This window comes from Streptomyces sp. NBC_01808, from assembly GCF_035917395.1.
In the GTDB taxonomy this organism is placed as follows: domain Bacteria; phylum Actinomycetota; class Actinomycetes; order Streptomycetales; family Streptomycetaceae; genus Streptomyces.
The window spans coordinates 748,890-861,790 of sequence record NZ_CP109072.1 but is presented as its reverse complement, the minus strand read 5'-3'; the positions used below and the strand labels follow the sequence as shown (position 1 = coordinate 861,790).

Annotated in this window: 104 protein-coding genes (2 of these 104 cut by a window edge); 59 read left to right on the top strand and 45 right to left on the bottom strand. The window is 73.9% G+C overall.

Annotated features, from left to right (window positions below):
* The 3 genes from OG946_RS03425 to OG946_RS03415 form a co-directional block, all read right to left on the bottom strand.
* Positions 1-482 carry the 5' portion of a Gfo/Idh/MocA family protein gene (locus OG946_RS03425; protein ID WP_326794682.1) on the bottom strand. The gene continues 955 nt to the left of window position 1, outside the view, so the window shows 482 of its 1,437 coding nt (coding positions 1-482); it begins with the start codon at positions 480-482; its stop codon lies off the left edge, out of view.
* Positions 483-573: 91 nt separating this feature from the next.
* A complete protein-coding gene (locus tag OG946_RS03420) occupies positions 574-3,558 on the bottom strand; it encodes an FAD-binding and (Fe-S)-binding domain-containing protein (RefSeq protein ID WP_326794681.1) in 2,985 nt (994 codons plus the stop codon).
* Positions 3,559-3,570: 12 nt separating this feature from the next.
* Complete coding sequence (locus tag OG946_RS03415) at positions 3,571-4,026, bottom strand: MarR family winged helix-turn-helix transcriptional regulator (protein ID WP_326794680.1); 456 nt, start codon at positions 4,024-4,026, stop codon at positions 3,571-3,573.
* A 90-nt stretch (positions 4,027-4,116) separates the two neighbouring features.
* Between OG946_RS03415 and OG946_RS03410 the strand changes: the two genes are divergently transcribed.
* The 4 genes from OG946_RS03410 to OG946_RS03395 all read left to right on the top strand — a co-directional run bounded on the left by OG946_RS03410 (position 4,117) and on the right by OG946_RS03395 (position 7,673).
* Entirely contained in the window at positions 4,117-5,961 is a 1,845-nt protein-coding gene (locus OG946_RS03410) for an ABC transporter ATP-binding protein (protein WP_326794679.1), read from the top strand.
* A gap of 59 nt (positions 5,962-6,020) precedes the next feature.
* A complete protein-coding gene (locus OG946_RS03405; protein WP_326794678.1) occupies positions 6,021-6,536 on the top strand; it encodes an O-acetyl-ADP-ribose deacetylase in 516 nt (171 codons plus the stop codon).
* A 57-nt stretch (positions 6,537-6,593) separates the two neighbouring features.
* The gene (locus OG946_RS03400; RefSeq protein ID WP_326794677.1) at positions 6,594-7,331 is read left to right on the top strand and encodes a YqjF family protein; all 738 of its coding nucleotides are present in this window, start codon (positions 6,594-6,596) and stop codon (positions 7,329-7,331) included.
* An 87-nt stretch (positions 7,332-7,418) separates the two neighbouring features.
* Positions 7,419-7,673, top strand: a complete 255-nt coding sequence (locus OG946_RS03395; RefSeq protein WP_326794676.1) for a hypothetical protein — start codon at positions 7,419-7,421, stop codon at positions 7,671-7,673.
* A gap of 165 nt (positions 7,674-7,838) precedes the next feature.
* Here the strand turns inward: OG946_RS03395 and OG946_RS03390 are convergent, their stop codons facing one another.
* On the bottom strand, positions 7,839-8,813 hold the full coding sequence (locus tag OG946_RS03390) for a helix-turn-helix domain-containing protein (RefSeq protein ID WP_326794675.1): 975 nt from the start codon (positions 8,811-8,813) through the stop codon (positions 7,839-7,841).
* An 89-nt stretch (positions 8,814-8,902) separates the two neighbouring features.
* Here OG946_RS03390 and OG946_RS03385 point away from each other — a divergent pair, with 89 nt between their 5' ends.
* Entirely contained in the window at positions 8,903-12,286 is a 3,384-nt protein-coding gene (locus OG946_RS03385) for a S8 family peptidase (protein ID WP_326794674.1), read from the top strand.
* Positions 12,287-12,396: 110 nt separating this feature from the next.
* The gene (locus OG946_RS03380; protein ID WP_326794673.1) at positions 12,397-13,263 is read left to right on the top strand and encodes an alpha/beta hydrolase; all 867 of its coding nucleotides are present in this window, start codon (positions 12,397-12,399) and stop codon (positions 13,261-13,263) included.
* Here the strand turns inward: OG946_RS03380 and OG946_RS03375 are convergent.
* A complete protein-coding gene (locus tag OG946_RS03375) occupies positions 13,237-13,887 on the bottom strand; it encodes a TetR/AcrR family transcriptional regulator (RefSeq protein WP_326794672.1) in 651 nt (216 codons plus the stop codon). The genes OG946_RS03380 and OG946_RS03375 overlap by 27 nt on opposite strands.
* Positions 13,888-13,994: 107 nt before the next feature.
* On the opposite strand from OG946_RS03375, the gene OG946_RS03370 reads away from it, so the two are divergent.
* Positions 13,995-14,147, top strand: coding sequence for a hypothetical protein (locus OG946_RS03370; protein ID WP_326794671.1), 153 nt, complete (start codon positions 13,995-13,997; stop codon positions 14,145-14,147).
* A gap of 17 nt (positions 14,148-14,164) precedes the next feature.
* Positions 14,165-14,647: a hypothetical protein gene (locus OG946_RS03365; protein ID WP_326794670.1), complete on the top strand. Its 483-nt coding sequence runs from the start codon at positions 14,165-14,167 to the stop codon at positions 14,645-14,647.
* A gap of 13 nt (positions 14,648-14,660) precedes the next feature.
* Here the strand turns inward: OG946_RS03365 and OG946_RS03360 are convergent, their stop codons facing one another.
* From OG946_RS03360 to OG946_RS03315, 10 genes are all read right to left on the bottom strand, one after another.
* Positions 14,661-15,476 carry an APH(3') family aminoglycoside O-phosphotransferase gene (locus tag OG946_RS03360; protein ID WP_326794669.1) on the bottom strand — a complete coding sequence of 272 codons (816 nt, stop codon included), beginning with the start codon at positions 15,474-15,476 and terminating at the stop codon, positions 14,661-14,663.
* Complete coding sequence (locus OG946_RS03355) at positions 15,473-15,826, bottom strand: VOC family protein (protein ID WP_326794668.1); 354 nt, start codon at positions 15,824-15,826, stop codon at positions 15,473-15,475. The genes OG946_RS03360 and OG946_RS03355 overlap by 4 nt, the downstream gene beginning before the upstream one ends.
* Positions 15,827-15,899: 73 nt before the next feature.
* On the bottom strand, positions 15,900-17,201 hold the full coding sequence (locus tag OG946_RS03350) for an exo-beta-N-acetylmuramidase NamZ family protein (protein WP_326794667.1): 1,302 nt from the start codon (positions 17,199-17,201) through the stop codon (positions 15,900-15,902).
* Positions 17,202-17,288: 87 nt separating this feature from the next.
* Entirely contained in the window at positions 17,289-17,924 is a 636-nt protein-coding gene (locus OG946_RS03345; RefSeq protein WP_326794666.1) for a LutC/YkgG family protein, read from the bottom strand.
* Between the two features lie 52 nt (positions 17,925-17,976).
* A complete protein-coding gene (locus tag OG946_RS03340; RefSeq protein ID WP_326800130.1) occupies positions 17,977-19,440 on the bottom strand; it encodes a lactate utilization protein B in 1,464 nt (487 codons plus the stop codon).
* Between the two features lie 32 nt (positions 19,441-19,472).
* A complete protein-coding gene (locus OG946_RS03335; protein ID WP_326794665.1) occupies positions 19,473-20,189 on the bottom strand; it encodes a (Fe-S)-binding protein in 717 nt (238 codons plus the stop codon).
* Positions 20,168-21,685 carry a rhamnulokinase gene (locus tag OG946_RS03330; RefSeq protein WP_326794664.1) on the bottom strand — a complete coding sequence of 506 codons (1,518 nt, stop codon included), beginning with the start codon at positions 21,683-21,685 and terminating at the stop codon, positions 20,168-20,170. Before OG946_RS03330 ends, OG946_RS03335 begins: the two co-directional genes overlap by 22 nt.
* Positions 21,682-23,760 carry a bifunctional aldolase/short-chain dehydrogenase gene (locus tag OG946_RS03325; protein WP_326794663.1) on the bottom strand — a complete coding sequence of 693 codons (2,079 nt, stop codon included), beginning with the start codon at positions 23,758-23,760 and terminating at the stop codon, positions 21,682-21,684. The genes OG946_RS03330 and OG946_RS03325 overlap by 4 nt, the downstream gene beginning before the upstream one ends.
* On the bottom strand, positions 23,748-24,905 hold the full coding sequence (gene rhaI, locus OG946_RS03320) for an L-rhamnose isomerase (protein ID WP_326794662.1): 1,158 nt from the start codon (positions 24,903-24,905) through the stop codon (positions 23,748-23,750). The genes OG946_RS03325 and rhaI overlap by 13 nt, the downstream gene beginning before the upstream one ends.
* Positions 24,906-24,950: 45 nt before the next feature.
* Complete coding sequence (locus OG946_RS03315; protein WP_326794661.1) at positions 24,951-28,136, bottom strand: alpha-L-rhamnosidase; 3,186 nt, start codon at positions 28,134-28,136, stop codon at positions 24,951-24,953.
* A gap of 210 nt (positions 28,137-28,346) precedes the next feature.
* On the opposite strand from OG946_RS03315, the gene OG946_RS03310 reads away from it, so the two are divergent.
* From OG946_RS03310 to OG946_RS03275, 8 genes are all read left to right on the top strand, one after another.
* A complete protein-coding gene (locus OG946_RS03310; RefSeq protein WP_326794660.1) occupies positions 28,347-29,858 on the top strand; it encodes a sugar ABC transporter ATP-binding protein in 1,512 nt (503 codons plus the stop codon).
* Positions 29,855-30,895, top strand: a complete 1,041-nt coding sequence (locus OG946_RS03305; protein WP_326794659.1) for an ABC transporter permease — start codon at positions 29,855-29,857, stop codon at positions 30,893-30,895. Before OG946_RS03310 ends, OG946_RS03305 begins: the two co-directional genes overlap by 4 nt.
* Positions 30,892-31,875, top strand: coding sequence for an ABC transporter permease (locus tag OG946_RS03300; protein WP_326794658.1), 984 nt, complete (start codon positions 30,892-30,894; stop codon positions 31,873-31,875). Before OG946_RS03305 ends, OG946_RS03300 begins: the two co-directional genes overlap by 4 nt.
* Positions 31,876-31,969: 94 nt before the next feature.
* A complete protein-coding gene (gene rhaS, locus OG946_RS03295) occupies positions 31,970-33,043 on the top strand; it encodes a rhamnose ABC transporter substrate-binding protein (protein ID WP_326794657.1) in 1,074 nt (357 codons plus the stop codon).
* Positions 33,043-33,378, top strand: a complete 336-nt coding sequence (locus OG946_RS03290; protein WP_326794656.1) for an L-rhamnose mutarotase — start codon at positions 33,043-33,045, stop codon at positions 33,376-33,378. Before rhaS ends, OG946_RS03290 begins: the two co-directional genes overlap by 1 nt.
* 10 nt (positions 33,379-33,388) lie before the next feature.
* Complete coding sequence (locus OG946_RS03285; RefSeq protein WP_326794655.1) at positions 33,389-34,855, top strand: BNR repeat-containing protein; 1,467 nt, start codon at positions 33,389-33,391, stop codon at positions 34,853-34,855.
* A 21-nt stretch (positions 34,856-34,876) separates the two neighbouring features.
* Positions 34,877-36,322, top strand: coding sequence for an L-fucose/L-arabinose isomerase family protein (locus tag OG946_RS03280; RefSeq protein WP_326794654.1), 1,446 nt, complete (start codon positions 34,877-34,879; stop codon positions 36,320-36,322).
* A 76-nt stretch (positions 36,323-36,398) separates the two neighbouring features.
* Positions 36,399-37,412, top strand: coding sequence for a LacI family DNA-binding transcriptional regulator (locus tag OG946_RS03275; RefSeq protein ID WP_326800129.1), 1,014 nt, complete (start codon positions 36,399-36,401; stop codon positions 37,410-37,412).
* Here the strand turns inward: OG946_RS03275 and OG946_RS03270 are convergent.
* A complete protein-coding gene (locus OG946_RS03270) occupies positions 37,396-38,526 on the bottom strand; it encodes an NAD(P)-binding domain-containing protein (RefSeq protein ID WP_326794653.1) in 1,131 nt (376 codons plus the stop codon). The two genes, OG946_RS03275 and OG946_RS03270, sit on opposite strands and share 17 nt — an antisense overlap.
* 55 nt (positions 38,527-38,581) lie before the next feature.
* Between OG946_RS03270 and OG946_RS03265 the strand changes: the two genes are divergently transcribed.
* From OG946_RS03265 to OG946_RS03255, 3 genes are all read left to right on the top strand, one after another.
* Positions 38,582-39,004, top strand: coding sequence for a secondary thiamine-phosphate synthase enzyme YjbQ (locus tag OG946_RS03265; RefSeq protein WP_047014534.1), 423 nt, complete (start codon positions 38,582-38,584; stop codon positions 39,002-39,004).
* A 350-nt stretch (positions 39,005-39,354) separates the two neighbouring features.
* Positions 39,355-39,570, top strand: a complete 216-nt coding sequence (locus OG946_RS03260) for a hypothetical protein (protein WP_326794652.1) — start codon at positions 39,355-39,357, stop codon at positions 39,568-39,570.
* A 307-nt stretch (positions 39,571-39,877) separates the two neighbouring features.
* Positions 39,878-41,389: a DUF6851 domain-containing protein gene (locus OG946_RS03255; RefSeq protein ID WP_326800128.1), complete on the top strand. Its 1,512-nt coding sequence runs from the start codon at positions 39,878-39,880 to the stop codon at positions 41,387-41,389.
* 127 nt (positions 41,390-41,516) lie between these two features.
* Here the strand turns inward: OG946_RS03255 and OG946_RS03250 are convergent, their stop codons facing one another.
* Both OG946_RS03250 and OG946_RS03245 read right to left on the bottom strand, forming a co-directional pair.
* Entirely contained in the window at positions 41,517-42,203 is a 687-nt protein-coding gene (locus OG946_RS03250) for an HAD family hydrolase (protein WP_326794651.1), read from the bottom strand.
* A 62-nt stretch (positions 42,204-42,265) separates the two neighbouring features.
* On the bottom strand, positions 42,266-43,249 hold the full coding sequence (locus OG946_RS03245) for a right-handed parallel beta-helix repeat-containing protein (protein ID WP_326794650.1): 984 nt from the start codon (positions 43,247-43,249) through the stop codon (positions 42,266-42,268).
* Between the two features lie 203 nt (positions 43,250-43,452).
* Here OG946_RS03245 and OG946_RS03240 point away from each other — a divergent pair, with 203 nt between their 5' ends.
* Positions 43,453-44,499 carry a lactonase family protein gene (locus OG946_RS03240; RefSeq protein WP_326794649.1) on the top strand — a complete coding sequence of 349 codons (1,047 nt, stop codon included), beginning with the start codon at positions 43,453-43,455 and terminating at the stop codon, positions 44,497-44,499.
* 105 nt (positions 44,500-44,604) lie between these two features.
* Here the strand turns inward: OG946_RS03240 and OG946_RS03235 are convergent, their stop codons facing one another.
* The 5 genes from OG946_RS03235 to OG946_RS03215 form a co-directional block, all read right to left on the bottom strand.
* The gene (locus OG946_RS03235) at positions 44,605-45,510 is read right to left on the bottom strand and encodes a hypothetical protein (RefSeq protein WP_326794648.1); all 906 of its coding nucleotides are present in this window, start codon (positions 45,508-45,510) and stop codon (positions 44,605-44,607) included.
* Between the two features lie 177 nt (positions 45,511-45,687).
* Positions 45,688-46,680 carry an N-acetylglucosamine kinase gene (locus OG946_RS03230; protein ID WP_326794647.1) on the bottom strand — a complete coding sequence of 331 codons (993 nt, stop codon included), beginning with the start codon at positions 46,678-46,680 and terminating at the stop codon, positions 45,688-45,690.
* 5 nt (positions 46,681-46,685) lie between these two features.
* Positions 46,686-47,372 (bottom strand): uracil-DNA glycosylase, encoded by a 687-nt coding sequence (locus OG946_RS03225; protein ID WP_326794646.1) that lies wholly within the window; start codon positions 47,370-47,372, stop codon positions 46,686-46,688.
* 44 nt (positions 47,373-47,416) lie between these two features.
* Complete coding sequence (locus tag OG946_RS03220) at positions 47,417-48,499, bottom strand: WD40/YVTN/BNR-like repeat-containing protein (protein WP_326794645.1); 1,083 nt, start codon at positions 48,497-48,499, stop codon at positions 47,417-47,419.
* 98 nt (positions 48,500-48,597) lie between these two features.
* Complete coding sequence (locus OG946_RS03215; protein ID WP_326794644.1) at positions 48,598-49,254, bottom strand: DUF305 domain-containing protein; 657 nt, start codon at positions 49,252-49,254, stop codon at positions 48,598-48,600.
* Positions 49,255-49,430: 176 nt separating this feature from the next.
* Here OG946_RS03215 and OG946_RS03210 point away from each other — a divergent pair, with 176 nt between their 5' ends.
* Positions 49,431-50,909 carry an LVIVD repeat-containing protein gene (locus tag OG946_RS03210; protein WP_326794643.1) on the top strand — a complete coding sequence of 493 codons (1,479 nt, stop codon included), beginning with the start codon at positions 49,431-49,433 and terminating at the stop codon, positions 50,907-50,909.
* Between the two features lie 106 nt (positions 50,910-51,015).
* Here the strand turns inward: OG946_RS03210 and OG946_RS03205 are convergent, their stop codons facing one another.
* Entirely contained in the window at positions 51,016-51,657 is a 642-nt protein-coding gene (locus OG946_RS03205) for a TetR/AcrR family transcriptional regulator (protein ID WP_326794642.1), read from the bottom strand.
* Between the two features lie 293 nt (positions 51,658-51,950).
* Here OG946_RS03205 and OG946_RS03200 point away from each other — a divergent pair, with 293 nt between their 5' ends.
* The 3 genes from OG946_RS03200 to OG946_RS03190 are packed head-to-tail and all read left to right on the top strand — an operon-like array spanning position 51,951 to position 53,770.
* Entirely contained in the window at positions 51,951-52,439 is a 489-nt protein-coding gene (locus tag OG946_RS03200) for a DUF402 domain-containing protein (RefSeq protein WP_326794641.1), read from the top strand.
* A gap of 1 nt (position 52,440) precedes the next feature.
* Positions 52,441-53,214 (top strand): nucleotidyltransferase domain-containing protein, encoded by a 774-nt coding sequence (locus tag OG946_RS03195; RefSeq protein ID WP_326794640.1) that lies wholly within the window; start codon positions 52,441-52,443, stop codon positions 53,212-53,214.
* 58 nt (positions 53,215-53,272) lie between these two features.
* Positions 53,273-53,770: a hypothetical protein gene (locus tag OG946_RS03190; RefSeq protein WP_326794639.1), complete on the top strand. Its 498-nt coding sequence runs from the start codon at positions 53,273-53,275 to the stop codon at positions 53,768-53,770.
* A 33-nt stretch (positions 53,771-53,803) separates the two neighbouring features.
* Here OG946_RS03190 and OG946_RS03185 read toward each other — a convergent pair whose 3' ends face one another.
* The 5 genes from OG946_RS03185 to OG946_RS03165 form a co-directional block, all read right to left on the bottom strand.
* Positions 53,804-54,502: an HAD family hydrolase gene (locus OG946_RS03185; RefSeq protein WP_326794638.1), complete on the bottom strand. Its 699-nt coding sequence runs from the start codon at positions 54,500-54,502 to the stop codon at positions 53,804-53,806.
* On the bottom strand, positions 54,499-55,188 hold the full coding sequence (locus OG946_RS03180) for a phosphatase PAP2 family protein (RefSeq protein ID WP_326794637.1): 690 nt from the start codon (positions 55,186-55,188) through the stop codon (positions 54,499-54,501). The genes OG946_RS03185 and OG946_RS03180 overlap by 4 nt, the downstream gene beginning before the upstream one ends.
* Positions 55,189-55,198: 10 nt before the next feature.
* Entirely contained in the window at positions 55,199-56,140 is a 942-nt protein-coding gene (locus tag OG946_RS03175; RefSeq protein WP_326794636.1) for a M56 family metallopeptidase, read from the bottom strand.
* Positions 56,141-56,212: 72 nt separating this feature from the next.
* Complete coding sequence (locus OG946_RS03170; protein WP_326794635.1) at positions 56,213-56,773, bottom strand: DUF5134 domain-containing protein; 561 nt, start codon at positions 56,771-56,773, stop codon at positions 56,213-56,215.
* A 163-nt stretch (positions 56,774-56,936) separates the two neighbouring features.
* Positions 56,937-57,620, bottom strand: a complete 684-nt coding sequence (locus OG946_RS03165; protein WP_326794634.1) for a glycerophosphodiester phosphodiesterase — start codon at positions 57,618-57,620, stop codon at positions 56,937-56,939.
* Positions 57,621-57,955: 335 nt separating this feature from the next.
* Between OG946_RS03165 and OG946_RS03160 the strand changes: the two genes are divergently transcribed.
* From OG946_RS03160 to OG946_RS03140, 5 genes are all read left to right on the top strand, one after another.
* Positions 57,956-59,365: a DUF6421 family protein gene (locus OG946_RS03160; protein WP_326794633.1), complete on the top strand. Its 1,410-nt coding sequence runs from the start codon at positions 57,956-57,958 to the stop codon at positions 59,363-59,365.
* A gap of 41 nt (positions 59,366-59,406) precedes the next feature.
* Positions 59,407-60,192 (top strand): SDR family NAD(P)-dependent oxidoreductase, encoded by a 786-nt coding sequence (locus OG946_RS03155; protein ID WP_326794632.1) that lies wholly within the window; start codon positions 59,407-59,409, stop codon positions 60,190-60,192.
* Entirely contained in the window at positions 60,189-61,289 is a 1,101-nt protein-coding gene (locus OG946_RS03150; RefSeq protein ID WP_326794631.1) for a threonine aldolase family protein, read from the top strand. Before OG946_RS03155 ends, OG946_RS03150 begins: the two co-directional genes overlap by 4 nt.
* Positions 61,290-61,316: 27 nt before the next feature.
* Positions 61,317-61,892, top strand: a complete 576-nt coding sequence (locus tag OG946_RS03145) for a transglutaminase-like domain-containing protein (protein WP_326794629.1) — start codon at positions 61,317-61,319, stop codon at positions 61,890-61,892.
* Between the two features lie 150 nt (positions 61,893-62,042).
* Entirely contained in the window at positions 62,043-62,711 is a 669-nt protein-coding gene (locus tag OG946_RS03140) for a B3/B4 domain-containing protein (RefSeq protein ID WP_326794628.1), read from the top strand.
* Positions 62,712-62,886: 175 nt separating this feature from the next.
* Here OG946_RS03140 and OG946_RS03135 read toward each other — a convergent pair whose 3' ends face one another.
* Positions 62,887-63,624, bottom strand: coding sequence for a lysophospholipid acyltransferase family protein (locus tag OG946_RS03135; protein ID WP_326794627.1), 738 nt, complete (start codon positions 63,622-63,624; stop codon positions 62,887-62,889).
* A gap of 173 nt (positions 63,625-63,797) precedes the next feature.
* On the opposite strand from OG946_RS03135, the gene OG946_RS03130 reads away from it, so the two are divergent.
* The 4 genes from OG946_RS03130 to OG946_RS03115 all read left to right on the top strand — a co-directional run bounded on the left by OG946_RS03130 (position 63,798) and on the right by OG946_RS03115 (position 67,282).
* Positions 63,798-64,232 carry a TlpA family protein disulfide reductase gene (locus OG946_RS03130; RefSeq protein WP_326794626.1) on the top strand — a complete coding sequence of 145 codons (435 nt, stop codon included), beginning with the start codon at positions 63,798-63,800 and terminating at the stop codon, positions 64,230-64,232.
* Between the two features lie 137 nt (positions 64,233-64,369).
* Positions 64,370-65,155, top strand: a complete 786-nt coding sequence (locus OG946_RS03125; RefSeq protein ID WP_326794625.1) for an electron transfer flavoprotein subunit beta/FixA family protein — start codon at positions 64,370-64,372, stop codon at positions 65,153-65,155.
* 60 nt (positions 65,156-65,215) lie between these two features.
* Positions 65,216-66,178 (top strand): electron transfer flavoprotein subunit alpha/FixB family protein, encoded by a 963-nt coding sequence (locus OG946_RS03120; RefSeq protein ID WP_326794624.1) that lies wholly within the window; start codon positions 65,216-65,218, stop codon positions 66,176-66,178.
* Between the two features lie 168 nt (positions 66,179-66,346).
* Positions 66,347-67,282 carry a hypothetical protein gene (locus OG946_RS03115; protein WP_326794623.1) on the top strand — a complete coding sequence of 312 codons (936 nt, stop codon included), beginning with the start codon at positions 66,347-66,349 and terminating at the stop codon, positions 67,280-67,282.
* Positions 67,283-67,309: 27 nt separating this feature from the next.
* Here OG946_RS03115 and OG946_RS03110 read toward each other — a convergent pair whose 3' ends face one another.
* The gene (locus OG946_RS03110; protein ID WP_326794622.1) at positions 67,310-67,762 is read right to left on the bottom strand and encodes a winged helix-turn-helix transcriptional regulator; all 453 of its coding nucleotides are present in this window, start codon (positions 67,760-67,762) and stop codon (positions 67,310-67,312) included.
* Between the two features lie 94 nt (positions 67,763-67,856).
* Between OG946_RS03110 and OG946_RS03105 the strand changes: the two genes are divergently transcribed.
* Entirely contained in the window at positions 67,857-69,095 is a 1,239-nt protein-coding gene (locus OG946_RS03105) for an MFS transporter (protein ID WP_326794621.1), read from the top strand.
* A gap of 74 nt (positions 69,096-69,169) precedes the next feature.
* Positions 69,170-70,477 carry a DUF6986 family protein gene (locus tag OG946_RS03100; RefSeq protein ID WP_326794620.1) on the top strand — a complete coding sequence of 436 codons (1,308 nt, stop codon included), beginning with the start codon at positions 69,170-69,172 and terminating at the stop codon, positions 70,475-70,477.
* A gap of 160 nt (positions 70,478-70,637) precedes the next feature.
* Here OG946_RS03100 and OG946_RS03095 read toward each other — a convergent pair whose 3' ends face one another.
* Both OG946_RS03095 and OG946_RS03090 read right to left on the bottom strand, forming a co-directional pair.
* Positions 70,638-71,831, bottom strand: a complete 1,194-nt coding sequence (locus OG946_RS03095) for a fumarylacetoacetate hydrolase family protein (RefSeq protein ID WP_326794619.1) — start codon at positions 71,829-71,831, stop codon at positions 70,638-70,640.
* 162 nt (positions 71,832-71,993) lie between these two features.
* Positions 71,994-72,980 carry a LacI family DNA-binding transcriptional regulator gene (locus OG946_RS03090; protein ID WP_326800127.1) on the bottom strand — a complete coding sequence of 329 codons (987 nt, stop codon included), beginning with the start codon at positions 72,978-72,980 and terminating at the stop codon, positions 71,994-71,996.
* A 151-nt stretch (positions 72,981-73,131) separates the two neighbouring features.
* Here OG946_RS03090 and OG946_RS03085 point away from each other — a divergent pair, with 151 nt between their 5' ends.
* Positions 73,132-74,106 carry an ROK family protein gene (locus tag OG946_RS03085; protein WP_326794618.1) on the top strand — a complete coding sequence of 325 codons (975 nt, stop codon included), beginning with the start codon at positions 73,132-73,134 and terminating at the stop codon, positions 74,104-74,106.
* A 143-nt stretch (positions 74,107-74,249) separates the two neighbouring features.
* Here the strand turns inward: OG946_RS03085 and OG946_RS03080 are convergent, their stop codons facing one another.
* Positions 74,250-76,370, bottom strand: coding sequence for an NPCBM/NEW2 domain-containing protein (locus OG946_RS03080; RefSeq protein ID WP_326794617.1), 2,121 nt, complete (start codon positions 76,368-76,370; stop codon positions 74,250-74,252).
* 273 nt (positions 76,371-76,643) lie between these two features.
* Between OG946_RS03080 and OG946_RS03075 the strand changes: the two genes are divergently transcribed.
* From OG946_RS03075 to OG946_RS03050, 6 genes are all read left to right on the top strand, one after another.
* Complete coding sequence (locus OG946_RS03075; RefSeq protein WP_326794616.1) at positions 76,644-77,918, top strand: ABC transporter substrate-binding protein; 1,275 nt, start codon at positions 76,644-76,646, stop codon at positions 77,916-77,918.
* A 6-nt stretch (positions 77,919-77,924) separates the two neighbouring features.
* A complete protein-coding gene (locus tag OG946_RS03070) occupies positions 77,925-78,845 on the top strand; it encodes a carbohydrate ABC transporter permease (RefSeq protein ID WP_047014501.1) in 921 nt (306 codons plus the stop codon).
* Positions 78,842-79,777: a carbohydrate ABC transporter permease gene (locus OG946_RS03065; protein ID WP_047014500.1), complete on the top strand. Its 936-nt coding sequence runs from the start codon at positions 78,842-78,844 to the stop codon at positions 79,775-79,777. Before OG946_RS03070 ends, OG946_RS03065 begins: the two co-directional genes overlap by 4 nt.
* Before the next feature lie 375 nt (positions 79,778-80,152).
* Complete coding sequence (locus OG946_RS03060; protein ID WP_326794615.1) at positions 80,153-81,109, top strand: NUDIX hydrolase; 957 nt, start codon at positions 80,153-80,155, stop codon at positions 81,107-81,109.
* A 206-nt stretch (positions 81,110-81,315) separates the two neighbouring features.
* Positions 81,316-81,984, top strand: a complete 669-nt coding sequence (locus OG946_RS03055) for a hypothetical protein (RefSeq protein ID WP_326794614.1) — start codon at positions 81,316-81,318, stop codon at positions 81,982-81,984.
* A gap of 220 nt (positions 81,985-82,204) precedes the next feature.
* Positions 82,205-82,996, top strand: a complete 792-nt coding sequence (locus OG946_RS03050) for a class F sortase (RefSeq protein WP_326794613.1) — start codon at positions 82,205-82,207, stop codon at positions 82,994-82,996.
* Between the two features lie 22 nt (positions 82,997-83,018).
* Here OG946_RS03050 and OG946_RS03045 read toward each other — a convergent pair whose 3' ends face one another.
* Entirely contained in the window at positions 83,019-84,389 is a 1,371-nt protein-coding gene (locus OG946_RS03045) for a dipeptidase (protein ID WP_326794612.1), read from the bottom strand.
* Between the two features lie 158 nt (positions 84,390-84,547).
* Between OG946_RS03045 and OG946_RS03040 the strand changes: the two genes are divergently transcribed.
* Entirely contained in the window at positions 84,548-85,921 is a 1,374-nt protein-coding gene (locus OG946_RS03040) for a geranylgeranyl reductase family protein (RefSeq protein WP_326794611.1), read from the top strand.
* Here OG946_RS03040 and OG946_RS03035 read toward each other — a convergent pair.
* Positions 85,905-86,357 (bottom strand): nitroreductase family deazaflavin-dependent oxidoreductase, encoded by a 453-nt coding sequence (locus OG946_RS03035; protein ID WP_326794610.1) that lies wholly within the window; start codon positions 86,355-86,357, stop codon positions 85,905-85,907. The two genes, OG946_RS03040 and OG946_RS03035, sit on opposite strands and share 17 nt — an antisense overlap.
* Before the next feature lie 159 nt (positions 86,358-86,516).
* On the opposite strand from OG946_RS03035, the gene OG946_RS03030 reads away from it, so the two are divergent.
* The 3 genes from OG946_RS03030 (at position 86,517) to OG946_RS03020 (ending at position 89,393) form a co-directional block, all read left to right on the top strand.
* A complete protein-coding gene (locus tag OG946_RS03030; RefSeq protein ID WP_326794609.1) occupies positions 86,517-87,218 on the top strand; it encodes a TetR/AcrR family transcriptional regulator in 702 nt (233 codons plus the stop codon).
* Between the two features lie 178 nt (positions 87,219-87,396).
* The gene (locus OG946_RS03025; RefSeq protein ID WP_326794608.1) at positions 87,397-88,731 is read left to right on the top strand and encodes a sensor histidine kinase; all 1,335 of its coding nucleotides are present in this window, start codon (positions 87,397-87,399) and stop codon (positions 88,729-88,731) included.
* Entirely contained in the window at positions 88,728-89,393 is a 666-nt protein-coding gene (locus OG946_RS03020) for a response regulator transcription factor (RefSeq protein WP_326794607.1), read from the top strand. Before OG946_RS03025 ends, OG946_RS03020 begins: the two co-directional genes overlap by 4 nt.
* A 3-nt stretch (positions 89,394-89,396) precedes the next feature.
* Here OG946_RS03020 and OG946_RS03015 read toward each other — a convergent pair whose 3' ends face one another.
* Positions 89,397-91,616 carry a terpene synthase family protein gene (locus OG946_RS03015; RefSeq protein ID WP_326794606.1) on the bottom strand — a complete coding sequence of 740 codons (2,220 nt, stop codon included), beginning with the start codon at positions 91,614-91,616 and terminating at the stop codon, positions 89,397-89,399.
* Positions 91,617-91,818: 202 nt separating this feature from the next.
* Entirely contained in the window at positions 91,819-92,499 is a 681-nt protein-coding gene (locus tag OG946_RS03010; RefSeq protein ID WP_326794605.1) for a response regulator, read from the bottom strand.
* 181 nt (positions 92,500-92,680) lie between these two features.
* Here OG946_RS03010 and OG946_RS03005 point away from each other — a divergent pair, with 181 nt between their 5' ends.
* From OG946_RS03005 to OG946_RS02995, 3 genes are read left to right on the top strand one after another with little or no spacing between them, the layout of a single operon-like run.
* A complete protein-coding gene (locus tag OG946_RS03005) occupies positions 92,681-93,676 on the top strand; it encodes a Bug family tripartite tricarboxylate transporter substrate binding protein (protein ID WP_326800126.1) in 996 nt (331 codons plus the stop codon).
* The gene (locus OG946_RS03000) at positions 93,673-94,290 is read left to right on the top strand and encodes a tripartite tricarboxylate transporter TctB family protein (RefSeq protein WP_326794604.1); all 618 of its coding nucleotides are present in this window, start codon (positions 93,673-93,675) and stop codon (positions 94,288-94,290) included. Before OG946_RS03005 ends, OG946_RS03000 begins: the two co-directional genes overlap by 4 nt.
* A 1-nt stretch (position 94,291) precedes the next feature.
* Positions 94,292-95,806: a tripartite tricarboxylate transporter permease gene (locus tag OG946_RS02995; RefSeq protein WP_326794603.1), complete on the top strand. Its 1,515-nt coding sequence runs from the start codon at positions 94,292-94,294 to the stop codon at positions 95,804-95,806.
* Here OG946_RS02995 and OG946_RS02990 read toward each other — a convergent pair.
* Positions 95,760-96,005 carry a DUF6332 family protein gene (locus OG946_RS02990; protein WP_326794602.1) on the bottom strand — a complete coding sequence of 82 codons (246 nt, stop codon included), beginning with the start codon at positions 96,003-96,005 and terminating at the stop codon, positions 95,760-95,762. The genes OG946_RS02995 and OG946_RS02990 overlap by 47 nt on opposite strands.
* A gap of 88 nt (positions 96,006-96,093) precedes the next feature.
* Here OG946_RS02990 and OG946_RS02985 point away from each other — a divergent pair, with 88 nt between their 5' ends.
* Positions 96,094-96,489: a MarR family winged helix-turn-helix transcriptional regulator gene (locus OG946_RS02985; RefSeq protein WP_047014490.1), complete on the top strand. Its 396-nt coding sequence runs from the start codon at positions 96,094-96,096 to the stop codon at positions 96,487-96,489.
* Positions 96,490-96,519: 30 nt separating this feature from the next.
* Here the strand turns inward: OG946_RS02985 and OG946_RS02980 are convergent, their stop codons facing one another.
* Positions 96,520-97,824 carry an MFS transporter gene (locus OG946_RS02980; RefSeq protein WP_442814257.1) on the bottom strand — a complete coding sequence of 435 codons (1,305 nt, stop codon included), beginning with the start codon at positions 97,822-97,824 and terminating at the stop codon, positions 96,520-96,522.
* Positions 97,825-97,841: 17 nt separating this feature from the next.
* On the opposite strand from OG946_RS02980, the gene OG946_RS02975 reads away from it, so the two are divergent.
* Positions 97,842-99,068, top strand: coding sequence for an ROK family protein (locus OG946_RS02975; protein WP_326794601.1), 1,227 nt, complete (start codon positions 97,842-97,844; stop codon positions 99,066-99,068).
* A gap of 45 nt (positions 99,069-99,113) precedes the next feature.
* On the opposite strand, the gene OG946_RS02970 is transcribed toward OG946_RS02975, so the two are convergent.
* Positions 99,114-99,665, bottom strand: coding sequence for a GNAT family N-acetyltransferase (locus tag OG946_RS02970; protein WP_326794600.1), 552 nt, complete (start codon positions 99,663-99,665; stop codon positions 99,114-99,116).
* A gap of 179 nt (positions 99,666-99,844) precedes the next feature.
* Here OG946_RS02970 and OG946_RS02965 point away from each other — a divergent pair, with 179 nt between their 5' ends.
* The 3 genes from OG946_RS02965 (at position 99,845) to OG946_RS02955 (ending at position 102,612) form a co-directional block, all read left to right on the top strand.
* Complete coding sequence (locus OG946_RS02965; protein ID WP_326794599.1) at positions 99,845-100,387, top strand: dihydrofolate reductase family protein; 543 nt, start codon at positions 99,845-99,847, stop codon at positions 100,385-100,387.
* 312 nt (positions 100,388-100,699) lie between these two features.
* Positions 100,700-102,034 (top strand): transcriptional regulator, encoded by a 1,335-nt coding sequence (locus OG946_RS02960; RefSeq protein ID WP_326794598.1) that lies wholly within the window; start codon positions 100,700-100,702, stop codon positions 102,032-102,034.
* Between the two features lie 44 nt (positions 102,035-102,078).
* The gene (locus tag OG946_RS02955; protein WP_326794597.1) at positions 102,079-102,612 is read left to right on the top strand and encodes an NUDIX hydrolase; all 534 of its coding nucleotides are present in this window, start codon (positions 102,079-102,081) and stop codon (positions 102,610-102,612) included.
* A gap of 104 nt (positions 102,613-102,716) precedes the next feature.
* Here OG946_RS02955 and OG946_RS02950 read toward each other — a convergent pair whose 3' ends face one another.
* Positions 102,717-102,974 (bottom strand): hypothetical protein, encoded by a 258-nt coding sequence (locus OG946_RS02950; protein ID WP_326794596.1) that lies wholly within the window; start codon positions 102,972-102,974, stop codon positions 102,717-102,719.
* A 320-nt stretch (positions 102,975-103,294) separates the two neighbouring features.
* Between OG946_RS02950 and OG946_RS02945 the strand changes: the two genes are divergently transcribed.
* Genes OG946_RS02945 through OG946_RS02935 form a run of 3 tightly spaced genes read left to right on the top strand, consistent with a single transcriptional unit; the run spans position 103,295 to position 106,985 of the window.
* Complete coding sequence (locus OG946_RS02945; protein ID WP_326794595.1) at positions 103,295-103,624, top strand: SHOCT domain-containing protein; 330 nt, start codon at positions 103,295-103,297, stop codon at positions 103,622-103,624.
* A complete protein-coding gene (locus OG946_RS02940) occupies positions 103,621-104,433 on the top strand; it encodes an ABC transporter ATP-binding protein (protein WP_326794594.1) in 813 nt (270 codons plus the stop codon). The genes OG946_RS02945 and OG946_RS02940 overlap by 4 nt, the downstream gene beginning before the upstream one ends.
* A complete protein-coding gene (locus tag OG946_RS02935) occupies positions 104,430-106,985 on the top strand; it encodes an ABC transporter permease (RefSeq protein WP_326794593.1) in 2,556 nt (851 codons plus the stop codon). Before OG946_RS02940 ends, OG946_RS02935 begins: the two co-directional genes overlap by 4 nt.
* Before the next feature lie 66 nt (positions 106,986-107,051).
* Here the strand turns inward: OG946_RS02935 and OG946_RS02930 are convergent, their stop codons facing one another.
* Entirely contained in the window at positions 107,052-107,384 is a 333-nt protein-coding gene (locus OG946_RS02930; protein ID WP_326794592.1) for a hypothetical protein, read from the bottom strand.
* Between the two features lie 152 nt (positions 107,385-107,536).
* On the opposite strand from OG946_RS02930, the gene OG946_RS02925 reads away from it, so the two are divergent.
* The gene (locus OG946_RS02925; RefSeq protein WP_326794591.1) at positions 107,537-108,679 is read left to right on the top strand and encodes a PLP-dependent cysteine synthase family protein; all 1,143 of its coding nucleotides are present in this window, start codon (positions 107,537-107,539) and stop codon (positions 108,677-108,679) included.
* Positions 108,680-108,702: 23 nt separating this feature from the next.
* Here the strand turns inward: OG946_RS02925 and OG946_RS02920 are convergent, their stop codons facing one another.
* The gene (locus OG946_RS02920; protein ID WP_326794590.1) at positions 108,703-109,524 is read right to left on the bottom strand and encodes a DeoR/GlpR family DNA-binding transcription regulator; all 822 of its coding nucleotides are present in this window, start codon (positions 109,522-109,524) and stop codon (positions 108,703-108,705) included.
* A 202-nt stretch (positions 109,525-109,726) separates the two neighbouring features.
* On the opposite strand from OG946_RS02920, the gene OG946_RS02915 reads away from it, so the two are divergent.
* A complete protein-coding gene (locus OG946_RS02915; protein ID WP_326794589.1) occupies positions 109,727-112,204 on the top strand; it encodes a hypothetical protein in 2,478 nt (825 codons plus the stop codon).
* Here OG946_RS02915 and OG946_RS02910 read toward each other — a convergent pair.
* On the bottom strand, positions 112,174-112,901 hold the final stretch of the coding sequence (locus OG946_RS02910; protein WP_326794588.1) for a right-handed parallel beta-helix repeat-containing protein. The gene runs 1,726 nt beyond the window's last position; the window shows 728 of its 2,454 coding nt (coding positions 1,727-2,454); its start codon lies beyond the right edge, outside the window — the gene reads right to left on this strand; the stop codon is at positions 112,174-112,176. The two genes, OG946_RS02915 and OG946_RS02910, sit on opposite strands and share 31 nt — an antisense overlap.

The following is a 112,901-nucleotide window of genomic DNA, read 5'->3' as shown; positions in this document are numbered from 1 at the left end:
TGCCAGTCCCAGGGGGTGGCGACGTAGACGAAGTCGATGTCGCTGCGGGCACAGAGCTGCTCGAAGTCGTGATCGCCCTTGGTGTACGTGGCGGGCGCCGGCTGGCCGGCGGCGACGACCTTCTTCGCGGCCCGCTCCACCTTGTCCACGACCGGGTCGCACAGCGCCGTCACCTGGACGCCCGGCTGGGCCAGGAACAGGTCGATCATGCCGCCGCCGCGGTTGCCGAGGCCCACGATCCCGACCCGTACGGTGGTGTGGGTCTCGAAGGGCACGCCGATCATCGTCCTGCCGAGCCGCGGCGGCACGGCCGGTGCGGCGGCTTCACCGGCTGCCCCCGCCTCCGCCGCCTGGGCCTGGGAGGCGCCGAAGGCCCCCAGGCCGAGCCCTGCACCGGCGATGCCCGCCGAGCGCAGAACCGAACGGCGGGAGTAGCCGTCGTCGGAATCGCCGGGTCTCGGGGTGGCGTTCTCCTCGCGCATGCGTCCTCCGGAAAGTGTGCGGAAGGTTCGCCGCCACCCTCGCCGGACCCGGGCGCGCCGACAAGAGGTCTGCACCACTGAGGAGTTGGACTTACCGCCCGGGCCGGATGGACTTATCCGCGGCGCCCCGGGCACCCGCCGGGCGGGTGGCGCGCTCCAGCTCCAGCAGTACGGAGCGGTACGAGCGGCCGGTGGCCCGGTCCATGCCGATCTCGCACATCCGGTTCGCCGACAGGTGCGCGTCGTAGTCGCGGGCGGTGACCTCCGCGGCCTCGCGCGCGGTCGCGGACGCGGTCAGCTCCTTGTGCAGCATGCCGCGGTCGCCGGCGAAGGCGCAGCAGGCCGCGTCGTCCGGCACGACGACCTCCTCCGCGACCGCCTCGGCCAGCGCGGTGAGCCGGCCGGTGTTGCCCAGGTGGCGCATCGAGCAGGTCGGGTGGACCACGGCGGAGGACGTCCTGCGCTCGACCGTCAGGCGGGGCAGCAGCTCGTCGGCGGCCCAGTCGAGCGAGTCCACGACGGTGAGCTGCGCGTGCAGCTTGCGGCTCGCCTCCGTCAGATACGGCACCACCTCGTGCGCGAGGCCCAGGGTGCAGGACGAGGCGTCGACGACGACCGGCAGCCGGGCGCCGTCGGTCCACCGCCAGGCGGCCTCGACGACGCGGTTGGCCATCAGCCGGGTGCCGTCGTCGTAGCCCTTGGAGTGCCAGATGGTGGCGCAGCAGGTGCCGGTGACGTCGTCTGGGATCCACACGGGCCGCCCGGCGCGGGCGGAGACGGCGACGACGGCCTCCGCGAGGTTCGGTCCGCGCGCGTCGTCCGGGCCGCCGAAGATGCGGTTGACGCACGCCGGGAAGTAGACGGCGGCGGCGCCCTCGCGGACGGTGCCGGGCAGCCGGCGCGCGGCCGGCGCGGGGATCTCCGGCAGCCACTCGGGTACGAGGTCGGGGCGCACCGCGCGGCGCGCGAGCCGGGTCGCCGCGCCCGGCACCCGGTCGCCGAGCCGGTGCGCGACGGCGACGGCCAGCCGGGCGGCCCGTTCGACCTGGCGGAAGCGGCGGGCGGTGCCGGCGGCGGCGCGCTCCTCGCGGGCGGAGTGCCGGGCGTGCCGGAAGTCCTTCATCAGCTGCCCGGTGTCGATGCCGACGGGGCAGTCCAGGGCGCACGTCGAGTCGCCGGCGCAGGTGTCGACGGCGTCGTACCCGTACGCCCGGAGAAGGCTGCCGGTGACCGGCGCGTCCGGCGGCTGGCGCAGCATCTCCCGGCGCAGCACGATGCGTTGCCGCGGGGTGGTGGTCAGATCGCCGCTGGGGCAGGTGGGTTCGCAGAAGCCGCACTCGATGCACGGGTCGGCGACGTCCTCGATCCGCGGGATGGTCTTGAGCCCGCGCAGGTGCGCCTGCGGGTCGCGGTCGAGCAGCACCCGCGGGGCGAGGATGCCGCGCGGGTCGATCAGCTCCTTGATCCGCCACATCAGCCCGGTGGCCCGCTCGCCCCACTCCAGCGCGAGGAACGGGGCGATGTTGCGGCCGGTGGCGTGCTCGGCCTTCAGCGAGCCGTCGAAGCGCTCGACGGTCAGCCGGCAGAAGTCGTCCATGAAGGCCGCGTACCGCTCGACGTCTGCGGGCTCGGCGGCGTCGAAGGCGAGCAGGAAGTGCAGGTTGCCGTGGGCGGCGTGGCCGGCGACGGCGGCGTCGAAGCCGTGCCGCGCCTGGAGTTCGAGCAGCGCCTCGCAGGCTTCGGCGAGCCGGCCGGGCGGGACGGCGAAGTCCTCGGTGATGAGGGTCGTACCGGCCGGGCGGGAGCCGCCGACGGCGGTGACGAACGCCTTGCGCGCCTTCCAGTAGCCGCCGATGCGGCCCGGGTCGCGGGTGAACGCGTTGCCCTCGGCGGCGACGGACCCGACCGGCGCCACGAGGCCGAGCCCCGCCAGCACCCCGGCCGCCGCCTCCTCGTACGCCTCCCGCGCCGCCTCGTCCGGCGCCCGGAACTCCACCAGCAGCGCCGCCGTCTCCTTCGGCAGCTCCGCCCAGTCGGCGGGCACACCGGCGACGCTCACCGAGGCGCGCAGCGTGTTGCCGTCCATCAGCTCCACGGCCCGCGCCCCGGCGGCGTTGAACGCCGGCACCGCGGCCGCGGCGGCCTGGAGGGTGGGGAAGAACAGCAGCGCGGTGGAGGTGTGCCGGTCCAGCGGCAGCGTGTCGAAGACGGTGTCGGCGATGAAGCCGAGCGTGCCCTCGGAGCCGACCATCAGCCCGCGCAGTATCTGCACGGGGGTGGCGCCGTCGAGGAAGGCGTCGAGCCGGTAGCCGTTGGTGTTCTTGATCTCGTACTTGGCGCGGATCCGGGCCGTCAGCTCCGCGTCCGCCTCGATCTCCGCCTTGAGCGCGAGCAGCCCGCGGCACAGCTCCGGCTCGGCGGCGGCCAGCCGCTCGTCGGCGTCCGGCGCGGCGGTGTCCACGACGGTGCCGGAGGGCAGGACGAAGGTCAGCGAGGCGAGCGTGCGGTACGAGTTGCGCGTGGTACCCGCCGTCATGCCCGAGGCGTTGTTGGCGACGACCCCGCCGAGGGTGCAGGCGATGGCGCTGGCCGGGTCGGGACCGAGGACGCGGCCGTGCCGGGCGAGGGTGGCGTTGGCCCGTACGACGGTGGTGCCGGGGCCGACGCGGGCGCGCGCCGCGTCGTCGCCGAGCACCTCGACGCCCGCCCAGTGGCGGCGTACGTCGACGAGGATGTCCTCGCCCTGCGCCTGGCCGTTCAGCGACGTGCCCGCCGCCCGGAAGACCAGCTTCCGGCCGCGCTCGTGGGCGAACCGGAAGAGCGCCGAGACGTCCGCGACCGTCTCGGCGACGGCCACCGCCTGCGGCACGAACCGGTACGGGCTGGCGTCCGAGGCGTACCGCACCAGGTCCGAGGCGCCCGTCAGCACCTTCTCCGCGCCCAGCAGCGCCGTCAGCTCCCCGCGCAGCGGCTCCGGCGTGCCCGCGGCGAGGTCGTCGGCGACCCGGTCGGGCGCGGGCGCCGCCGCTCCGCGGCCGGGGCGCAGGGCCGAGGGCTTGGGCTGGAGCAGCGGCATGGAACGGACTCCTCAGCAGGCGTGGCCGTGCGTGTCGACCAGGGGGGCGATGAGCCCGAGCAGTTTTTCACGCTGCTGTTCCGACAGCGGCTCCAGCACGTCCGCGGCGGCGGCGAGGCGGGCCCGGTGCAGCTCGGCGAGCGCCGTGCGCCCGGCCGCGGTGGTCTCGATCCGGATCACCCGCCGGTTGGCCGGGTCGGGCACGCGCCGGACCAGGCCGCCCGCCTCCAGCGCGTCGACGTGCGTGGTGACCGCGCGGGGGACGACGCCGAGGTGCTCGGCGAGGTCGGCCATCCGCGGCGGCTCCTCGTGGCGCTCCAGGGTGCGCAGCAGCCGGGACTGGGCGGGCGTGATGCCCAGCGGCTTGAAGTGGTGCTTCTGCGCGTAGTGGATCCGGCGGGTGAGCAGCAGGAGCTGCTCCGCCAACTGGCCGGTCACGTCTGCGGGGGGCGGGGGCGACTGGGACACGCTCCGAGGGTAGCAGGAGCATGTTCATTGTGCATATAGGTAACAATGAGCTACCCTCCCATAAGGTCGTCACACTCTTCTAGGAGGCCCATGCCGCACGATCCACTCGACGGGTGGTCACCCCCGCCCTCCGATCCGGAGCAGCCCGCCCAGGTGCGCCGGATCCTCGCGCTCTTCCGCCCCTACCGCGGCCGCCTCGCCGTGGTCGGGCTGCTGGTGGCCGCGTCCTCGCTGGTCTCGGTCGCCTCGCCGTTCCTGCTCCGCGAGGTCGTCGACACCGCCCTGCCCGAGGGCCGCACCGGGCTGCTCAGCCTGCTCGCGCTCGGCATGGTCGGCGTCGCCGTGCTCAGCGGCGTCTTCGGCGTGCTCCAGACCCTCATCTCCACCACCGTCGGCCAGCGCGTCATGCACGACCTGCGCACCGCCGTCTACGCCCAGTTGCAGCGCATGCCGCTGGCGTTCTTCACCCGCACCCGCACCGGCGAGGTGCAGTCCCGCATCGCCAACGACATCGGCGGCATGCAGGCCACCGTCACCACCACCGCCACCTCGCTGGTCTCCAACCTCACCAGCGTGATCGCCACCGTCGTCGCCATGCTCGCGCTCGACTGGCGGCTGACCGTCGTCTCGCTGCTCCTGCTGCCGCTCTTCGTCTGGATCGCCCGCCGCGTCGGCCGCGAGCGCAAGAAGATCACCTCGCAGCGGCAGAAGCAGATGGCCGCCATGGCCGCGGGCGTGACCGAGTCGCTGTCGGTCAGCGGCATCCTGCTCGGCCGCACCATGGGCCGCTCCGACAGCCTCACCCGCGGCTTCGCCGACGAGTCCGAGAGCCTGGTGGACCTGGAGGTACGGGCCAACATGGCGGGCCGCTGGCGGATGGCCACCATCGGCGTCGTCATGGCCGCCATGCCGGCCGTCATCTACTGGACCGCGGGCCTGGCCTCCGGCACCGCAGGGCAGGCCGTGTCCATCGGCACCGTCGTCGCCTTCGTCTCGCTCCAGCAGGGCCTCTTCCGGCCCACCGTCAGCCTGCTCTCCACCGGCGTGCAGATGCAGACCTCGCTCGCCCTCTTCCAGCGCATCTTCGAGTACCTCGACCTGCCCGTCGACATCTCCGAGCCCGAGCACCCGGTGCGGCTGGCGAAGCCCCGCGGCGAGGTGCGCTTCGAGCACGTCGACTTCGCGTACGAGGCGGGTCAGCCGACGCTGCGCGACGTCGACCTCACCGTTCCGGCCGGCAGCAGCCTGGCGATCGTCGGCCCCACCGGCGCCGGCAAGTCCACCCTGGGCTACCTGGTGCCGCGGCTGTACGACGTCACCGGCGGCCGGGTCACCCTCGACGGCACCGACGTGCGCGACCTCGACTTCGACTCGCTCGCCCGCGCGGTCGGCGTCGTCGCCCAGGAGACGTACCTCTTCCACGCCTCCGTCGCCGACAACCTGCGCTTCGCCCGCCCGGACGCGACCGACGCCGAGATCGAGGCCGCCGCCCGCGCCGCGCAGATCCACGACCACATCGCCGCCCTGCCCGACGGCTACGACACCCTCGTCGGCGAGCGCGGCTACCGCTTCTCCGGCGGCGAGAAGCAGCGCCTGGCCCTCGCCCGCACCATCCTGCGCGACCCGCCGGTGCTCCTCCTCGACGAGGCCACCAGCGCCCTGGACACCCGCACCGAGCGCGCGGTGCAGGAGGCGGTCGACGCGCTGGCCGCGGGCCGTACGACGATCACCATCGCGCACCGGCTCTCCACGATCCGCGACGCCGACCAGATCGCGGTCCTGCACGACGGCCGGATCGCGGAACTCGGCACGCACGAGAAACTGATGGCCGCCGGCGGCCGGTACGCGGCGCTGGTCCACCGCGACCTCGACGCGGACGCGAGCGCGGTGGCCGCGGGCGAGCCGGTGGCGGAGGGCGCGTCGGTCACCGTCTGAGCCGCCGTACGGGGCGGGCGCGCCCGGCGCCGCCCCCGGGCCCGTACTACGGTGGCGCCATGGGTGTGCTCACGGCCGTGCGCGGCGACATCACCGAGCAGCGGGTCGACGCGGTGGTCAACGCCGCCAACTCCTCGCTGCTGGGCGGCGGGGGCGTCGACGGCGCCATCCACCGCAGGGGAGGCAAGAGCATCGCCGAGGAGTGCCGCGAACTGCGCGCCTCCGTCTACCCGGACGGCCTGCCGGCGGGCCGCGCGGTGGCCACCGCCGCCGGGCTGCTGCCGGCCCGCTGGGTGATCCACACGGTCGGCCCGGTGTGGACGCGGAGCGAGGACCGCTCGGCGCAACTGGCCTCCTGCTACCGCGAGTCGCTGGCGGTCGCCCGCGAACTGGGCGCCCGCACCGTCGCGTTCCCCGCCGTGTCCACCGGTGCGTTCGGCTGGCCGCTGGACGACGCGGCCCGGATCGCGGTGGCCGCCGTCCAGGAGGCCGTCGACAAGCGGGCCTTCGACGAGGTCCGCTTCGTCCTCTTCGACACCCGGGCCCACGAGGCGTTCGCCCGGCACCTCGGCTGACGCGGCGGCGGCGCGCCCCGCCGGGCCGCGCCGCGCCGGCACTGCGATGCTGGCACCGTGCAGAAGCCCGAGCCCGTCACCCCCGACGCCCCGCACGCCGTACGGTTCCCGCTGCTCACCCAGCAGTGGCTGGACCTGACGTTCGTCCACTGGGCCTTCGAGCCGGACGCAGTGGCGCGGCTGCTGCCCCGCGGGACCGTACCGGACACGCACGACGGGGTCGCGTACGCGGGGCTCATCGCGTTCCGGATGCACCGCGTCGGAGGGCTGCGGCTGCCCGCGGTGCCGTACCTCGGCTCCTTCCCCGAGACCAACGTGCGCCTGTACTCGGTCGACGGCCGCGGGCGGCGCGGTGTCGTCTTCCGCTCGCTGGACGCCGCCCGGCTGGTCCCCGTGGTGCTGGGCCGGCTCGGCTTCGGGCTCCCGTACGTGTGGTCGCGGATTGCCGTCCGCCGGGCCGGTGACACGCTCGTCTACACCAGCTCGCGCCGCCGGCCGGGCCCGCGGGGCGCGTACAGCCGCCTGACCGTGCGTCCGGGCGCACGGGTCGGCGAGCCGAGCGCGCTGGAGCACTTCCTCACCGCGCGCTGGGGGCTGCACACCGCCTTCTTCGGCAGGACGGCCTACCTGCCCAACGAGCATCCCCGCTGGCCGCTGCACCGCGCGGAGCTGGTGCGGTGCGAGGAGAACCTGGTCGCGGCGGCGGGCCTGCCCGCGCCCTCCGGCGACCCGGTCAGCGTCCTGTACTCGCCGGGCGTCCCGGTACGCCTCGGCCGCCCGCTGCGCGCCGCGTAACCGGCCGGTCCGTGACGGCCGATCCAGCTCGGGTCGACCAGGTTGCCGCCGCAGGTGTGGCTGCCCGGCGCACTCTGCAGCGAGGCCATGAAGGAGTACGTCTCGGAGGCGGGCTGGCCGCCGACGATCCGCGTCGTCGGCGGGGGCGTGGGCTCCGGGCCGCCGGCGGCCGTGGCCGCGCCCGACATCGACAGAACGGCCACGACGGCGGTCGTTAACCCGCCGAGCCGCATGATGGTGCGCACTCGTTTGTTCATTCGCGGTTTCCTCCTATGGGGACTTCGGCGCGTGTACGTCGAAGGGGAATCGCCGGAGCGTGAACACGAGTTCAGCGGGAGGTAAACAGGGCGCCGGGCGAAACGGGAATTCGCGTGTCCTGAAATTTCGGCGCTGAGCTGGGAGTTCGCCATCCAGGAATCGCGGTTCTGGGGGTCGGTTGCAGAAATCGCTTACATAACGCGGCGATATGGCCATGGAACAATGCAAGGCGCTGGAGAGCGGCGGGAATTACTCCGGATGGCCGTGTGGTTCCGGGTCCGGAAGCCAGCCGCGGCGCTGCGCCAGGATTCCCGCCTGGAAGCGGGTACGGGCGCCCAGTTCGTCCAGCAGCTCCGCCACCCGCCGGGTGACCGTCCGCGGGCTCACGCCCAACTGCCGGGCGATCGCCTCGTCCTTGACCCCCGCCGCCAGCAGCGTCAGCAGCCCCAGGTCCGAGCACGAAGGACGGTCCTGCGCGGGCCGCGGCAGCAGCGGCGCGGCCTGCTGCCACAGCAGCTCGAAGAGGCTCACCAGCGCGTCCAGCAGCGCGCACGGGCGGATCACCAGCGCGCTGTCCACCTGGTCGTCGAGCACGATCGGCAGCAGCGCCACCGCGCGGTCCGCCAGCGCCAGCTTCATCGGCACCTGCGGATGGACCCGCGACTGCTCGCCGTTGGCCGCCGCCCGCCGCGCCGCGGCCAGTGCGCCGGGGTACTCCAGCGACTCGGGGGCGTAGATGCCGCGTACCACCACTTGCTCGTGCAGCCGCGCCGTCACGCCCTCCTCCGAGGGCGTCACGTCCGCCGCGTACGGCGGCCGGTCGAAGACCAGCAACTCCCGCTCGCAGCCGCGGACGAGCTGGCCGAAGCGCTCCGCGATGGCCTGCCGGCCGGTGAGGACCTCCAGCAGCTCGTCCGGCTGCCGGCCCGCGCTCAGCGTCGCCGCCAGCGTCCGCGCGTTGCGCTGCAGCTCGCCCAGCTCCCGGCGGCGCCGCGCGACGAGCAGGTCGACGGCGGTGTCCGGGCGGGTGGCCAGCAGCCGCACCGGGCGCCCGGGCAGCCGGCTGACCAGGCCCACCTCCTCCAGCTCCGTGACGCTGCGCCGGGTGGCGCGCTCGGAGCGCCTCAGCTCCCCGGCGAGCTGGGCGACGGTGCGGCCGGGCGCCGCGAGCAGCGCGCGGTAGACGGACTCGGCGTACGGCGGTATCCCCAGGGCCTCAAGCATCCGGCCATGGTGGCTACTTGTGGACGTGGCGACAAGACGCCACAAAGATTCGTTCCGCCGCGCAGGCCCGCCGGGGTAAGACCGGGATCATGTCCTCCAGACGGCTCCCTCAGCACGTCCGCGCTGCCGTGACAGCCCTTCTCCTCGGCGGGCTGACGCTCCCGGCCCTGTCGGCCACGCCGGCCGCGGCCGGCCCCCCGCCCCTCGCCGCACCGCCCGCGGGCGGCGCCTCCGCCTCCGCCACGGTCACCCTCGTCACCGGCGACGAGGTCACCGTCGACGCCCCCGCCGCGGACGGTCCCGCCGCCGTCTCCGTCACCCCGCGGTCCGGGTCCGGCACCCGCTCCTTCACCACCCTGCGCGACGGCGACGACGTCTACGTCGTCCCGGACGACGCCGCCGGGCTCGTCCCCGAGGTGCTCGACCTCGAACTCTTCAACGTCACCGCCCTCGTCGAGATGGGCTACGACGACGCCTCCACCCGGGCACTCCCCCTGATCGTGCAGGGTCCCCGGCCGCTGGCCGCGGCCGGCGAGGCGGCCCGCGAGGACGCTTTGCCGCTGCCCGCCCTCGACGCCGTCGCCGTCGAGCTGCCCAAGAAGAGCGCCGGCACCTTCGCCGCGACCCTCGCCCGGCCCGCGGGCCCGGCGGCGGCCGGGGTGCGCCGGGTGTGGCTGGACCGCAGCCTGGAGGCCGCGGAACTCGACGGCAACCTCAGCCAGATCGGTGCCCCCGAGGTGTGGGACGCCGGGCTGAGCGGTGCCGGCGTGGACGTCGCCGTGCTCGACTCCGGCGTCGACGCCGACCACCCCGACCTGCGTGGCAGGGTCGCCGGCGCCGCCGACTTCACCGGCGAGGGCACCACCGAGGACCGCAACGGCCACGGCACCCACGTCGCCTCCCTCGTCGCGGGCAGCGGCGCCGCGTCCGGCGGCGCCCGCAAGGGCGTCGCGTACGGCGCCCGGCTGCTGTCCGGCCGGGTCCTGAACGGCGAGGGCGAGGGCCGGGCGTCCTGGGTCATCGCCGGCATGCAGTGGGCCACCGAGCAGGGTGCCGACGTGGTCAACCTCAGCCTCGGCGGCACCGCGCCCGAGTACCCCGAGAACGACCCCGTCGCCCGCGCGCTCGACACCCTGGCCGCCGACACCGGCACCCTCTTCGTCGTCGCCGCGGGAAACTCGGGACCGTACTCCGGCACCATCGGCACCCCGGGCGTCGCGGAGAGCGCGCTGACCGTGGGGGCCGCGGACGCCGACGGCGGTACGCCCCGGTTCACCAGCATCGGCCCGACGACCGGCGCGTTCCTCTCCAAGCCCGACCTGACCGCCCCGGGCGTCGCCGTCACCGGCGCCCGCGCAGGCGGCGGCACGGCCGATCCGTACACGGAGATGAGCGGCACCTCGCAGGCCACGCCGCACGTCGCCGGCGCCGCCGCGCTGCTGCTGCAGAAGCACCCCGACTGGGACTGGCGGCGGCTGAAGACCGCCCTCATGACCACCGCGGACGGCGACGCCGCGGCACCCCGGCCGCACGCGGCCGGCGCCGGCGTCCTCGACCTGCCGGGCGCCGCGAACGAGACCCTGCAACTCGACCGCGGCAACGTCGACTTCGGCTACCTGCGCTACCCCGAGGGTGAGCGCCCCGCGTCGATCGAGCTGACCCTGACCAACGACGGCACCGAGCCCCGCGCGATCTCCCTCACCGACCTCGCCACCGAGCGCGCCGGCGCCCCCCTCGCCGACGACGCCGTGACCGTGACGCCCGCCGCCGTGACCGTCGCCCCCGGCGCCACCGAGCGGGTGACGGTCACGCTGACGCCCGGGGGCGTCGCGCCCGGCGTCTACTCCGGCGCCGTCGTCCTCACCGAGAACGGGCACGACACCGTCACCCTGCCGCTCAGCTTCTACCTCGAACCGCCCCGCCACGACGTGGACCTGACCGTCCTGGACCGGAACGGCCGGCCCTGGGCGGGCGGCAGCCTGTGGCTGCTCAACATGCGGGAGACGTACCCCGAGACCGGGGGCGGCTTCCGCACCGTCCACCTGGACGAGAACGGCCGTGCCACCGCCCGCATGCTGCCCGGCCCGCTGTCGATGCTGGCCAAGGTGGAGACGCCCGCCGCGGACGGCGATCCCGCCACCGTCGCGTTCGCCGGCTCGCCCGAGGTCATGCTCGACGGCGACATGGCGTACACCATCGACGCCCGCAAGGCCCTGCCGCTGCGCCCCGCGACCGTCGAGGGCGCGGACACCAGGGTGCGGCACGCCTCCGTCCACTACGCCCGCCACGACGAGGGCGGCACCGACGGCCTCGACGAAGGCATCTACGCCACCGGCGAGGAGATCGAGCAGGGCCGCGTCTTCCTCCAGCCGACCGAGCCGGTACGGCACGGCAGCGCGGCGTTCGTCACCCGCTGGCGGCTGGAGGGGGACGGCAAGCCGCAGGGGCGGAATGCCGACGTGTACGAGCTGGTGCTCGGCCGCGGCGAGACGATCCCCGACCCGCCGAGCTACCGCGTCACCCGGGCCGAGGCCCGCCGGCTGGCGCGCGTCGAGGCCGACTACCGCTCGCTGCTCGGCCGCGACGACACGTACACCGAGACCCGCGAGGCGAGAACCGACGGCATCCAGACGGCCTTCGCCTACGAGTACCCGCTCGCGGTGCCGCAGCGCCGGGTCGAGATGGTGACCGCGCGGCCGGACGTCTCGTGGCGCCACTGCGTCCTCGGCCCCGAGCCGGCGCTCCCGCGGCTGTGCGCGCCCACGCTGCCGTACGAGCCGGGGGAGAGCGCGGAGCCGGTCTGGTACGGCGCCCCTGCCCCGGCGGTTATCGCCGGACTGCACTACGGCGACCAGCTCGATCTGCCTGTGTCGCTGAGCGACGGCGAACACCAGGGCTCGATATGGAACAGCGCGTCCGCGGGGAACGAGAGCCTGCGGCTCTTCCGCGACGGCGCCGAGGTCCCGGTCCGCCCCGGCACCAGCTACTTCCCCGTCACGCCGGAACCCGCCACATACCGGCTGGAGCACACCTCGCGCCCCGACCGCGAGGCGCTGCCCATCGGCAGTGAGACGCGCACGAGCTGGACCTTCCCGGCCCGCGGTCCCGCGGATCCGCTGGTGGGGCAGGAACGGGTGCGGCTGCTGGGCGTCGACTACGCGCCCCGCACCGACCGCGACGGTGCCGTCCCCGCGTACCGGCCGCTCACCGTCGGCCTGCGGCTGACGTCCACCGCGGGCCCGGAGGACGCGATCAGGACCGAGCGCGGCAGCGTGCGGTTCTGGGCCTCCACCGACGGCGGCGAGCGCTGGCACGAGGCGCTGGTGGCCGCGGGGCGGGGCGGTGAACTGACCGCGCTGGTCCCGGGGGTGTGGCCGCGCCCGGGTCAGGAGGTGTCCGTACGGGTACGCGGCACGGCCGCCGAGGGCCGGGCGATCGAGCAGACGATCACCGACGCCTACCGCGCCGGCTGAGCCGCCGCGCCGGCCCCGGCGGACCGCCGGGGCCGGCGCGCGCACGCCGCCCGCCGATCGCCCGCACCTCCGTTCCGAAACTGAGCGAACGATCGTGCTATCTTCTGCCCATGAAGCCTGTCGTCACCGCGCTCATAGGCAAGGTCCTCAACGCCACCGCCGCCGTCTCCCCGGGCCTCGCGGGCCGCGGCGCCCTCGTCCTCTACCGTCACCCGCGCTCCGACCGCGCCTTCGACGACGCCGAACGCCGGCTGCTCGCCGGCGCGTTCACCGGCAGCCTCACCGTCGCCGGCAAGAACGTGGTCACGTACTGCTGGGGCGACGGCGAGCGGCCCGTGCTGCTCGTGCACGGCTGGCGCTCCCGGGCCGCGCACTTCGCCCCGTACATCGCCGCGCTGCGCGCCGCCGGCTACACGCCCGTCGCGTTCGACGCCCCCGCCCACGGAGCCTCGGAAGGGCGCCGCACCACCGTGCTGGAGTACCGCGAGATCATCGCCAGGCTGTACGAGGAGCACGGCAGGTTCGAGGCCGTCGTCGCGCACTCCCTCGGCGGCTCCGCCGCCTTCCTCGCGCTGCGCGGCGCCGCCGCCGCGGACCGTCTTGTGGTGATCTCCGGCGTGGCCGACTTCGACCACGTCGTCGACGTGTTCTGCGCCGGCCTCGGCCTCGGGCCCCGGGTGAAGACCGGGCTGCGGCGGCGCATCGAGATCGACATGTTCCCCGGCGAGCACGACCTGTGGCGGCGCTTCGACGTCACGTACCGGCCAGCCGAGATCACCCTCCCGATCCTGCTCGTCCACGACGAGAAGGACCGCATGGTCGCGGCCGCGCAGGCGGACAAGACCGCCGCGGCCTACGGCGGGCAGGTCAGACAGCACCGCACCAGCGGCCTCGGGCACCGGCGGATCCTCGCGGATCCCGGCGTGGTGCGCACGGCGCTGGAGTTCGTCTCAGCAGGGGAGCGCGTCCGGGACTGAGTCCGGCTCCGCGGCCACCGCGCGCAGCCGGGCCACGACCGCGGAGGCGGCCAGGTCGTACGCGTCCTGCGCGCCGTGCAGCAGCGACAGCAGGTTGGCGTGCTCCAGCAGCGCGATCAGTTCGAACGCGAGCCGGCCGGCGCCGGTGTCCGGCCGCAGCTCGCCGGCGGCGCGGGCCTCCTCGACGGTCCGCTCCACGTACGCCGCCCAGTCGCGGTGCGCCGCCGCCACCGCGTCGTGCACGGGGCCGCTGCGGGAGGCGAACTCGGCCGCCGCGCCGTAGAAGAAGCAGCCGCCGGGGAAGACGCGCTCGCGCGAGTAGCGCAGCCAGTGGGAGCAGAGCGACAGCAGCCTGCCGACCCCCGGCGGCTGGTCCTGTACGGGCCCGACCACGGTCTTGGCGAACACCGCGCCCGCGGCCCGCACCGTCGCGAGCTGCAACTCCTCCTTGGAGCCGAAGAGCGCGAAGACGCCGCTCTTGCTCAGCCCGAGCTCGCTCGCGATCCGGCCCAGCGACAGGCCCTCCAGGCCCTCCACCGAGGCGATGTCCATCGTCCGCCGCAGCACGAGCCGGCGCGTCTGATTCCCGCGCTCGATCCGCCCGTCCACCCGCGTACCGGCCACTCCGCTCGCCTCCTCTGCCTGCCGGCCAGTCTACTGACCAGTGCCGTCCCCGCCCCCGGCGGAAAGGGCAGGGTCCGTTGCCGGCGGCGGGCGGCACACTGGGCGGTATGGGTGAGACGCGAACCGCGATCGAGGAGCTGACGGGGCTGTGGTTCTCCAGCGGCGACGAGGACGGGCCGATAGTCACGCGCACGACCGCGCAGCGGGCGACGGGGCCCCGCGCGAGCAGACGCCGCGCGGCCCGCGGGGTTCGCGGCTGATCCTCGCCGGCGCGGTCGTGTCCGGGCTGCTGCTGGTCAGCGGGGTGTGGGCGGTGCTGGGGGACTCGCAGCGGAGCTTGGGCGTGCCGGTGCCGGGCGCGGATCTCGTGTACTTCGAGTCCGGTCACGGGTACGAGCCGGTGCGTACGGTGCTGCGCTCGCGCGCGGACGTCGCCGACTTCGCGCAGCGGTACCCGGCGGCGGCGAGGAGCGCCGAGGGCCCCGGCGGGCAGGCCCGCCGGGACTTCGGGACCGACGCGCTGGTCGCCTTCGCCTGGAGCACCGGGTGCACCCGCGCCGGCTCCGCCGACCTGCGCAGCTCCAAGGAGCAGGGGCTGTTCGCGGAGCCCGCCGGCACCACGGCGTACCGGAAGTGCGCGGAGCCCTTCGACGCGCTCGCCGTCTTCGCGGTCCCGCGGGAGTGGGCGCCGCACGACGTCGAGCTGGCCGGCGGGCCGCCGGACCCGCCGGGACCCACCGGGGCGCCGGCGGCGCCGTGACGCGTATGGGGCGTCAGAAGAACTCGTCCAGCAGGGTGTAGAACTCCGTCCGGGCCGGGTCGACGCACACGTCCCCCTCGCCGGCCGCGCGGTACGTGCGCAGGAACAGCTCGGCGGCCGCCGGGCCGTGCTGCGGGTTGAGGTCCTCGTCGGTGAAGCTGCGGACCGCCAGGGCGAGGTCCAGGTGCCGGTCGGCGACGCCCAGGCGGCCCAGGTCGATGACGCCGGAGACCTCCAGCGTCGCCGGGTCGACCAGCACGTTCGGCGCGCACAGGTCGCCGTGGCAGACCACGAGGTCCTCGACGGCGGGTCGGGTGCGCTCCAGCTCGGCGAAGAGGCCGGCGGCGCTCAGGCCCCGCCGGTCGTCGTCGAAGTCCTCCTCGTCCACCAGCCCGGCGGAGACCGCCGCCCCCGCCAGCGGCACCGTCACCGACAGGTCCCGGGCGTACGGGCAGCCGGCGACGGGCAGTTCGTGCAGCCGCCGGGTGAACCGGGCCAGCGCCTCGACGGCCCCCGCCCGCAGCTCCGCCGGCCACGGCTCGGCCAGCGACCGCCCGGGCCGCGCCCGCGTCACCAGCCACGCGGTCCCGTCCGCCGCCCCGACGTCGACCACCTCGGGCGCGGGCAGCCCCTGGGCACGCAGCCAGCGGGTGCACGCCGCCTCGTGCCGCAGATCGGCCCCGGGCTCGGGGTGCCCGTCCCCGGCCGCCGCGGTCTTCACGAAGAGTTCGCCGGGCCCGCTGAGCCGCCACACGCCCGCGCCCGACATGCCGTCGGTCACCGGCTGCCAGTCGTACGCCGAATAGCGGGCCCGCAGTTCGGCCGTCACCGCTCCTCTTCGAAGACGCAGAACTCGTTGCCCTCGGGGTCGGCCATGACGGACCAGTCGATCTCGTCGTCACGCCCGCGGACCAGCGTCGCGCCCAGTGCCTCCATCTCCTCCGGCACACCCCAGACGTCGAAGTGCATGCGGTTCTTGACCGTCTTCGCCTCCGGGACGGGGTTGATCCAGATCAGCGGGCCCCGCCCGGCCAGGTCGTGGATGGGCACCGGCCACTCGGCGGGCCACTCCTCGCCGGTGTCCTGCCGGCGGGTGTAGCCCAGGGCGGTGCACCACCAGTCGGCGAGCGCCTGGTGGTCCCGGGCGTCCAGCGCGAGATCCTTGAAGCGTGCGGGCATAGGGGCGATCCTAACCGGGTCCCGCGGGCCGCCGGGGCCCGCCGCGGCGCGGGCTCCCGGGACCCGGCGCGTGTCAGCGGTAGAGCAGGTAGCGTCGGCGGCGGCGGGTGAAGTCCGCCAGTTCGTCCTTCCAGGCGGCCACGACCGCGGCGACGTCCCGGCCCTCGTCGATCATCGTGCGCATCCGCGTCGAGCCCGACAGCTTGTCGATCCAGAAGGGCCGCTGCGGGTCCCAACTGTCCTGCCGCCAGGCGAACTCGGGGTAGCGGGCGGCCTCGACGAGCATCGCCACCGCGGCCGTCACCGGCTCGTAGCGGCGCCGGTCGGCGACGTGCACCTGCACGCCCGCGCACGTCGCGCCCACGTGCTTGCCGAACGTCGGCACGAAGTACGCCTCGCGGAACTCCACGCCCGGCAGCCCGCGGGCGTTGAGCCGGTCGCTGTAGTGGTAGTCCAGGTAGGGCGCGCCGATCCACTCGAACGGGCGCGTGGTGCCGCGGCCCTCGGAGAGGTTGGTGCCCTCGAAGAAGCAGGTGCCCGCGTACGCCAGCGCCGTGTCGGCTGTCGGCATGTTCGGGGAGGGCGGCACCCAGGGCAGGTCGCCGTCCTGCGCGTACGACTCGGGGTCCCAGCCCCGTACCCGTACGACCTCCAGCTCCACCGGGCCGCCCGCACCCTCGTCGGGCAGCAGTTCGCCGTTGAAGTAGCGGGCCAGCTCGCCGACGGTCATGCCGTGCTGCTGGACGATGGGCTTGAGGCCCACGCCCGAGGTGAAGCCCGGGGTCATCATCGCGCCGTCGGCGCGGCGGCCGATCGGGTTGGGGCGGTCGAGGACGACGAAGGCGGCGCCGGTGTCGCGGGCGGCGACCATCGCGTTGTACATGGTCCAGATGTACGTGTAGAAGCGCGCGCCGACGTCCTGGATGTCGAACACGATGGTGTCCGCGCCCGCCTTGGCGAACAGCTCGGCCATCTTCGCGGCGTTCGCGCCGTACGCGTCGTAGACCGTCAGCCCGGTGCGCGGGTCGATGGTCTCCGGCTCGGCCTCCCCGGCCTGCGCGCTGCCGCGGAAGCCGTGTTCCGGGCCGAAGACGCCGGCGATGTCGAGGGTGCCGGAGGCGTGCATGGAGTCGACGACGTGGCGGGTGTCGCGCAGGATGCCGGTCGGGTTGCTGACGATGCCCAGCCGGCGGCCGCGCAGCACGGACCAGTCCTGTGCGGCGGCGGCGTCGGCGCCGGTCTGCAGCGCGGCGGGGCGCCCGCCCGCGCGGGCGCGCGCGGCGGCCGGTGCGGCGCCGGCGAGCAGGGGGACGGCCGCGCCGGCGGCGGTGCCCGTCAGGAGCGTACGGCGGGACGGTGCGGAAGGTCTCGGCATGGCGCAGAAGCTAACCGACCGCGGGGGAGGGGAACAGGGGCCCGGCCGGTTGCCAGTGGTGTACAACTCTGGTGGCGGGAGCGGCCATCAGCCCGCCATGAGCACGACCTCCAGCGTCCGCGGCCCGTGCACGCCCTCCACCCGGTCCAGCTCGATGTCGCTGGTCGCCGAGGGGCCCGAGATCCAGGTCTGCGGCCGGGCCGGGTCCAGCCGCTCCATGGCCTGCGGCAGCGAGTCCACCACCTGCTCCGGGACCCGCACCACGCACACGTGGTGGTCGGGGATCAGCGTGATCCGCCGCCTGCCCTGCCCGGCGCCGGCGTCCAGCACGATCGTGCCGGTCTCCGCGACGGCCAGCGCGCAGCCCGTCAGCACGCTGTCGACCGCGTCCAGGTCCCGGGCGGTGCTCGCGGCCACGTCGGGGACGCGGGTGGCGTCGACCGCCGCGGTCCACTCGGGCGGCAGCCCGTCCGGTACGAGCAGGGTGCGGGTGCCGCGCTCGGCGAACAGCCGCGCCAGCAGCGCCGGCAGCCCTCCGGCGTCCGTACGGTGCACGAGGGCGCGGTAGTCGGCGAGGTTCTCCGCGAGCAGGTCCGCGGACTCGGCGGGGGAGCGGTCGCCGTGCACGCGCAGGTAGTCGCGCGGCACCTCCGGCTCCGGTGTGCCCGCGGCGTCGCGGGTGGCGGCCCGTACCCGCGCGAGGATGGTCTCCCTGCTGCTCACCGCGTACCCCTCCCGCTCCGCGTCCCACGACCGGCCCGTACGGTACGGCCCTTCACGATCCCGCTCCGCGGGTGCGCTGCCACCACGCCCGGAACGACTCCTTCGGCACCGGCGGCAGGTCCCGCGTCGCGGACCACGCCTTCCCGGGACCCGGCAGCCGGCGCGGGTGCAGCCGCCGGGTGCCGGTCGTGGCGCGCAGCGCGGCGCCGTAGACGCGCGGGTGGTCCAGCGTCCAGCGCGCCGCGCGCATCGCCGCCCGCTCCGCGGCGTGTCCCTTCGCCGGCTTGATCACGGCCTTCGTGCCGCGCACCGTGTACGCGCCGCCCTCGGCGACCCGCGAGCGCAGGTGCACGAGCACCTCGGGGATGTCGATGGCGACCGGGCACACCTCGTAGCACGCGCCGCACAGCGTCGAGGCGTACGGCAGCGAGGCGTCCAGCGCGCTTGCCGTGCCGCGGAGCTGGGGGGTGAGGATCGCCCCGATCGGGCCCGGGTAGGCGGAGCCGTACGCGTGCCCGCCGGCGCGCTCGTAGACCGGGCAGACGTTGAGACACGCCGAGCATCTGATGCACCGCAGCGCCTGGCGTCCCACCTGGTCGGACAGCGTGTCGGTGCGTCCGTTGTCCAGCAGCACGAGGTGGAAGTCGCGCGGTCCGTCTCCCTCGGCAGGCCCTGTCCAGGTGCTCGTGTACGGGTTCATCCGCTCGGCGGTCGAGGAGCGCGGCAGCAGCTGGAGGAAGACCTCCAGGTCCCGCCAGCTCGGCACGATCTTCTCGATGCCGACGACGGAGATCAGCGTCTCCGGCAGCGTCAGGCACATCCTGCCGTTGCCCTCGGACTCCAGCACCACCATCGTGCCGGTCTCGGCGACCATGAAGTTCGCGCCGGAGACGGCGACCCTGGCGTCGAGGAACTTCTCCCGCAGGTGCAGCCGCGCCGCCTCGGCCAGCTCCGCGGGCCGGTCGCCGAGCCCGGCGGGCGCGGGGCGGCCCCAGTCGGCCATCCGGTCGCGGAAGATGTCGCGGATCTCGCCGCGGTTCTTGTGGATGGCGGGGACCAGGATGTGCGACGGCAGGTCCTCGCCGAGCTGCACGATCAGCTCGGCGAGGTCGGTCTCGTACGCGCGGATGCCGGCCTTTGCCAGCGCCTCGGTCAGCCCGATCTCCTGCGTGGCCATCGACTTGACCTTGACGACCTCGTCGGCGCCGGTCTCCCGGACCAGCCGGGTGACGATCGCGTTGGCCTCCGCGGCGTCGACGGCCCAGTGCACGTGCCCGCCCGCGGCGGTCACCGCCGCCTCCAACTGCTCCAGATAGCGGTCCAGGTGGCGCAGCGTGTCGTCCTTGATGGCGGCGCCCGCGGCGCGCAGCCGGTCCCAGTCGGCGAGTTCGGCGACGGCCGCCGCGCGCTTGCCGCGGATGGTGCGCGTCGCGTGGGTGAGGTTGGCGCGCAGGGTGGCGTCGGCGGTGGCCGCGGCGGCGGACTGCGGGAAGGCCGCCGGGCGGGTACGGGGCATGCCCAGGAACGTACGGGCCGCTCGGGTCTCGCTCACCAGACGTTCCCTTCCGTGCTCGCCAGGATCTCCGCGAGGTGCACCGGCCGTACCGGCGAGCCGCGGCGCGCCAGCGTGCCGCCGATGTGCATCAGGCAGGAGTTGTCCGCCGCGCACACCGCCTGGGCGCCCGACTCCTCCACGTGCCGCGCCTTGTCGGCGCCCATCGCCGCCGAGACCGCCGGGTTCTTCAGCGCGAACGTACCGCCGAACCCGCAGCACTCGTCCGCGCCCTCCAGCTCGTGCAGCGTCAGCCCCTTCACCTGCTCCAGCAGTTGCCGCGGCCGGTCGCCGAGGCGAAGCACGCGCAGCCCGTGACAGGTCGGATGATAGGTGACCGCGTGTGGGTAGTACGCACCGACATCGGTCACTTTGAGGACGTCGGTGAGGAACTCGGTCAGCTCGTACGTGCGCGGGGCGACGGCCGCCGCGGCGGGCTCGCCGATCCGCGGGTAGTTGTCGCGGACCATCGCCGCGCACGAGCCGGACGGCGAGACCACGTACTCGTAGTCCGCGAACACGTCCGCGTAGCGGCGGGCGAGCGGCCGGGTCTCATGCAGGTAACCGGTGTTGAACTGGGCCTGCCCGCAGCAGGACTGCGCGAGCGGGAAGTCGACCGTCACCCCCAGCCGCTCCAGCAGGGCCACGACCGCGCGCCCGGTGCGCGGGTAGAGCGTGTCGTTGACACATGTCACGAAGAGCGCAACGCGCATTCCGCTTCCTCCCAGGCCAATCCGCCGTCGCCGGGTTCATACTCCCGCAGCGGCTGCGTTCTGTGAAGCAGAGATCGGAGGTCTGACAGGGTGCCGTCGATCACCCCGGCCGCCCGCGCCTGGACGAGGACGTTGCCGAGGGCCGCCGCCTCCACCGGTCCCGCGACCACCGGCAGGCCGCAGGCGTCCGCCGTCAGCCGGCACAGCAGGCCGTTGCGCGCGCCGCCGCCGACGACGTGCACCACCCGTACCGTACGGCCCGAGAGCCGCTGCGCGTCGGCCACCGCGCGGCGGTGCGCCAGGGCGAGGGAGTCCAGCACGCAGCGCACCGTCTCCGCCGCGGACCGCGGCTCCGGCCGCCCCGCCCGCCGGCACGCCGCCGCGATCCGCTCCGGCATCCGGCCCGGGGCGAGGAACGCCGGGTCGCCGGCGTCCACGTACGAGCGCAGCGGCGGCGCCGCGGCGGCCCCGGCGAGCAGGGCGTCCAGCTCGTAGGTGTGCCCCTCGGCGTCCCAGGCCCGCAGGCACTCCTGGAGCAGCCACAGTCCCATGATGTTGCGCAGGTAGCGGACGGTGCCGTCCACGCCCAGCTCGTTGGTGAAGTTGGCGGCGCGGCTCTCCTCGGTGAGTACGGGCGCGGGCAGTTCGACGCCCGCCAGCGACCAGGTGCCGGTGGCGATGTACGCGAAGTCCGTGTCCCGCGCCGGCACGCCGACGACCGCCGAGGCGGTGTCGTGCGAGCCGACCGCGGTCACCGGCACCGGACCGGTCAGGCCCGTCTCCTCCAGCACCGCGGGCAGCAGCTCGCCCGCCGGGTCGCCGGGGCGGCGCAGCGGGGGGAAGAGCCCGAGATCGACGCCCGCGGCCTCGGCGACGCGGCGGGAGAACGCGCCGGTGCGCGGGTCGACCAGCGCCGTGGTGGAGGCGTTGGTCAGCTCGGTGCCCGCCTCGCCGGTCAGCCAGTACGCGACGAGGTCGGGAATGAGCAGCAGTTGCCGGGCCGCGGCCAGCGCGGGGGTGCCGCGGGCGGCGAGGAGCTGGTAGACGGTGTTGAACGGCAGGTGCTGCAGGCCCGTCGCCCGGTACAGCTCCGCCGCGGGCAGCACCGCGGCCAGCTTCGCCGCCATCCCCTCGGTGCGGGCGTCGCGGTAGTGCACGGGGTTGCCGATCAGCGCGCCCGAGGCGTCGAGCAGGCCGTAGTCGACGGCCCAGGAGTCGACGCCCACGCCGGCGAGCCGGCCCCCGGAACGCCGGCCGGCCGCGCGCAGTCCTTCCAGCACGCCCGCGTAGAGCGCCAGGACGTCCCAGTGGAGCGTGCCGGCCAGCCGGACCGGGCGGTTGGGGAACCGGTGCACCTCCTCGATGTGCAGCTCGCCGCCGCCGGCCCGGCCGAGCATCACGCGCCCGCTGGCGGCGCCGAGGTCGACGGCTGCGAACGGCAGCGAGTTCCCGTCGGCCCCGCGGCCGCCCCCGCTCGGCCCGTACGCCCCGCTCACCGCAGGAACGCGGCGGCGACGCCCGCGTCCACGGGGATGTGCAGCCCGGTCGTGTGGCTCAGCTCGCCCGCCGTCAGCGCGAACACCGCGTTCGCCACGTGCTCCGGCAGCACCTCCCGCTTCAGCAGCGTCCGCTGCGCGTAGAACTCGCCGAGCTTCTCCTCTGGCACCCCGTACACCGCCGCCCGCTTGGCGCCCCAGCCGCCGGCGAAGATGCCGGAGCCGCGCACGACGCCGTCGGGGTTGATGCCGTTGACGCGTACGCCCAGCTCGCCCAGCTCCGCGGCGAGCAGCCGCACCTGGTGCGCCTGGTCGGCCTTGGCGGCCCCGTACGCGATGTTGTTCGGCCCGGCGAACACGCCGTTCTTGGAGGCGATGTAGACGATGTCGCCGCCCATGCCCTGGGCGGCCAGCACCCGCGCCGCCTCGCGGGAGACGAGGAACGAGCCGCGCGCCATGATGGCGTGCTGGGTGTCCCAGTCCGCCGCGGTGGTCTCCGCCAGCGGCTTGGAGACCGAGATCCCGGCGTTGTTGACGACGAGGTCCACGCCGCCGAACGCGAGCACCGCGGCCCGGAACGCCGCCGCGATCCGCCCCTCGTCCGTGACGTCCACCGGCACCGCGACCGCCTTGTCGGGACCGCCCAGTTCTGCGGCGACCGCCTCCGCGCCCGCCGCGTCCCGGTCGGCGACGACGACGCACGCGCCCTCCGCCGCCAGCCGCCGGGCGATGGCCCGCCCGATGCCCGAGCCCGCGCCCGTGATCAGCGCCACCCGGGTCGCCAGCGGCTTCGGCGGCGGCATGCGGCGCAGCTTGGCCTCCTCCAGCTCCCAGTACTCGATACGGAACTTCTCCGCCTCGGCGATGGGGGCGTACGAAGAGACCGCCTCGGCGCCGCGCATCACGTTGATCGCGTTGAGGTAGAACTCGCCCGCCACCCGGGCGGTCTGCTTGTCCTTGCCGAAGCTGAACATCCCCACGCCTGGCACCAGGACGATCGCCGGGTCGGCGCCGCGCATGGCCGGCGAGCCGGGGGCGGCGTGGCGCTCGTAGTAGGCGCGGTAGTCCTCGCGGTACGCCGCGTGCAGCTCCCGGAGCCGGGCGACCGCCTCCTCCAGCGGCGCGTCCGGTGGCAGGTCGAGGACCAGCGGCCGGACCTTGGTGCGCAGGAAGTGGTCCGGGCAGGAGGTGCCGAGGGCGGCCAGCCGCGGGTGCGCCTCACGGGCCAGGAAGTCCAGCACGGCATCGGTGTCGGTGAAGTGCCCCACCTGCGGCCGGTCGGCGGAGGCCAGCCCGCGGACGACCGGCGCCAGCGCGGCGGCCCGCGCCCGGCGGTCGGCGTCCGGCAGCGGCCCGTAGCCCTCCAGGAGCGGGCCGAAGGGCTCCGGCCGCCCCTGCTCGGCGAGGAACCGCTCGGCGGTGCGGATGATCTCCAGCGAGTTGCGCTCGCACTCCGCGGAGTCCGCGCCCCACGCCGTGATGCCGTGGCCGCCGAGGACCACGCCGATCGCCTCGGGGTGCGCCTCGTGCACCGCGGCGATGTCCAGGCCCAGTTGGAAGCCGGGCCGCCGCCACGGCACCCACACCACCCGCTCGCCGAAGCACCGCCGGGTCAGCTCCTCGCCGTCCGCGGCGCAGGCCAGGGCGATACCCGAGTCGGGGTGGAGGTGGTCGACGTGCGGGGCGCCGACCAGGGCGTGCATGGCGGTGTCGATCGAGGGCGCTGTGCCTTCTCCCCCCGGGAGCCATCCCCTGCCGTGCAGGCAGTAGTCGAACGCGCCCACCATCTCGTCCTCGCGGTCCACCCCCGGGTACGTGCCGGTCAGCGCCCGCAGCCGGTCGAGACGCAGCACCGCCAGGCCCGCGGCCGTCAGCGTGCCGAGGTCGCCGCCGGAGCCCTTGACCCACATCAGCTCCACGTCGCCCCCGGTCACCGGGTCCTTCGCGGTGCCCTTCGCGGAGGCGTTGCCGCCGGCGTAGTTGGTGTTGCGCGGGTCCGCCCCCAGCTTGTGCGCCCGCGCCAGCAGGTCCGCCACCGGGTCGTACGCGCCGGGCCCCCCGCTCACGCGCCCCACCCCGCCTGCGTGCCGCCGACCCGCTCCGCGACGATCCGCTCGGCCCACCCCGAGCGCCGGTACGCGGCCATCGGGTCCGGGTCGAGCCCCATCTCCTCGCGCACCTCGGCCAGCAGCGGCCGCACGTCGGTGTTGTAGGCGTCCATCAGCACGGCGTTGGCGGCCAGCACGTCGCCCTCGCGCTGCGCGGCGCCCAGCGCCTCGCGGTCGACGAGCAGCGCCTTGGCGGTGGCCTCCTGGACGTTCATCACCGAGCGGATGATCGCGGGGATCTTCGGCTCGATGTTGTGGCACTGGTCGAGCATGAAGGCGACGCCGGGGCCGAGCCCTCCGCCGCGTACCACCTCGTACATGAGGCGGAACAACTGGAACGGGTCGGCCGCGCCGACCATCAGGTCGTCGTCGGCGTAGAAGCGGGAGTTGAAGTCGAAGCCGCCGAGCTTCCCCTCCCGCAGCAGCACCGCGACGATGAACTCGATGTTGGTGCCCGGCGCATGGTGCCCCGTGTCCACGACCACCTGCGCCCGGTCGCCCAGGCGCAGGCAGTGCGCGTACGCCGTGCCCCAGTCCGGCACGTCCATGTGGTAGAACGCCGGCTCGAAGAGCTTGTACTCCAGCAGCATCCGCTGCCCCTCGCCCAGCCGCTCGTACACCGCGGCCAGCGCCTCGGCGAGCCGGTCCTGGCGCTCGCGCACGTCGTCCTGGCCGGGGTAGTTGGTGCCGTCGGAGAACCACAGCTTCAGGTCCCGCGAGCCGGTGGCGTCCATGATGTCGACGCACTCCATCAGGTGCGCCAGCGCCTTGCGCCGCACCGCCGGGTCCGGGTGGGTGACCGAGCCCAGCTTGTAGTCGTCGTCCTGGAAGACGTTGGCGTTGATGGCGCCGAGCCGGAGCCCGCGCTCCTTCGCGTACGCCGCGAGCGCCGCGTAGCCGTCGGCGCCCTCCACCCGGTCCCACGGGATGTGCAGCGCCACGGACGGCGCCACCCCGGTGTGCTCGTGCACCCGGGCGGCGTCGTCCAGCTTCTCCTGGGGCGTGCGCGGCACCCCCGGCTGCGCGAAGACCTTGAAGCGTGTGCCTGAGTTGCCGTACGCCCAGGAGGGTGTCTCTACTGCCTGGGACTTGAGTGCCGCTTTCACGGTCATCGCGAAGCCTTTCCGCGCGGGGTGTCGCTGTCGAGTGGGGTGTGGTCAGTTGGCGAAGCGGTGCGTGCCCGCGTCCGCGGCGAAGACGGCGCAGCCGTCCTCCATCCGCAGGAAGCGGGCGCGGCCGTGGGAGACCTCCGCCGCGGCCCGGGCCGGGACCCAGACCTCGGCGGTGGTGTTGAAGGGGAGCGTCACGTCCAGCCGCAGCCGGCCGTCGCTCACCTGCCAGTCGGTGGTGACGGGGCCGTAGAGCGTGCTGAGCCGGCCGCGCGCCCGGTCGACCTCGCCGCCGGGGCGGGGCCGGATCAGCAGCTTGCGGAAGCCCGGCTCTGCGGGGGCGATCCCGGTGATGTGGCGGTACATCCACTCGCCGACGCAGCCGTAGGCGTAGTGGTTGAAGGAGTTCATGCCCGCGTCCTGGAACGAGCCGTCGGGCTTGATGGAGTCCCAGCGCTCCCACATGGTGGTGGCGCCGTTGGCGATCTGGTAGCCCCAGCCGGGGAACGTGTCCTGGTGCAGCAGCCGGTACGCGACGTCGGTGTGGCCGGTGGCGGTCAGCACGGGCAGCAGCCGGGGGGTGCCGAGGAAGCCGGTGGACAGGTGCCAGTCGCGCGCCTCGACGAGCGCGACGAGCCGGTCGGCGGCGGGCTTGCGGGCGTCCTCGGGCAGCAGGTCCATGGAGAGCGCCAGCACGTACGCGGTCTGCGTGTCGCCCTTGACCCGGGCGCCGCCTTCGGAGACGTACGCGGCCGTGAACGCCTCGCGTACGGCGCGGAAGAGCGTGTCGTACGGGGCCGGGTCGCGGCCGAGGACGCGGGCGATCCGGGCGACGAGGTCGGCGCTGTGCGCGAAGTACGCGGTGCCGATGACGTCCTTGGGAGTCTCGTCCTGCGTGTTGAGCCAGTCGCCGTAGCCCGCGGCGGGGCGCAGGTAGCCGTTGCTGTTGCGCTTCAGGTACTCCAGCCACTCCAGCATCGAGTCCCACGACTGCTCCAGCACCCGGGTGTCGCCGTACGCCTGGTAGAGCGCCCACGGCACGGTGGTGCCGGCGTCGCCCCAGCCGGCGACGCCCTTGCCGACGGGCCCGACCCACGGGGCGACGTCGGGGTACGCGCCGTCGTCGTCCTGGTCGTCGCGCAGGTCGTACAGCCACTTGGTGAGGAAGCGGGCGGACTCCATCGTGTACGCCGCGGTGGGCGCGAAGACGTTGATGTCGCCGGTCCAGCCGAGGCGTTCGTCGCGGGCGGGGGTGTCGGTGGGCACGGACAGGAAGTTGCCGCGCTGGCCCCAGGTGATGTTGGAGTGCAGTTGGTTCAGCGTCGGCACGTCGGTCTCGAAGTCCATCGTGAACGGCGCGGCGGTGTGCATGACCCGGCCGGTGACCGCGTCCTTCGGCGGCCGTCCCGGGTAGCCGGTGACCTCGACGTAGCGGAAGCCGTGGAAGGTGAACTTCGGCTCGTAGACCTCGCCGCCGTCCGCGCCGCGCAGGGTGTACGTGTCGGTGGCGCGGGCGGTGCGCAGGTTGGCGGTGTACAGGGTGCCGTCGGGGTTGAGGACTTCGGCGTGGCGCAGCGTGACGACCGTGCCGGCCTTGCCCTTCACCCGCAGCCGCACGGCGCCGACCATGTTCTGGCCGAGGTCGAAGACGAACACCCCGGGCGCGGGTTCGGTGACCGTCCGCGCGGGCAGCTCGCTCTCCACCCGGGTCGGCGCGTCGACCTGCGCGACGATCGCCGTGCCGCCTCCGTCGGCGGCCTCGGCGGGCCGCCAGCCGGAGTCGTCGAAGCCGGGCGAGGTCCAGCCGGGGGTCTCCAGCCGGGCGTCGTGGTCCTCGCCGGCCATCAGGTCCGCGGCGGTGACGGGGCCGCCGGTGCCGCGCCAGCCGGTGTCCGACAGGATCCGCTCGACGCTGCCGTCGGCGTACGTGACCTCCAACTGCGCCAGCAGCGCGGGGCGTTCGCCGTAGTGGTGCGGGCCGAACCAGCCGAGGTTGCCCGCGTACCAGCCGGCCGCCAGGTCGACGCCGATGGCGTTGGCGCCGGACCGCAGCAGGCTCGTGACGTCGTATGTCTGGTACTGCACCCGCTTGTGGTAGTCGGTCCAGCCGGGCGCGAGCACGTCCTCGCCCACCCGGCGGCCGTTGAGGTGCGCCTCGTACAGCCCGAGGGCCGTGGCGTACAGCCGGGCGCGGACGATGCGCCGCGTGGGCAGCCGGAACTCGTGCCGCAGTCGGGCGGCGGGCAGCGAGACGGGGACGGTGACCTCGCCCCACGGGCCCGCGCCCCAGGGGGCGAGGACCTTGGCGGCCTCCCAGCCGGAGTCGTCGAAGTCCGGCGCGGTCCAGCCGGCGGCCGGCTCGGCGTCGGCGGACTTCCAGGCGCCGTCGGTGACCAGGGTGGTCACGCCGTCGGCGGTGGTGAGTTCGAGCGCGCCGAGCAGCCCGGCGGGGCCGACGGCGCCGTTGGTGGCGGAGACCGCGATCACCGCGGTGCCGGCGGTGAGCAGCCCGGTCACGTCCACGACGTCGGGGCGGTTCCAGGTGGTGCCGGAGGAGACCTCGGTGCCGTCGACGTACGTGGTGTGGCGGTCGTCCGCGGCCACGGCGAGCCGGGCCCGGGTGACGCCCTCGGGGATGGCGAGCCGGGCGCGGAACCAGCGGGTCTCGGCGGGGGCACTGCTGGCCGGGTCGCCCTCGGGGAACCAGATCCACGAGGAGCCGGTGATGCCGGGCGCGTCGGCCGGCAGGTCGGGCGCGGCGATCCAGCTCGCGTCCCACTCCTCGCCGCGCAGCCCGGTCTCCCACCAGGCGGGCTCGCTCCAGTCGGAGGCGGTGCCGTCCTGGTCCCAGACGCAGACCGTCCAGTGGTAGCGGGTACGGGGCCGCAACTCCGGCCCGCCGTACGGCACGAGGACGGAATCGCCGGAGGCGACCTTGCCGCTGTCCCACACGTCGGGGTCGCTCAGCTTGTTCTGCGCGGTGGCCACCCTGATCCGGTACGCGCTCTGCGCCCCGCCCGGCGCGCCGGACTCCACGGGCCAGCTCAGCCGCGGGCGGTCGACGTCGAGACCGAGGGGCCGGCCGGCGTACTCGACGGTCGGCCGGGTCACCTCCGCCCCCCGGACCGCATCACTCCCGGCGACCGTGGCAGCGCGGGCGGCGGGGGCGGCGCCGGTGGCGGCGGCGGTGCCCAGGGCGGTGGCGGTGCCGAGGAGTCGACGTCTGCTGATCACGGGGTCCTCCGGGGGACGACGCGAGCATGAATCGTTTCAGACCATGAAGTTAGGGAGGCGGTGAGGGAGGTGTCAAGGGGCCGCGGGGAACTTGATATTGCCCGGAAAGTTTCCATGTCCGACCCATTGACGTGCCTGTTGGGGGAGGTCTAGCTTCCGTGAAAACTCATTGAAACCTTTCATGAACTGCCGACCGCAACGGTGCTGACCATGACAGAAGTGCCCGTCCTGGCCGCGCGCGGCCTGAGCAAGTCCTTCGGGGCCGTACGCGCCCTGCAGGATGTCTCCCTCACGCTGCACGCCGGCGAGGCGCACGCCCTCGCCGGCGAGAACGGCGCGGGGAAGTCCACCCTCATCAAGACCCTCGCCGGCGTGCACCGCCCCGACGCCGGTCAACTGCTCCTCGACGACGCCCCGGTGGCCTTCCACGGCCCGGCCGACGCCCGCGACGCGGGCATCGCCGTGATCTACCAGGAACCCACGCTCTTCCCCGACCTGTCCATCGCCGAGAACATCTTCATGGGCCGCCAGCCCCGCCGCACCCTGCGCCGCATCGACCGCGCCTCGGTCCACGACGCCACCGCCGCGCTCATGCGCCGCCTCGGCGTCGACCTCGACCCGGACCGCCCGGCGCGCGGCCTGTCCATCGCCGACCAGCAGATCGTGGAGATCGCCAAGGCGCTGTCGTTCGACGCCCGCGTCCTGATCATGGACGAGCCGACCGCCGCCCTCACCGGCAGCGAGACCGCCCGCCTCTTCGCCGTCGTCGAGGCGCTGCGCACCGAGGGCGCCGCGGTGCTGTTCATCTCCCACCGGCTGGAGGAGATCTTCCGGCTCTGCCGCCGCGTCACCACGCTGCGCGACGGCCGCTGGATCGCCACCGACGAGGTCGCCGCGCTCACCGAGGACGACCTGGTACGCCGCATGGTCGGCCGCGACCTGGACGAGCTGTACCCCAAGCAGGACGCGGAACTGGGCGAGACCGCGCTGTCCGTACGGCGGCTCACGCGCGAAGGCGTCTTCCACGACGTCTCCTTCGACGTCCGCCGCGGCGAGATCGTCGCGCTCGCCGGACTCGTCGGCGCCGGCCGCAGCGAGGTCGTCCAGGCCGCGTTCGGCGTCGACACCCCCGACGCAGGCGAGGTGCACGTGGCGGGCCGCCCGCTGCGCCGCGGCTCGCCGACCGCCGCCATGGACGCGGGCGTCGCCCTCGTCCCCGAGGACCGGCGGCAGCGCGGCCTGGTCATGGAGATGTCCATCGAACGCAACATCGGCCTCACCGGACTCGGCCGCCTCGGCTCCGCCGGGCTCGTCAAGCGGACGCTGGAGCGCGCCCGGGCCGCCGACTGGGCGGCGAAGCTGCGGCTGAAGTACGGCCGGCTCTCCGACGACGTCGGCGTGCTCTCCGGCGGCAACCAGCAGAAGGTCGTCCTCGCCAAGTGGCTCGCCACCGAGCCCTCGGTGCTCATCGTCGACGAGCCCACCCGCGGCATCGACGTCGGCACCAAGGCCGAGGTGCACCGGCTGCTCTCCGAACTGGCCGCCGGCGGCCTGGCCGTCCTCATGGTCTCCTCCGACCTGCCGGAAGTCCTCGGCATGGCCGACCGCGTGCTCGTCATGCACGAGGGCCGCCTCGTCGCCGAGATCCCGCGGGCCGAGGCCACCGAGGAGTCGGTGATGACCGCCGCGACCGGCCGCGGCACCGGGGAGGCGGCGGCATGAGCGCGACCGTACAGAAGACGCAACCCGCCCCCGCCGGCGGCGACGAGCGCTCCGCGCGCTCGCTGACCGACATGGTCTTCCGCGCCCGCGAACTCTCCATCGGCGGCGCCCTCGTCCTGCTGATCCTCTGCACCTGGATCGCCAACCCCAGCTTCCTGGACGACCAGGGCGTCAAGGACCTGCTGCTCAACTCCTCCATCCTGGTGCTGCTCGCCGTCGGCCAGTCCGTCGTCGTCATCACCCGCAACATCGACCTCTCGGTCGGCTCCGTCGTCGGCCTCACCGCCTTCGCCTGCGGCGACTTCGTCTCCGGCACCGACCACAGCGCGTTCGTCGTCGTCCTCCTCGGCATCGCGCTGGGCACCGCGTGCGGCCTGGTCAGCGGGCTGCTGGTGAGCTTCGGCAAGGTGCCCGCGCTGGTCGTGACCCTCGGCATGCTCTACGTCATCCAGGGCCTGGACTACTGGTGGGCGGGCGGCGAGCAGATCAACGCCGCCAACCTCCCCGACGACGTCCTCTCCCTCGGCACCGGCAGCGTCCTCGGCATCCCGTACCTGCCGCTGATCACCGCCGCCGTCCTCGCCGGCACCGCGTACTACCTGCGCGCCTACACCGGCGGCCGGGAGCTGTACGCCATCGGCTCCAACCCCGAGGCCGCCCGCCTCGCCGGCATCCCCATCCGCCGCCGCGTACTCGGCGCGTACGCCTTCTCCGGCGCCATCGCCGGCTTCGCCGGCGCGCTCTGGCTCGCCCGCTTCGGCACCGTCGTCGCCGACGCCGCCAACGGCTGGGAGCTGACCGTCGTCAGCGCCGTCGTCGTCGGCGGGGTCGCCATCACCGGCGGCGTCGGCTCCGTATGGGGCGCCGCGCTCGGCGCCGCGCTGCTCACCACCATCGGCAGCGCGCTGGTCGTGCTCAAGGTCAGCTCCTTCTGGCAGCAGGCCATCACCGGCGTGCTGCTGCTCGCCGCCATCACCACCGACCGCATCGTGCAGCGGCGCACCACCAGCGCGCTGCGGAAGAGGAGGCGGCAGTGAAGTCGCTCGGCACCTACCTGCGGTGGGACACCGCCGTCGGCATCCTGCTGATCGCGGTGTTCCTGGCCGGCACCTCGTCCACCGACGGCTTCGCCTCCACCGGCAACATGTCCGCCGCACTGAACGACACCGCCGAGATCGCCCTCATCGCGCTGCCGATGACGCTCCTCGTCGTCGCGGGCCAGGTCGACCTGTCGGTCGCCTCCATGCTCGGCCTGTCCAGCGCGCTCGCGGGCTCCCTGTGGGACGCGGGGTACGCCTTCGAGCTGATCGTGCCCGTCTGCCTGCTCGCCGGCGCGGCCGGCGGGCTGCTCAACGGCTGGCTCGTCACCCGCGTCGGGCTGCCGCCGCTGGCCGTCACCATCGGCACGCTCACGCTCTACCGGGGCCTGGCCTCGGTGGTCCTCGGCGACAAGGCCGTCGCGGGCTTCCCCGACACCTACTCCCAGTGGGCCTCCTCCACCGAGACCGTGCCGGGCACCTTCGTGCCGTACCCCATCGCGCTCTTCGCGGTGCTCGCGGTGCTCGCCGCCGTGCTGCTGCACATGACCGGCTTCGGCCGCTCGCTGTACGCCATCGGCGCCCAGGAGGACGCCGCCTGGTTCGCCGGCATCCGCGTCAAGCGCGTCAAGCTCGCGCTGTTCGTCGTCTCCGGCCTGATGGCGTCCTTCGCCGGCATCGTCTACACGCTGCGCTACGGCAGCGCCCGCGCCGACAACGGCCTCGGCCTCGAACTCGTCGTCATCGCCTCCGTGCTCCTCGGCGGCGTCGACTTCAACGGCGGCAAGGGCACCCTCGGCGGCGCCGTGGCCGGCGTGCTCCTCATCGGCCTGCTCAACAACGTCCTCACCCTCAACGACGTGGCCAACGAGATCCGCGTGATCGTCACCGGGCTGCTGCTCATCGCCTCCGTACTCGCCCCGCGCGCCGTCTCCGCGCTCGCGGAGCGCCGCAACCGCCGCCTCGCGGCGGCCCCCTGACCTCGTCCCCGACCCCGGTCCCCCCGGCCCCCGTCCCCCCCGATCTGCCTCTGCTCCGCGGATTCGCGGAACCGAACGCGAAAGGTTCACCCGCATGCGTAACAAGAGCCGCACCCTCGCCGCGACAGCCGCGCTGTGCGCCCTCACCCTGGCGGTCGGCGCCTGCTCGGGCACCACGAAGGACGACGCGGAGAACGACGCCAAGGAGCGGGCGTCCGACGCCACCGCGAACCCGGACGCGCCCCTGGAGAAGGGGCTGAAGATCGCGTTCCTGCCCAAGCAGATCAACAACCCGTACGAGCAGATCGTCGACGAGGCGGGCATCGAGGCGAGCGCCGAGTTCGACGCCGAGGCCAAGGAGGTCGGGCCCTCGGACGCCAAGGCGTCCTCGCAGGTTTCGTACATCAACACCCTCGTCCAGCAGCGCCAGGACGCCATCCTCATCGCCGCCAACGACCCCAACGCGGTCTGCGGCCCGCTGAAGACGGCCATGCAGCAGGACATCAAGGTCGTCGCCTACGACTCCGACACCGCCAAGGACTGCCGCCAGCTCTTCATCAACCAGGCCAGCTCCGAGGAGATCGGCCGCAGCCAGGTGCAGCGCATCGCGGAACAGCTCGACTACAAGGGCGAGATCGCCATCCTGTCGGCGACGCAGAACGCCACGAACCAGAACACCTGGATCGACTTCATGAAGGACGAGCTGAAGAAGCCCGAGTACAAGGACATGAAGCTGGTCAAGGTCGCCTACGGAGACGACGACGACCAGAAGTCCTTCCAGGAGACCCAGGGCCTGCTCAAGGCGTACCCCGACCTGAAGGGAATCATCTCGCCCACCACCGTCGGCATCGCCGCCGCCGCCCGCTACATCAGCACCTCCGACTACAAGGGCGAGGTCGTGCTCAACGGCCTCGGCACACCGAACCAGATGCGCAAGTTCATCAAGGACGGCACCGTCGAGGAGTTCTCCCTCTGGGACCCGAAGGACCTCGGCTACCTCGGCGCCTACGCCGCCGCCGCGCTGGCCTCGGGGCAGATCACCGGCAAGGAGGGCGAGACGTTCGAGGCCGGCCGGCTCGGCGAGTACACCGTCGGCAAGGACGGCGAGGTCATCCTCGGCCCGCCGACCGTGTTCGACGAGAAGAACATCGACGAGTACGACTTCTGATGGCCGGCGCAGCACCGCGCCGCGTCTGCTTCCTGCTGAAGGTGCGCGCCGACCGGCTGGCGGAGTACCGTGAGCGGCACGCGGCCGTCTGGCCGGACATGCTCGCCGCGCTCTCCGCCGCCGGCTGGCGCAACTACTCGCTCTTCCTGCGCGACGACGGCCTCCTCGTCGGCTATCTGGAGACCCCGGACTTCGCCGCCGCGCAGGCGGCGATGGCCGCGAGCGAGGTCAACGCGCGCTGGCAGGCCGAGATGGCCCCGTTCTTCGAGGCGCTCGACGGCGCCGCGCCGGACGCGGCCGTACGCCCGCTGACAGAGGTCTTCCACCTCGACTGAGGACCCCCACATGAGACTGCTCTCCCGTACGTTCGTGAAGCCCGCGCTCCTCGCCGCCGCGCTGCTGCTGACGGCGACCGCCCTCCCGGCCGCCGCGGCGGGCGCGGGACCCGCCGCGGCGCCGGGGCCGCCCCCGGCGCCCGGCCCGTCGCTGACCCGGATCGCCGACACCGAACTCGACCCGGAGGCCGTCTACTTCGTCTCGTTCGACGGCCTGGTCAACAACAGCTCGTTCACGAAGAACGGCATCCTCACCCACAAGGGGCACCAGTACGCGGCCTGGTACACCGCCGACCGCAGCGCCGTCGTCGCCCGCCGGTCGCTCGGCGAACGGGAGTGGGAGACCGTCACCCTGGACCACCGGCTGAAGTACGACGACTCCCACAACGTCATCTCCCTCGGCGTCTCCGCCGCCGACGGCCGGCTGCACGTCAACATGGACTCGCACGCCGACGGGTTCTTCTACCTCAAGTCCGCGCCCGGGCTGATGAACCGGCCGAAGGCGCACGACTGGACGGCGGACGCCTTCGGGCCCGTACAGACCTCGCTCGACGGGCTCCCGCTCACCGACCGGTTCACCTACCCCCAGTTCGTCGCCACCCCCGCCGGCGGGCTGCTGCTCAGCTACCGCGACGGCGTCTCCGGCAACGGCCGCAACGCGCTGGCCGCGTACGACGGGAAGCGGTGGCGGGCGCTCGGCCAGTGGTCGGGCTCCACCGGCACGTACACCACGGAACACGGCAGCAGCTCCGCCCGCAACATGTACCTGCACGGCATCGACTACGGCCCCGACGGCACCCTGCACGCCTTCTACACCTGGCGCGAGCAGAACACCGCCGTCATGTGCGCCCCCGGCGGCCTCAGCAACCACGACACCGGCTACGTCCGCTCCACCGACGACGGCCGCACCTGGACCAATGCCGCGGGCGAGGCCGTCGGCACCACCGGCGGCCCCGACCTCGTCGCCTTCGACGACCCCGGCACCGTCGCCGACCCGCTGAACGCAGACCACGCGCTGATGAACCAGGAGCACCAGGCCACCGACTCCGCCGGCCGCCCGCACGCCCTCATCAGCTACGTCCCCGGACGCTTCGGCCAGTGCTCCACGGACTACGTCGCCGACCGCAAGGCGAACGCCCGCACCTTCCACCTCCACCGCGACGACGCGGGCCGCTGGCACAAGACGGAGCTCCCCGTGCCCCTGGCGTCCAGCCAGCGCTCCAAGCTGGCCTTCGACCGCTACGACAACGCCTACGCCGTGCTGCCCTACGGCCGGATCGCCGCCGCCTCCGCCGCCTCCGGATGGACCGACTGGAAGGTCCTCTTCGACGGCGCGGACCTCGACGCCTTCGGCGAGGTGAACCTCGACGAGACCCGGCTCGCCCAGGACGGCGTCCTGTCCTTCATGTACCAGCAGAAGTCCACCGGCACCACGCCCTCGCCGCTGCGCACCGTGGACTTCGCCCTGCCCCGCTAGGCGCGACCGCAAGGAGCCACCATGACGACCGCACGCACCCCCGCCACCGCCCGCCGCCCCCGCGTCGGCCTGGTCGCCGGCGGCCTCGGGGCGTACTGGCCGCAGTTCCCCGACCTGCTGCCGCAGCTCAAGCGCTCCGCCGCCCGGGTGGCCGAGCGGATGGCGGGGTTCGACGCCGAGGTCGTCGACGTCGGCTTCATCTCCGACGCCTCCGAGGGCGCCGCCGCCGCGGAGAAGCTGCGCGCCGCAGACTGCGACCTGATCGTCGGCTTCCTCACCACGTACATGACCGCGACGATGCTCGTCCCCGTCGCCCAGCGCAGCGGCGCGCCCGTGCTGCTGATCAACCTCCAGCCCACCGAGGCGATGGACCACGCGAGCTTCGACACCGGCCAGTGGCTCGCCTACTGCGGCGCCTGCCCGCTGCCCGAGATGGCCAACGCCTTCGAGCGCTGCGGCGTCCCCTTCCGCTCGGTCTCCGGCCATCTGGAGGACGAGCGGGCGTGGGCCCGGATCGGCCGCTGGATCCGGGCGGCGGGGGTGCGCGCCGTGCTGCGCGGCGGCCGGCACGGGCTGATGGGCCACCTCTACCCGGGCATGTACGACGTCTCCACCGACCTCACCATGGTCACCGCGAACCTCGGCGGCCACGTCGAGGTGCTGGAGTTCGACGATCTGCGGGTACGGGCCGAGAAGGCCGGCGACGCGGAGGTGGCGGCGAAGCTCGCCGAGACCCGCGAGGTCTTCGACCTCGACGCGACCGTCGACCCCGACGACCTGGCCTGGGCGGCGCGGGTGTCGGTCGGCCTCGACCGGCTCGCCGCCGACTTCGACCTCGACTCCCTCGCGTACTACCACCGCGGCCTCGACGGCGAGACGCATGAGCGGCTGGGCGCCGGCATGATCCTCGGCGCCTCGCTGCTCACCGCCCGCGGCATCCCCGCCGCCGGCGAGTACGAGCTGCGCACCTCGCTCGCCATGCTCGTCGCCGACCGGTTCGGCGCCGGCGGCTCCTTCACCGAGATGCAGGCGCTCAACTTCCGCGACGGCGTGGTGGAGATGGGCCACGACGGTCCCGGACACCTGGCGATCAGCGAGGGCCAGCCGCTGCTGCGCGGCCTCGGCGTCTACCACGGCAAGCGCGGCTGGGGGGTGTCCGTGGAGTTCGACGTACGGCACGGGCCGGTCACCGCCGTCGGCCTCGGCCAGACCCGCGACGGGCGCTACCGGCTCATCGCCTCCACCGGCACCGTCACCCCGGGACCGCTGCTGGCCATCGGCAACACCACATCCCGGGTCGACTTCGGCCGGGATCCGGGCGAGTGGTGCGACGAGTGGAGCGCGAGCGGCGTCGGCCACCACTGGGCGCTGGCCACCGGCCACCTGCTGCCCGAGCTGCGGGCGCTCGCCGACCTCGCCGAGCTCGACCTGGTGGAGGTTGCGGGGAGTGGCGAAGGTGATGCGTAGCATGAGCGGCGGGCCGCGGCCGGGGCGCGCCGCGTACGACCGGCTGGACGGCTGAAGGGGAACGCGCGTGGGGCGCATGGTGGGCATCAAGGACGTCGCACGGCACGCGGGCGTCTCCGTCGGCACCGTGTCGAACGTCATCAACCGGCCCGACAGCGTGGCCGCCGCCACCCGCGAGCGGGTGCAGGCGGCCATCGACCGGCTCGGCTACGTACGCAGCGAGTCGGCGCGGCAACTGCGCGCCGGGCGCAGCCGCATCATCGCGCTGCTCGTCCTCGACATGACCAACCCGTTCTTCGTCGACGTCGCCACCGGCGCCGAGCGCGCCGCGCGCGAGGCGGGACTCGGCGTGATGCTGTGCAACAGCGCGCAGAGCCCCGCGGAGGAGGCCGAGTACCTGGGTCTCTTCGCCGAGCAGCGGGTGCGCGGCGTGCTCGTCACCCCCGCCGACACCAGCGGGCGCACCCTGGAGTCCTTCGGCCGGCACGGCATCCCGTACGTCTTCGTGGACCGCACCGTCGCCAGCGCCGACGCCTGCTCGGTCTCGCTGGACGACGTCCAGGGCGGCGTGCTCGCCGCCCGTCACCTGATCGGCGCAGGCCACGGCTCCCTGGTCTACGTCAGCGGCCCCATGCAGCTCCCGCAGTGCCAGGACCGCCACACCGGCGCCCTGGCCGCCCTCGCAGAGGAGGGGCTCGGGCCGGAGGCGCTGGTGCACGTCGAGACCGAGCAGATGGACGTCGCCGCGGGCCGCGACGCCGGGGCCCGGCTGCTGGGCATGTCGCCGCGCCCGTCGGCGGTCTTCTGCGCCAACGACCTCCTCGCGCTCGGCGTGCTCCAGACCCTCTTCGCGGCGGGGGTCTCGGTGCCGGGCGACATCGCGCTCGTCGGCTACGACGACATCGAGTTCGCCGCCGCGGCGGCGGTGCCCCTGACCTCGGTGCGCCAGCCGGCGCACCGGATGGGCCGGGAGGCCGCGGAGCTGCTGATCGAGGAGACGGAACGGGGCGTGGAGAACCACGACCACCAGCGGATCGTGCTCCAGCCCGAGCTGGTGGTCCGCAGCTCCAGCCTCAGACAGCAGCGCTGACGGCGCCGGGCTCCGCGGGTACGGGCCTGGGGCCGGGGCCCTGGCCGGGCGTGCCGGCCAGGAGCCGGGTCAGCTCGCGGACCGCCGTGCGGCCGGCGCGGTTGGCGCCGATGGTGCTCGCGGACGGGCCGTAGCCCACGAGGTGGATCCGCGGGTCGCGGGCCGCGCGAGTGCCGTCCATGCGGATGCCGCCGCCCGGCTCGCGGAGCCGCAGCGGCGCCAGGTGGTCGACGGCCGCGCGGAAGCCCGTGGCCCACAGGATCGCGTCGGCGCGGAAGACCGTCCCGTCCGCCCAGGCCACGCCGTCCGGCGTGATCCGCTCGAACATCGGCCGCCGCACCAGCACGCCGGCCGACTGCGCGGCGCGTACCTCGTCCGTCAGCGCCAGACCGGTCTCGCCGACCACGCTCTTCGGCGGCAGTCCGGCCCGTACCCGCTCGTCGACCCTGGCGACCACCGCGCGGCCCCAGTCCTCGGTGAACGGGCCCTCCCGCCACACCGGCGGCCGGCGTGTCACCCAGGCGGTCTCCGCCGCGGTCCCCGCCAGCTCCAGCAGGTGCTGCGTGCCGGAGGCGCCGCCGCCGACGACCACGACGCGCTGCCCGGCGAAGTCCTGCGGGCCGCGGTACTGCGCCGTGTGGAGCTGCCGGCCGCGGAACGTCTCCTGGCCCGGGTAGCGCGGCCAGAACGGCCTGTCCCAGGTGCCCGTGGCGTTGACCAGCGCCTGCGCCGACCACGTGCCCGCGTCCGTGACCACCTGGAGCCGCCCGGCCTCCGCCCCGGCGCCCTCGCGCACCTCGGTGACGTTCACCGGCCGGCGCACGGGCAGCTCGAAGGTGCGTTCGTATGCGCCGAAGTACTCGGCGACGACCTCCGCGGCCGGCCGGGTGCCGTCCGCCTCCGCGGCGGCCAGCGGCATGCCGGGCAGGTCGTGTACGCGGTGCGCCCTGCCGTACGTCAGCGTCGGCCACCGGAACTGCCACGCGCCGCCCGGCCCGGGGGAGTGGTCCAGGACGACGAAGTCCAGGCCCGCGCGGCGCAGGAAGTACGCCGCCGACAGCCCGGCCTGTCCCGAGCCGATCACCACCACCTGCGTCCGTACGATGCCGCTCATGTGTGCGCCAACGCCCGTGGCGGCACGGATCTTCCCCATGCGCGATGCTGGCCCCATGACCGACGTCTTCACCACCCACGCGCTCCGGATCACCACCGGGTCCGGCGAGACCGTGCACGACCTCACCGCAGAGTGCGACGCCTTCCTGCGCGAGGCTGCCGACGGCCGCGACGGGCTGCTCAACGTCTTCGTCCCGCACGCCACCGCGGGCATCGCGCTCATCGAGACGGGCGCGGGCAGCGACGACGACCTCCTCGCCGCGCTGCACGACCTGCTGCCCGCCGACGACCGCTGGAACCACCGGCACGGCAGCCCGGGACACGGCCGCGACCACGTGCTGCCCGCGCTGGTGCCGCCGCACGCCACGCTGCCGGTGATCGGCGGCCGGCTGGAGCTGGGCACCTGGCAGTCGGTGGTGCTGGTCGACACCAACCGCGACAACCCGCAGCGCAGCGTGCGGCTGTCGTTCCTCGGCTGAGCGCGGTCCTGCCGGCCGGGGCACCGCGGGCGGACGGCAGGGGGCTGCCGCGGGACTTCGCGGAGCGGCTGCCGCGGCCGGAGCGGCTGGGGCTGCCCGCGGCGTTCCGGCTGGCCGGCGGGCGGCCGGTCGGGGCGCGCGGAGCCGCTGGAGTCCCGCCCCGCGGTACGGCCCCCGCCCCGGATCCGTACGCTCGTCGTCGCCGTACTGGCCCTGGCCGCCCTGGTGTTCGGTCTCGGCCGGCTCGCGGACGCCACCCAGACCCGGCCCCACGAGCGCCCCACCGCGGCGGCGACGACGGTCGTCTTCGAGATCGCGGTGCGCGGCTCCGCCGACGCGGCTGCGGCCGGATGGCCGCGCACGACCTGTGGGAGAGCTGCCGCCGCGCGACCCGCGTACCCGCGCACCACGCCCCGCTGAGCCGGCTGGAGGGCGACCTCTGGGTGGGCAGCGTGCGCCCGACGCTCGGCGACCACGACCGCATGCGGCTGCGCGGCTGCCTGGACGACGCCACCGCCGAGCGCACGACGGCGAAGGTTCTGGGCGACGGCCAAGTCGGCGGCTGAATACGCGCGGGTAATTTCAGGAAACCACCCGCCGGTTCCCCCCTTTTCCTTCGCTGAATGCCGGGGAAAAGACTCCGGTCAACTCCCCTGAAGGCTCCAATCCGAGTAGTGCGGACTACTCGGTCGCGCGGTGGACCGGGCGGCCGAACTCAGTAGCCTTTTCACGGGGATTCGCGCGGCCCGTACGCGCTTCGCATTTTCCCTCGAATTGACAGAAGCTTTAAAGAAACTTGAGAGAGGGAGGATGCGCAGCATGACGATCCGAAGACGCCCTCATGCCGCCGGATCCGCGCCCCGGCGCAGGTCGGTGCTGCTCGGCGGGATCGGCGGCGCCTCGACCGCGGCCCTGGCCGCGCTGGGCCACAGCGGTTCCGCAACCGCCGCCGAGTCGGCCGGTCAGGTGCCGGCGGCGGCCGCCGACTTCGACTTCGACACAGGCAACTTCGTCAGTGATCTGATCGCCACCTTCCGTCCCGCGGAGGACGTCTACGGCCCCATGGACGTGACCGTGCTCCACCGGTTCATCCATTTGTCGACGGCCGCCTGGTTCGACGCCTTGGCGCCCTATCACCCGACGGCCGTGGGCGTTTACTCCCGTATCGGCCGCCGCCCTTCGAGCGAGTCCACCACCAACCGGAACAAGAACATCGCCGCGCTGTACGCCAATTACCGGGTGATCAAGGGTGTGGAGCCGGGCCGCGGCACGGCCTTCCGCGACCTCATGACCGCGATCGGTCTTGACCCCGACGACGAGTCGGAGAACCCGACCAGCCCCATCGGCATCGGCAACCTGGCGGGCAAGGCCGTCCTGGCCCGTACGGCACACGACGGCATGAACCAGCTCGGCGACGCGGGCCGCACCTACAACGGCCGCCCGTACCAGGACTACACCGGCTACCGCCCGGTCAACTCCGCGTACGAGCTGACGAACCCCTCCCGCTGGCAGCCGAAGCACGGCACCCACAACCGCCGCCTCGCCGGGAACGCGGGCGACAAGGGGATCTTCACCGTCCAGGCGTTCGTCACCCCGCAGCAGCGTCTGGTCAGGGCCCACACCTTCCGCGACCCGGGCGCCTTCGGGCTCGCGCCGCCCGAGTTCAGCGACCACACCAGGCCGGGGGAGTACAAGCGCTCCGTGGACCAGATCCTGGAGGCGTCGGCCGCGCTGACCGACGAGCAGAAGGTGAAGGCGGAGATCTTCGACAACAAGTTCCTCGGCGTCGGCATCTCCGTGGGCGCCGCGGCGCAGGCGCACGGCGAGCTGGACCTGGACGACCTCGTCCACCTGCTCTTCGGCAGCACGGTCGCGATCTACGACTCGCTCGTGGCGATCTGGCACTACAAGGCCAAGTACGACGCCGTCCGGCCGTTCAGCGTGGTCCGGCACGTCTACGGCAGCCGCCGGGTCACCTCCTGGGGTGGCGTGGGCAAGGGCACGGTGCGCGACATGCCCGCCGACGAGTGGACGAGCTACCTCAACGTCGGCGACCACCCCGAGTACCCCTCCGGCTCCGGGGGCGTCTGCGCGGCCCAGGCGCAGGCGACGCGGCGGTTCTTCGACGACGACGTGCTGGACTGGACGTTCCGGGCGCCGGCCGGGTCGACGATGGTCGAGCCGGGGGTCACCCCGGGCGCCGACCTCGCGGTGCACTGGGACACCTGGACGGAGTTCGTCAGGGACTGCGCGTACAGCCGGCTCTGGGGCGGCGTGCACTTCTCGAAGACGGCGGAGCGGTCCATCCCGTTCGGCGAGCAGTTCGGGGATCTGGCCTACGAGTTCGTGCAGCGGCACGTCAGGGGCGAGGTCGCGGAGGACTGACCCGGCCACCGGGACGCGGGGAGCGCGGGGCGGTGCGGAACCACGGCACCGCCCCGTGCCCGGCTGCCGGGCGGTCCCGCGTCCGCGCGGCACGCCCGGCCCGTACGCCCCGGTGCGCGGCCGCGGGTCACGCCCCGCCCGTCACCCACGCGAACGCCCGCTCCGCCGAGAACTCCCGCTGCCCGCCCCGGAACACCAGCCCCGCACCCGACTCGACCGCCTCGTCCGCCTGCTCCGGCAGATACGGCACCGCCACGCACCGCATCCCCGCCCGGCGCGCGGCCTCCCACCCCGGCGGCGCGTCCTCCACCACCGCGCAGTCCTCAGGCCGTACGCCCAGCCGCCGGGCCGCCTCCAGGAACACGTCCGGCTCCGGCTTGCCCCGCTCGACCTCCTCCGCCGAGACCAGCGTGGGGAACAGCCCGTCGAGCCCCGCCGCCGGCAGCACCGCCTCGATGGCGGTGCGCGAGGAGCCGGACGCGACGGCGATCGGGCTCCCGGCCGCACGCAGCATCTCGGCGAGCATCCGCATCTGCGGATACGCCTGGGTCGACGCCCGCGCCAGTTGCAGGTACGCGGCGTTCTTCTCCGCCATCAGCTCCGCCACCGGCGCCGCCAGCGCGTACCGTTCGCGCAGCGTGCGCATCGTCTCCAGGGTGCCGACGCCCAGGAAACCGGCGTGCTCCTCCCAGGTGAAGCCGGTGATGCCGTGCTGTTCGAGAACACGGCGCCCGGCCTCGTAGTAGTTCGGTTCGCTGTCGACGAGGGTGCCGTCGAGGTCGAAGACGACGGCGGTGGTACCGGTGGCGCTCATACGGCAAGCATGCCAAGCCCGGCACGAAGCGGACGCCCCGGGTCCGTCGGCCGGGGCAGCGGTCAGCCGGTGACCGGGATGCCGGGGTTGACCAGGCCGCGGCCGCCGCTGACGGTGTTGCTGCCGGAGACGGTCACGGGGCAGTTCCGCGCGTCGTAGTTGGTGACGTTGATGGCGTACCGGTCGGGGCCCGTCGCGCCGCCGAGGTCGGACCTGTTGCCGCGGAACGTGGCGTTGCAGCCCCAGCCGTCCTGCACCTCGTGGGTCTGGTAGCCGTCGTTGGTCGTGCCGCGGCCGGTGTTCTCCGCCACCAGCACGTCGTTGCCCTTGATGTCGACCCACGAGTCGTCGTAGTTCGCGCCCGTCAGGCCGCTGCCGTCGAAGGTGTTGCCGATGATCCGGGCGCCGGTGGTGCCTTCCTTGATGTCGACGTTCTCGCCGCCGACGCCGGGTCCGATCGTGTTGCCCTCGATCAGGATGCGGTCGCTGCGGTCTCCGGTGCCGCCCGCGCTGCCGACGTAGACGCCCTCGCCCATGCCGCGGCCGTTCCGGCCGGTGTCGTGGATCCGGGAGGCGGTGATCGAGCCGTCGGAGCTGGAGTCGCGGAAGTGCACGGCCTCCATGTCCAGGTCGTGCACGGTGACGGAGGTGATGTCCACGTGGTCGGCGGCGTCCATCACGATGCCCTTCTGGCCGCCGGTGACCGTGAATCCGGTCAGATTCCAGTACGAGGCGCCGTCCAGGTGCAGCCCGTAGCCGCCGCCGGCGACCAGCACGGCGCCGGCGGAGCCCGTGAGGGTGGCGGGCGCGGAGCCGCTGCCGGAGGCGGCGATGTCGAAGTTGCCGCGGTACGTGCCGTCCGCCATACGGATGGTGTCTCCCGGTCCCGCGGCGGCGAGGGCCGCCTCCAACTCGTCGGCCGTGGACACGTCGATCACCTCGGCGGCGTCCGCGGGCCGGGCGGCGGCAGCCGCCTGGAAGCCGCCCAGCAGGGCGGCGGCGGACACCAGGGCGGCCGCGATACGGGTGCTGTGCGCTCCGTGCATGCCGGGTCTCCTCATATGGGGGGATCTCACGGTGCGCGGCCCCTGCGCGGACCACATTGTGCTGCACATCCACCCGATGCGGTACGGGCCCGGCAGGCCGGACCGGGTGGGGAGCCAGGGGTGAGGGAGACCGCCGGACGGCCGGGAGATCGTCGGGTAGGGTCGCCCGGACCGGCTCCGGACCTGCTGGAAGGGGAAAGCGCATGGGTGAATCGGTTCTGCGGGCTTGTGTCGGCTCGTTCTCCAGTGGCGGCGGTGCCGGGATCACCGTCGCCGACGTCGACCCCGGCACAGGCGCCCTCACTCCGCGGCACTCGACCGACGCGCTGCGCGACCCCTCGTTCCTCGCCGTGGCCGACGGCGGCCTGCTGTACGCCGTGAGCGAGACCGAGGGCGGCAGCGTGGCCGCGTTCCGGCTCGCCGACGACAAGCCCGAGCCCGCCGGCGACCCCGTACCCGTCAGCGGTGACCACCCCACCCACCTCGCGCTCGCCGGCGGCCACGTCCTCACCGCCAACTACACCTCCGGCAGCTTCAGCACGGTGACCGTCAACCGCGACGGCACTCTCGTGGGACCCGCCGCGCTGCTGCAGCACGAGGGCAACGGCCCGGTCGCCGAGCGGCAGGAGGGCCCGCACGCCCACCAGGTGGTCCCGGACCCGACCGGCCGCTGGGTCCTCGGCGTCGACCTCGGCACCGACTCCGTGCTCGTCTGCGCCCTCGACGCCGACCGCGGCGCCCTGCGGCTGAACCACGAGGTGCCGCTGCGCCCCGGTACCGGCCCGCGTCACCTGGCCTTCCACCCGGAAGGACACCGCGTCTACGTCGCCTGCGAGCTGGAGCCGGTCGTCACCGTCTGCTCCTGGGACGCCGCCACCGGCACCCTCGAACCGCTCGCCGAGGCCCCGCTGCTGACGGACGAGACGGCCGCGGCGGACGAGACCCCGTACGCCTCCGGCATCGCCGTCTCCCCGGACGGCCGCTTCTGCTGGACCGCCGTCCGCGGCCCCGACGTCGTCGCCACCCTCGCGCTCGGCGCCGACGGCGGCGTCAGGGACCTCGTCTCGAACGTCCCCTGCGGCGGCACCTGGCCGCGGGACCTCGCGATCGACCCGGGCGGCCGGCACCTCTACGCGGCCAACGAGCGCTCCGGGGACGTCACATGGTTCGACATCGACCCTGAGAGCGGCACCCCGCGGCGCTCCGGCTCGGCCGTGCTGCCGGCGGCGTCGTGCGTCGTGTTCGCCTGACCCGGGCACACCGGCCGGCCCGTACCCCGGGCGCGCAGAGCCGGTCCTGAAGCAGCGGAGCCGCCGGCATGTGCCGGCGGCTCCGGAAGATGTCCTGCGGGTACGTCAGCGCAGCGGCGACCCGGCGGGCTGCGGCGCGATGCCCAGCGTCGTCGTGTACTGTGTCAGCGCCAGTTGCCCCACCGACGGGTACGGGCCCAGCGGCTCCGCCGCCTCGCACGCCGCCTCCTCAGCCGCGGCGGCCAGCATCCCCGCGGGCAGCTCCGGGCCCAGCGCGTACGGCGCGAGCGCGAGCCGCGCGGAACCCGAACTCCGCAGCGACTCAGCGACCTTGGCCACCGCACCCGGCCGGTCCAGCGCCGCCGCCATCACCGGCACCGCCAGCCGCGCCGAGAGCAGCATGCCCGTCACGCCCGCCGCCTGCACGGCCTCCTCGCCGCCCACGGCGCCGAGGATGATGCCGTCCGCGGCGGTCGCGACCGTGAACAGCCGCGCACGGTCCGCGCGGGCGAGGCCCGCCTCGGAAAGACGCACGTGCAGCGCCTCGGCGAGCAGCGGGTGCGGCCCGAGGACGCCGGTGAGCTCGACCGCCGTCCCGCTCGCGGCGATCGTGTCGCGCAGCCGGTCCAGCAGCACCGGGTCGGGGCCCGCGAGCAGCGGCACCACGACGGCCACCGGCACGTCCTCCGCCACCTCCAGCGTCCCGGCCTCGGCGAGCGCCGCGCGCTGCGCCGCGGCCTGCGCGAGGACCGCCGTCAGCGGCGGGAACTCCTCGTTCTCGCCCTCGACGTAGGCCACCCGGCCGTCGAGCCCCGGAAGGTCGGAGCGGGCGATGCTGAGCACCTCCTCCGCCATGCCACGAATCTCCGCGGACGGCGCCCCGGGCACGGCCAGGACCAGCGCCGGCGCGCCCTCGGGCGCGCTCGGCCGCTCCGGCTTGCGGTGCCGCCCCGGCTGACGGCGGGGCATACGTACGGGCAGACCGGCTGCGTGTCCATCGGCAGAGCTCATGGCGCCGCATGCTAACGCCTCACCGCGGTCCGCCACATGCCCGGGGTCGCCATTCGCCCGCGGGCGTGACCGCGGGAGCACACCGGCGGACAGGCGGTGACCGCTCTCGTACGGACCGTCCCCGCGCCGTTACGCGCGGTCCCCGCGCCCGCGCCGCCCGCGGCCCGGGAAAGCGGTCTACCAGACGTCGAGCATGCCCCGCTCCACCGGCAGCAGCAGCTCATCGGACGCCAGCGCGGCGGCGATCCGGAGCGACCCCGCCAGCGGCGTCGCCGTCGCGGTCGACACCCGGGCGCGCGGCAGCCGTACCGCAAGCTCCGCGCGCAGCGGCGCGAGCAGCGGCTCCCCGATGCCGAAGAGCCCGCCCGTGAGCGCGACCGTGCTGCCGGGGTCCGCGGGGCAGACCGCGACGGCCGCGGCGGCGATGTGCTCGCCCGCCTCGGTGAGGATCCCGGCGGCGACCGGGTCGTGCGGCGCGCAGCGGGCGACCTCCGGGGCGAACGAGGCCAGCACCGCCGGGCGGTCGGGCCGCGGGTAGAGCAGGCCGGGCATCTGCGTACCGGTGCCGAAGACCGTCTCCATCCGGGCCAGCAGCGCCGCGGAGCCCCCGCGGCGGCCGTCGAACGCCCGCATCGCCGCCTCCAGACCGGCCCGCCCGATCCACGCGCCGCCCCCGCAGTCGCCGAGCAGATGCCCCCAGCCGTCGGCCCGCCGCCACCCCGCGGCGTCGAGCCCGGTGCCGACCGCGATCATGCCGGTGCCGGCGGCGACGACGGCGCCGGGGTGCTGCCCGATGCCGCCCGCGTACGCGGTGACCCCGTCGGCGGCGAGCGCCAGGTGCCGTACGCCGAGGGCGTCCGTCAGGGCGTGCGGCAGCCGGGCGCGCAGATCGGCGCCGAGGGTGGCCATGCCGGCGGCGCCGACGCACACGGCGGCGAACGACTCGGCGCCTGCGGCGCCCAGCAGCCGGTGCGCGGCGGGCAGCAGCTTGCCGAGGAGGTCGTCGGCGTCGATCCCGTTGTCCCCGGTGGCGACGGGGCCCGCGGTCTCCACGGCGGCGTCGCTCTCCGCCGGGTCGCCGCCGTCCGCGGGGACGGCCACCGCGGCGATGCGCAGCCCCGAGCCGCCGGAGTCGATGCCGAGCACCCATCGGGCCGTAGCGCTGGTCATGGCGGCTATCCGTTCGTCGGCAGCGTCCAGTCCACCGGCTCCGCGCCCTGCTTCTGCAGCAGCTCGTTGGCCCGGCTGAAGGGGCGGGAGCCGAAGAAGCCGCGGTCGGCGGACATGGGGGAGGGGTGGGCGGACTCGATGGCGGGGTAGTCGCTGAGCATGGGGCGCAGGTTGCGCGCGTCGCGGCCCCACAGGATCGCCACCAGCGGCCGGCCGCGGGCGGCGAGCGCCCGGATGGCCTGCTCGGTGACCTGCTCCCAGCCCTTGCCGCGGTGCGCGGCGGGGCTCCTGGGCGCGGTGGTGAGCGCCCTGTTGAGCAGGAGCACGCCCTGCGCGGTCCAGGGAGTGAGGTCGCCGTTGGCGGGGCGGGGGTGGCCCAGGTCGTTGTGCAGCTCGCGGAAGATGTTCTCCAGGCTGCCGGGCAGCGGGCGCACGTCGGGGGCGACGGAGAAGCTGAGGCCCACGGCGTGGCCCGGGGTGGGGTACGGATCCTGGCCGACGATGAGCACCCGCACGTCGTCGAACGGCTGCTGGAAGGCCCGTAGCACGTTCGGCCCTGCGGGCAGGTATGTTCGCCCCGCCGCGACCTCCGCGCGGAGGAAGTCGCCCATGGCGGCGATCTGTTGGGCGACCGGTTCCAGGGCCTTGGCCCAGCCGGCTTCGACGATGTCGGGGAGAGGACGTCCAGCCATGGCCGGTCACTCTACTGGCTCCACGGGCCCCCACCCGCCACGTCTCAGACAGCCGCCGCCCGTACGCACAGCACGTCCGGCAGGTGCGCGGCGAGCTGCGTCCAGCTCTCCCCTTCGTCGGCGCTGGCGAAGACCTCCCCGTTGCGGTTGCCGAAGTACACCCCCGCGGGGTCGGCGTCGTCGGTGCACAGCGCGTCCCGCAGCACCGTGCCGTAGTGGTCCTCCGCCGGCAGCCCCGCCGACAGCGGCTCCCAGGTCGCCCCGGCGTCCGACGTGCGGTAGACCCGGCAGCGGTTCTCCGCGGGCACCCGGTCGGCGTCGGCGGTGATGGGGAAGAGGTACGCGGTGTCGCCGCGCGAGGGGTGCGCGGCGACGGCGAAGCCGAAGTCCGAGGGCAGTCCTGCGCCGATGTCGGTCCAGGTGGCCCCGGCGTCGTCGCTGCGGTAGACGCCCCAGTGGTTCTGCAGGTAGAGGCGGTCCGGGTCGACGGCGTCCCGCGCGACCTTGTGCACGCACTGGCCGAACTCCGGGAACTTCTCCGGCTGGAAGACGACCTGCACCCCGGAGTTCGACGGGGCCCAGCTCGCCCCGCCGTCCACCGTGCGGTACACCCCGCCGGCGGACACGGCGACCGTCACGGACTCCGCGTCCCGCGGGTCGGTGACCACCGTGTGCACCGCGAGCCCGCCGCCGCCCGGCTCCCACTTCTCCCGCGTCGGGTGGTCCCACAGCGACCGCATCAGCTCGAACGTCTCGCCGCCGTCCGTGGACCGGAACAGGCCGCCGGGCTCCGTGCCCGCGTACACCACACCGGGGGCCTCGGCCCCCGCGGGCTGCAACTGCCAGACCCGCTCCAGCGAAGTGCCGGTGTCCTTCGGGTACTTCACCGGCTGCTGCGTGGGCTCCTCCCACGTCGCGCCGAGGTCGTCGGAGTGGAAGACCGACGGGCCCCAGTGGGCGCTGTCGCCCCCGGCGAGCACCCGGGGCGCCGCGCCGCGGGTGTCGATGCCCACCGAATAGATCGCCTGGGCCTTGAAATGAGGCCCGTCCAGCTCCCACGCGCCGCCCCTGCGCCGTCCCAGGAACAGCCCCTTGCGCGTGCCGACCGCCAGCACCACGTCCTGCATAGGGTCCACCTCCGTGCGACCTCGTCGTCGACTACGGGTCAGTCTGCACCCGGCCACTGACAACGCCCCCGGGACGCGCGGAACCGCGGGCCGGGGAGCTACGCCAGCTTCTCCATCCGGCCGATCTCGCTGAGCTGCTGCGCGATCACGCCGGTCGCCAACTGCTCGACGTACTCGTTGTTGCCCTTGCCGAGCACCTTCTCGGCCATCTTCACCGCGCCCTCGTGGTGGGCGATCATCAGCTTGAGGAACAGCGCGTCGAACTCCTCGCCGCGCGCCGCCCGCAGCCGGTCGAGGTCCGCCTCGCTCGCCATCCCGGGCATCGCCTCGTGCCCGCCCGCGTGCCCGCCGTCGTGGCCTTCCTCGCCGCCGCCGCCCGGATTCTCCTCCAGCCACGCCTCCATCACCGCGATCTCCGGCTGCTGCCCGGCGGCGATCCGCTCGGCGATGCTGCGCACGCCCTTGGCGCCCGCGCGCTTCTCGGCGAGGCCGGTCATCACGATCGCCTGCCCGTGGTGCTCGATCATGTCGCGCATGTACGTGGTGTCCGCCGAGTTGGGCCGGTCGTCGCCGCGCGCCTCCTCGACCTCGTCCGCGGGGATCGTGGCTGCCTGTTCGCCCGGCTTCCCGGGCGCGATGACGGATGCCTTGCCGCCGTCCCCGGCGTTTTCGGACGAGTCGCCCCCGGTGCAGCCGGCCAGCAGCAGGGCGGCGGTGAGCGGAACGACTGAGGCGAGCGCGCGACGGTGCCGCAAGGGTGACCTCCGTACAGGTGGTTCCGGCGAGTTGCCAGGTAGGTCTAGCACGAGCGGGTGCTGACAGGACCAAAACTTTCCATTACAACTGTGTTTCCGTCTGTTGTTCTGTACATGCTTGGCGAGATACTGCCTTGATTTCAACAGCCGTAGGCGCACCACTGGGAGGGAATCACGTGACGTCGTTGCACAGATCACGTACGCGGCGCAGAGGTCTGGCCGCGGCCGCGGCCCTGATCGGGCTCGTGGGCTCGCTGCTCACCGCCGGCACCGCGGCGGCGGTGCCGGACCCGGGCGACGGGCCGAACGCCCCCAAGAAGCTCAGCAGCAGTGAACGTTCGCAGGCGCAGGAAGCCATCGAGCGCGGTGACGTGCCGGGCGTGGACGAGATCGACAAGAGCGACAACATCGAGCACGTCGCCCACCTCGACAAGGGCGCCCTGCAGGGCACCAACTCCGACATCGCCTTCCAGGGCCGTTACGCCTTCGCGGGCAACTACGACGGCTTCGTCATCTACGACATCGCCGACCCCAAGAGCCCCGAGGTCGTCAGCGAGGTGCTCTGCCCCGGCTCGCAGAACGACGTGTCGGTCTCCGGCGACCTGCTGTTCCTGTCCACCGACTCGTCGCGCAGCGACGACTCCTGCAACAGCACCACCCAGCCCGCCACGGAGAAGGACTCCTGGGAGGGCATGAAGGTCTTCGACATCAGCGACAAGCGCAACCCCGAGTACGTCGCCGCCGTCGAGACCGCCTGCGGCTCGCACACCCACACCCTGGTGCCCGAGCGCAAGAACGTCTACATCTACGTCTCCTCGTACTCGCCCAGCGCCACCTTCCCCGACTGCCAGCCGCCGCACGACGGCATCTCGATAGTCAAGGTGCCGCGGTCCGCGCCTGAGCGCTCGGAGGTCATCGACTTCCCGGTGCTGTTCCCCGACGGCGGCAACCCGGGCAGCCCCGGCAAGTCGGCCACCACCGGCTGCCACGACATCACCGCCTTCCCCAAGCTCGACCTCGCGGCGGGCGCCTGCATGGGCGACGGCATCCTGATGGACATCTCCGACCCGGAAGCGCCGGAAGTCATCGATCAGGTGAGTGACTACGAGAACTTCGCCTTCTGGCACTCGGCGACGTTCAGCAAGGACGGCGAGAAGGTCGTCTTCACCGACGAGCTGGGCGGCGGCGGCGCCGCGACCTGCAACGAGGAGATCGGCCCGAAGCAGGGCGCCAACGGGATCTACGACCTCAAGCAGCGCGGCGACAAGTCCGAGCTCATCTTCCGCAGCTACTACAAGATCCCGCGGCACCAGGCGGACACCGAGAACTGCGTCGCGCACAACGGCTCGCTGGTCCCGGTGGCCGGCGGCCGCGACATCATGGTGCAGGCCTGGTACCAGGGCGGCGTCTCCGTCTGGGACTTCACCGACTCCCGCAACCCCAAGGAGATCGGTTACTTCGAGCGCGGCCCGCTTTCGGACACCTCCCTTGTCACCGGCGGTTCCTGGTCCGCGTACTACTACAACGGCTATGTCTACTCCAACGACATCGCCAAGGGCCTGGACGTCCTGAAGATCAACGACCGGCGCACGGACAGCGCGGGCTCTGTGCGGCTGCCCGAGCTGAACACGCAGACGCAGCCGGACTACCGCTGATCCGCGGGCACCGCTGACCGGCACGTCGCCGGCCGGCTCCGGTCCGCGTACGGACCGGTCCGTGTTCCGTCCGGTCCGCGTACCCGGCGGTGGCCGCTTCCCGCGGCTACCGCCGGTGCGCGGCCCGCACCGGCGTCCCGTCGAAGGGCTGCACGCCCTCCGGCGGGACGCCGAGGTGCCAGTCCAGCCCGTAGCGCCGGAACAGCTCGCCGCGCAGCCGGTCGAGCGGCATCGGCACCCCCGGCAGCAGCAGCGCGAAGACCGCGCCCATGAGCTGGGCGCGCAGCATCGGGTATTCGGCGTCCGGGTGGGGCGAGCCCCAGCACGCCACGGTGTCGCGCAGCAGGACCGCGAGCTGCTGCTGCTCCGCGCACTGGATGAAGCCGTCCGCCTGCAGAATGCCCGCCATGTGGTGGCGCATGAGCACCGGGTGGTCCTGCGAGAGGCCCAGGATCGCGTCGATGGCGCGGGCCATCCGCTCCTGCCCGTCCTCGGTGTGGGACGGGCGCTCCAGGGCGGCCCCCAGCGTAAGATGCATCAGCCGGTGGACCGCCGACTGCACCAACTGGCGTTTGCCGGGGAAGTAGTACGAGACCAGACCGCGCGCAGAACCCGCGCGTTCGGCGATGTCTCCCAAGGTCGTGCCCTCGAAGCCCCGTTCGTCGACCAGCTCCACCGTGGCTTGCAGCAGACGCTCCCGGGAACGGCGTCGGAGTTCTTCATTGACTGCGGGCCTGCGGGGGGACATCCTGTAACTCCTGCCTTCACTGGCTGAGAGCCAGTATACTCAGCAAGGCTTCCGGTACTGAGGCGAGCGCCCCGGTGCCGGGAAGAGCGGTGGGCTCGGGCGATGCGGGGGATCGCCTGAGCCCACCATGCCTCGGCGCAGAATTTTTCCGTCCTGCCGGGAACCCGGAGCCTCAGTCGGCCGTTTGACGGTGTGAGGCCCCGCGCTCCCCCGTCGCGGGGCCTCACCAATTGCCGTGGGTCGGCCGGCCCGCCCCGGCGCCGTGCCCGGGGGACGCGTACGGGAGGAAGGACATGCTGACACCGGGCCGCGAGGTCGAGGTCACGCTGGTCAAGCAGCTCAGGCCGGGCCTGAGCTACCCGGCGGTCGTCGTCCGCGACGACGGCAACCACGCGGTGGTACGGGCCCCCTGGGCCGGCCCGAAGGAGCGCGACGCGGGGTACGTGCGGTTCGAGCAGGGCGACGTGTGGACCGAGCACTTCTGGCGCGACCGCTGGTATTCGGTCAAGGAGATCCAGGCCGCCGACGGCCGCATCAAGGGCTGGTACTGCGACGTGGCCAGGCCCGCCCGCGTCGAGGAGGACCGGGTCACCGTGCACGACCTGGAGCTCGACCTCTGGCTCTCCGGCGACCGGCAGACCCTTCTCCGGCTGGACGAGGACGAGTTCGTCGCCAGCGGCCTGCCCGAGCGCGACCCCGGCACCGCCGCCCGCGCCCGCGCCGCGCTCGACGAGCTGGAGGAACTGGCCCGCGCCGGCCTCGACGCGCTGCTGGCCGCCTGACGTGACGTCGCGCGACGCCGCCCGGCCGCTCCTCGACCGCTTCCTCGCCGCCCTGCGCGCCGCCGTGCCGCTGGAGGCGCTGTGGGCCCACGGCTCGCTCGCCCTCGGCGACTACCGCCCGTACCGCAGCGACCTCGACCTCATCGCCGTCGTCCGCCATGACGTCGGCGCCGACCCCGCGGCCCGCGGGCGGCTGAAGGCGCTGCACCGCAGGCTCCACCGCGAGGTGCCGCTCGCCGCCAAGCTGCACTGCTCGTACGTCGCCGTGGACCGCCTCGCCGGCGCCGGCCTCGACCACCTCACCTGGGCCCACGCCGAGTTGTTCAGCCGCCCCGTCACCCCGGTCACCCGGCGCGAGCTGCACACCGGCGCGCTGGTGCTGCACGGCCCCGGCCCTTCCGGGCTGCTCCCGCCGCTGCCGGACGCGGAGTTGACGGCGTTCATCCGCAAGGACCTCGGGGAGTACTGGCTGCCCACCACCGCCTCGCGGCGGCGGTGGCTGCGCGACGTCTGGGTCGACCTCGGCCCGATCACCGTCGCCCGGGCCGGCGTCACCCTGCGCGAGGGCCGTCTGATCACCAAGGGCGAGGCCCTCGACGTGCTCGCCGCCACCGGCGCCCCCGCGGCCCTGGTCGACGACATCCGCGACCGCCGGTACGCGGAACATCCGGCCCGCACCGCTCCGCTCTGGCGGCTGCGCCGCGCCACCCTGGCCCGCGACTACGTCCGCTCCCGCATCCCCGTCACCCTCGCGGACCCCGGCACCGCTCCTTGACAGGACGGTGTACGGAGTCCACTGTTCCGTGCATTTCCCCACCCCGAACGGGAGTCGCATGGCTGTCTACATCTGCTCGCTCATCGTCGACGAACCGCAGGTCATACCCGCCGACGGCGAGTACCACATCGTCCGCTTCCCCTACGGCGCCCGCGAGTCGTTCGACGCCCACGGCATGCACCAGGCGGCCCAGCCCGACGGCAAGCGGTCCTCCTACCCGGACCGCCGCTCCGGCCTGATCTGGCCGAGCCGGGAGGGCTGGGGGTCGCTGACCGCGATGGTGTACTGGGAGAAGGGCGACTACACCGAGGTCCGGGACCGGTTCGCCCGCGACCCCCTCGGCCTCGCCGGCGGCTATGACGCCACCGCGACCGAGGACCACGCCGGCACCCCCGGCGGCGAGTACCGCCACAAGCACCACGAGATCTTCGTCCGGCCGCGCACCCCGCTGGCGTTCCTCGTCCGCCACAACGGCGGCAGGAGCGCGCGCATCACCCACGCGCAGTTCAAGCTGGCCATCCACCCGGCTGCCGAGATGCCGGCCGCCGGAAGCTGAACCCCCGCGCGGGCGGCGGCCGTACGCGGGCCCTCAGCCGACGAGCCCCAGCACCGGCCGCAGCCCGTCCGGGCGTTCGGCGGCCGGCAGGTGGTCCACCGGGAAGTAGCCGCACCCCAGCGCCGTGGCGCCGCCGTCGGCGCGGCGGTCGTCGCCGACCATCAGCACATCCTCCGGCGCCCGCCCGACCGCCTCGCACGCGACCCGGAACAGCCGCGCGTCCGGCTTCTGCACCCCGTGCTCGTACGACAGCGTGTACGCGTCCACGTACGCGTCGAGCCCGTGCGCGCGGAACACCGGCCGCAGGTCCCAGCCGATGTTGCTCACCACCCCCGTCCGCACCCGGCGCTCCTGCAGCCCGCGCAGCACGGCCGCCGCGTCGGGGTACGGGTCCCACGCCGCCGGCGCCATGTGCCGCTCGTACAGCGCCTCGTAGACCCCGCCGGGCCACGGCAGCGGGACCAGCCGGGCCAGGCCCGTGTACGCGGCCCGGTGCCGCTCCATGCTCCGGTCCCGGGTCCGCCACAGCTCCGCCAGCGACTCCGGTACGCGCTCGGGGAAACTGCCGCCCGGCAGCGCCCCCGCGCGCTCCAGCGCGGCGGCGTACCGCGCGAGCGCGGCGTCGTCGGCGGTCACCCCCGAGGCGTCGAGCGCCGAGCGCAGCCAGCGCACCGCGGGCTCGATGCGGAACAGCGTCCCGGAGAAGTCGAAGAGCACGGCCTTGGGGCTCATCCGCGTACCTCCGACCGCTCGTTGCGCGGGGACCGCTCCACCGTGCCGTACGCCACCGCCGCGATCGCCGCGATGGCCGCGCCCATCAGGGCGCCGCCGATCACGTCGCTCATCCAGTGCACCCCGAGCCACACCCGGGTGAAGCACACGCCCGCCACCGACACGCCCGCCGCCGTCCACGCGGCGTACCGCAGGCCCGCCGGCACGCCGGGCGCGCGGCTCAGCACCCACAGCAGCAGGCCGCAGACCAGCGCGACGGTCATCGCGTGGCCGGAGGGGAACGCGGCGTGCGAGGCGGAGTCCACCGGGTGGGCCCACTTCGGCCGGTCCCGGCCGACCCCCGCCTTCAGGGCGTACTGCAGCACCCAGCCCACTGCGACGGCGCCGGCCAGCCACAGCGGCAGCAGCCGCGCGCCGCGCCACAGCAGCCAGAAGATCACGGCCAGGATCAGCAGCCGCATGGTCGCGGGGTCCCAGACCCAGTCGGTCATGATCCGGTTCGCCCTGGTCCAACCCGGTTCCGACAGGGCGGCGGAGTGCAGCCGCCGGGCGACGCTGCGGTCGGCGTCCATCAGCGGCTGCCAGGTGGCGGCCACCAGCACCGTGAGCAGGACGCTCAGCAGCGTGAGGACGGCGGCGGTGAGGCGCAGGGCGGGGGAGGTGTGGCGAGGCGCGGCGGCTGTCACGCGGCCGACCCTACGCGAGCGCGCTGAGCCCGGGGCCGAAAGCCACCAGCAGCGGTACGGCGGGCGCCGCCAGCGCGGCGACGGTCAGCCGCAGCCGGCGGGCCGGGGTGAACCGCGGGGCCGCCGCGAGCAGTCGGTCGACGCGCTGCGGGAGGTGGGCGTGGTGGCCGTGACCGGGGCCGGGACCGAACACGCCGCGCTCCTCGTTGAGTTCGACCAGCGCGGTGGCGAACGTCATCCGCCCGAAGCGCTGCGAGGCGACGTCGTCGGCGGCCAGCTCGCACAGCCGGTGCACCTCGTCGCGGAACGCCCGGAAGACCGGGAAGCTCGGTACGCCCGCGAGCGCGCCCGCGCAGTGCTGCAGCCAGTGATGCCGGGCCCGGCTGTGCCCCTGCTCGTGCGCGAGCACCGCGTCGAGCTGGCGCTTCTTCAGCCGGCGCAGCGCGGCCGTGGTGATGATGAGCTGGGCGGCCTGCCCGCCGGGCAGCCACCAGGCGTCGGGGCGCTCGCCCTCCAGCACCACCAGCCGTTCGGCGCCGGTGTCCTCGCCGGGCAGCAGCGGCGCCCTGCGGCGCAGCTCCTCGCGGCGCCGGCTGCGCTGCACCCGGGCGGTACGGACCTCGCGTACGAACATCACGGCCGTCCACAGCCCGCCCGCCGCCAGCGCCACGGCGAGCACCGCGGCCCAGGTGGCGCCGGTGGCGTCGCCGTACGCGTCCCGCACCGCGGCGGGCGCCGGGGCGAAGACCCCGCTGTGCACCTGCGCCCAGGCCACGGCGGCGCTCAGCGACATGGCCAGCCCGCAGCACAGCAGCACGGCGGCCACGACGCACTGCCACACCCAGAGCGCGAGCACCGGCTCGCGGTCCGCCCACGCGGCGCGGGTCAGCAGGCGGGGCGCGACCGCGGCGACGAGGACGGCGAAGGCGAGCAGCGTGAGCGGGATCACCATGTGATCAGCGTACGGAGCCGGGGCGCCGGCCGGTACGTGTGTGCCCGTGAAGTGACGGACGACACCGGGGAGTCAGAGGGCGAGGAGCATCGCGACCATGCCCACGCCCATGCAGACCCGGCACGCACCGGCCAGCTCGGGCCGCACCGCCCACCCCCCGCCGGCCCAGGCCCCGGCCGGCCCCCGCGGACCCCCTGCTCCCGCGGCGACCGGCCTCAGGCCCCCGTACAGCACATACAGCACGTAGTACGCCAGCAGCGCCGCGGTGACGGCAGGCAGCCCGGCGGCGGCGCCGTGCCCGCCGTGGTCCGCCGCGCCCATGGCCACCGCCATGTACACCATCGCCAGCGCCCCGATCGCGTGGTGCAGATGGTGCCCCGCGGCGCGCAGCGGCAGCACGGCCCGTACGAACGCGGCCCCGAAGACCACCGCGAACGCGCCCGCCGTCCATGCCGCGGGCCCCGGCAGCCCCGCGGGCAGCGCCATCGCCGCCATGCCCAGACCCATGAGCGCGTCCCCGGCGGCACCGCGCCGCTCCTCGGCGGCGACGGCCCGCATCCGTAGCAGACACAGCCCGGCGACGCCCGCGCACAGCGCGGTCAGCAGCAGGCCGGCGAGCGGCGGTCCGTGCACCAGGGCTCCCTCGGACGACGGCGGCGGCCCCGCGGCACGACTGCGGGGCCGGCCGGTGCCGGCCCGGGACGCAGGGCGCTTTGACGGAAGGCTGTCCGCGCGACTGCGCCCGCACGCGAGCGCACAGGCGCAAGGAGCGGGCGCAGGGGGAGCGCGATACGGCTCAGGCGGTGAAGCGCACCGAGTGCTTCATCCCGGGGAAGTCCGTCACGACGCCTTGCAGCCGGAGGCCGCGGGCGAGCTTCAGTTCCTCGGGGGTGTTGACGGTCCAGGCGATGACCTTCAGCCCCGCGTCCTGCGCGCGGTCGGCCAGCTCCAGCGTCAGCCGGCGGATGTTCAGCGACAGCATCACCGCGCCGACCTCCCGGGCGCGGTCGACCACCCCGAGCCCGTAGTGGCTGGCGACCAGCACCCGCGGCACGTCGGGCAGCAGTTGCCGCATCTCCGCCAGCGCCTCGTCGTGGAACGACAGCACCTCGACGCGGCCGACGAGGTCGTGCGCGGTCATGGCCCCGGCGAGGGCGTTCGCCGCGGCGACGTCCTTGATCTCGACCTGCAGCCGCCCCTTCACCGCCTCGACCACCTCGTCGAAGGTCGGGATGCGCTCGCCCTGGCCGGCGTCCAGCTCGCGCAGCTCGGCGAGCGTGAAGTCGGCGATGGGGCCCTTGCCGTCCGTCGTGCGGTCCACGTCGGGGTCGTGCATGACGACCAGATGGCCGTCCTTGCTCAGATGTACGTCGAGCTCGATGGCGTCCATGCCCTCGCGATCCGCCCGAACGAAGGAGCGGATCGTGTTCTCCGGCTCGACGCCCATCAACCCGCGGTGACCGATGGTCAGAAATGACACTGCGCTCTCGCCCTCCGTCGGCGGTCCGTCACAGACTGGCGCAAAGCCTAGGCCAATTCGGGGAGATCGACACCGGTCGTGCGCGGGTCGGCACGGCGGGTCGCGGCGGAGCCGCGGGCGGGGGCACCCGGGCGTGGGAGAGCCGCCTCGTGCGGCCGCTCGGGCACCCGTAGGGCGTGGGGGACGGGAAGGGGCAGGGGGTAAACCTCGGTTCGCCGGAAGATTTACGTTCCGTGCCCGTGGTCTGCGCAAGGTTTCCCGGAGGCCCGCTTGAGGGAGGTCATGGTGCAGGGATACGGTGGGGAAACAGGAAGTTCTTAACGTAGGAGTGGTCCATGACGGAAATTCTTGCTTCCGCAGCCGCGGAAGGTGACGTTCTGTCCGCCGCGGACGCCCCGCGCGTAGTCGAGCACCCCGCCTGGGCGCGGCTCAAGGCGGCCGTCGAGGAGATCCGCCCCTGGCAGGCCAAGGACGGTTCGATCGACTTCGAGGCCGAGGGCGCCCCGGCGCGTCCCGCCGCGGAGGGCGCGGTCGGGCGCGCCGCCGCCGCGGTACGGGAGCTGTCCCCGCTGGTGCCGCACGACGCCGCGTACCACGACGCCGTCGTCGCCGACCTGCGCCGGTGGGCCGCCGACGGGTTCGGCGTGCCCGACTTCCTGGACTCGGTGCTCGCCTTCCACCCCGCGGACCACCGCGCCGACGGGCTGCAGCACCTCGTGGTCTTCCCCATGTACACCCAGAACGGCAACCCGGACCGCAACGTCGAGGCCGTCGTCATCCGCGTCGTCTGGCCCGGCTGGCTCGCCGAGCTGGAGCGCACCCGCTACGACAACCCCATGTTCCTCGGCATCACCTTCGAGGACTTCACCGCCGGGTACGACACGAACTCCGCCGTCCTCTTCCCCGAGACCATCGCCATGCGCGAGGTCCCCCCGCGCTTCACCTGGGGCGCCATCTTCTGCGATCGCGAGGCCGCCCGCTTCCGCCGCGTCAGCGCCGCCGCCATCGAGGCCACGGGTCTGGAACTGCCCGAGGAGGCCCGCGGCCTGCTCACCGACCAGGAGCGCGCCCAGCAGACGTTCGTGCTGTGGGACATGGTCCACGACCGCACGCACAGCCACGGCGACCTGCCGTTCGACCCCTTCATGATCAAGCAGCGCCAGCCGTTCTGGATGTACGGCATAGAGGAGCTGCGCTGCGACCTCACCGCCTTCCACGAGGCCGGCAAGCTCGCCGCCGACGGCTTCCCGCAGGGCCGCGACGTGCAGTACACGGTGCTCATGGACCGGCTGTTCCGCTTCCCCGTCACCGGCGAGCGCAACCGGAACTACGACGGCCTCGGCGGCCAGCTCCTCTTCGCGTACCTGCACAAGCACGACGCGCTGCGCTGGACCGACAACCGGCTGTCCGTCGACTGGGACCTGGCCCGCGAGGTCACGGGCCGGCTGCGCAACGAGATCGAGACGCTGTACCGCGAGGGCATCGACCGCCCGAAGCTGGTCCACTGGTTCAAGGCGTACGACCTGGTGTCCACCTACCTGGCCCCGCACCCCGGCTCCACCTGGGCCAAGGGCCCCGACGCCCTCGACCTGGCCAAGCCGCCGCGGAAACTCGTGGACGACGTGCTGCCCGACGAGTTTCCCCTCAGCATGTTCTATGAGGCCCTTGCCAGGAAGCTGCGCAAGGTGATCGAGTCGACGCGGGGCATCACGGCCGAGACCGCAGAACTGGCGGACGCCGCGTGACGGACCCCGCGGTCGGCAGGGCAGCGGAGGAGGAGATCGTCATGAGCCCCGGGGCAAACGGCAGGAACGGAAAGAGCGGGCCGCTGACCGGCGCCGTCGTGGCCGTGGCGGGAGCGGGCGGACCCGCGGGCCGGGCGGCGCTGTGCCGGCTCGCCAAGGCCGGCGCCGTCCTCATCGGCTGCGACGCGGACGCCGAGCGGCTGGCCGAGTCCGTCAGCGTGGCGCGGGCCGCCGGCGGCGGCGCGGCGCAGGTCACCGGCGACACGGTCGACCTGCTCGACCTGCACGCCGCCCAGGCGTGGGCCGAGCGCATCGACAAGGACTACGGCCGCGTCGACGGCCTGGTCCACCTCGTCGGCGGCTGGCGCGGCTCGCGCTCCTTCGCCACTACCGACCTTGCCGACTGGACCGTGCTGCACGACCTGCTCCTGCGTACCGTGCAGCACACGTCGCTCGCCTTCGACGAGCCGCTGCGCCGCAGCGACCGCGGTCGCTACGTGCTCGTCAGCGCCGCCGGCGCGAGCCAGCCCACCGCGGGCAACGCCGCGTACGCCGCCGCCAAGGCCGGCGCCGAGGCGTGGACGCTGGCCATGGCCGACGGCTTCCGCAAGGCCGGGGAGGCCGAGGGTCTTGACGGGCCCGCCGCAGCGGCCGTCATCCTGGTGGTCAAGGCGCTGGTGAACGACGCGATGCGCAAAGCCAAGCCGAACGCCAAGTTCGCCGGCTTCACCGACGTGGACGACCTTGCCGACAACATCGCGGAGGTCTGGGACCGGCCCGCGCAGGAACTGAACGGGACCCGCCTGTGGCTCACCGCCCAGCCATGACCACGACGACCACGGGAGCCGCAGGACAGGCTCCGCGTACCGACGCCAAGCGCCGCCACGACCCGGCGGCGCGCGGCTTCGCCAGTGACAACTACGCCGGCGCGCACCCGGAGATCCTCGCCGCGCTCGCCCTCGCCAACGGCGGCCACCAGGTCAGCTACGGCGAGGACGACTACACCGCCCACCTGCAGCACGTCTTCCGCGGCCACTTCGGCATGGACGCCGACGTCTACCCGGTCTTCAACGGCACCGGCGCCAACGTCGTCGCGCTCCAGGCCGTCACCGACCGCTGGGGCGCGGTGATCTGCGGGGACACCGCGCACATCCACGTCGACGAGTGCGGCGCCCCCGAGCGCGTCGGCGGGCTGAAGCTGCTGACCGTACCGACGCCGGACGGCAAGCTCACCCCCGAGCTGATCGACCGCGAGGCGCGCGGCTGGGACGACGAGCACCGCGCCATGCCGCAGGTCGTCTCGATCACCCAGGCCACCGAGTACGGCACGGTCTACACCCCCGACGAGATCCGCGCCATCTGCGACCACGCGCACCATCGCGGTATGCGCGTCCACCTGGACGGCGCCCGGATAGCCAACGCGGCGGCGAGCCTGGACGTGCCGATGCGCGCGTTCACGAACGTCGTCGGCGTCGACATCCTCTCCTTCGGGGGCACGAAGAACGGCATGCTCCTCGGCGAGGCCGTCGTCGTGCTCGACCCCGGCGCCGTACGCGCGATGAAGCACCTGCGCAAGCTCTCGATGCAGCTCGCCTCCAAGATGCGCTTCGTCTCGGCCCAGTTCGAGGCGCTGCTCGCCAAGGACCTGTGGCTGCGCAACGCCCGCCACGCCAACGCGATGGCCGCCCGCCTCGCCGACGGCGTACGCGGCATCGACGGCGTCGAGGTGCTGCACCCCGTGCAGGCCAACGGCGTCTTCGCCAGGCTGCCGCACGACGTGTCGCTGGCGCTGCAGAAGGACTTCCGCTTCTACTTCTGGGACGAGGCGGACGGCGTGGTGCGCTGGATGTGCTCCTTCGACACCACGGAGGAGGACGTCGACACCTTCGTCGCCGCGATCGCGGAGGAAATGCGGAGGACGTAACCGTCGCATGCCTATACGCTCTCCTGCATGGAACTCCAGCAGGAGCGGCCCGACCTGTCCGCGTACCTCGCCGCCGACGCGGTCGTCGACCACGAGCACCCGCTGGTGGCCGGGACCGCGTACCGGCTGCGCGAGGTCGCGGAGGCGCCGGAGGCGTACGCCAAGGGGGCCTACGAGTTCATACGGGACACGATCCCGCACTCCAACGACGCCGGGGACCTGCGCGTCACCTGCCGCGCCTCGGACGTGCTGAAGGCCCGTACCGGGATCTGCTACGCCAAGGCCCACGCCCTCGTCGCCCTGCTGCGCGCCCAGGGCATACCGGCCGGCTTCTGCTACCAGCACCTCGGCGTGCTGCACGGCCTGGTCGCGCTGCGGCTGCCCGGACGCGACTGGATCCGCCAGGACCCGCGCGGCAACAAGCCAGGTGTGGACGCGCAGTTCCGCCTCGACCGCGAGCAACTGGCCTTCGCCCCGGACCCGTCCGCGGGTGAGCACGACGACCTGCTGGTCCGCGCGACGCCCCACCCGGCTACCCTCGAAGCGCTCCACGCGGCCACCGACCGCCGCCACCTGGACCGCATCCTTCCCACCGCCCTGTAACCCCCGCACACCCGCCCAAGGGTAGGCCGCCCCACTGACAAAGCCGCCGCCCGCCGCACCCCCGCGGGCCCGCCTCCCGTACCCTGCGTACGCCCCGGCACCACCGCGGCCCACCGACCCCGGCCCCGCCCCGACCCGCAGAAGGACCGCATGACCCTCCGCACCCACGTCGCCGACGACGTACGCGCCCTCGCCCCCGGCTTCGCCCACGTCGCCGTCGTCGCCCGTGGCCTCGTCAGCGGCCCCAGCGACGCCGCCGGCGCCGCGCTCCTCGATGACGCCGCCCGCCGCCTCGCCGCGCGCCTCGGCGACACCCCGCCGCAGCAGGACCCGCACATGCAGGCGTGGCGGGCCGCGTACGCCGCCTTCGGCGCCAAGCCGTCCAAGTTCCGCAACTCCGCCGAGGCGCTCGCCCGCCGCGCCCTCGCCGACGCCGGCCTGCCGCGTATCAACCGGCTGGTCGACATCTACAACGCCGTCAGCGTCGCCCACCTCGTCCCCGTCGGCGGCGAGGACACCGACCACATCGACGGCGACATGCACCTCATCCGCGCCACCGGCGAGGAGCGCTTCGACGACGAGCACCCCGACCCCGGCGAGGTCGTCTGGCGCGACGGTACGGGCGTCACCTGCCGCCGCTGGAACTGGCGCCAGGGCGTGCGCACCCGGCTCACCGAGGACTCCACGAACGCGCTGTTCCTGCTGGAGCGGCAGGAGCCGATGACGTACGAGGAGCTGACCGCCGCGGCCGAGGAACTGGCCGAGGCGCTGCAGAAGAGTTCGCCCGGCGCCGAGATCGAGATCCGCGACCCGGCCTGAGGCCCGCCGCCACCCTGAACCTCACCCTCGACCTGACGTCGAGATCGAGGGTGAGGGTGCGGCCGGTCGACGCAGGTCCGGCGGTACGCCCGGACCCCGCCGCGCAGCCCTCAACCGCCGCCGCTCAGACTCCGGCCGCCGCTCAGTCTCCCGCCGCCGCTCAGTCTCCGGCCGCTCAGACCCCCGGCGCCGGTGCGCTGCCGCCCAGGTGTGCCGGCTGCCACCAGTCGTCCCCCGGCCCCCGCGGGCGGTCCGGGTACGCGCCCTGCGCCGCCTCCAGCAGCTCCTGGATCCGGCCCTTGAGCCGCTCCGTCAGCTTCTCCGCGTCCTCGTGATCCGCCCCGGCCGGCGCGTCCGCCACCCCGTCCCCGGTCGGCACCGGCGCGCCCAGGCGCAGCGTGATCGGCAGGTGGTTCCGCCCGAAGTCGCGCGTCCGGCCCTTGGTCCAGATCCGCTGCGTCCCCCACACCGCCATCGGCAGCAGCGGCACTCCCGCCTGCTGCGCGAGCCGCGCGGCGCCCGACTTGAACGACTTCAGGGTGAACGACTGCGAGATCGTCGCCTCGGGGAAGACCCCGACGACCTCGCCGGAGCGCAGCGCCCGCAGCGCGTGCGCGAACGCCTGCCCGCCCTGCGCGCGGTCGACCGGGATGTGCTTCATCGCGCGCAGCAGCGGACCGGAGGCGCGGTGGCGGAAGACCGACTCCTTGGTCATGAAGCGCACGAAGCGCTTCGCCGGCCGGGCCGCGTAGCCGCAGAAGACGAAGTCCAGGTAACTGATGTGGTTGCTCACCAGGACGGCGCCGCCGCGGCGCGGCACGTGCTCCTGGCCCTTCAGGTCGATCCGCAGGTCCATCGCCTTGAAGGCGGTCTTGCAGATGCCGACGACGGGCGGGTAGACGAGGTCTGCCATGCCGGGCTGGTCCCTTCTCCGGCCCGGAGGGTCAGGAGCTCCCGGCGGAAGTTACGCGTGCGTAGCTACGTTCTCCCTGATCGTGCACGACGTGTGCGCCCCGCGCCAGACCCCCCCTTCAGCGTGACGGGATCTTGTCATTGACCCCGCGGCGGTGCTGCATGCTGGAATGCATGGCGGACGGCACGACGGAACGGGCGGCGGTGGAACGGGCAGCGGCGAAGCGGCCGGTGGAGCAGCCGGTGGAGCGGCTGACCGCGGCGGACCTCGACGCGCGGGCGCTGGGGGAGCGGGCCACGCTCGTGCAGTTCTCCAGCGCCTTCTGCCGCCCCTGCGCGGCCACGCGGCGGATCCTCGCGGACGTGGCGGGCATGGTCGCGGGCGTGGCGTACGTGGACGTGGACGCCGAGAGCCACCTCGGGCTCGTCCGCAGGCTGGAGGTGACGCGGACGCCGACGGTGCTGGTGCTGGACGCGGACGGCCGGGTGGTACGCCGCGCGGCGGGCCTGCCGCGCAAGGCCGACGTCATCGCCGCGCTGGGAGCGGCGATGACGGAGGAGCCGGGGCGGGCGGAACGGGTTGGAAATATCACAGCCGGGCGACCTTGAGCGAAGGGCGCCCGCACGGGTTTACTGGCGAGTAATAAACTGGACGGCGACCACCGGATCCGCCCGGTGGCAGCCGTCGATGGCGCCTATGCTGCCAGCACGGCAGTGTCTCGATACGAAGCGGTAGGAGAGCCGGCGTGAGCTTGAGGATCGTTGTCTGTGTGAAGTACGTGCCCGACGCCACCGGCGACCGGCACTTCTCCGATGACCTGACCACCGACCGCGAGGCCGTCGACGGCCTGCTGTCGGAGCTGGACGAGTACGCGGTCGAACAGGCCCTGCAGATCTCCGAGGCCGCCGACGACGCGGAGATCACGGTGCTGACCGTGGGCCCCGAGGACGCGCGCGACGCGCTGCGCAAGGGTCTGTCCATGGGCGCCGACAAGGCCGTGCACGTCGAGGACGACGACCTGCACGGCACCGACGTCATGGGCACCTCGCTGGTCCTCGCCAAGGCGGTCGAGCACGTCGGATACGACCTCGTCGTCTGCGGCATGGCGTCCACCGACGGCACCATGGGCGTGCTGCCCGCGATCCTCGCCGAGCGCCTGGGCGTGCCCCAGGTGACCCAGCTATCCGCCGTCGCCGTCGCCGACGGCAAGGTCACCGGCCGCCGCGACGGCGACGCCGCCAGCGAGCAGTTGGAGGCGGCGCTGCCGGCCGTCGTGTCCGTGACCGACCAGTCGGGGGAGGCCCGTTACCCCTCGTTCAAGGGCATCATGGCGGCGAAGAAGAAGCCGGTGGAGACCCTGGACCTGGACGACCTGGGCATCGACGCCGAGGAGGTCGGCCTGGCGGGCGCCTGGACGAAGGTCGAGGACGCCACGAAGCGCCCGGCGCGCACCGCCGGCACGATCGTCAAGGACGAGGGCGAGGGCGGCAAGCAGCTCGCCGAGTTCCTCGCGGGCCAGAAGTTCATCTGAGTCCCCGCGCCCCCTTCGCCGTTCCGCCTTCCGCCCTCGTATCGCAGGAGAACGAGATCCATGACTGAAGTCCTCGTCTACGTCGACCACGTCGACGGCGCCGTGCGCAAGCCGACGCTGGAGCTGCTGGCCCTCGCCCGCCGCATCGGCGACCCGGTCGCCGTCCACCTGGGCCCCGGCGTCGACGCCGCGGCGCCCGTGCTCGCCGAGCACGGCGCGGTGCGCGTGCTGACGGCCGACGCCGCCGAGTTCGCCGACTACCTCGTCGTACCGAAGGTCGACGCGCTGAAGGCCGCGTACGACGCCGTGCAGCCGGCCGCCGTGCTGCTGCCGTCGTCGGTGGAGTGCAAGGAGATCGGCGCCCGCCTCGCGGTGCGGATCGGCTCCGGCATCATCACCGACGCCGTGGACGTCGAGGCCGGCGACGACGGCCCGGTCACCACGCAGGCCGTGTTCGCCGCGGCGTTCACCACCCGGTCGCGCGTCTCGCGCGGCACCCCCGTCATCACCGTCAAGCCCAACTCCGCCGCCCCTGAGGCCGCTCCGGTCGAGAGCGCCGTGGAGCAGTTGACGTTCGGCTTCGGCGAGTCCGCGGCCGGTACGAAGGTCGTGGGCCGGACCCCGCGCGAGTCGACGGGCCGCCCCGAGCTGACCGAGGCGGCGATCGTCGTCTCCGGCGGCCGTGGCGTCAACGGCGCGGAGAACTTCCGCATCATCGAGGAGCTGGCCGACTCCCTCGGCGCGGCCGTCGGCGCCTCCCGGGCGGCGGTGGACGCGGGCTGGTACCCGCACTCGCACCAGGTCGGCCAGACCGGCAAGACGGTCTCGCCGCAGCTCTACATCGCGGCCGGCATCTCCGGCGCGATCCAGCACCGGGCCGGCATGCAGACGTCGAAGACGATCGTGGCCGTGAACAAGGACAACGAGGCGCCGATCTTCGACCTCGTCGACTACGGCGTCGTCGGCGACCTGTTCGCGGTCGTCCCGCAGCTCACCGGTGAGGTCAAGGCCCGCAAGGGCTGAGCGCGGCGGGCGCGGTTCGCCGCGCCCGCGGTGCTTGCCGCCGTTCGTAAGGGCCCGCGGTGTGCGCCGCGGGTCCTTACGCGTGCCCGGAGGCGCCGCGGAGTGGCCGCGGGGGCGCCGCTGTGGCGCCGTGGTCGGGCGCGTGCGGCGCGTGGGAGGATGCGGCGCATGAGCGGGAGCGGTGGCACGAGCCCGTACGCCTGGCTGCCGCGGGGCGCGCGGGAGTGGAGCCCGCCGTACGGCGGGCTGCCGGGCACCTGGCCGCGGTTCACGGCGGCGTACGCCCTGCTGGTGCTGCTGCGGATCACCGGGGAGGTGCCGGTGCCGTGGCTGCTCGGAGCGGCGGCGGTCGTGGGCGCGGCGAGCGTGGCGGGGTACTCGCTGCGGCGGCGCGGGTTCCGGCCGCGGGGCGGCAGTTGGGTGGTGGCCGGGCCGGATGCGGCGTCGCTGGTGGTGCCGGGCGGTGCGGCGTGGGCTGCGGTGCGTACGACGGTCGCGGGCGGGGGCCGGGTCCTGGGCGGGGCGGAGGCGGCGGCCGCGCTGCGCGGGGCGGCGGCGCTGCTGCGCGCGGCGGACCGGGACGCGGCGCTGCTGACGGCTGTCGTGTCCGGTCCCGAGCGGGACGGCGGGGCGCAGTACGTCGTGTACGACGAGGCGTCCGCGTTCGTGCTACGGGCCGGTGGCCCCGGCGCATCCCGCGCGGGCCGGCCGGGCGGGAAGCCGGACCGGGGCACCGGCGCCCGGCAGCGGGCGCTCCTCGCGGACGTGGCCGGGGAGTTGGGCGCGGAGGTGCCGCCGGGTGACGGCTCGGGCGGCACCGGTGGTGTGAACGGCGCGGGCAGTCCGGGTGGTGTGAGCGGCGCGGGCGGCCCCGGTGACGTACCGGACGAGCTGACTCCGGCCGGGCGCGCCGCCGCGTCCCTGGCCGCGACGGCCGCCGCGGCCGCCGGAACCCCGCTGCCGGGCACGGATCCCGACGTACGCCCCCTGCCCTGGCCGCCGCACCGCGCCGCCGCCGCGACGGCGGACAGCGCGCTGCGCCTGCTGACGTTCGCGGTGCCGGTCGCGCTGTGGCTCGCCTGGCTCGCGGGTGCCTGGTCCTGAGGCACCCGGAACGGTGTCACCCGCGCATCACCCGGCGGAGACCTTGCGTACCTCGGTCTCGCCGGGACGCAGCCGGCGCCCGTCCGCGGACAGCACCTCCAGCCCGCGCAGGCGCCGCCCCTCCCGCCGGTCGAGCAGCTCCGAGTGCGGTTCGCCGGGCGCGAATGCGTTCTCCTCGCCCCACTGCCGCAGCGCCACGATGACGGGGAAGAGCGCCTCGCCCTTCGGCGTCAGCACGTACTCGCGGTAGGCGGTGCCGTCCGAGGCGGGGACGGAGGCGAGGACGCCGCCGTCGACGAGGGTGCGCAGCCGCGCGGTGAGGATGTTCTTCGCCACCCCGAGGCTGCGCTGGAACTCCCCGAACCGCCTGCTGCCGTCGAAGGCGTCCCGCACGATGAGCAGCGACCACCAGTCGCCGATCGCGTCCACCGACCGGGCGACGGGGCATTCGCTGTCGTCGAAGCGCGTCCTGGCCACCATGGCGGTCCCCTCTCGAAGTCGGTTGCAACATGCTACCAAGCCGGGCTACCGTCTCGCTGGTAGCAAGATGAAACCAGATCGGGGAGGGACGCCCATGCCCGGAAGTGCCGACGCCGCGACCCGGCGGGTCGAGGCCCGCAGCGGAGAAAAACCCGGCCTGTCCCGCGGTGTCGTCATGCTGTTCGCCGTCGCCTGCGGCGCCGCGGTGGCCAACGTCTACTTCTCCCAGCCGCTCCTGGTGGCCATGGGCGACGACCTCGCCATGAGCCCGGCGCTCGTCGGCGTCATCGTCACCCTCACGCACGTCGGGTACGGGCTCGGGCTCTTCCTCCTCGTGCCGCTGGGCGACATGGCCGACCGCAGACGGCTCGTCGTGGCCCAACTGCTGCTGCTGGTGGCGGCGCTGACCGTGGTGGCCGCCGCCCCCACGGCGGCGGTGCTGCTCGCGGGGATGGCCGCGATGGGGCTGCTCGCGGTCGTCACGCAGACGCTGGTGGCCTTCGCCGCGTCGCTGGCCCCGCCCGCCGCGCGCGGCCGGGTCGTCGGGCTGGTCACCGGCGGCGTGGTCATCGGCATCCTGCTCGCCCGTACCGTCTCCGGCGTCCTGGCCGACCTCGCGGGCTGGCGCTCCGTCTACCTCGCCTCCGCCTCGCTCACCGCCCTGCTCGCCCTGGTCCTGCACCGCGCGCTGCCGCGGCACGGCGGCACGCCGCCGACGAGCCTGCGCTACGGGCAACTCCTGCGCTCCACCGTGACCTTGTTCGTACGGGAACCGCTGCTGCGGCTCCGGGCGCTCTTCGGGCTTCTCGTCTTCGCCGCGTTCAGCACCCTGTGGAGCAGCGTCGCGCTGCCGCTCAGCGAGGAGCCGTACTCCCTGTCGCACAGCGCCATCGGGATGCTGGGCCTGATCGGCGTCGTCGGCGCCCTGGCCGCGTCCGCGGCGGGCCGCCTGAACGACCGCGGGCTCTCCGGGCGGACCACAGGCGCCGCCCTGGCGCTGCTCGCTGCCTCCTGGCTCCCGCTTGCCTTCACGCGCGGCTCGCTGTGGGCGCTGGTCGCCGGGGTGATCCTGCTCGACCTCGCCGTGCAGGCGGTCCACGTCACCAACCAGACCCTGATCTACGCGCTGCGCCCCGACGCCGGCAGCCGCCTCATCGGCGGCTACATGGTCTTCTACTCGGTCGGCAGCGCCATCGGCGCCATCGCCGCGACCTCGCTCTACGCGGTGGCCGGATGGGGTGCCGTCTGCGCGCTGGGTGCCGGGTTCAGCGGGCTGGGGTTTGTCCTGTGGGTGGCGACCCGGCGCGGCGCGGCGGTGGCTCGCGGGGTGTGAGCGCTGCCCGTTGACGGTTCGCGGACGCCCGGATACGTTCGGTTTCAACGTTTTGTTGAACACCGGGAGGGTGCATGGTGGCGCAGGACGATTCGGCCGCGACGTCGATCGGCGCCCCCGTACGGGCCCGGATCGCCGCCGCCCTTGCCCCCGTCGACGCCGAACTCGCCCGCCGGTACCCCGGCGACCCCGGCACCCGCCAGCCCGTGCACACCGTCTACGTCCCCGCCGACGCCTTCGGGGCCCGTACCGTACGGGAGTGGGGCCGCCAGGCCCTCGACGCCCTCGACGCGCACGCGCCGGACGCCGGCGTGCTGGCCGCCGCGCTCGGGCTGCCGGCGGGGGCGGCGTCGGAGGTGTACGACCGGGTGCGCGCCAAGCTCGCGCGCGAGCCGGTCGAGGACCTGCGCGTCGACTTCGAGGACGGCTACGGGCCGCGCCCCGACGACGAGGAGGACGCCGCGGCGGTGGCCGCCGCCCGGCTCGTCGCGGAGGCCGTCGCCGACGGCGGGGCGCCGCCGTACGCCGGCATCCGTGCCAAGTGCCTGGAGGCCCCCGTCCGCGACCGCGCCATCCGCACGCTCGACCTCTTCCTCACCGCGCTGCTGCGGGCGGGCGGCGGCGCGCTGCCGGACGGGCTGGTGCTGACGCTGCCGAAGGTCACGTACCCGGAGCAGGTGAGCGCGATGGCGGCGCTGCTGGGGGAGTTCGAGCGGGTGCACGGCCTCCCGGCGGGGCGGCTCGGCTTCGAGATCCAGATCGAGACGACGCAGGCGATCCTCGGCGCGGACGGCCGCGCCACGGTTGCGCGGATGATCGACGCGGCGGGCGGGCGGGCGACGGGGCTGCACTACGGCACGTTCGACTACAGCGCGGCGTGCGGGGTGAGCGCGGCGCACCAGTCGATGGACCACCCGGTGGCGGACCACGCGAAGGCCGTGATGCAGGTGGCCGCGGCGGGTACGGGCGTACGGCTCTCCGACGGCTCGACGAACGTGCTGCCGGTGGGCGGCACGGCGCAGGTACACGCGGCCTGGCGGCTGCACTACGGCCTGGTGCGGCGGTCGTTGGCGCGGGCGTACTACCAGGGCTGGGACATGCATCCGGGGCATCTGCCGACGCGGTACGCGGCGGTGTACGCGTTCTACCGCGAGGGCCTGGACGCGGCGTGCGCCAGGCTGACGGCGTACGCGGGGCGCTTGGGCGGGGCGGGGGGCGGCGCCGGTGCCGTACTGGACGAGCCCGCGACGGCGCGGGCGCTGAGCGGCTATCTGCTGCGGGGCCTGGACTGCGGGGCGGTGGACGAGGCGGAGGTCACGGACCGAACGGGCCTGGGGCGTACGGAACTCGACGCGCTGGCGGGCCGTCCGCCGCGGGGGTGAGGGCGGGGCTCGGCCGGGAGCGGGGGGACAGGGGCCCGGCTGGCTGGCCCGCCGTGGGCGGGGCGTGCGTGTCAGCGGAGCGGCCTACCCTGGGGCGGGCGTGCGGGGAGACGTCAGGGCGTCAGGGCGGCCAGGCGTCGGGGCGCATACGCGTACGGCGTCAACGCGTCGCCGCCCCGAGCAGGCCGCGGTGGGCGAGGTTGGCGTACAGGGCGCGGATGCCCGCCTCCCACGGCGGTGCCTGCTCGCTGGTGGTGACGGTGTTGCGCAGGGTGCCGAGGAGGGGCGTCGAGATCTCCACCAGGTCACCCTCGCGGTGGGTGAAGCCGCTGCCCGGAGCGCCGCGGTCGGCGGTGGGTGCGAAGAGCGTGCCGGTGAACAGCACGACGCCATCCGGGTATTGATGGCGGCGGTTCACGGCCTGGGCGACCAGCGTCTCCAGCGGGCGGCTGATGCGCGCCATGTCGGACGAGTCGCGCAGCACGAAGCCGTCCTCTCCCCGCACGGACAGGGCGATCGTCGCGTCGCGTACGGAGTCGACGGTGAAGGCGTCGTCGGTGAGGCGGACGAACGGGCCGAGGGCGGTGGAGGCGTTGTTGTCCTTCGCCTGGGGCAACAGCAGGGCACTGCGGCCCTCGATGTCGCGGAGGTTCACGTCGTTGCCGAGGGTGACGCCCGCGACGCGGCCGTCCGAGGCGACGACGAGGACCAACTCGGGCTCGGGGTTGTTCCATTCGGAGACCTCGGCCACGCCTATCCGCGCCCCGTACCCCACCGCCGACAGCACCGGGCCCTTGGTGAAGATCTCTGCGTCCGGCCCGAGGCCGACCTCCAGGTACTGCGACCAGAGCCCCTGCTCCCGCAGCCACGCCAGCAGTTCGACGGCCTCCGGGCTGCCGGCCCGTACCGTCTCCAGCCGGGTGCCGAGCCGCGCGCCGATCCGCGCCCGGATCTCGTCCGCCGCGGCGGCGACGCCGCCCGCGCGCTCCTCGATGACCCGCTCCATCATGCTGTCCGCGAACGTCACCCCGGCCGCCTTGAGCACCTGCAGATCCACCGGCGCCAGCAGCCGCGCCCGGCCCGCGTCCCCGGCGGCGGTGGCCGCCAGCACCTCGCCCAGCGGCCAGCTCCGCCCACCCGCCGCCCCGCGGACGCGCGCGGCGGCGTCGGGGTGCTCCAGCAGATCCGAGACGGTCGGCCCGAGGGGGGTGATGTCGACGAGGACGTCGCCGCGGACGGTGACCTGACTCGGGCCGCCGTCGGCGGGGTCGAGCAGGCGGCCGACCAGCAGGGCGGCGTCCGCGTCTGCGGGCAGGACGTCGGCGGGGGCGGAGGGGATCTCACGGGAGGCCATGGGGTTCCGGCCTTTCTGTGCGCGTGGCGGCGGTGCTCGTACGGACTTCGCATGATGATCGGAACACACCCACCCGGGAAAGGGGGAGCCCCCGGCGGCGATCTCGTCACCGGTCACCGTGCAGAAGCTCGGCCCGTATCCGACGCCGCCGGCAGCCGCGCGTCAGAAGACCGGCGGCTGTTCGCCCGAGCCGCGGGTGATCAGGCGGGTCGGCAAGACCAGCCGGTCCGGGTCGCCCACCGCGCCGTCCAGGCGCTGGAAGAGCCGGGCCGCCGCGCGGCGGCCCAGTTCCGCCGGGTCCTGGGCGACGACGGTGACCCCGGGGGAGAGCAGGTCGGCCATCTCGAAGTCGTCGAAGCCGACCAGCGCCGCCGTCCGGCCGCCGGCCGTCAGCGTCCGTACGGCCGTGACGGTGACCCGGTTGTTGCCCGTGAACAGGGCCGTCACCGGATCAGGCCCTGACGTCATCCGTACGCACTCCGCCGCCACCCGCGCCGGCTCCGTGCTGCCCAGCGAGGTCCACCCCGCGGCCACCGGCAGCCCGGCGTCCGCCATCGCCGCCCGGTAGCCGCGCAGCCGCTCGGCGGCGGTGTGGATGCGGGGGTGGTCGCCGATGAAGCCGATCCTGCGGTGCCCGTGGCCGACGAGGTGCTCGACCGCCCGGCGGGCGCCGCCGTGGTTGTCGGACAGCACGGTGTCGGCGCTGATCCGCCCGGGCGGCCTGTCGACGAAGACGGCGGCCACGCCCGCGGCCAGCTCCGGCTCCAGATAGCGGTGGTCGGTGCTGGCCGGCACGACCACCAGCCCGTCCACGCGCCGTGCGCACAGCGCGAGCACCAACTCCTCCTCGCGCGCGGGGTCCTCGCCGCTGGAGCCGTGGATGAGCAGCGAGCCGTGCGCGCGGGCGACCTCCTCGACGGCCCCGCTGAGAGGCGCGTAGAACGGGTCGGCCAGGTCCTCCAGCACCAGCCCGACGGTGGCGGTGCGGCCCTTGCGCAGGATGCGGGCGCTGTCGTTGCGGCGGAAGCCGAGCGCGTCGATGGCCTCCCGCACCCGCCGCTCGGTCTCCTGCGTGACGCCGGGCTCGCCGTTGACCACCCGCGAGACGGTCTTGAGGCCGACACCCGCGCGGGCGGCGACGTCCTTCATCGTCGGACGGCTGCCGTAGCGGGGCCGCTGCGGGCCGGTGAGGTGATCGGACACGCGCCTGATGATAGGGGCTGGACAACGTTGTCACGCTACCGGCAGACTGTCCGCGCACCGCATCCGCCGCCCGCCCCGGCCCCCAGGAGACGCCACGATGGTCGCCGCCCAGCCGACCGAGCTCGTCGCCGCGCTCGACATCGGCGGTACGAAGACGGCCGCGGCCCTCGTCGACGTCGGCGGCCGGCTCCTCGCCCGGGCCCAGCGGCCCACGCCCGCCGCCGCGGACGGCGCGACCATCGCCGCCGCCGTCACCGGCGTGCTGCGCGACCTGGCCGCCGCCGACCCCGCAGGATGGGCCCGCGCGACCGCCGTGGGCATCGGCAGCGCCGGACCCGTGGACGCCTCCGTGGGCACCGTCAGCCCCGTCAACATCCCCGGCTGGCGCGACTACCCGCTGGTGGCCGCCGTGGGCGAGGCCGCCGGCGGGCTGCCCGTGGTGCTCGTCGGCGACGGCGTCGCCATGGCCGCCGCCGAGCACTGGCAGGGTGCCGCCCGCGGCCGGTCCGCGGCGCTGTGCATGGTCGTCTCCACCGGCGTCGGCGGCGGGCTCGTCCTCGACGGGCGCCCGTACCCGGGACCCACCGGCAACTCGGGGCACATCGGCCACATCTCCGTCGACCTCGACGGAGACCCGTGCCCCTGCGGCGGCCGCGGCTGTGTGGAGCGGATCGCCTCGGGGCCGAACATCGCCCGCCGTGCCCTCGCCGCCGGCTGGACCCCGGGCCCGGACGGCGACGACACCGCCGCCGGCGTCGCCGCCGCGGCCCGCGCCGGCGATCCCGTGGCGCTGGCCTCCTTCGACCGGGCCGCCAAGGCCCTGGCCGCGGGCATCGCCGCCACCGCGACGCTGGTCGAGATCGAGGCCGCGGTGATCGGCGGCGGCGTGGCGGCGGCCGGGGAGCTGCTGTTCGCGCCGGTGCGGCAGCACCTGAAGGCGTACGCCGCGCTGTCGTACGCCGCCGAGGTGGCGGTGGTCCCAGCGCATCTCGGTACGGACGCGGGTCTGATCGGCGCCGCCGCGGCGGCGGCGCAGAAGCTGGGCCTGCGGCGGTTCACCGCGTCCGGCTGACGGCCGGTTGCGGTGCGGGGCAGCGGCCCGGCGCGTACGGCAGCGGGTGCTGCCGGGCCGGTGCCCCGCGGGCGGGTGCGGCGCCGCGTGCGTCAGGCGCGGCGGCGCACCCGCCCTCCTTCACGGCCGTACGCGACGGGGCATCAGCAGGTGAACTGCGCGTCCGCCCAGTCGCCGTGGTCGTGGTCCACGCCGTCGCCGCCGTCGGTGACGACCAGCCGTACGGTCTGCGCGCCGCCGATGTCCGCGGACAGCGGCTGCGCCGCCTTGTCGCCTGTCAGCACGCCGGAGTCCGCGACCTTGGCGCCGTCCGCCCAGACCTCGAAGGACACCGAGCCGTTGGTCCCGGTCTCGTCGTCCACCCCGACCCGGGCGCTGAACGTCTCGCACTCCTCGCCGGTGTAGAAGCCGATGTCGCTGGCGGCGTGCACGCCCAGGCCCTTGGCATACGTCTGGCCGCCGAGGGTGAGGGGCTTGCCGTCGCCCGCCGGCTGCTCGCCGACGCTGGTGTCCCGCTCCACCGGACCCCAGCCGTTGCCGGCCTCCAGCCACTCCCAGTCGCTCGCGTACGTCGTCCCCGCCGGTGGGCTCGCGACCACGTACGCCGCGCCCGCCGAGGTCAGCGACACCGTCTGGCCGGACGGTGCCGCGTAGCCGGCGGAGAGCGGGAACTCCTGACGGCCGGTGCCGGCGCCCGCGGGGGCGGTGACCCGCCACGTGGTGGTCAGCTTGCCGCCCGGCTTGAGCTGCTTCGCCGTGGTGGGGGAGTCGGTCTCCACCTGCCAGCCCGCCGGGGCGTCGAAGGCGACGGTGACGTTCTTCGCCGGGGTGACGCCGGTGTTGCGGAACGTCGTCGTCACCCCGGCCTCGCCGCCCGCCTCGACGTACGGGGTCGCGTCGGTGCCGAACTCGGCGGCCGGCGGGTAGGAGCCGGCGTCCTCGCTGGGCCAGACGCGGTACATCACGGTCCCGTGCGCGGGCACCGACGCGGAGATCTCGCCGCCGGTGTTGTAGTCCGCGTGCTGCCACAGGTCGCGCATCCGGTAGCCCTCCGCGGCCGGCAGTCCCACGGCCTCGGCGGTGGTGGAGATGCGCTGCGGAGCGCCCGACTCGTTGAAGAGCGCCACGGCGCGGCTGCCGTCCGCCATCTCCTTGGCGACGACCCACCGGCCGCCCTCGGAGGTGACCACGGCGCCCTGCTTGCCCAGCGGGTCCTGGTCGACGGCGATGACGTCCCTGTTCTCCAGGATCTCGAACGTCGCCTCGTCCGCGGTGCGCAGGTCGGAGCCGATGAGCAGCGGCGCCGCCATGATGGACCACATCGAGAAGTGCGTGCGGTACTCGGTGTCGGTCATGCCGCCGTTGCCGACCTCCAGCATGTCCGGGTCGTTCCAGTGGCCCGGGCCCGCGTACTCGGCGAGCGGCAGGTTCTGCTTCATGATGCCGAGCATGCTGGACCAGTTGTCGCTGATGTCACCGGTCGTACGCCACAGATGCCCGACGTCCGCGGCCCACTCCCACGGCTTGTTCTGGCCCCACTCGCAGATGCTGTAGACGATGGGCCGGCCGGTGGTCTCGGAGGCGGCCTTCAGCGCGTCGCGCATCTTGGTGTACCGCTGGATGGCGTCGACGCCCTGGTTGTTGCAGTTGTCGTACTTGAGGTAGTCGATGCCCCACTCCGCGAACTGCATCGCGTCGCTCTCCTCGTGCCCGAGGGCACCGGGGAAGCCGGCGGAGTTGCAGGTCTTGGTGCCGGCGCTGGTGTAGATGCCGATCTTCAGACCCTTGGAGTGGACGTAGTCGGCCACGGCCTTGATCCCGTCGGGGAAGCGCACGGGGTCGGGGACGAGCTTGCCGTTCGCGTCGCGCTGGGGGAGGGCCCAGCAGTCGTCGAGGTTGACGTACTCGTAGCCGGCGTCCTTCAGACCGCGCTCGACGAAGATGTCGGCGATGCCCTTGACCATCTCGTGGTCGAACTCCGCCCGGCAGTGGGTGGAGTTCCAGTTGTTGAAGCCCATGGGCGGGGTCTTCGCCAGCCCGTCGGGCAGCCGCACCGCCGGCTGGGCCGCGGGCTGGGCCGCGGGCTGGGCCGCGGGCTGGGCCGCGGGCTTCGCGGCGGCGGTCGCGCTCTGCGTCTGGGCTCCCCTGGGCGCCGCCGCGGCCGGCGCGGTGAGGACCGCGCACAGCGCGACCGCTCCCGCGGCGCCGACCACCGCGCGCGCGTACGGTCTGGCGGCTCTTCGTGCGGAGGGCAGTTTCCGCATCGGATCCACTCCTCTGGGTGGGGGTGCTGCGAACAGGACGGGTCATGGACGCGTCACACGAGCGTTTACGGTAGAGCTTGTTCGCTTCTGTCGGAAGAGATGCGGTAACAGTTGGCTGACACTCGGTCAAAACCCTTGACAGTGCCCGTGGGTGGAGGTGTGATCCCACAATCTTCGTTCGGTTGTGTTTGGTTAACACTCCACGGAAGGGGAGCGATGAGCGCCTCATCTTCTGCCAGCAGGACTGTAGGCCGCCCCACCACCGCACCACCGATGACGCGCCGGAGTCTGCTGCGAGGAGCCGCTCTCGGCGCCGGCGCCGTCACCCTCCCGACCCTGCTCGCCGCCTGCGGAAGCGGCCCGGGCGGGGACGGCAAGACCGTGACGCTGGGGTCGAACGCCTCCGACGAGGTGCCCCGCAAGGCGTTCCAGGACGCGTTCGACCTGTTTGAGAAGAAATCGAAGAAGAAGGTCGAGGTCAACACCGTCGACCACAACACGTTCCAGGAGAACATCAACCGCTATCTGCAGGGCCAGCCGGATGACGTGTTCATGTGGTTCGCCGGCTACCGCATGCAGTTCTTCGCCGAGCGCGGGCTGCTCACGGAGATCAGCGACCTGTGGAAGGGCTTCGACGGGTTCTCCGGCGCGCTGAAGGACCAGTCCACGGGCGCCGACGGCAAACAGTACTTCGTGCCGTTCTACTACTACCCGTGGGCGGTCTTCTACCGGAAGAGCGTCTTCGAGCAGGGCGGCTACGAGATACCGACGACCTTCGACCAGTACACCGCCCTGGCCAAGCAGATGCAGAAGGACGGCCTGGTCCCGTTCGCCTTCGGCGACAAGGACGGCTGGCCGGCCATGGGCACGTTCGACTATCTCAACATGCGCGCCAACGGGTACGAGTTCCACAAGTCGCTGATGGCCGGCGAGGAGTCCTGGACCGACCCCCGGGTGCGCGAGGTCTTCGACCTGTGGCGCGGCCTCATGCCGTACCACGACAAGGGCGCCAACGGCCGCACCTGGCAGGAGGCCGCGCAGTCGCTGGCGCAGAAGAAGACCGGCATGGCCGTCCTCGGCCTGCCGCACCCCGGCCAGCAGTTCGCCGAGGCTGACCGCGATGACCTCGACTTCTTCCCGTTCCCCGAGATATCCCCCGAGCACGGGCAGGACGCGGTCGAGGCGCCCATCGACGGCTTCCTGATGTCGTCCAAGGTCAAGAACGAGGAAGGTGCCCAGGAACTGCTGAAGTTCCTCGCCACCCCGGCCGCCGAGGACGCGTATCTGAAGACCGACCCCAACAACGTCGCCGTGCACTCGGGCGCCGACACCTCCGCCTACTCGACGCTGCAGAAGAAGGCGGCGGAGATGGTCTCGAACGCCAAGCAGATATCCCAGTTCCTCGACCGGGACACCCGCCCCGACTTCGCCTCGACGGTCATGATCAAGGCGCTCCAGGACTTCATCGACGACCCGGGCGACATCGACGGCCTGCTCAACGGCATCGAGAGCCAGAAGAAGACCATCTTCGCCGAGGGCCAGGAGTAGCCCGCCGTGCCGCTCGTCAACCACGCGCGGCGCACCCGACGGCGGGGTCCGCGGCGGTTCACCGCCCGCGACCTCGCCGTCATCGGCGTGCTGCTGGGCTTCGCCATCCTGCTGGACCTGTTCATCATCTGGGGGCCGACCGTCGCCTCCATCACCCTCTCTTTCTCCTCCTGGGACGGTCTGTCCGACCTGAGCTGGGTCGGCGGCGACAACTACGACACGCTCGCCGGCGGCGACTACCCGCCCTTCTGGCCGGCGGTGCGCAACAACCTGCTGTGGATCGCGTTCCTGGGGCTGGTCGCCACGCCCTTCGGGCTGCTGCTCGCGGTCGTCATCGACCGCGGCGTGCGCTTCTCGCGCTTCTACCAGTCCACGATCTACCTGCCGGTGGTGCTCTCCCTCGCCGTCGTCGGCTTCATCGCCCAGCTGATCTTCTCCCGCGACCAGGGCGCGCTGAACGCCATCCTGGGCAACGAGAACAACCCCACCGACTGGCTCGGCGACCGCGACCTCAACATCTGGATGGTGCTGCTGGCCGCCGGCTGGCGGCATACCGGCTACGTGATGATCCTCTATCTGGCCGGACTCAAGGCGGTGGCGCCCGAGCTGAAGGAGGCCGCCGCCATCGACGGCGCGAACGAGCGGCAGACCTTCCTGCGCGTGGTCTTCCCCACGATGCGGCCGGTCAACGTCGTCGTCCTCGTCATCACCGTCATCGAGGCGCTACGCGCCTTCGACATCGTCTACGCCATCAACAAGGGCAGAAACGGCCTGGAACTGCTCTCCGTGCTCGTCACCGACAACATCATCGGCGAGGCCAGCCGCATCGGCTTCGGCTCCGCCATCGCCGTGGTGCTGCTCACCGTCTCCCTGGGGTTCATCGTGACGTACCTGGTGCAGGAGATGCGCGGGGAGGAGCACCGATGACCGCCGACATACCCACCGCGACCACGCCGCGCCCCGCCGCGGCGCCGGCCGGGAAGCCGGACCGGGAGGCAGGGAAGCGGCCGCGCCGCGGCCGGTTCGGCGTGCACATCTTCCTCGGCGGGGTCTCGCTGGCCTTCCTGGCCCCGCTGCTTCTCGCCGTGTACGCCTCGCTGCGCCCGTACGAGGAGACCGCCGAGCACGGCTACTTCTCCTTCCCCCGCAAGCTGTCCTTCGACTACTACCGGCAGGCGTTCTCCGACTCGGAGATGAGCAAGTACTTCGTCAACTCGCTCATCATCGCCGTGCCCGGCGTGCTGATCGTGCTGTTCCTGGCGTCGTTCGCCGCCTTCGTGCTGGCCCGGCTGCGCATCCGCGGCGGCTTCTTCCTGCTCATCCTCTTCACCGCGGGCAACCTGCTGCCGCAGCAGGTCATCGTCACCCCGCTGTACGTGATGTTCAACCGCATCGAGCTGCCGTACTGGATGTCCGAGTCGATGACGATGTACGACTCGTACTGGGCCGTCATCTCCGTCAACGTCGGCTTCCAGCTCGGCTTCTGCGTCTTCGTGCTGGCGAACTTCATGCGCGCGCTGCCCACCGAGATCCTGGAGGCGGCGGTCGTCGACGGCGCCGGGGTGTGGACCCAGTACTGGCGGATCACCCTGCCCCTGTGCCGCCCGGCGCTGGCGGCCCTGGGGACGCTGCAGTTCACCTGGATGTACAACGACTTCCTGTGGGCGCTGGTCTTCATCTCCGACGGCGACAAGCTCCCGATCACCTCGGCGCTCAACAACCTGCGCGGGCAATTCTTCACGGACTACAACTTGCTCGCGGCCGGATCCGTGCTGGTCGCGCTCCCGACGATCATCGTCTTCCTGCTGCTGCAGCGGCACTTCATCGCCGGTCTCACGCTCGGCTCGACCAAGGGGTGAGGCGGCTGGGAAAGCGACGGCGGCCCGCAGGAGAGGGGCTACGGCGGCCCGGGGGGAGCCGTCGGTCAGCCCATCTGACCTCCGGACCGGGCCGCCGAACCCGGCCCGCACGAAGCGGGCAGGTGGGCGCCATCCTGCCTGGTGGGCGGGGTGCGATGGAGGGGCCGAACGGCCCCCAGCCGGACCCCGTCCGGCACGGTTGGGCCGGGCTCGACCGCGCACGGGCCACGCGGCCGCCCGGCTTCGTCCGCGACCCGGCGTCATTGCGCCGGGTTACGGCGGTGTGACGTAGCCCTGCGGCCAAACTCTTCGCACGGAGTTTCCCCGGGAGCGGGTAGCGGGCAACTCTCTGGGGGCGGCTGAGAGGGGGAACATGTGATCGTCTGGTTGAACGGTGCATGGGATACGGGTCTGCGCCGCGTCGCGCACGAACTGGTGGAGCTGACGCCGGGGAGCATTCTCTACGACCCGGAGCTGACGGGCGGACAACTGCGCGCACTGCTGCCGCAGAAGCGCCTGGACGAGGTCGGCGACGAGCGGGAGCTGCCGTCGTGGCGCCGGCTGGTGATCGAGACGGCGGCGGCGCTGCTGGCGGAGGCGGACGGTCCGCTCGTGGTGCCGGCGGCGCTGTGGCGCGAGGAGCACCGCGACGAGATCTTCGGCAGGCTGGCCTCGCGCGGCTTCGAAGTACGCCATCTGCTGGTCTCGTTTGACGAAACGATCCTGCACGCCGGGTCCTTCCCGCATTGGCTCACCGGCGACGCCCACCTCGTCGACGCCGCAGGTCAGAGCGCACGCGAGGCCGCCGAGGAGATCGCCTCGCGCCTGCGCGCCGGGGCCGGATACTGCGACATCGTGCAGAACTCCGAGCCCACCGGCGAGACGCTCGCCGCCGGCGTGCTGCTCTTCGACGAGGACGACCGGGTGCTCCTCGTCGATCCCACGTACAAGCCGGGCTGGGAGTTCCCCGGCGGCGTCGTCGAGGCCGGCGAGGCGCCGGCGCGCGGCGGCGTCCGGGAGGTGGCGGAGGAGCTGGGGCTGAGCCTGCGGCGGGCGCCGCGGCTGCTGGTGGTGGACTGGGAGCCGCCCCGGCCGCCCGAGTACGGCGGGCTGCGGCTCCTCTACGACGGCGGGCGGCTGGGCCCCGCGGAGGCGGCCGGTGTGCTGCTGCCGGGCCCCGAGCTGCGCGCCTGGCGGTTCGTCACGGAGGACGAGGCGGGCGTGCTGCTGCCGTCGGTGCGGTTCAGCCGGCTGCGCTGGGCGCTGCGGGCGCGGCGGCAGGGGGCGGCGGTCTACCTGGAGGGCGGGGCGCCGGTCGCGGACGGGGCGTAGCCCGAGGGGGACACGAGGGCGCGATGGGCTCGCGAGGGGCGCGAGAGACGTGGCGGAACGGCGGGGTGGCCGTGGCAACCCTATTGGCCCTGCTATTGCCCCGTTCAGCAGTTTTTGAGTGCGTGTCACCGGCTCCGGCTGCATAGCGTCTCCGGTAGCGGCGGCCCACGTCGTCGCGTTCCCCCCACTTCAGGAGCGAACGACCGATGCGGATCATATCCACGGCGCTGGCAGCCGCGGCCGTCGGTGCCGTCGCCGCCGGCTTCACGGCCACGGTGGCGACGGCGCAGGGCAACGACGACGACATCACCTCCTTCGGCTTCACGGTCACCCCCAAGACCGTCAAGCCGGGCGGCAGGGTCGAGCTGACCGTGACCGAGTGCGACAAGGAAGCCACGGCCGCGTCGGCGGTCTTCGACAAGACGACCCTCGGCACGGGCGGCGGTACCCAGAGCGCCCAGGTGATGGTCGACCTCGACGCCAAGCCGGGCGCCTCCTTCGACGTGACGTTCACCTGCGGCGCCGAGTCCGGCACCGCGCCGCTGACCATCGCCGCCGCCGGTGGCGGCAAGTCGGAGACCGGCTCCACGTCCAGGCCGCGCCAGGAACAGGGCAAGGAGGCGACCCAGTCGGCGCTGCCGTCGCAGCCGGGCAAGGAGGGCGCGGAGCCCGCCGAGCCGGGCAAGGAAAAGGAAGCGGTCAGCCAGGCCGAGCCGGCGCATCCGGTGAAGCCGGCGCATCCGGCACGCGGCGGCCTCGGCGGCTCCCAGGAGGACCGCACCGTGATGCTCTCCGGCGGCGCCGGGCTGACCGCCGCCGGCGCGTTCGGCGGGGCCCTGCTGCTACGGCGCCGGGATACGCCCGGCCGCGACTGACCCCGCGGCGCAGGCCCGGTCCGCATCGCGCGTGCCGCCCCGCGGCCTCCGGGCCGCGGGGCGCACGACGCGGGCCGTACCCGACGTCCCGTACACCTCCCCGCACCGCTCCCCGCACCGCTCCCCGCACCGCTCCCCGCACCGCTCCCCGCACCGCTCCCCGCACCGCTCCCCGCGCACCTTCCCGCGTGGCTCCCCCCGGGCAGAAACGGTCCGCACCATGCACGAGCAACGCACCATCGACCCCTACGCCGCGATGCCCTACGGCATGACCCCCCACGGCACGCTGCCCCACGACCCGACCGGGTACGGTCCCGCACCGAACGGCACCGCGTCCGGCGGCCCGCCCCCGGACCCCGGCGGCGACGGCGGGGGCGGCGGGAGCGTGGCCGGCGCGCCGCGCGACAAGTTCGCCGCGGGCGTCGTCATCTGCGTCATGCTCCTGGGCATCGGCATGATCCACACCGCGCTCACCGGCGGCTTCGGCCCACCGCAGCCCTCCGCGGAGAGCGCGCTCACCGACGACGGCCCGCCCGCGCACCCGCCGCTGGCCACCTCGCGGCCGGCCACGATCCGGATCCCCGCCATCGGCGTCGACGCGCCGCTGACCGACGTCGGTCTCGACCCCGACGGCTGGCTCGCCGCGCCGCCTCCCGGCGTACGCAACCTCGCCGGCTGGTACCGGGACGCCGCCACCCCCGGCGCCACCGGCACCGCCGTCGTCACCGGGCACGTCGACGACGCCGCCGGGCCCGCCGTCTTCTACCGCCTCGGCGGCCTGAAGCGCGGCGACGTCGTCAAGGTCGACCGGGAGGACGGCCGCACGGCGGAGTTCACCGTCTACGCCGTCGAGGTCTTCGACGCCGCCGACTTCCCCAGCCGGCGCGTCTACGGCGACACCGACCGGGCCGAACTGCGCGTGCTCACCTGCGGCGGCCGCTACCGCGAGGGGGACGCCCCCGGCTACGAGGGCAACGTCGTCGTCTTCGCCCGGCTCACGGACGTCGCCTGACGGCCGCTGCCGGCCCGCGGACTCAGTCCGCGCGCCCGGCCGCGTACCGGTGCAGGAAGAGCGCCTCCGCGAACGACAGCCGCTCCAACTCCTCCGGCGACACGCTCTCGTTCACCGCGTGGATCTGCGCCTCCGGCTCGGAGAGCCCGATCAGCAGGATCTCCGCCCGCGGGTACAGCTCGGCCAGGGTGTTGCACAGCGGGATCGTGCCGCCCTGCCCGGCGACCTGCATCTCCTCGCCCGGGTACGCGGCACGCAGCGCCTCGGCCATCGCGCGGTACGCGGGGCTGGTGACGTCGGCGCGGAACGGCTCGCCCGAGCCGTACGACTCGGTGGTCACCCGTACGCCCCAGGGCGCGTGCGCCTCGAAGTGCGCCCTCAGGCGCTCCGTCGCCTCCGCCGAGTCGTGGCCCGGCGGCAGCCGCAGGCTCACCAGCGCCGCGGCGGTGGCCTGTACGGAGGGCGTGGCCCCGGCCACCGAGGGGACGTCCATGCCGACGACCGTCACCGCGGGGCTCGCCCAGATGCGGTCCGCGACGCTGCCCGTGCCGATCAGCTCCACGCCGTCCAGCACCTTGGCGTCACGGCGGAAGGCGTCCTCCGGGTAGGCCAGGCCGTCCCACCGGGAGCCGGGCGCCAGGCCGTCGACCGTGGTCGAGCCGTCGGGGCCGCGCAGCGAGTCGAGGATCCGGATGAGCGCGGCGAGGGCGTCGGGGGCGGCGCCGCCGAACTGGCCCGAGTGCAGGTTCCCCGCCAGCGCGTCCACCTGTACGCGCAGCATCGTCATGCCGCGCAGCGTGGCCGTGACCGTGGGCAGCCCGACACGGAAGTTGCCGACGTCGCCGATGACGATCGTGTCGGCCGCCAGCAACTCCGGGTGCTGCTCGGCGTACTGCTGCAGACCGCCGGTGCCCTGCTCCTCCGAGCCCTCCACGATGACCTTGACCGAGACCGGTACGCCGCCGTTCTCGCGCAGCGCGCGGAGCGCGGTCAGATGCATGAGGACGCCGCCCTTGCAGTCCGCGGCGCCGCGCCCGTACCACCGGCCGTCGCGCTCGGTCAGCTCGAACGGCGGGCTGAGCCACGCCGATTCGTCGAGCGGCGGCTGTACGTCGTAGTGGGCGTAGAGCAGCACCGTGGGGGCGCCGGCCGGTCCTGGCAGGTACCCGTACACCGAACGGGTGCCGTCCGGGGTGTCGAGCAGCCGCACGTCCTCGAAGCCCTCGGCGGTCAGCGCGTCGGTGATCCAGTGGGCGGCGGCGTCGGACTCGGTCGCCGGGAAGCGCTCCGGGTCGATGAGCGCGACCGAGCGGAAGGAGACCAACTCGGCCAGTTCGGTACGGGCGCGCGGCAGCAGACCGGCGACGGTGCCGGCGAGCCGATCGGTGTCCATGGGAACGCTCCTCGGGCGAACTGCGTTGTGTCCTGCGGTGTCGGGTCCCGGAATCGGGGCGAGCGGTGACGATCATCGCACAGCGGTGCGTCGTTCTAGGATGCGGCAGGTGGGCGCCCCCGGGTGGGGGAGGCCGGAAACAGGAGCAGAGAGCGAACGTGACCAGCGAGAACGAGGCGGGCAACGAAGCGGGCGAAGCGGCGGACGGCCGCTCGCCGGGCGACGCACGGGACGCGGCCGGGGAGGCGGCGCCGGACGAAGGGCCCGCGAAGACGCCGCCGGTGGCGCCCGGGGCGGCGGCCGATGCCGAGGCCGGCGGGGAAGCCGGCGGGGAGCCGAAGGTCTGGGACGTCGTGGTGATCGGCGCCGGTCCCGCCGGTGCCTCCGCGGCGTACGCCGCCGCCCGACAGGGCCGCAGCGTCCTGCTCCTGGAACGCTCGGAACTGCCCCGCTACAAGACCTGCGGCGGCGGCATCATCGGGCTGTCCCGCGAGGCGCTCCCCGACGGAGTCGAACTGCCGCTGCGCGACCGCGTCAACGCCGTGACGTTCACCATGCGAGGCCGGCTCGGCCGCACGCGCCGCTCCCGCCGCACCCTGTTCGGGCTCGTCAACCGCGCCGAGCTGGACGCCCGGCTCGCCGAGGCCGCGCAGGGCGCGGGGGCGCGGCTGCGTACCGGCGTGACCGTCGCGCGGGTCGAGCAGCACGGGCCCGACGTGCCGGACCGGCGCACGGTGGCCGTGCACCTGTCGGGCGGCGAGAAGGTGCTGGCCCGCGCCGTGGTCGGCGCGGACGGCAGCGCGGGGCGGACCAGCAGCCATGTCGGGGTGGAGCTGGAGCAGGTGGACCTGGGTCTGGAGGCGGAGATCCCGGTGCCGCCGGAGGTCGCCGACGACTGGCGCGGCCGGGTGCTCATCGACTGGGGCCCGCTGCCCGGGAGTTACGGCTGGGTCTTCCCCAAGGGCGACACGCTGACGGTCGGCGTGATCTCCGCCCGCGGCGACGGCGCCGCGACGAAGCGCTATCTGGAGGAGTTCACCGCCCGGCTCGGTCTTGCGGGCTTCGAGCCGAGGCTGTCGTCGGGGCACCTCACGCGCTGCCGCGCGCACAACTCGCCGCTGTCCCGCGGCCGGGTCGTCGTCTGCGGCGACGCCGCGGGACTGCTGGAGCCGTGGACCCGGGAGGGCATCTCGTACGCGCTGCGCTCCGGCCGGCTCGCGGGGGAGTGGGCGGTGCGGATCGCCGAGGCCCAGGACGCGGTGGACGCGCGGCGCCAGGCGCTCAACTACGCGTTCGCCGTGAAGGCGGGCCTCGGCGTGGAGATGGCGGTCGGGCGGCGGATGCTGGCGGCCTTCGAGCGGCACCCCGGGGTGTTCCACGCGGCGCTGACCGGATTCCGGCCGGCGTGGCACATGTTCACGAAGGTCACGCAGGGGTCGACGACGCTCGGCGAGATCGTCCGCACCCACCCGGTGGCCCACCGGGCGCTGTGGCTGCTGGACCGGAAGAGCGCGCTCAACGGGTCTCGGTGATGCGGAAGACCGGGTGGTCGGGGGCGGCGGCGAGCAGCTCCTCGTTGGAGGACTTCGCCGTCACGCCCTTGAAGTACTGATTGACCTCCCAGCCCCAGCGCTTGAGGTAACTGCGCAGCACGGGCGCGGCGGTGGCGGGCGGCAGCTCCTCGACGGTGAACGTGCGCACCTTGCGGCCGACGCGCAGCTCTCCGCCGCCGGCCGCGCGCATGTTGCGGACCCACTGGGAGTGGCCGCGGGCGGAGACGAGGTACTGCTCGCCGTCGTGCTCGTGCAGGTTGACGGGCAGGCGCAGCATTTTGCCGGACTTGCGGCCGCGTACGGACAGCTCCGTGGTGCCCATGATGCTGAGGCCGTGGCGCGCGAGCCAGCCCACCACCTTGTTGAGCCGCGCGGCCAGCGGGCCGGACTTGAGATAGTAGGGCTGCGTGGTCATCGTGACCTCCTGGGGTGAGCGGTGATCTGAATCGAGAGCACTGCTCTCGCTGGAGAGCAGTGTGCACCAGAACGGTGGTCCAAAGCAAGAGCACTGCTCTCGTTTCTGTGCACCGATCTCATTTGTGTGCACTGCTCTCCCGGTGGCAGACTGACCCCCATGACGAGGGCCACAGGAGCCAGGGAGCGCGCCCGCACCGAGATCGCCGAGAGCATCAAGGCCGAGGCCAGACGCCAGCTCGCCGACGCGGGCGCCGCCCGCCTCTCGCTGCGCGCCGTCGCCCGCGAGCTGGGCATGGTCTCCTCGGCGCTCTACCGCTACTACCCCAGCCGTGACGACCTCCTCACCGCGCTGATCATCGACGCCTACGACGCCGTCGGCGCCGCCGCGGAGCGCGCCGTCGCCGCCGCGCCCGCCGCCGACCCCGTCGCCCGCTGGACCGCCGGCTGCCGGGCCGTACGCGGCTGGGCGCTGGCAAACCCGCACGAGTACGCCCTCCTCTACGGCTCCCCGGTCCCCGGCTACGCCGCCCCCGAGACCACCACCGCCCCCGCCTCCCGCGTCGCCCGCGCGCTCATCGGCGTCGCAGAGGACGCCGACGACGCCGGGCTGCTCGACCCCGTGACCGTCGAGTCCGCCGACGTGCTCCGGGACGCCGAGCAACTGGTGCGCCGCCTGGGCGTACGGCTGCACCCGGCGGCGATGGCGCGGCTGGTCGCCGCCTGGTCGCAGCTCTTCGGCCTCGTCGGCTTCGAGGTGTTCGGCCAGTTCCACGAGGTCGTCCACGCCCGCGAGGAGTTCTTCGAGCGGGCCGCGGCGGACCTGGGCCGCGGTATCGGGCTGCGCACCCCCGCCGCGTAGCCCCCGCAGCAGCGCCCCAGGACCGGCCCCGCCAGCTCCATGCCCGGGCACCCCCGGCCCTCACCCCCCCCGCAACCACCGGCCTCACCCCCGCTGAGCAGGTACTCCACCGGGAGTACGCCGGGTGTCCGCGTACGGCTGACGCCCGCAGGCGCCGCCGCCGGTTAGCGTTTCAGCCATGCGACGCGGAGGACCCCCGTGGTGGGGGCGGGACGACGAGGCCGGCGGCCGGCGGTGGCCGGGGCCCCCGTTCGGCGGGCCCTACGCCCCCGGCGGCCCCGACGACAACGACGGCCGCCCGCTGCCCGGCATGCTCCGCTGGCTGCCCAGCCGCGACCGCCTCCCCTGGCGCTCCACCCTCTTCCTGACCTTCTTCATGGTCATCGGCACCCGCGGCGCCGCCCAGGCCACCGACCGCGTCGACCCCTTCCCCGGCGCCATCGGCTTCCTCCTCGCCGCCGCCGTCCTCCTCCTGCTGCGCCACCGCTACCCGCGCACCGCCGCCTTCGGAACCGTCGCCGTCTGCCTCGGCTATCTGGCCACGGGCTTCCCGTACGGGCCGATCTTCCTCAGCGCCGCCGTCGCCTGCTTCGCCGCCATCTCGGTGGGGGAGCGGCACGCCGTCTGGGGGGCGCTCGCGCTGCTCTTCGCCGGCCACATCGCGTACACCTCCGTCCTCTACCGCTGGCTGCCGCCGAGCGACGACGGCGGCGGCCACTGGGGCCAGGTGCTGTTCGTCATCGCCTGGGTGCTGGCGGTGGTCGCGGGCGGCGAGTTGATGCGTACGCGCCGCGAGCAGTGGGCCGCCGCCCGGGCCGAGCGCGAGGAGGCCAAGCGCCGCCGCGCCGACGAGGAGCGGCTGCGCATCGCCCGCGAGCTGCACGACGTGCTGGCGCACAGCATCTCCGTCATCAACATCCAGGCGGGCGTGGGCCTCGCGCTCCTCGACCAGCAGCCCGAGAAGGCCCGCGAGGCGCTGACCACCATCAAGTCCGCCAGCAAGGAAGCGCTCGGCGAGGTACGCCAGGTGCTCGACGCGCTGCGCACCCCCGGCGGCGCCCCGCGCTCGCCCGCCCCCGGCCTCGACCGGCTCGGCGAGCTGAAGGAGCAGGCCGCCGCGGCCGGCCTCACCGTGGACATCACCGTCGAGGGTGCGCGGGCCGCGCTGCCGCCGGGTACGGAGCTGGCCGCGTTCCGCATCGTCCAGGAGGCGCTGACCAACGTCGTCCGCCACTCCGGCTCGCGCACCGCCCGCGTCCTGGTCCGCCACGCCCCCGGCGAGCTGGAGCTGCGGATCGACGACGACGGCCCCGCCACCGCGAGCGGCCTCACCGGCGGCGGCAACGGCCTGGTCGGCATGCGCGAGCGCGCCTCCGCGCTCGGCGGCACCATCGAGGCCGCCACCCGCGCCGACGGCGGCTTCCGGGTGCGGGCCCGCATCCCGCTCCCTGCGGATAGCGTGAACGCCGGCCGCGAGACCCCCAGTCGCCACACCCCAGAGGAGCGCCAGTGATCCGCGTGATGCTCGCCGACGACCAGGTGCTCGTACGGGCCGGCTTCAGCGCCCTCCTCGACGCCCAGCAGGACGTGGAGGTGTGCGGCGAGGCGGCAGACGGCGAGCAGGCCGTGGCCCTCGTCCGTGAACAGCGCCCGGACGTCGTCCTCATGGACCTCCGCATGCCGGTCCTCGACGGCCTGGAGGCCACCCGCCGGATCACCGGCGACCCGGACCTGGCGGGCGTGAAGGTCGTCATGCTCACCACCTTCGAGCTGGACGAGTACGTCTTCGAGGCGATCCGCTCCGGCGCCTCCGGCTTCCTGGTCAAGGACACCGAGCCAGAGGAACTGGTGCGCGCGGTACGGGCCGTGGTCGAGGGCGACGCGCTGCTCTCCCCGGGCGTCACCCGCCGGCTGATCTCCGAGTTCGCCGCCCGCTCCAAGGAGCCCGCGGCGGCCGCGGCGCTGGACGAGCTGACCGAGCGCGAGCGGGAGGTCATGGCGCTGGTGGGCATGGGCCTGTCGAACGAGGAGATCGCCCGCCGGCTGGTGGTCAGCCCGCTGACGGCCAAGACGCACGTGAGCCGGACCATGGTCAAGCTCGGCGTCCGGGACCGGGCGCAACTGGTGGTGCAGGCGTACGAGTCGGGGCTGGTACGCCCCGGCTGGCTCGGCTGACCCTCACGCCCCGGCCCACGCCGCCGGCCGCGCCGCCGCCGTGCCGAGCCCCGCCGGCGGCCCGCCCGGCAGCCCGGGACCGCCCGCGTCCTCCGCCAGCTCCGTGGCCCCGTACCGCCGCACGTGCAGGTGCCAGTTGAGGATGCCGGCCATCCAGTTCTGCAGGTCGCGTACGTACCCCGCCACCGCCGCGCGCACCTCCTCCGATGCCCCGAGATCCGCGTACAGCACCGGCAGCCCGGCTTCGAGGACGTGCTCGAACTGCCGCATCCGCCCCGCCGTGAGGTCGTGCACGATCCGCACCGCCGCCGGGTAGCCGACGCCGAAGAAGTTCTGCACCACCAGAACGCCGTTGTGGAAGTCGCCGTCGTACTCGATCTCCTTCTGGTAGGAGAACAGGTCGTTGAGCAGACAGGCGTAGTCGACGGCGGAGTTCTCCAGCGCGCGGACCGGCCCGCTCGCGTACACCTCGGTCGGCACGGTGTCTCCGCGGCGCAGCCGGCACAGGTACATCGTCATGTCGGAGCCGAACGTCGCCCGGCGCATCTCGATGTAGTCGACCGGGTCGGGGACGCGGTTCTGCGCCTGGTTGGACAGCTCCCACAGCCAGGCGTCGAGCATCACGTCCACGGCCGCCCGGAAGTGCGCACGCTGCTCCGGCGACATCGGCCCGGACGTCCGCCGCCACAGGTCACCCAGCCCGCGTTCCAGCGGGTTCGCCGGCGGCGGTGCCGGGGTGCCGTCGCCCAGCGGCATGCACAGCTTCAGCCGGTCGTTCGCGGCCCGCGCGCCGGTCAGGTCGCGGGAGCGGCCGAAGACGGCCGGGTAGTAGTCGTCCCCGTACGTGCCCCAGGCCAGCCACTGCGAGGCCAGGTCCAGCTCCTCCTCGTCGGCGTCGGGGTGCAGCCCTGCGGCGCAGAGCGGGAAGTCGAAGCCGCGCAGCCGCCGGGCGTCCCAGATGTACGACCCCGGCACCCCAGGCTGCGGTTCGAGCAGCCCCATCCGGCGGGCCCAGTCGACCGTCCGGGGCCGGGCCCCGTCGAGGTGCGGCGAGAGGCGCAGCCCGTACGGCATGGGCAGCTCCGGCACGAGCGACGGGCCGACCCGCCGGTGTGGTACGTGCGCGTACGAGCGCAGCCGCGTCGCCCCGGTCGCCGTCAGCAGCCCGCGCACGTCCACCCCGGCCCCCGCGGGCGCGTACGGCAGGGCGGGCGGGCCGGCGGCGCCCTCGTTCATGTACCGGCTGGAGCGCAGGTGCCACTCGTGCCCGCCCGACTGCCAGTCCTGCATCCCCTTCGCGTACGCCACCACCCGCGCGCACTCCGCCGGCGTCAGCTCCTCCTCGGCGAAGAGCAGGGGCAGTTCGGTGAGCGCGGTGTGCTCGAACTGCTGCATCCGGGACGTCAGCAGGTCGTTGACGCGCTCGGCGGCCTCCTGCGTACCGCAGCCGAGGAACGTCTCCAGCACCAGCACGCCGTTGCTCAGCTCACCCTCCTCCTCGACCTCGCGCTGGTACGAGAAGAGGTCGTTGCGCAGGTGCACGGCGTCGGAGAAGGTGTCGCGCAGCACCAGCAGCGGCCGGGACGCGGCCACCCGGTCCGGCACCTCCGCCGCCGCCGCGTACTCCACCAGCCCCGCGGACCACGGCGCCCCGCCGACCTTGCGGCGCATCTCGACGTACTCGACGGGGTTGGCCACCCGCCCCTCGTCGATGTTGGCCAGCTCCCAGAGCGACTCGTCGAGCAGGTTGACCGTGCTCTGCGCGAACCGCCGCCGCCACCCCGCCGACATCGCGGGCACGGTCCGCGCCCAGAGGTCCGCGAGCCCCGCCTCCACCGGGTTGCGCGGCTCCGGCACGTCCGCGCCCGAAGGCTCCAGCGGCATGAACGCGGGCAGCCGGTCGAGGTACGCCTTGGCGCCGGCCCGGTCGCGGTCGCGCTTGAACGCCTCCACGAAGTGGTCGTCGAAGAAGAACACCCACACGTACCAGTCGGTGACCAGCGACAGCACGTCCGCCGAGCACTCGGGATGGGTGTACGCGCACAGCAGCGCGTAGTCGTGCGCGTCGAGGTCGGCGGTGTCCCAGATGCCCGAGCCCTCCAGCATCCCCATCCCGCGCGCCCACGCCCGCGAGTGCCCCCGCGCCTGCTCGACGTGCGGGTTGAGCCGCGCGGGCCACGGCAGATAGAAGGTCGGCAGTTCGAACGGCTGCTTAGGCGGCATCCGCCCCTCCCCGGGTTCGTTCGCGTCCAGCGCCCGGGTCAGCACTACCCCCGGCGTCGCCCTGGCACCCGGGGAAGCACCCGAAGGAGTGACGCGTGGGGCGCGCGTGCGGGTCGGGTACGGGTCGTATACAGCGCCGCCCGCGGGCGTACGGGCCGGGCGTGCGCGCTCCGGCGCCGGCGCGCGGCCGTATGCGTACGCTTCAGCCGGCCCAGCGGTAGCGGTGCTCGGGCCGCCCCGTGCCGCCGTACTTCAGCGACAGCTCGGCCCGCCCGGAGTCGGCGAAGTGCTCCAGGTAACGCCGGGCGGCCACCCGGGAGATGGCCGCCGCCTCCGCGCACTCGCTGGCCGAGAGCCCTCCGGGGTGCTCGCGCAACACCCGCTCCACCAGCTCGGCGGTGCGCACGTTGAGCCCCTTGGGCAGCGCGCCGGAGACCGTGGGGCGGGTGCTGAAGAGCCGGTCGACGTGCGCCTGCTGGACCCCGCCGGTGTCGTCGAGCGCGTCGAGCCGGGCCCGGGTGGCGGCGAAGTGGCGCAACTGCTCCTGCAGCGCGGCCTGGCTGAACGGCTTGATCACGTAGTGCAGCGCGCCGCCGTGCAGCGCGCCGCGGATGGTTTCGGCGTCCCGGGAGGCGGTGATCACGAGGACGTCGGTGTCCGCGTGCTCACCCGCGCGCAGCCGCCGCAGCACCCCGATGCCGTCCATGTCCGGCAGATAGACGTCGAGCAGCACCAGGTCGGGGCGCAGCCGCGCCACGGCGCGCAGCGCCTCCGCGCCGCTGTGCGCGACGCCGGCCACCTCGAAGCCCTCGGTCGCCGCGACGTAGCGGCTGTGCAGCTTGGCCACCATGAAGTCGTCGTCGACCACCAGTACCCGGATCACGGCGGTCAGGCTAGCGCTCCGGGGCGGTCCGCGCCGGGACCAGAACGACCAGAAGTTTCCTTGCGTTCACAAGCGCGACACCTGGGGACCGCGGCGGGAGCATGTGGCGACATCCGGACCCCAGTGATCATCCACGGCTCCGCGGAGCCGGCTCCTCGACGAAGAGGCGGTGACCCGTACCGTGCGTCTGCCGACCACTCTACGCACCCCGTTCGCGCTCGCGGCAGCGGCGCTGCTGGTGCTCCTCGGCCCGCCGCTCATCACGGAGGGGGACGGCGCGGCGGGCGGCAGCCGGATCCCCGGCCTGGAGCTGATGGTGCCCAACACCCCCGGCGGCGGCTACGACATCACCGCCAGGACCATCGCCAGGAACATCGAGGAGGCCGACCTCGGCAGCAACGTCGAGGTCTTCAACCTCCCCGGCGCCGGCGGCACCGTGGGCCTGTCCCGGCTGGTCAACGAGCACGGCAACGGCAAGCTCGCGATGTCCATGGGGCTCGGGGTCAGCGGTGCGGTGCGTACCAACACCACCGGCCACACGCTCGCCGACACCACCCCCATCGCGCGGGTGACCGAGGAGCCCGACATCGTCGTGGTCCCCGCGGACTCCCCGTACAAGACCTTCGAGGACCTGCTGGCCGACTGGAAGGCCTCCCCGGGCAAGACCCCGGTCGGCGGCGGCTCGTCCCCCGGCGGTCCGGACCACCTGGCGCCGATGCTGATGGCCCGGGCCGCCGGGATCGTGCCCAAGGAGGTCAACTACGTCCCGTACGACGGCGGTGGCGAGCTGCTCGCGTCGATCCTCGGCGGCAAGGTCGCCTTCGGCGTCTCCGGCGTCGGCGAGTACCTCGACCAGATCGAGGCGGGCGACCTGCGGGTGCTCGCGGTCACCGGCGGCGAGCGGCACCCGGGTCTGGACGCGCCGACGCTGCGCGAGACGGGCATCGACGTGGCGTTCACCAACTGGCGCGGCTTCGTCGCCCCGCCCGGGCTGTCCGACACCGAACGCAAGAACCTCATCCACCTCTTCGAGAAGCTGCACGACACCGACGAGTGGCGGCAGTCGCTGAAGACGAACGGCTGGACCGACGCCTTCCTCACCGGCGAGAAGTTCGGCGACTACCTCGACGCGCAGGACCGGCGCGTGGTGTCGGTGCTGAAGGAGCTGGGCCTGTGACGAACGAGCCGAAGACGAACGAGCCGAAGACGAACGAGCCGACGGCGGACGGGACGCGTACTCCCACGGAACCGCCGGACCGCAAGGACGCCCCGGACGGCACGCCCGCTCCCGGCGGCCCGCTCGCCCTGCTGCGCGGCAAGTCCGAACTCGGCGTCTGCGTCCTGTTGCTGGCCCTCGGCGTACTGGTGCTGATCGACGCGCTGACCATGGACACCGACTACGCCCAGCGCGGCCCGGTCGGCCCCGAGGCCGTCCCCACCGTCATCGGCATCGCCCTCCTCGTCGTCGCCGCCCTCCTCGCCGTCGACGTGCTGCGCGGCGGCAAGGGCGAGGCCGAGGGCGGCGAGGACATCGACCTCGACGCGCCCTCCGAGTGGCGCACCGTGCTGCTGCTCGCCGGAGTCTTCCTCGCCTCCGCCTTCCTCATCGGTGAGGTCGGCTTCCCCATCGCCGGCGCCCTGCTGTTCTGGGGCGCGGCCTACGCGCTCGGCAGCCGGGCGTTCGCCACCGACCCGCTCGTGGCCGCCGTGCTGTCGGTGATCACGTACACCGTCTTCAACAACCTGCTGGGCGTCCCGCTGCCCGGCGGACCGCTCATGGAGGTGCTGTGAGATGGACTCCTTCACCTCTCTCATCGACGGCTTCGGCACCGCGCTGACGCCCGCCCACCTCCTCTGGGCCGCCGTCGGCGTCCTCCTCGGCACCGCGATCGGCGTCCTGCCCGGCATCGGCCCGGCGATGGCCGTGGCCCTGCTGCTCCCCGTGACGTACGGTCTCGAGCCCACCGCCGCGCTCATCATGTTCGCCGGCATCTACTACGGCGGCATGTTCGGCGGCTCGACCACCTCGATCCTGCTCAACACACCGGGGGAGAGCGCCGCCGTGGTCGCGGCCATCGAGGGCAATCCGATGGCCAAGTCGGGCCGCGGCCCGCAGGCCCTGGCCGCCGCGGCGATCGGGCACTTCGCGGGCGGCATGATCGGCACGATCCTGCTGGTCGCGCTGGCCCCGGTGATCGCCGACCTGGCGGTCGACATCGGCGCGCCGGACTACTTCGCCCTCATGGTCCTCGCGTTCATCGCGGTGACCTCCGTACTGGGCCGCTCCCGCATCCGCGGCTTCGCCTCGCTGCTCATCGGGCTGACCATCGGCCTGGTCGGACTCGACCAGATGACCGGCCAGGAGCGGCTGACGTTCGGCTCGCTGCAGCTCGCCGACGGCATCGACGTCATCATCGTCGCGGTCGGCCTCTTCGCGGTCGGCGAGGCGCTGTGGGTGGCCGCCCGGCTGCGCTCGGGCAACCAGGGCCCGATACCCGTCGGCCGGCCGTGGCTGGCCCGTTCCGACGTGCGGCGCACCTGGCGGCCGTGGCTGCGCGGGCCGGTGATCGGGTTCCCGTTCGGGGCGATCCCGGCGGGTGGCGCGGAGATCCCCACCTTCCTGTCGTACGTGACGGAGAAGCGGCTGTCGAAGCACAAGGACGAGTTCGGCAAGGGCGCCATCGAGGGCGTCGCGGGGCCGGAGTCGGCGGCGTCCGCCTCCGCAGCCGGGACGCTGGTGTCGATGCTCACGCTCGGCCTGCCGACGACCGCGACCGCCGCCGTGATGCTGGCCGCGTTCCAGCAGTACGGCATCCAGCCGGGCCCGCTGCTCTTCGACCGCGAACCCGACCTCGTGTGGGGCCTGATCGCGTCGCTGTTCGTCGGGATGTTCCTGCTGCTGCTCATCAACCTGCCGCTGGCGCCGGTCTGGGCCAAGCTGCTGCGCATCCCGCGGCCGTACCTCTACGCGGGCATCCTGTTCTTCGCGGCGGTCGGCGCGTACGCCGTCAGCGGCGAGGCGGCCGACCTGGTCATCCTGCTGGTGATCGGCCTGATCGGGCTCGGCATGCGGCGCTACGGGCTGCCGGTGCTGCCGGCGATCATCGGCGTCATCCTCGGCCCGGCGGCCGAGCAGCAGATGCGCCGGGCGCTCCAGCTCAGCGACGGCAGCCTGAGCGGCCTCGTCAACACCCCGTTCGCGGTCACGCTCTACGCCGTCATCGCGCTGATCCTGCTCTGGCCCCTGGTCAGGCTGCTGCTCACCAGCGGCGCAGGACGAGCGCGACGCGGATCACGAACGCCGTAGCCCCGGCCGCCTTCGCGGCCGTCAGCACCCCCACCCTTGCGTCGCCGCGCACCGCGTCGAAGAACAGCGCGGGCGCGGCGACCGCGAGGAACACCGCACCCGCCAGCAGTGCCGCCGTGACGGCCGCGTACACGATCTCGACGGTCAGGGCGTCCCGTTGGCTCTGCGTCCTCGGTCCCCGCATTTCCAGCCCCCTCATGCCCCGAACTCTATCCCCGAAGCGCCGTGTTCAATCCGTTGCACACCGGCCGTCACATCCCGCTCACGGGCTGGTACGGTGCCATGCCATGGCAACGGGGAGCGCCGAAGGCGCGGTCGTTTCTCAATGGCGGGAGATCCGCGCGGTGCACGCGCGGGCGGTGGGCGAGTTGGACCGTGAGCTGCATCGATACGGCATCGGGGCCAGCGACTTCGAGGTGCTGGACGTGCTCCTCGGCATGGCGAACTCGGGTGACAGGGCGAGCCTGCGGGTGCAGGAGCTGGCGGACCGGGTGCACCTGAGCCAGAGCGCGCTGTCCCGCCTCGTCGGCAGGCTGGAGAAGCACGGTCTGGTGACCCGCGGCATGTGCCCGGAGGACCGCAGAGGGGTGCAGGTGTGCGTCACCGACGCGGGCCGCACGCTGCACGCCGAGGCGCTGCCGGTGCAGCGGGCGGTGCTCGCCCGCACGGTCGGCATCAGATGACCGGCCGGCCCGGCTCCCGGGCCCGGCTCCTCACGTCCCGCGGGGGCGCCCGCCGTTCTGCACGGCCTGCATCGCGTACGCGATGAGCGCTGCCGCCCCGGCGAGCAGCGCCACCGTGCTCAGCGCGGCGCGCAGCGAGAACCAGTCGGCGAGGAAGCCGATCGCCGGCGGCCCGAGGAGCATGCCGCCGTAGCCGAGCGTGGACGCGGCGGCGACGCCGTTCGGGCCGGCCAGTTCGCCGGCGCGGCCGATGGCTATGGGGAATATGTTGGCCAGGCCGAGCCCGGTGAGGGCGAAGCCGGCCAGGGCGCCCCAGACGTACGGGGAGAAGGAGCCGAGCAGCATGCCGACGCAGGCGGTGGCGCCGCCGGCGACGAGGGCGCGGTTCTGGCCGAGCCGCAGCAGCAGCGCGGTGCCGGAGAGCCGCCCCGCGGTCATGGCGAGGGCGAAGACGGAGTAGCCGGCGGCGGCCAGTCCCGGGCCCGTGTCCAGGGACTCCTTGAGGTGCAGCGCGCTCCAGTCGGCCATGGCCCCCTCGCCGTACGCGGTGCACAGGGCGACCAGCCCGAGCACGGCGACGAGCAGCCGGGTGCGCCCGGCTGGCCGCTCCGCCGGGGCCGGCCCGCGGCCCGCCTCGGCGTCCGACGCGTCCGCGTCCGGTCCGTCCGCCCTGTCCGCGACATCCGGCGCGGGCGGCCGCTTCGGGGCCGGGAGGGCGAGGAGCGCGGGCCCGGCGAAGGCGGTGACCGCGAGCCCGAGCAGCGCGAGGAGCAGCAGGTGCCGGGTGGGGGAGAGGTGCCCCGCGACGAGCGCGCCGAGCCCGGCGCCGAGCATCCCCCCGAGGCTGAACGCCGCGTGGAAGCTGGGCATCACGGGCCGCCGCAGGGCGGCCACCAGGTCGACGGCCGCGCTGTTCATGGCGACGCTGATGGAGCCGAACGCGGCGCCGAAGACCACCAGGACGAGGCCGAGCGCGAGCGCGGAGCGGGTCAGCGGCGGCAGCACCACGCCGGCCGACAGCAGCGCGGCCGTGCCCACGGTCACGGCGTGCGCGCCGTAGCGGCGGATGAGACCGCCGGTGAGCACCATGGTCGCCACCCCGCCCGCGGACACGCCGAGCAGCGCAAGGCCCAGCGCGCTGGGCGAGGCGCCGGTCTGGTCCTTGATGTCCGGGATCCGGACGACCCAGCCGGCGAAGACGAAGCCGTCGAGGGCGAAGAAGACGGTCAGGACGGTACGGAGACGGGCGAGCTGGGCTCCGGCGGGGCCGCGGGGCACGGCGGTGCCGCGCAGTGACCGGGGGAGCGCCGCCCGTATTTTGTTTAGCGTCGGCACAAAGACAGAATAGAAGCGTGACGCCGACTCGTACAAGGCCCGCGCGACCCGAGAGAGGCCGGAGCGCGCTGGGGCCCGCGCTGGAGCTCGTCCACACCGGCCGGGCGCCCACCCGCGCCGTGCTCACCGCGGAACTGGGCGTGACCCGCGCCACCGCGGGCGCCGTCGCGGCGGAGCTGGCGGCGCTGGGCCTGATCACCGTGGACTCCCGGCCCGCCGCCGCCGGACACCAGGGCCGGCCCTCGCACGGCCTGTCCGTCAACCCCGGGGGCCCCGTCGTGCTCGCCGCGCAGGTGCACGCGGACGGCTTCCGCGCCGCCCTCGTCGGGCTCGGCGGCCGCATCGTCGCCACCGCCCCCGGCTGCGGTACGGTCCCGGCCGACCCCGCGCACGTACTCGCCGCCGTGGTCGAGGAGGGCGCCAAGCTGCTGCGCGCCACCGGGCGGACCTGCGTGGGCGCCGGCCTGGCCGTGCCGTCCGCGGTCGCGGAACCGGACGGCGAAGCGCTCAACCCGCTGCACCTCGCCTGGCCCGCGGGCGCGCCCGTACGCCGCATCTTCCACGACTGCCTGACCGCCTCCGGCATCGAGTTCGCCGCCGCCCCGCGGGCGTTCACCGGCAACGACGTCAACCTCGCCGCCCTGGCGGAACACCGCCACGGCGCGGGGCGCGGCTCCGCGCACCTGCTGTGCGTCGCCACCGGCCACCGCGGCGTCGGCGGGGCGCTCGTCCTCGACGGGCGGCTGCACACCGGCAGCGCCGGACTCGCGCTGGAGGTCGGTCACCTGACCGTCAACCCCGACGAGGGCCTGCCCTGCCACTGCGGCAGCCGCGGCTGCCTGGACGTCGAGACCGATCCGCTGGCGCTGCTGACGGCCGCCGGCCGCGCGCCGGGCCCCGAGGTCTCGCTGCTCCAGCAGGCCCGCGAGCTGGTACGCGACGAGCACGCGGACCCGGCGGTCGCCGCCGCCGTCGACCTGGTCGTGGACCGCCTCGGCCTCGGCCTCGCCGGCCTCGTCAACATCCTCAACCCCGACCGCATCATCCTCGGCGGCCTGCACCAGGTGCTGCTGGCCGCCGCGCCCGAGCGGCTGCGCGCACGGGTGGCGGACCGCAGCCTGTGGGGGCGCAGCGGCGGCGTCCCGGTGCTGGAGTGCACGCTCGACCACAACAGCCTGGTCGGGGCCGCCGAACTCGCCTGGCAGCCGGTGCTCGACGACCCCCTCGGCGTACTGGAGCCGTAGGCCGGCTCCCGGCATCCCCGGCCGTGCCGGGGGCACACGGGGAGGTCAGAGCGGGGACCGGTCGTCGCGCAGCCGGCTGAACAACTGGCCGTCGCGCCACTGCCCGTCCCGGAACTCCGCGGCGCGGATGACGCCCTCCAGGGTGAACCCTGCCCGCTTCAGCGACGCCTGCTCGGCGAGGTTCTCCGCGTGCGTGGCGGCTTGGACACGCTGCGCGGGAGTGTGCCGGAACAGGTAGTCACACAACATGGCCTGCGCCCGCCAGCCGATGCCCTGACCGCGCCACTCCGGCAGGAGCGCGATGCCGATCTCCCAGTACTTCCCGAGTCCGCCGAACGTGCCACTGCGGTAACCGACGAATCCGGCGGCCCCCTCGGCGGCGCCGGCGTCTACCATCAGCCGGCTGTCGTCCTCGCCGAGAAAGCCGTCCGCGGCGAACCGCCTGGCCGGGGCGGCCGCGTCGCGGAACCCGGCCCAGTCCAGGCCGACGAGACCCGGCTCGACGGCGAACCGGCGAAACATCGCCAGATCGTCCTCACGCACGGGACGCAGACGAATGGTCAGGTCACCGGCCACGGCCGATGGTTCAGTGGGCATCTCCGCCGTCATACGCTCCGACCCTACCCGGCGGCACCGGGCACCCCCGGGCCGCCCCCCGGCAGACGGTGTTCCGGATCCACGGCCGCGGACCGATGACTTCCGGGCCCGCCCCCGGTCACACCTTCCAGAGGCCAAGGTCTGCGGGCCACCCCAGGAGAACGAAGGAAAGGCGCCCCATGGCGAAGCTGCTGTACTCGGCGACCATGTCGCTCGACGGATTCATCGCGGGACCGGGCGGCGACATGTCCTGGCTCGCCGACCACCTCGGGGACAACCCCACGGTCGACGGGCTCGTCCCGCGGGTCGGCTCGATCCTCTCGGGCGCGCGCAGCTTCTCCGGCGACGACCCGCACCGCGGCACGGAGAACGAGGGCGAGGCGTTCGGCGGCGGCTGGGAGGGGCAGCAGTTCGTGCTCACCCACCACCCGCCGGCCGAGCCCGTCCCGGGCGTCACCTTCGGCGCGGACCTCGACACCGCCGTCACCGCCGCCAAGGCCGCCGCCGGCGACGGCTATGTGAACGTCATCGGCGCCGACGTCGCCCGCCAGTGCATCGAGGCGGGCCTGCTGGACGAGGTCCTGGTCTTCACCGCGCCGGTGTTCCTCGGCGACGGCGTCCGGCTCTTCGACCGCCCCGGCGGCACCCGGGTCCTGCTGGAGCAGGTACAGGTGTCCGCCCTGCGGCACTGCACGGGGATCTGGCTGCGCGTCGTCGGCTGAGCGGCCGTACGGACCCGCCACCCCGGTCGCGGGCTGCCGCGGGCCGGACCGCCGTCCGGTCCCCGGCGCCCGCGCCGGTGGGGGGTTGCCGCCCGCCCGGCCGGCCGGGTGCCGGGTCCGGCACGGCCGGGCGGGGCGGCTACGGAACCGCCGCCAGGCTGCGGGGAAGCGAGCGGACCCGATGCCGCACAGTCAACTCGCCACCCGTGGCCACCGGGAGGGCGCACAGGCCACGACTGCGGGCGCGCACTTCACACCCCGTGTGAAAGTCCCTCGGTTACGCTGGCGAACACCCTGCTCGCAGGAGGGCACATGGAGCCCAACACCCTGCTCGACGCGGCACTCGACGAAGCCGGGATCTCCCACGCCGGGCTTGCCGCGCACGTCAACCGGGCCGGCGCGGCCCGCGGACTGCGGCTGCGCTACGAGCACACCGCCGTGGCCCGCTGGCTCAAGGGCCAGCGACCACGCGGCCAGGTGCCCGACGTCATCTGCGAAGTGCTGGCCGAACGGCTCGACCGCCCGGTCACGTTGGACGACATCGGCTTCGGCGCCGCCGGCGGCCCCTCGGCCGCCGCACCGCTCGCCCGCTTCGTCGAGCGCGCCACCGCACTGTGGCGCTCCGACGAGCAGCAGCAGCCGCACGTCGTCAGCGCCCGCGCGCTCACCGGCACCCCCGCCGTCATCCCGGTGTGGGAGTGGGAGAACCCGCCCGAGGACGGCGACGTCTCCCGCACCGGACCCGTGCACGTCAGCGAGGCCGACGTCACCACCCTCCAGGCCGCCCGCGCCCACTACGAGCAGATGTACCGCAAGGCCGGCGGCATGGCGACCCGCGCCCGCGTCGTGCGCTTCCTCAACTCCGAGGCGGCGCCGCTGCTCCGCGGGTCGTACGGCGACGATGTCGGCCGCCGGCTGCACCGGGCCACCGGGGGCCTCGTCGCCGTCGCGGGCATCTGCGCGTACGACTCGGACGCCCTCGGCCTCTCCCAGCGCTACTTCCACCAGGCGCTGCGGCTGGCCAAGGCCAGCGGGGACCGGGGCTTCGGCGCGTACGTCATCGCCATGCTCGTCAACCAGTCGCTGTTCCTCAGGGAGTACCGCCAGGCGGTCGCGTTCGCGGAGGCCGCGCTGCGGGCCGCCGACCAGGACGTCAGCCCCGCCCTGGCGGCCGATCTGTACGCGATGCAGGCCAAGGCGTACGCCTTCCTCGGCGACCGCTCGGGCACCCTGGACTGCATCCGTCGCGCCGAGTCCGCCGCCGGGCGGATCAGCGCACGCCAGGAGCCGGCCGAGACGGACTACGTCCAGCCGGGTCTGGTCAACGTGCAGGTCGCCGAGGCGCTCTTACGCATCGGGGACCTGCGCGCCGCCCGCGAACAGGCGGCGACCGCCGTGCACCGGCCGGCCCACGACCGGGGCCGGGTGCACCGGCTGGCGATTCTGAGCCACGTCGAACTGCGTCAGGGGGACGCCGAGGAGGCGGCGCAGGCGGCGCTGGAAATGGCAAGAGCGGCCAGAGGGATGGAGTCGCAGCGGCTGCGGGACAGGTTGCGCGCGGTCCGTCGCCATCTGACCGAGACCGGCGGAGGGGGGACCGCCGAGGCGGCGGAGCTGATCGACGCAGCGTTGCGCGTTCCGCTCTGAGGCGGGGGCCGCCACCGCCACTGGACGGCGACAAGGGGGACTACGTGCGATGGAGGAATCTCAGGGAGCACACCGTGTACGAAAACCGCTGGTTCCGCGTCAACCTGGCCGACGTGGAACTCCCGGACGGGCGCCACCTTGATCACTACCTGATCCGCCTGCGACCCGTCGCCGTGGCGACCGCGGTCAACGAGGCGAACGAGGTGCTGCTGCTCTGGCGGCACCGTTTCATCACCGACGTCTACGGATGGGAGCTGGCCGCCGGGGTGGTGGAGGACGGGGAGGACCCCGAGACCGCCGCCGCCCGCGAGATGGAGGAGGAGACCGGCTGGCGGCCCGGCCCGCTCACGCACCTGATGACCGTCGAGCCGTCCAACGGCCTGACGGACGCCCGGCACCTCATGTACTACGCCACGGAGGCGGTGCAGATCGGCGACCCCGAGGACGACTTCGAGTCCGACAGACGCGAGTGGGTGCCCCTGAAGGGGGTCCCCGACATGGTCGGCCGCGGGGAGGTGCCCGCCGCGAACATGGCCGCGGCGCTGCTGATGCTCCATCACCTCCGCCTCGGCGCCTGATCCCCGAGCCCCGACCGCGCGGGTCGGGCGACCCGCGCGCACCCGCCCGCCGGCCCCGCCACTGCGGGGACCGGCGGCCGGTGCTCGCCGGCCGTGTACGCCGCTCAGCGGCCCAGGGCCTGCCATAACGCCAGTACCATCGCCGCCGCGCCGGTCAGCGCGGCGATCGACGGCAGTGGCCAGCGCGAGTGCTCCAGCGAGGTGACGCGTGCCGTCAGCTCGTCGATCTCACGCTCCATCTGCTGACTGCGCTGCGACAGCAGTGCGAGCCGTCCGTCGATGCGGGCCAGGCCCACGTCGAGGGAGCGCCGGATCTCGGCGAGCTCGGACACGACCGCACTCGTGTCGGTTTCGGTGGCCACGGTCTGCTCTCCTTTGTTCCGTCCGTGCCCCGTGTCCGTTCCATGGAAGCGCTACCAGGGGGGCGCGCGGCAGCGTGTGGAGGGTGCATATGCACGTGCTCCGGGCGCGCCCCGTGTGAATAAGTCACGCACGGTGACGGCCGCCGGCGTACGAACCAGCTCACGCCCCCCGCCAACGGCGGCCGGAAGCAGCCGGAGACCGCCCGAATACTCCGCCGGGAGCAGGCCAGGTGCCGCTGGCCGTACGACGACCCGGACCCCCTCCCGGCGGGAGTCTCGATGGTGTCGGCACCACAGAAACCATTGAGGAGTTGAGAACGATGAACACCCTGGCGCACTGGAACGACGGCGGACCCGGCCCCTGGATCCTGCTCTTCCCGCTCATGTGGGCACTGGTCCTGGGCGGCCTGTTCTTCTTCGTCCGCCGCGTCGTCTGGCGCGGCCGCGGCGCCCCCTGGCAGCGGTTCCGCGGCGGCCCCGTCGGACCGGGCGGTCCCGGCGGCCCCGGCTACGGCGAGCAGTCGCCGATCGCGGTCCTCGGCCGGCGCTTCGCGGCCGGTGAGATCGACGAGGACGAGTACTGGCGCCGGCTGTCCGTGCTGAACGAGGAGTTCGGCCGCCGCGGCGAGGGCAAGGGCGGTGCGGCATGACATCCGCGACCACCACCCCCGTACGCACCGGCGCGGCCGCCCGCGTCGTCGACGCGGTCAAGGTCTACGGCAGTGGCGACACCGAGGTCCGGGCGCTCGACGGCGTCGGTGTCGCCTTCCCGGCCGGTCGGTTCACGGCCATCATGGGCCCCTCGGGGTCCGGGAAGTCCACGCTGATGCACTGCGCGGCCGGCCTCGACACGCTCACCGCCGGGGCCGCCTTCATCGGCGACACCGAGCTGGGCGCGCTCGACGACAAGCGGCTGACGATGCTGCGCCGCGACCGGATCGGCTTCGTCTTCCAGGCGTTCAACCTGCTGCCGACGCTGACCGTCGCGGAGAACATCACGCTGCCGATGGACCTCGCGGGCCGCCGCGGCGACCCCGCGTGGATCGACTCGCTCATCGACGTGGTCGGCCTGCGCGACCGGCTGCACCACCGGCCCGCCGAGTTGTCCGGCGGCCAGCAGCAGCGCGTCGCCGTGGCCCGCGCCTTCGCCGGGCGCCCCGACGTCGTCTTCGCCGACGAGCCCACCGGCAACCTCGACTCGCGCTCCGGCGCCGAGGTCCTGGGCCTGCTCGCCGACACCGTGCGCGAGCTGGGCCGCACCGTCGTCATGGTCACCCACGACCCGGTCGCCGCGGCCTACGCCGACGAGGTGGTCTTCCTCGCCGACGGCCGGCTCGTCGACCGCATGGCCGCGCCCACCGCGGACCGCGTACTGGACCGCATGCAGCGCTTCGTGGGCGAGACCCCCCGTACGGCACGTTCCCTGGACACCACCGCGGAGAGGAAGAGCCCGTCATGAGCGGCACCCGCGCGTCGCTGCGGCTGAGCATGGCCGGACTGCGCACGCACAAGCGGCGGTTCGCCGGCACGTTCTTCGCCGTGCTCCTCGGCGTCGCGTTCCTCGGGGGCACCCTCGTCATGGGGGACACCCTCAGGTCCAGCTTCGACGCCATGTTCGGCCGCGCCACCAGCGGTACGGACGCGGTGGTGCGCGGCGACGACATGGTCACCACCCCCGGCGAGTCGTTCGGCACCCGCAGGACCGTCCCCACGGAACTGGCGGACGAGATCGCGCGGATGCCGGGCGTCGCCGCGGCCGAGCCCCGCATCGAGGGCCCCGGGCAACTCCTCGACAAGGACGGCGAGCCGGTGGGCGGCGGGGGCCCTCCGACCCTGGCCGGCAACTGGATCGCCGACGAGGAGCTGAACTCGTACCAGATCGACGAGGGCCGCGCGCCCGAGCGCTCCGGTGAGGCGGTGATCAACCGGGGTGCCGCGAAGGACGCCGGTCTGGGCATCGGCGACACCACGACCGTGCGCACCCCCGACCCGCTCAAGGTGACGATCGTCGGCATCTCCGCCTTCGGCGGCGAGGACGGCATGGGCCAGACCAGCTTCACGGCGCTGACCCGGGCCGACGCGGAGAAGTACCTGACCGCCGAGCCCGGCAGGGCCACCAGCATCCAGGTCCGCGCGGATGCGGGGGAGAGCCAGGCCGGGCTGGTCGAGGCCCTGTCCCCGGCGCTGCCCGACGGCATCGAGGCCGTCACCGGGCAGGAGGTCACCGAGGAGAACCAGGACCAGATCGCGGGCCAGTTCCTCAGCGGCTTCACCGCGGGACTCCTCGGCTTCGCGGGCGTGGCCATGCTGGTCGCGACGTTCAGCATCTACAACACCTTCGCGATCGTCGTCGCCCAGCGCACCCGCGACAACGCCCTGCTGCGGGCGCTCGGCGCCACCCGGCGCCAGGTCGTCGGCCAGACCATGGCCGAGGCCCTGGTCGTCGCCGTGCTCGCCTCGCTCGTCGGGCTCGCCGGCGGCGTGGGGATCGCGGCCGGGCTCCAGGCGCTCTTCCCGGCGGTCGGATTCCCGTTCCCCGACGGCGACCTGGTGATCAGCGGGATGTCGCTCGCGCTGCCGTTCGCCACCGGCGTCGTGGTCTGCCTGGCCTCGGCTCTGGCGCCCGCCGTCCGCGCCGGCCGCACGTCGCCGCTGGCGGCGCTGCGCGAGACGGCCGTGGACGACTCGGGCTCCTCCCGGGTACGTGCCCTCGTCGGCGGCGTGCTCACCGCCGCGGGCGCCGTGCTGACGGTGTACGGGGCGTCCTCCGGCCCGTCGGTGATGCTGACGGTCCTCGGCGCGGTCGTCACGCTCGCCGCGTTCGTGGTGCTGGGTCCGGTGGCGTCCTCGTACGCCGTACGGATCCTCGGCGCCCCGCTGCGCCGCATGAACGGCCGCCTGGCCCGCCGCAACGCGCTGCGCAGCCCGAAGCGCACCGCGGCGACGGCGACCGCGCTGATGATCGGCGTCGCCGTGGTGTCGCTGTTCACGGTCTTCGGCGCCTCGCTGAAGTCGACGATGGACCAGACCGTCTCACGCGCCTTCGCCGGCGACGTGGCGGTGCGGGTACCGGCGTTCGGGCCGGAGAGCGGCGCGCTGAGCCCGAAGGTCGCCCCGGCGGTGGCGGAGCTGCCGGAGGTGGAGCACGCGCTCGGCCTGGGCAGCGGAGTGGCCCGGGTCGACGGTGGGGGCCGGGCGCTGACGGTCACGGATCCCGGGCGGATGGGCGACGTGCTGGACCTCGGCACGGTCCAGGGCAGCCTGACGGGCCTGGGCGCGGACGGGGTCGCGGTCTCCAGGAGCGAGGCGGACGACCACGGCTGGCAGGTCGGCAGCACCGCGCGGTTCACCTTCACCGACGGCGAGAAGCAGCCGTTCACCGTCCGGGCCGTCTACGACCAGGCGGACCTGGCCGGGGACTACGTCCTCACCCGCGAGGCGTGGGAGCCGCACCGGATGCAGGACTCCGACTCGCTGGTCGCGGTCGCCTTCAGGGACGGGGTGGCCGAGGCGGACGGCAAGGCGGCGGTGGAGAAAGTCGCCGAGCGGTACGGCAACCCGGAGGTGCAGACGCGCGACGAGTTCGCCGAGTCCTCGGCGGCGGGCGTCGACATGATGCTGACGCTGGTGTACGCGCTGCTGGCGCTCGCCGTGCTCATCGCGCTGCTGGGCATCGCCAACACCCTGACCCTCGCCGTGCACGAGCGGACCCGCGAACTGGGCCTGCTCCGCGCGGTCGGCCAGACCAGGGCGCAGCTCCGCGCGATGGTCCGCTGGGAGTCGGTACTCGTCGCCGCCTTCGGCACGGCGGGCGGCCTGACGCTCGGCGCGTTCCTCGGCTGGGCCATGACGAAGGCCACGGACTCCTCCGGCGACGGGGTGTTCACGGTGCCGCCACTGCAGCTGGCGATCGTCGCCCTGGTCGGCCTCACCGCAGGCGCGCTCGCAGCCTGGCGCCCGTCCCGCCGGGCAGCCAAGCTGGACGTCCTGGGCGCGATAGCCACGGAGTGACCGGCGCAGGCACGCGGCGACCGGCCCGTCCGGCTCCTCGGGGAGCGGGACGGGCCGTCCGCCACGTCAGCCGAAGTGGTCCGCCGTGCCGCGGGCGGTGCGTACCGCTTCGAGGAAGCGGCCCGCCGCCTTCTCGCCCGACTCCTCGTGCCTGCCCCGCTCGCCCGTCAGCGTCAGGACGTACTGCCTGCCGTTGACCGACGCCACCGCCCGGTCGCCGCGGCCGAACCACGGGCGGGCCGCGCGCACCTCCTCGACCGGGGCGCTGTCGATCTGGGTGCCGTAGCTGGTCAGCAACTCCAGCCGGCCGTCCTTGATATGCACCTGTCCCGCCCGGGTCAGCGAGCGCAACCAGCGCCCTATCCGTACCCCGCGGGCCGTGTACTCCGTCTCCGCCACGCCGACCCTCCTCGGCTCCCCCACAGCGCTCCCCCTGGAGCGATGAGCGCGCATGGGCGGCACCGCCCCGCGACAAGGAGGCGGCACCAGCACTCCTGCCAGTGTGCCCACGACCGGCCGAGGTGGCCAGAGGCCCCGCATATGATCGGGTGGTGACCGCCAGCGCACAGCCCCCGGCCGCCGCGCCCGGCGGCGCCCTCCCCACCCTCGACGTCGACCGCAGCGACCCCGCCGCCCGCGCCTGGCTCAAGGAGGCCGTGCGCAAGGTGCAGGCCGACGCCAACCGCACCGCCGACACCCATCTGCTCCGCTTCCCGCTGCCCGAGCGCTGGGGCATCGACCTGTATCTCAAGGACGAGTCCACCCATCCCACCGGCAGTCTCAAGCACCGCCTCGCGCGCTCCCTCTTCCTCTACGGCCTCTGCAACGGCTGGATCCGCCCCGGCAAGCCCGTCATCGAGGCGTCCTCCGGTTCCACCGCCGTCTCCGAGGCGTACTTCGCCGACCTCATCGGCGTCCCCTTCATCGCCGTGATGCCGCGCAGCACCAGCAGCGAGAAGACCCGCCTCATCGAGTTCCACGGCGGCACCTGCCATCTGGTGGACGACCCGCGGACGGTGTACGAGGTGTCCGCCCGGCTCGCTGAGGAGACCGGCGGCCACTACATGGACCAGTTCACCTACGCCGAGCGGGCGACGGACTGGCGCGGCAACAACAACATCGCCGAGTCGATCTACACCCAGCTCCGGCTGGAGCGCTTCCCCGAGCCCGCCTGGATCGTCGCCACCGCGGGCACCGGCGGAACGTCGGCCACCATCGCCCGCTACGTGCGCTACCTCCAGTACGACACCCGCGTCTGCGTCGCCGACCCGGAGAACTCCTGCTTCTTCGCCGGCTGGGAGAGCGGCGACCCCGACGTCACCGTCGACCGCGGCTCACGCATCGAGGGCATCGGCCGCCCCCGCATGGAGCCCAGCTTCCTGCCCGCGGCCATCGACCGGATGATGAAGGTCCCCGACGCGGCCACCGTCGCCGCCGTACGCGCCCTGGAGCGGGCCATCGGCCGCCGCGCGGGCGGCTCGACGGGCACCGGGCTGTGGAGCGCGCTGCGGATCGTCGGGGAGATGGTCGCGGAGGGCGGCAAGGGCAGCGTCGTCACCCTGATCTGCGACCCGGGCGACCGCTACCTCGACAAGTACTACTCCGACGACTGGCTCGCCGAGCAGGGCCTCGACATCGGCCCGTACGCCGCGCACCTCGACGCCTTCCTCGCCACCGGCCGCTGGACCTGCTGAGGAACGCGCGACGCCCCGCCCGCTCAGTCCTCCGCCTGCTCCTGCGGCTCGCCCGCGACCACGACCTCCGGCAGGTGCTCCGCCATCTCCGCCCGCGCCTCGGGACGCACCCCCGGGTCCGTCACCAGCGCGTCCACCGCGTCCAGCGAGGCGAACGAACTCAGGCCCACCGTGCCCCACTTGGTGTGGTCCGCGACCACCACGACGCGCCGCGCCGCCCGCACCAGATGCCGGTTCGTCTCCGCCTCCGCCAGGTTCGGCGTCGAGAGGCCCGCCTGCACCGATATCCCGTGCACACCGATGAACAGCACGTCGAAGTGGAGCGTGCGGATCGCCTGGTCCGTGACCGGGCCGACCAGCGAGTCCGACGGCGTCCGCACCCCGCCCGTCAGCACCACCGTCGCGCCGCGCGCCCCCGGCTGCTGCGCCGCGTAGAACACGTCGGCCACGCGCACCGAGTTGGTCACCACCGTCAGGTCCGGGACCTCCACCAGATGCCGCGCCAGCGCGAACGTCGTCGTCCCGCCGGAGAGCGCGATGGCCGCGCCCGGCGCCACCATCTGCGCCGCCGCGCGGGCGATCTCCTCCTTCGCGCCCGTCTCCCGGGAGGACTTGGCCTCGAAGCCCGGCTCGTGCGTGCTCGCCTCGGCCAGCGGCACCGCGCCGCCGTGCACCTTCTCCACGACCCCCTGGCGCGCGAGCGCGTCGAGGTCGCGCCTGATGGTCATGTCCGAGACGTTCAGCCGGCGCGTCAGCTCGTTCACCCGCACCCCGCCGCGGCGCCGGACCTCGTCCAGGATGAGGGCCCGGCGCTGCTCCGCGAGCAGGTTCTGGTTGTCGCTCACGCCGTCCGCCCTTCGTCCCGGGGTCGCTTGTCCGGGTCATCCTCCCACGCGATGACGACACGTGGCGGCGGGTGTTCGGCCACCGGGGAACCCAGCGTCACGATTCTGCTTCGCCTCCCGCGCGGGAAGCTGCACCGGACGGCCGATCCCGGGATGCTGGACACCGGTAGTGACCGCAGGACGGTACGGGGGGGCGAGAGGCATGCAGCCGGAAGCGCTGAGCGCCAAGGGGCGTACACCGCCGGGCGGGACGGACGGAACCGAAGGCACCGCGCCGCAGCCGGCGCTGGAGTTGCTGGTCCACGGCGTCGGCGGGGCCACCCCGCAGGAGATGCTGGGGGACCCACGCACGGAACTGGTCACCGGCGACCGCACGGCCGGCATCCACCGCCGTACGGACGACGTGCGGGCGGAGGAGTCCGCGGGGGGAGCAGCGGGGGAGCAGCGCGGCGAAGGCGGCGGATCCCGTACCGAGCCGGTGCAGGAGGCGTACTGCTGGTCGAACCTGACCTCGGGTAACGGCGCCCGCGCGCTGTGGCTGGTCCTCCTCCCTTTCATGATCGCCAACCTCGCCCACTGGATGCGCCCCGCCGCCCCGTCGCACCACGGCGCGCACCGGGCGTACGACGTCCTCGTGCGGATCTTCGCGCTCACGCTCACCGTGCAGTTCGTGCTGGCCGCCGGCGAGGTGACACTCGACCTGCTCGCCTGGCAGTGCGCGGGCAGCACCCACTGCGTCGCCGGCAAGTCGTGGCTCGGCTTCATGTCCGCCGAGTCCGGCGGCTGGTTCGGCGGGCCCGGCCGGCGGCTCGCGCTGGCCGCGCTGGTGCCCGTGCTGCTGACGGCGCTGCTGTGGTGGCTGTCGCGGCGCACCTGGAGCATCTACGAGTCGGCCAAGCCCTCGCCGCGCGCGGGCGCTCCCGGCGCGGCCGGTGAGCAGCCCGCGCTGTCCCTGCCCGGCTTCTGGTACGGGCGCCGCCTGGTGGCCCGGCTGCGCGCCGCGCACACCGCCACCGGACTCCTCGCCGTCGCCTCCGCGCTCATCGCCGTCACCGTCGCGGCCGACGACGACACCGGCGGCGGGCTCCGGGCCACCGGCTGGGTCCTCGGCGCCCTGACCGCCGCCGGCTGGATCGCCGTCGTCGCCCTGGTGTGCCGCTCGGGCCGTACGGAGGCGGAGCCGGACATGGGCGAGGACCGCCGCGCCGTACGGGCCCTGCCCCTCGCCGCGCTCGCGCTGCTGGCGGCGGTGCTCGTGCACACCGCCTGGTCCCGGCCCGACTGGGTCTCCACCGGCCGGCTGCCCGGCACGTCGGTCTTCGGCGGCCTCGCCGTGGCGCAGGGCGTGCTCGCCGCCGGGCTCGCGGTCACCGGCTTGCTGCTCCAGCGCCGCGCCACCGGCGAGCCGCCCGCGCTGCGCGGCCTCGGCGGCGCCTGCGTGGCACTGCTGGCCAGCGCCGTGGCCGGGGTCTTCTCCGGCGGCATCGCCCAGCGCGTCGCCGACTGGCTGGACCGCGGCGCCACCCCCGGCGAGAACGGCCCGCTCGCAGGGCCGCCCGTGGTGCTCTCCTGGCAGGCCACGGCGATACCGGTGATCGCCCTGCTCGTGCTGCTGCTGGCGCTGGCCGGCGGCTGGCGGATGTGGGTGCTGCGCCGCCGGATCGCCACCGAGGTCGCCGGGCTCTACCCCACCGAGCACCGCTACACCGAGGACAACGACCCGCGCACCGGACGCATCGCCGGCGCCATCGCCCGCGCCCGGCTCACCGACGACGCGCCGCCCGCGCTCGGCGCCGCCGCGCTCGCCACCCTGGTCCTCGGCGCGGGCGCCGTCCTCGGCGCCTGGCTCACCGACGAGGTCCCCGGCAGGGCCGCCCGCGGCGCCCCGGGACCGCTGCCGGGGCTGGCCCAGACCGGGCAGGCGCTCGGCTCCTGGATGATGGGCGCCGGGGTCATCCTGCTGCTGGCCATGGGCCGGCAGGCGTACCGGGATCCCAAGTCGCGCCGCACCGTCGGGATCCTCTGGGACGTCGGCACCTTCTGGCCGCGCGCCGCCCACCCCTTCGCGCCCCCCTGCTACGCCGAGCGCGCCGTGCCCGACCTCGCCTGGCGGACCAGCACCTGGACCACCCGCACCGGCGGCTGCCTGGTCATCTCCGGGCACTCCCAGGGCAGCGTGCTCGCCGCCGCCGCGGTCTGGCAGCTCGACCCGGACATCCGCGGCCGGGTCGCGCTGCTGACGTACGGGTCACCGCTGCGCCGGCTCTACGGGCGCTGGTTCCCTGCGTACTTCGGCGACCGGGCGCTGGCGGAACTCGACGACCAGACGCACGCCTGGCGCAACCTGTGGCGGCTGACCGACCCCATCGGCGGCCCGGTGCGGCCCACGCCTCCGGACGGGCGGCCCAGCGACGTCGACCGCAAGCCGCTCAAGGACCCGCTCGCCTTCGAGCGCACGCCGGAACACCCGCTGCCCGCCGCGATCAACGCGCACTCCGACTACCAGGCCGACCCGGCCTTCGCCGTCGAGCGCGCCGAGCTGATCGCCCGCATCTCCGTCGCCCCCGCCGCACCCGCGGAGGAGTGGCCGCGGCAGGTGCCGCGGCCCGCGGGGGAGCCGGACGCGGAGACCGCGGACGGCGTGGCGGCTCAGGGCAGAACCGGGATGTCGTCCGCGTAGAGGAGCGTCAGTTCGTCGGTCGTGGGGTCCGGAAGCTGGGCCACGCGACCGGCGTGCCGCTCCACCATCGCCTCGAACGTCTGCCGCGCGGTACGGCCGTTGCCGAAGCCGGCGCCCTTGGGGATCACGGTGAAGTACTTCAGCAGCGCCTCGTCCGTACCGTCACCGAGCCGGTACTCGTGCTCCTCGGCCTGCTGCGTGACTATCCGCAGCAGTTCCTCCGCGGTGTAGTCGCCGAAGGTGATGGTCCGGGAGAAGCGCGAGGCCACCCCGGGGTTGACGGCGAGGAACCGCTCCATCTCCGTGGTGTAGCCGGCGGCGATCACCACGACCGACTCGCGGTGGTCCTCCATCAGCTTCACGAGCGTGTCGATGGCCTCGCGGCCGAAGTCGCGGCCCGAGTCCTCGGGCGCCAGCGCGTACGCCTCGTCGATGAACAGCACGCCGCCGTGGGCGCGTTCGAACGCCTGCTGGGTACGGATCGCCGTCGAGCCGATGTGCTCGCCGACCAGGTCGACCCGGGAGACCTCCACCAGGTGCCCGCGCTCCAGCACGCCCAGCGACGACAGGATCTCGCCGTACATCCGCGCCACGGTCGTCTTGCCGGTGCCGGGGGAGCCGGTGAAGACCAGGTGGCGGCGGACCGAGGCGGCCTTCAGACCCGCCTGCCGGCGCCGCCGGCCGACCTCGATCATGT

Bases quoted from the DNA above. Each gene is read 5' to 3' on its own strand.
- OG946_RS03420 (WP_326794681.1), bottom strand. From the start codon at position 3,558: ATGCCGCTGCTCCAGCCCAAGCCCTCGGCCCTGCGCCCCGGCCGCGGA.
- OG946_RS03410 (WP_326794679.1), top strand. From the start codon at position 4,117: ATGCCGCACGATCCACTCGACGGGTGGTCACCCCCGCCCTCCGATCCG.
- OG946_RS03405 (WP_326794678.1), top strand. From the start codon at position 6,021: ATGGGTGTGCTCACGGCCGTGCGCGGCGACATCACCGAGCAGCGGGTC.
- OG946_RS03395 (WP_326794676.1), top strand. From the start codon at position 7,419: ATGAAGGAGTACGTCTCGGAGGCGGGCTGGCCGCCGACGATCCGCGTC.
- OG946_RS03390 (WP_326794675.1), bottom strand. From the start codon at position 8,813: ATGCTTGAGGCCCTGGGGATACCGCCGTACGCCGAGTCCGTCTACCGC.
- OG946_RS03385 (WP_326794674.1), top strand. From the start codon at position 8,903: ATGTCCTCCAGACGGCTCCCTCAGCACGTCCGCGCTGCCGTGACAGCC.
- OG946_RS03380 (WP_326794673.1), top strand. From the start codon at position 12,397: ATGAAGCCTGTCGTCACCGCGCTCATAGGCAAGGTCCTCAACGCCACC.
- OG946_RS03370 (WP_326794671.1), top strand. From the start codon at position 13,995: ATGGGTGAGACGCGAACCGCGATCGAGGAGCTGACGGGGCTGTGGTTC.
- OG946_RS03355 (WP_326794668.1), bottom strand. From the start codon at position 15,826: ATGCCCGCACGCTTCAAGGATCTCGCGCTGGACGCCCGGGACCACCAG.
- OG946_RS03350 (WP_326794667.1), bottom strand. From the start codon at position 17,201: ATGCCGAGACCTTCCGCACCGTCCCGCCGTACGCTCCTGACGGGCACC.
- OG946_RS03340 (WP_326800130.1), bottom strand. From the start codon at position 19,440: ATGCCCCGTACCCGCCCGGCGGCCTTCCCGCAGTCCGCCGCCGCGGCC.
- OG946_RS03335 (WP_326794665.1), bottom strand. From the start codon at position 20,189: ATGCGCGTTGCGCTCTTCGTGACATGTGTCAACGACACGCTCTACCCG.
- rhaI (WP_326794662.1), bottom strand. From the start codon at position 24,905: ATGACCGTGAAAGCGGCACTCAAGTCCCAGGCAGTAGAGACACCCTCC.
- OG946_RS03310 (WP_326794660.1), top strand. From the start codon at position 28,347: ATGACAGAAGTGCCCGTCCTGGCCGCGCGCGGCCTGAGCAAGTCCTTC.
- OG946_RS03305 (WP_326794659.1), top strand. From the start codon at position 29,855: ATGAGCGCGACCGTACAGAAGACGCAACCCGCCCCCGCCGGCGGCGAC.
- rhaS (WP_326794657.1), top strand. From the start codon at position 31,970: ATGCGTAACAAGAGCCGCACCCTCGCCGCGACAGCCGCGCTGTGCGCC.
- OG946_RS03290 (WP_326794656.1), top strand. From the start codon at position 33,043: ATGGCCGGCGCAGCACCGCGCCGCGTCTGCTTCCTGCTGAAGGTGCGC.
- OG946_RS03285 (WP_326794655.1), top strand. From the start codon at position 33,389: ATGAGACTGCTCTCCCGTACGTTCGTGAAGCCCGCGCTCCTCGCCGCC.
- OG946_RS03280 (WP_326794654.1), top strand. From the start codon at position 34,877: ATGACGACCGCACGCACCCCCGCCACCGCCCGCCGCCCCCGCGTCGGC.
- OG946_RS03275 (WP_326800129.1), top strand. From the start codon at position 36,399: ATGGTGGGCATCAAGGACGTCGCACGGCACGCGGGCGTCTCCGTCGGC.
- OG946_RS03270 (WP_326794653.1), bottom strand. From the start codon at position 38,526: ATGAGCGGCATCGTACGGACGCAGGTGGTGGTGATCGGCTCGGGACAG.
- OG946_RS03265 (WP_047014534.1), top strand. From the start codon at position 38,582: ATGACCGACGTCTTCACCACCCACGCGCTCCGGATCACCACCGGGTCC.
- OG946_RS03260 (WP_326794652.1), top strand. From the start codon at position 39,355: ATGGCCGCGCACGACCTGTGGGAGAGCTGCCGCCGCGCGACCCGCGTA.
- OG946_RS03250 (WP_326794651.1), bottom strand. From the start codon at position 42,203: ATGAGCGCCACCGGTACCACCGCCGTCGTCTTCGACCTCGACGGCACC.
- OG946_RS03245 (WP_326794650.1), bottom strand. From the start codon at position 43,249: ATGCACGGAGCGCACAGCACCCGTATCGCGGCCGCCCTGGTGTCCGCC.
- OG946_RS03240 (WP_326794649.1), top strand. From the start codon at position 43,453: ATGGGTGAATCGGTTCTGCGGGCTTGTGTCGGCTCGTTCTCCAGTGGC.
- OG946_RS03235 (WP_326794648.1), bottom strand. From the start codon at position 45,510: ATGAGCTCTGCCGATGGACACGCAGCCGGTCTGCCCGTACGTATGCCC.
- OG946_RS03230 (WP_326794647.1), bottom strand. From the start codon at position 46,680: ATGACCAGCGCTACGGCCCGATGGGTGCTCGGCATCGACTCCGGCGGC.
- OG946_RS03225 (WP_326794646.1), bottom strand. From the start codon at position 47,372: ATGGCTGGACGTCCTCTCCCCGACATCGTCGAAGCCGGCTGGGCCAAG.
- OG946_RS03220 (WP_326794645.1), bottom strand. From the start codon at position 48,499: ATGCAGGACGTGGTGCTGGCGGTCGGCACGCGCAAGGGGCTGTTCCTG.
- OG946_RS03205 (WP_326794642.1), bottom strand. From the start codon at position 51,657: ATGTCCCCCCGCAGGCCCGCAGTCAATGAAGAACTCCGACGCCGTTCC.
- OG946_RS03200 (WP_326794641.1), top strand. From the start codon at position 51,951: ATGCTGACACCGGGCCGCGAGGTCGAGGTCACGCTGGTCAAGCAGCTC.
- OG946_RS03190 (WP_326794639.1), top strand. From the start codon at position 53,273: ATGGCTGTCTACATCTGCTCGCTCATCGTCGACGAACCGCAGGTCATA.
- OG946_RS03185 (WP_326794638.1), bottom strand. From the start codon at position 54,502: ATGAGCCCCAAGGCCGTGCTCTTCGACTTCTCCGGGACGCTGTTCCGC.
- OG946_RS03175 (WP_326794636.1), bottom strand. From the start codon at position 56,140: ATGGTGATCCCGCTCACGCTGCTCGCCTTCGCCGTCCTCGTCGCCGCG.
- OG946_RS03160 (WP_326794633.1), top strand. From the start codon at position 57,956: ATGACGGAAATTCTTGCTTCCGCAGCCGCGGAAGGTGACGTTCTGTCC.
- OG946_RS03155 (WP_326794632.1), top strand. From the start codon at position 59,407: ATGAGCCCCGGGGCAAACGGCAGGAACGGAAAGAGCGGGCCGCTGACC.
- OG946_RS03150 (WP_326794631.1), top strand. From the start codon at position 60,189: ATGACCACGACGACCACGGGAGCCGCAGGACAGGCTCCGCGTACCGAC.
- OG946_RS03145 (WP_326794629.1), top strand. From the start codon at position 61,317: ATGGAACTCCAGCAGGAGCGGCCCGACCTGTCCGCGTACCTCGCCGCC.
- OG946_RS03140 (WP_326794628.1), top strand. From the start codon at position 62,043: ATGACCCTCCGCACCCACGTCGCCGACGACGTACGCGCCCTCGCCCCC.
- OG946_RS03135 (WP_326794627.1), bottom strand. From the start codon at position 63,624: ATGGCAGACCTCGTCTACCCGCCCGTCGTCGGCATCTGCAAGACCGCC.
- OG946_RS03130 (WP_326794626.1), top strand. From the start codon at position 63,798: ATGGCGGACGGCACGACGGAACGGGCGGCGGTGGAACGGGCAGCGGCG.
- OG946_RS03120 (WP_326794624.1), top strand. From the start codon at position 65,216: ATGACTGAAGTCCTCGTCTACGTCGACCACGTCGACGGCGCCGTGCGC.
- OG946_RS03115 (WP_326794623.1), top strand. From the start codon at position 66,347: ATGAGCGGGAGCGGTGGCACGAGCCCGTACGCCTGGCTGCCGCGGGGC.
- OG946_RS03110 (WP_326794622.1), bottom strand. From the start codon at position 67,762: ATGGTGGCCAGGACGCGCTTCGACGACAGCGAATGCCCCGTCGCCCGG.
- OG946_RS03105 (WP_326794621.1), top strand. From the start codon at position 67,857: ATGCCCGGAAGTGCCGACGCCGCGACCCGGCGGGTCGAGGCCCGCAGC.
- OG946_RS03100 (WP_326794620.1), top strand. From the start codon at position 69,170: ATGGTGGCGCAGGACGATTCGGCCGCGACGTCGATCGGCGCCCCCGTA.
- OG946_RS03095 (WP_326794619.1), bottom strand. From the start codon at position 71,831: ATGGCCTCCCGTGAGATCCCCTCCGCCCCCGCCGACGTCCTGCCCGCA.
- OG946_RS03090 (WP_326800127.1), bottom strand. From the start codon at position 72,980: ATGAAGGACGTCGCCGCCCGCGCGGGTGTCGGCCTCAAGACCGTCTCG.
- OG946_RS03085 (WP_326794618.1), top strand. From the start codon at position 73,132: ATGGTCGCCGCCCAGCCGACCGAGCTCGTCGCCGCGCTCGACATCGGC.
- OG946_RS03080 (WP_326794617.1), bottom strand. From the start codon at position 76,370: ATGCGGAAACTGCCCTCCGCACGAAGAGCCGCCAGACCGTACGCGCGC.
- OG946_RS03075 (WP_326794616.1), top strand. From the start codon at position 76,644: ATGACGCGCCGGAGTCTGCTGCGAGGAGCCGCTCTCGGCGCCGGCGCC.
- OG946_RS03065 (WP_047014500.1), top strand. From the start codon at position 78,842: ATGACCGCCGACATACCCACCGCGACCACGCCGCGCCCCGCCGCGGCG.
- OG946_RS03055 (WP_326794614.1), top strand. From the start codon at position 81,316: ATGCGGATCATATCCACGGCGCTGGCAGCCGCGGCCGTCGGTGCCGTC.
- OG946_RS03050 (WP_326794613.1), top strand. From the start codon at position 82,205: ATGCACGAGCAACGCACCATCGACCCCTACGCCGCGATGCCCTACGGC.
- OG946_RS03045 (WP_326794612.1), bottom strand. From the start codon at position 84,389: ATGGACACCGATCGGCTCGCCGGCACCGTCGCCGGTCTGCTGCCGCGC.
- OG946_RS03035 (WP_326794610.1), bottom strand. From the start codon at position 86,357: ATGACCACGCAGCCCTACTATCTCAAGTCCGGCCCGCTGGCCGCGCGG.
- OG946_RS03030 (WP_326794609.1), top strand. From the start codon at position 86,517: ATGACGAGGGCCACAGGAGCCAGGGAGCGCGCCCGCACCGAGATCGCC.
- OG946_RS03025 (WP_326794608.1), top strand. From the start codon at position 87,397: ATGCGACGCGGAGGACCCCCGTGGTGGGGGCGGGACGACGAGGCCGGC.
- OG946_RS03015 (WP_326794606.1), bottom strand. From the start codon at position 91,616: ATGCCGCCTAAGCAGCCGTTCGAACTGCCGACCTTCTATCTGCCGTGG.
- OG946_RS02995 (WP_326794603.1), top strand. From the start codon at position 94,292: ATGGACTCCTTCACCTCTCTCATCGACGGCTTCGGCACCGCGCTGACG.
- OG946_RS02990 (WP_326794602.1), bottom strand. From the start codon at position 96,005: ATGAGGGGGCTGGAAATGCGGGGACCGAGGACGCAGAGCCAACGGGAC.
- OG946_RS02985 (WP_047014490.1), top strand. From the start codon at position 96,094: ATGGCAACGGGGAGCGCCGAAGGCGCGGTCGTTTCTCAATGGCGGGAG.
- OG946_RS02970 (WP_326794600.1), bottom strand. From the start codon at position 99,665: ATGCCCACTGAACCATCGGCCGTGGCCGGTGACCTGACCATTCGTCTG.
- OG946_RS02965 (WP_326794599.1), top strand. From the start codon at position 99,845: ATGGCGAAGCTGCTGTACTCGGCGACCATGTCGCTCGACGGATTCATC.
- OG946_RS02960 (WP_326794598.1), top strand. From the start codon at position 100,700: ATGGAGCCCAACACCCTGCTCGACGCGGCACTCGACGAAGCCGGGATC.
- OG946_RS02945 (WP_326794595.1), top strand. From the start codon at position 103,295: ATGAACACCCTGGCGCACTGGAACGACGGCGGACCCGGCCCCTGGATC.
- OG946_RS02940 (WP_326794594.1), top strand. From the start codon at position 103,621: ATGACATCCGCGACCACCACCCCCGTACGCACCGGCGCGGCCGCCCGC.
- OG946_RS02935 (WP_326794593.1), top strand. From the start codon at position 104,430: ATGAGCGGCACCCGCGCGTCGCTGCGGCTGAGCATGGCCGGACTGCGC.
- OG946_RS02915 (WP_326794589.1), top strand. From the start codon at position 109,727: ATGCAGCCGGAAGCGCTGAGCGCCAAGGGGCGTACACCGCCGGGCGGG.